The organism is Pontimicrobium aquaticum (assembly GCF_005047595.1).
GTDB classification, from domain to species: Bacteria; Bacteroidota; Bacteroidia; order Flavobacteriales; family Flavobacteriaceae; genus Pontimicrobium; species Pontimicrobium aquaticum.
Window position 1 is genome coordinate 115,343 of sequence record NZ_SUPL01000006.1, and the last position, 115,343, is coordinate 230,685.

The 115,343-nt window shown below is 32.9% G+C and carries 111 protein-coding genes and 2 other RNA genes (2 of these 113 running past the window's edge); 53 read left to right on the forward strand and 60 right to left on the reverse strand.

Going from position 1 to position 115,343, the window contains the following annotated elements; all coding sequences use genetic code 11:
* Positions 1 to 1,208, reverse strand: partial view of a S9 family peptidase gene (locus tag E5167_RS11660; protein ID WP_136844286.1) — the 5' portion only. It extends 853 nt beyond the left edge of the window; 1,208 of the gene's 2,061 nt are visible here — the first part of the coding sequence; its start codon is at positions 1,206 to 1,208; the stop codon falls past the left edge of the window.
* A gap of 83 nt (positions 1,209 to 1,291) precedes the next feature.
* On the opposite strand from E5167_RS11660, the gene E5167_RS11665 reads away from it, so the two are divergent.
* On the forward strand, positions 1,292 to 1,615 hold the full coding sequence (locus E5167_RS11665) for a YbaB/EbfC family nucleoid-associated protein (RefSeq protein ID WP_136844288.1): 324 nt from the start codon (positions 1,292 to 1,294) through the stop codon (positions 1,613 to 1,615).
* Between the two features lie 56 nt (positions 1,616 to 1,671).
* Here the strand turns inward: E5167_RS11665 and E5167_RS11670 are convergent, their stop codons facing one another.
* The 4 genes from E5167_RS11670 to E5167_RS11685 all read right to left on the reverse strand — a co-directional run bounded on the left by E5167_RS11670 (position 1,672) and on the right by E5167_RS11685 (position 6,408).
* The gene (locus E5167_RS11670) at positions 1,672 to 2,364 is read right to left on the reverse strand and encodes a helix-turn-helix transcriptional regulator (RefSeq protein ID WP_136844290.1); all 693 of its coding nucleotides are present in this window, start codon (positions 2,362 to 2,364) and stop codon (positions 1,672 to 1,674) included.
* Positions 2,365 to 2,419: 55 nt separating this feature from the next.
* On the reverse strand, positions 2,420 to 2,791 hold the full coding sequence (locus E5167_RS11675; RefSeq protein ID WP_136844292.1) for a VOC family protein: 372 nt from the start codon (positions 2,789 to 2,791) through the stop codon (positions 2,420 to 2,422).
* A gap of 183 nt (positions 2,792 to 2,974) precedes the next feature.
* Positions 2,975 to 3,994, reverse strand: coding sequence for a threonine aldolase family protein (locus tag E5167_RS11680; RefSeq protein ID WP_136844293.1), 1,020 nt, complete (start codon positions 3,992 to 3,994; stop codon positions 2,975 to 2,977).
* A gap of 8 nt (positions 3,995 to 4,002) precedes the next feature.
* Positions 4,003 to 6,408 carry a zinc-dependent metalloprotease gene (locus E5167_RS11685; RefSeq protein WP_136844296.1) on the reverse strand — a complete coding sequence of 802 codons (2,406 nt, stop codon included), beginning with the start codon at positions 6,406 to 6,408 and terminating at the stop codon, positions 4,003 to 4,005.
* A gap of 158 nt (positions 6,409 to 6,566) precedes the next feature.
* On the opposite strand from E5167_RS11685, the gene prfB reads away from it, so the two are divergent.
* From prfB to E5167_RS11700, 3 genes are all read left to right on the forward strand, one after another.
* Positions 6,567 to 7,674 (forward strand): peptide chain release factor 2 gene (prfB, locus tag E5167_RS11690; RefSeq protein WP_136844298.1). Its coding sequence is split into 2 segments (ribosomal slippage): positions 6,567 to 6,629 and positions 6,631 to 7,674, totalling 1,107 coding nucleotides; the frame shifts between segments, so codons are not numbered across the junction.
* A 1-nt stretch (position 7,675) separates the two neighbouring features.
* A complete protein-coding gene (arsC, locus tag E5167_RS11695; protein ID WP_136844299.1) occupies positions 7,676 to 8,017 on the forward strand; it encodes an arsenate reductase (glutaredoxin) in 342 nt (113 codons plus the stop codon).
* Positions 8,018 to 8,136: 119 nt separating this feature from the next.
* On the forward strand, positions 8,137 to 10,614 hold the full coding sequence (locus E5167_RS11700; protein WP_136844301.1) for a TonB-dependent receptor domain-containing protein: 2,478 nt from the start codon (positions 8,137 to 8,139) through the stop codon (positions 10,612 to 10,614).
* A 69-nt stretch (positions 10,615 to 10,683) separates the two neighbouring features.
* Here E5167_RS11700 and E5167_RS11705 read toward each other — a convergent pair whose 3' ends face one another.
* The 4 genes from E5167_RS11705 to E5167_RS11720 all read right to left on the reverse strand — a co-directional run bounded on the left by E5167_RS11705 (position 10,684) and on the right by E5167_RS11720 (position 15,459).
* Positions 10,684 to 10,866, reverse strand: coding sequence for a hypothetical protein (locus E5167_RS11705; RefSeq protein WP_136844303.1), 183 nt, complete (start codon positions 10,864 to 10,866; stop codon positions 10,684 to 10,686).
* Between the two features lie 228 nt (positions 10,867 to 11,094).
* A complete protein-coding gene (locus tag E5167_RS11710; RefSeq protein WP_239021993.1) occupies positions 11,095 to 12,468 on the reverse strand; it encodes an amidohydrolase family protein in 1,374 nt (457 codons plus the stop codon).
* Between the two features lie 144 nt (positions 12,469 to 12,612).
* Complete coding sequence (locus E5167_RS11715; RefSeq protein WP_136844308.1) at positions 12,613 to 13,740, reverse strand: helix-turn-helix domain-containing protein; 1,128 nt, start codon at positions 13,738 to 13,740, stop codon at positions 12,613 to 12,615.
* Positions 13,741 to 13,923: 183 nt separating this feature from the next.
* Positions 13,924 to 15,459, reverse strand: a complete 1,536-nt coding sequence (locus tag E5167_RS11720; protein ID WP_136844309.1) for a M28 family peptidase — start codon at positions 15,457 to 15,459, stop codon at positions 13,924 to 13,926.
* A 185-nt stretch (positions 15,460 to 15,644) separates the two neighbouring features.
* Here E5167_RS11720 and fumC point away from each other — a divergent pair, with 185 nt between their 5' ends.
* Positions 15,645 to 17,042, forward strand: a complete 1,398-nt coding sequence (gene fumC, locus E5167_RS11725) for a class II fumarate hydratase (RefSeq protein WP_136844311.1) — start codon at positions 15,645 to 15,647, stop codon at positions 17,040 to 17,042.
* A 151-nt stretch (positions 17,043 to 17,193) separates the two neighbouring features.
* On the opposite strand, the gene E5167_RS11730 is transcribed toward fumC, so the two are convergent.
* Together E5167_RS11730 and E5167_RS11735 are read right to left on the reverse strand one after the other, a co-directional pair.
* The gene (locus E5167_RS11730) at positions 17,194 to 17,790 is read right to left on the reverse strand and encodes a Crp/Fnr family transcriptional regulator (protein ID WP_136844313.1); all 597 of its coding nucleotides are present in this window, start codon (positions 17,788 to 17,790) and stop codon (positions 17,194 to 17,196) included.
* A 4-nt stretch (positions 17,791 to 17,794) separates the two neighbouring features.
* The gene (locus tag E5167_RS11735) at positions 17,795 to 18,487 is read right to left on the reverse strand and encodes an aspartate/glutamate racemase family protein (protein WP_136844315.1); all 693 of its coding nucleotides are present in this window, start codon (positions 18,485 to 18,487) and stop codon (positions 17,795 to 17,797) included.
* Between the two features lie 122 nt (positions 18,488 to 18,609).
* On the opposite strand from E5167_RS11735, the gene hutI reads away from it, so the two are divergent.
* Positions 18,610 to 19,848, forward strand: coding sequence for an imidazolonepropionase (gene hutI / locus E5167_RS11740; protein WP_136844317.1), 1,239 nt, complete (start codon positions 18,610 to 18,612; stop codon positions 19,846 to 19,848).
* Positions 19,849 to 19,911: 63 nt separating this feature from the next.
* Here hutI and E5167_RS11745 read toward each other — a convergent pair whose 3' ends face one another.
* Positions 19,912 to 20,802 carry a chromosome partitioning protein ParA gene (locus E5167_RS11745; RefSeq protein ID WP_136844319.1) on the reverse strand — a complete coding sequence of 297 codons (891 nt, stop codon included), beginning with the start codon at positions 20,800 to 20,802 and terminating at the stop codon, positions 19,912 to 19,914.
* 312 nt (positions 20,803 to 21,114) lie between these two features.
* On the opposite strand from E5167_RS11745, the gene E5167_RS11750 reads away from it, so the two are divergent.
* Together E5167_RS11750 and E5167_RS11755 are read left to right on the forward strand one after the other, a co-directional pair.
* The gene (locus E5167_RS11750; protein WP_136844321.1) at positions 21,115 to 21,579 is read left to right on the forward strand and encodes a GNAT family N-acetyltransferase; all 465 of its coding nucleotides are present in this window, start codon (positions 21,115 to 21,117) and stop codon (positions 21,577 to 21,579) included.
* 58 nt (positions 21,580 to 21,637) lie between these two features.
* Entirely contained in the window at positions 21,638 to 22,198 is a 561-nt protein-coding gene (locus E5167_RS11755) for a TVP38/TMEM64 family protein (RefSeq protein ID WP_136844323.1), read from the forward strand.
* A 64-nt stretch (positions 22,199 to 22,262) separates the two neighbouring features.
* Here the strand turns inward: E5167_RS11755 and E5167_RS11760 are convergent, their stop codons facing one another.
* From E5167_RS11760 to E5167_RS11790, 8 genes are all read right to left on the reverse strand, one after another.
* Positions 22,263 to 23,957 (reverse strand): hypothetical protein, encoded by a 1,695-nt coding sequence (locus tag E5167_RS11760; protein ID WP_136844324.1) that lies wholly within the window; start codon positions 23,955 to 23,957, stop codon positions 22,263 to 22,265.
* Positions 23,958 to 24,082: 125 nt separating this feature from the next.
* Positions 24,083 to 24,247, reverse strand: coding sequence for a hypothetical protein (locus E5167_RS15430; protein ID WP_169301421.1), 165 nt, complete (start codon positions 24,245 to 24,247; stop codon positions 24,083 to 24,085).
* A gap of 28 nt (positions 24,248 to 24,275) precedes the next feature.
* A complete protein-coding gene (locus tag E5167_RS11765; RefSeq protein ID WP_136844326.1) occupies positions 24,276 to 24,818 on the reverse strand; it encodes a hypothetical protein in 543 nt (180 codons plus the stop codon).
* Positions 24,819 to 24,867: 49 nt separating this feature from the next.
* Entirely contained in the window at positions 24,868 to 26,103 is a 1,236-nt protein-coding gene (locus E5167_RS11770; protein ID WP_136844328.1) for a DUF6638 family protein, read from the reverse strand.
* A 99-nt stretch (positions 26,104 to 26,202) separates the two neighbouring features.
* Entirely contained in the window at positions 26,203 to 28,167 is a 1,965-nt protein-coding gene (locus tag E5167_RS11775) for an AAA family ATPase (protein WP_136844330.1), read from the reverse strand.
* Between the two features lie 72 nt (positions 28,168 to 28,239).
* Positions 28,240 to 29,292, reverse strand: coding sequence for a hypothetical protein (locus E5167_RS11780; RefSeq protein ID WP_136844332.1), 1,053 nt, complete (start codon positions 29,290 to 29,292; stop codon positions 28,240 to 28,242).
* Between the two features lie 68 nt (positions 29,293 to 29,360).
* Complete coding sequence (locus tag E5167_RS11785) at positions 29,361 to 30,701, reverse strand: coiled-coil domain-containing protein (protein WP_136844334.1); 1,341 nt, start codon at positions 30,699 to 30,701, stop codon at positions 29,361 to 29,363.
* 191 nt (positions 30,702 to 30,892) lie between these two features.
* Complete coding sequence (locus tag E5167_RS11790) at positions 30,893 to 32,239, reverse strand: OmpP1/FadL family transporter (RefSeq protein ID WP_136844336.1); 1,347 nt, start codon at positions 32,237 to 32,239, stop codon at positions 30,893 to 30,895.
* Positions 32,240 to 32,533: 294 nt separating this feature from the next.
* Here E5167_RS11790 and E5167_RS11795 point away from each other — a divergent pair, with 294 nt between their 5' ends.
* Positions 32,534 to 32,743 (forward strand): hypothetical protein, encoded by a 210-nt coding sequence (locus tag E5167_RS11795; protein ID WP_239021994.1) that lies wholly within the window; start codon positions 32,534 to 32,536, stop codon positions 32,741 to 32,743.
* A gap of 54 nt (positions 32,744 to 32,797) precedes the next feature.
* On the opposite strand, the gene ettA is transcribed toward E5167_RS11795, so the two are convergent.
* From ettA to E5167_RS11820, 5 genes are all read right to left on the reverse strand, one after another.
* Positions 32,798 to 34,489: an energy-dependent translational throttle protein EttA gene (ettA, locus tag E5167_RS11800; RefSeq protein WP_136844340.1), complete on the reverse strand. Its 1,692-nt coding sequence runs from the start codon at positions 34,487 to 34,489 to the stop codon at positions 32,798 to 32,800.
* Positions 34,489 to 34,671 (reverse strand): CAL67264 family membrane protein, encoded by a 183-nt coding sequence (locus E5167_RS11805; protein WP_136844342.1) that lies wholly within the window; start codon positions 34,669 to 34,671, stop codon positions 34,489 to 34,491. Before E5167_RS11805 ends, ettA begins: the two co-directional genes overlap by 1 nt.
* 106 nt (positions 34,672 to 34,777) lie before the next feature.
* On the reverse strand, positions 34,778 to 35,503 hold the full coding sequence (locus E5167_RS11810; protein ID WP_136844344.1) for a pirin family protein: 726 nt from the start codon (positions 35,501 to 35,503) through the stop codon (positions 34,778 to 34,780).
* Between the two features lie 14 nt (positions 35,504 to 35,517).
* The gene (locus E5167_RS11815; protein ID WP_136844346.1) at positions 35,518 to 35,955 is read right to left on the reverse strand and encodes a MarR family winged helix-turn-helix transcriptional regulator; all 438 of its coding nucleotides are present in this window, start codon (positions 35,953 to 35,955) and stop codon (positions 35,518 to 35,520) included.
* On the reverse strand, positions 35,955 to 36,485 hold the full coding sequence (locus tag E5167_RS11820; RefSeq protein ID WP_136844349.1) for an NADPH-dependent FMN reductase: 531 nt from the start codon (positions 36,483 to 36,485) through the stop codon (positions 35,955 to 35,957). The genes E5167_RS11815 and E5167_RS11820 overlap by 1 nt, the downstream gene beginning before the upstream one ends.
* Positions 36,486 to 36,625: 140 nt before the next feature.
* Here E5167_RS11820 and E5167_RS11825 point away from each other — a divergent pair, with 140 nt between their 5' ends.
* Together E5167_RS11825 and E5167_RS11830 are read left to right on the forward strand one after the other, a co-directional pair.
* A complete protein-coding gene (locus E5167_RS11825) occupies positions 36,626 to 38,269 on the forward strand; it encodes an acyl-CoA carboxylase subunit beta (RefSeq protein WP_136844351.1) in 1,644 nt (547 codons plus the stop codon).
* A gap of 58 nt (positions 38,270 to 38,327) precedes the next feature.
* Positions 38,328 to 38,750 (forward strand): DoxX family protein, encoded by a 423-nt coding sequence (locus tag E5167_RS11830; protein ID WP_136844353.1) that lies wholly within the window; start codon positions 38,328 to 38,330, stop codon positions 38,748 to 38,750.
* On the opposite strand, the gene E5167_RS11835 is transcribed toward E5167_RS11830, so the two are convergent.
* The gene (locus E5167_RS11835) at positions 38,751 to 40,088 is read right to left on the reverse strand and encodes a M24 family metallopeptidase (protein ID WP_136844355.1); all 1,338 of its coding nucleotides are present in this window, start codon (positions 40,086 to 40,088) and stop codon (positions 38,751 to 38,753) included.
* 110 nt (positions 40,089 to 40,198) lie between these two features.
* On the reverse strand, positions 40,199 to 41,299 hold the full coding sequence (locus E5167_RS11840; RefSeq protein WP_136844357.1) for an AMP-binding protein: 1,101 nt from the start codon (positions 41,297 to 41,299) through the stop codon (positions 40,199 to 40,201).
* Between the two features lie 188 nt (positions 41,300 to 41,487).
* Here E5167_RS11840 and E5167_RS11845 point away from each other — a divergent pair, with 188 nt between their 5' ends.
* The 3 genes from E5167_RS11845 (at position 41,488) to E5167_RS11855 (ending at position 43,854) form a co-directional block, all read left to right on the forward strand.
* Complete coding sequence (locus E5167_RS11845; protein WP_136844359.1) at positions 41,488 to 42,504, forward strand: hypothetical protein; 1,017 nt, start codon at positions 41,488 to 41,490, stop codon at positions 42,502 to 42,504.
* A gap of 18 nt (positions 42,505 to 42,522) precedes the next feature.
* Positions 42,523 to 42,987: a hypothetical protein gene (locus E5167_RS11850; protein ID WP_136844361.1), complete on the forward strand. Its 465-nt coding sequence runs from the start codon at positions 42,523 to 42,525 to the stop codon at positions 42,985 to 42,987.
* A 261-nt stretch (positions 42,988 to 43,248) separates the two neighbouring features.
* Complete coding sequence (locus E5167_RS11855) at positions 43,249 to 43,854, forward strand: carboxymuconolactone decarboxylase family protein (protein ID WP_136844363.1); 606 nt, start codon at positions 43,249 to 43,251, stop codon at positions 43,852 to 43,854.
* Positions 43,855 to 43,862: 8 nt separating this feature from the next.
* On the opposite strand, the gene E5167_RS11860 is transcribed toward E5167_RS11855, so the two are convergent.
* The 6 genes from E5167_RS11860 to E5167_RS11885 all read right to left on the reverse strand — a co-directional run bounded on the left by E5167_RS11860 (position 43,863) and on the right by E5167_RS11885 (position 49,233).
* A complete protein-coding gene (locus tag E5167_RS11860; RefSeq protein ID WP_136844365.1) occupies positions 43,863 to 44,657 on the reverse strand; it encodes a cation transporter in 795 nt (264 codons plus the stop codon).
* Between the two features lie 22 nt (positions 44,658 to 44,679).
* Complete coding sequence (locus E5167_RS11865; RefSeq protein WP_136844367.1) at positions 44,680 to 45,222, reverse strand: 1-acyl-sn-glycerol-3-phosphate acyltransferase; 543 nt, start codon at positions 45,220 to 45,222, stop codon at positions 44,680 to 44,682.
* A 1-nt stretch (position 45,223) separates the two neighbouring features.
* On the reverse strand, positions 45,224 to 46,306 hold the full coding sequence (locus E5167_RS11870; RefSeq protein WP_239021995.1) for an iron-containing alcohol dehydrogenase family protein: 1,083 nt from the start codon (positions 46,304 to 46,306) through the stop codon (positions 45,224 to 45,226).
* A gap of 12 nt (positions 46,307 to 46,318) precedes the next feature.
* The gene (locus tag E5167_RS11875) at positions 46,319 to 47,023 is read right to left on the reverse strand and encodes an HAD family hydrolase (protein WP_136844369.1); all 705 of its coding nucleotides are present in this window, start codon (positions 47,021 to 47,023) and stop codon (positions 46,319 to 46,321) included.
* Positions 47,014 to 47,742, reverse strand: coding sequence for a 3-deoxy-manno-octulosonate cytidylyltransferase (kdsB, locus tag E5167_RS11880; RefSeq protein ID WP_136844370.1), 729 nt, complete (start codon positions 47,740 to 47,742; stop codon positions 47,014 to 47,016). The genes E5167_RS11875 and kdsB overlap by 10 nt, the downstream gene beginning before the upstream one ends.
* 66 nt (positions 47,743 to 47,808) lie before the next feature.
* A complete protein-coding gene (locus tag E5167_RS11885; protein ID WP_136844371.1) occupies positions 47,809 to 49,233 on the reverse strand; it encodes an ATP-dependent DNA helicase in 1,425 nt (474 codons plus the stop codon).
* 124 nt (positions 49,234 to 49,357) lie between these two features.
* On the opposite strand from E5167_RS11885, the gene E5167_RS11890 reads away from it, so the two are divergent.
* The 4 genes from E5167_RS11890 (at position 49,358) to E5167_RS11905 (ending at position 52,123) form a co-directional block, all read left to right on the forward strand.
* On the forward strand, positions 49,358 to 50,098 hold the full coding sequence (locus E5167_RS11890) for a hypothetical protein (RefSeq protein ID WP_211242150.1): 741 nt from the start codon (positions 49,358 to 49,360) through the stop codon (positions 50,096 to 50,098).
* 25 nt (positions 50,099 to 50,123) lie between these two features.
* Positions 50,124 to 50,903, forward strand: coding sequence for a DUF3822 family protein (locus tag E5167_RS11895; protein ID WP_239021996.1), 780 nt, complete (start codon positions 50,124 to 50,126; stop codon positions 50,901 to 50,903).
* On the forward strand, positions 50,903 to 51,448 hold the full coding sequence (gene rsmD / locus E5167_RS11900) for a 16S rRNA (guanine(966)-N(2))-methyltransferase RsmD (RefSeq protein WP_136844373.1): 546 nt from the start codon (positions 50,903 to 50,905) through the stop codon (positions 51,446 to 51,448). Before E5167_RS11895 ends, rsmD begins: the two co-directional genes overlap by 1 nt.
* Before the next feature lie 162 nt (positions 51,449 to 51,610).
* Positions 51,611 to 52,123, forward strand: coding sequence for a nuclear transport factor 2 family protein (locus E5167_RS11905; protein ID WP_136844374.1), 513 nt, complete (start codon positions 51,611 to 51,613; stop codon positions 52,121 to 52,123).
* Positions 52,124 to 52,180: 57 nt separating this feature from the next.
* Here the strand turns inward: E5167_RS11905 and rnpB are convergent.
* An RNA gene (gene rnpB, locus E5167_RS11910) (RNase P RNA component class A) lies at positions 52,181 to 52,501 on the reverse strand.
* Between the two features lie 146 nt (positions 52,502 to 52,647).
* Between rnpB and dnaX the strand changes: the two genes are divergently transcribed.
* From dnaX to miaE, 3 genes are read left to right on the forward strand one after another with little or no spacing between them, the layout of a single operon-like run.
* Positions 52,648 to 54,381 (forward strand): DNA polymerase III subunit gamma/tau, encoded by a 1,734-nt coding sequence (gene dnaX / locus E5167_RS11915; RefSeq protein ID WP_136844499.1) that lies wholly within the window; start codon positions 52,648 to 52,650, stop codon positions 54,379 to 54,381.
* Positions 54,381 to 54,935, forward strand: a complete 555-nt coding sequence (locus E5167_RS11920; protein ID WP_136844375.1) for a hypothetical protein — start codon at positions 54,381 to 54,383, stop codon at positions 54,933 to 54,935. The genes dnaX and E5167_RS11920 overlap by 1 nt, the downstream gene beginning before the upstream one ends.
* A gap of 9 nt (positions 54,936 to 54,944) precedes the next feature.
* Positions 54,945 to 55,526, forward strand: a complete 582-nt coding sequence (gene miaE, locus E5167_RS11925) for a tRNA-(ms[2]io[6]A)-hydroxylase (RefSeq protein ID WP_136844500.1) — start codon at positions 54,945 to 54,947, stop codon at positions 55,524 to 55,526.
* Here the strand turns inward: miaE and E5167_RS11930 are convergent.
* A complete protein-coding gene (locus E5167_RS11930) occupies positions 55,523 to 56,428 on the reverse strand; it encodes a Ppx/GppA phosphatase family protein (protein ID WP_136844376.1) in 906 nt (301 codons plus the stop codon). The genes miaE and E5167_RS11930 overlap by 4 nt on opposite strands.
* Positions 56,429 to 56,760: 332 nt before the next feature.
* Here E5167_RS11930 and E5167_RS11935 point away from each other — a divergent pair, with 332 nt between their 5' ends.
* On the forward strand, positions 56,761 to 59,643 hold the full coding sequence (locus E5167_RS11935; protein WP_136844377.1) for a gliding motility-associated C-terminal domain-containing protein: 2,883 nt from the start codon (positions 56,761 to 56,763) through the stop codon (positions 59,641 to 59,643).
* A 3-nt stretch (positions 59,644 to 59,646) separates the two neighbouring features.
* The gene (locus E5167_RS11940) at positions 59,647 to 60,567 is read left to right on the forward strand and encodes a PorP/SprF family type IX secretion system membrane protein (RefSeq protein ID WP_136844378.1); all 921 of its coding nucleotides are present in this window, start codon (positions 59,647 to 59,649) and stop codon (positions 60,565 to 60,567) included.
* A 3-nt stretch (positions 60,568 to 60,570) separates the two neighbouring features.
* On the opposite strand, the gene E5167_RS11945 is transcribed toward E5167_RS11940, so the two are convergent.
* Positions 60,571 to 61,056, reverse strand: coding sequence for a SixA phosphatase family protein (locus E5167_RS11945; RefSeq protein WP_136844379.1), 486 nt, complete (start codon positions 61,054 to 61,056; stop codon positions 60,571 to 60,573).
* Between the two features lie 401 nt (positions 61,057 to 61,457).
* Between E5167_RS11945 and E5167_RS11950 the strand changes: the two genes are divergently transcribed.
* The 4 genes from E5167_RS11950 to E5167_RS11965 all read left to right on the forward strand — a co-directional run bounded on the left by E5167_RS11950 (position 61,458) and on the right by E5167_RS11965 (position 69,961).
* On the forward strand, positions 61,458 to 66,203 hold the full coding sequence (locus E5167_RS11950) for a gliding motility-associated C-terminal domain-containing protein (RefSeq protein ID WP_136844380.1): 4,746 nt from the start codon (positions 61,458 to 61,460) through the stop codon (positions 66,201 to 66,203).
* Positions 66,204 to 66,215: 12 nt separating this feature from the next.
* The gene (locus E5167_RS11955; RefSeq protein ID WP_136844381.1) at positions 66,216 to 67,136 is read left to right on the forward strand and encodes a PorP/SprF family type IX secretion system membrane protein; all 921 of its coding nucleotides are present in this window, start codon (positions 66,216 to 66,218) and stop codon (positions 67,134 to 67,136) included.
* Positions 67,137 to 67,147: 11 nt separating this feature from the next.
* Positions 67,148 to 69,067: an OmpA family protein gene (locus E5167_RS11960; protein WP_136844382.1), complete on the forward strand. Its 1,920-nt coding sequence runs from the start codon at positions 67,148 to 67,150 to the stop codon at positions 69,065 to 69,067.
* Positions 69,068 to 69,466: 399 nt separating this feature from the next.
* Positions 69,467 to 69,961, forward strand: coding sequence for a CAP domain-containing protein (locus tag E5167_RS11965; protein ID WP_136844383.1), 495 nt, complete (start codon positions 69,467 to 69,469; stop codon positions 69,959 to 69,961).
* A gap of 62 nt (positions 69,962 to 70,023) precedes the next feature.
* On the opposite strand, the gene pdxH is transcribed toward E5167_RS11965, so the two are convergent.
* Positions 70,024 to 70,674 (reverse strand): pyridoxamine 5'-phosphate oxidase, encoded by a 651-nt coding sequence (gene pdxH, locus E5167_RS11970; protein ID WP_136844384.1) that lies wholly within the window; start codon positions 70,672 to 70,674, stop codon positions 70,024 to 70,026.
* 64 nt (positions 70,675 to 70,738) lie between these two features.
* On the opposite strand from pdxH, the gene E5167_RS11975 reads away from it, so the two are divergent.
* Positions 70,739 to 71,170, forward strand: coding sequence for a hypothetical protein (locus tag E5167_RS11975; RefSeq protein ID WP_136844385.1), 432 nt, complete (start codon positions 70,739 to 70,741; stop codon positions 71,168 to 71,170).
* Here the strand turns inward: E5167_RS11975 and E5167_RS11980 are convergent.
* The 7 genes from E5167_RS11980 to porQ all read right to left on the reverse strand — a co-directional run bounded on the left by E5167_RS11980 (position 71,167) and on the right by porQ (position 77,914).
* Positions 71,167 to 72,072, reverse strand: a complete 906-nt coding sequence (locus E5167_RS11980; protein WP_136844386.1) for a ribonuclease Z — start codon at positions 72,070 to 72,072, stop codon at positions 71,167 to 71,169. The two genes, E5167_RS11975 and E5167_RS11980, sit on opposite strands and share 4 nt — an antisense overlap.
* Positions 72,073 to 72,075: 3 nt before the next feature.
* Positions 72,076 to 72,408 (reverse strand): ribonuclease Z, encoded by a 333-nt coding sequence (locus E5167_RS11985; protein WP_136844387.1) that lies wholly within the window; start codon positions 72,406 to 72,408, stop codon positions 72,076 to 72,078.
* Between the two features lie 6 nt (positions 72,409 to 72,414).
* Positions 72,415 to 73,341 (reverse strand): aspartate carbamoyltransferase catalytic subunit, encoded by a 927-nt coding sequence (locus E5167_RS11990; RefSeq protein ID WP_136844501.1) that lies wholly within the window; start codon positions 73,339 to 73,341, stop codon positions 72,415 to 72,417.
* A 54-nt stretch (positions 73,342 to 73,395) separates the two neighbouring features.
* A complete protein-coding gene (gene pyrR, locus E5167_RS11995; protein ID WP_136844388.1) occupies positions 73,396 to 73,950 on the reverse strand; it encodes a bifunctional pyr operon transcriptional regulator/uracil phosphoribosyltransferase PyrR in 555 nt (184 codons plus the stop codon).
* Positions 73,951 to 74,075: 125 nt separating this feature from the next.
* Positions 74,076 to 75,908, reverse strand: coding sequence for a 30S ribosomal protein S1 (rpsA, locus tag E5167_RS12000; RefSeq protein ID WP_136844389.1), 1,833 nt, complete (start codon positions 75,906 to 75,908; stop codon positions 74,076 to 74,078).
* A gap of 288 nt (positions 75,909 to 76,196) precedes the next feature.
* Positions 76,197 to 76,892, reverse strand: coding sequence for a (d)CMP kinase (cmk, locus tag E5167_RS12005; RefSeq protein WP_136844390.1), 696 nt, complete (start codon positions 76,890 to 76,892; stop codon positions 76,197 to 76,199).
* The gene (porQ, locus tag E5167_RS12010) at positions 76,892 to 77,914 is read right to left on the reverse strand and encodes a type IX secretion system protein PorQ (protein ID WP_136844391.1); all 1,023 of its coding nucleotides are present in this window, start codon (positions 77,912 to 77,914) and stop codon (positions 76,892 to 76,894) included. The genes cmk and porQ overlap by 1 nt, the downstream gene beginning before the upstream one ends.
* Before the next feature lie 341 nt (positions 77,915 to 78,255).
* Here porQ and E5167_RS12015 point away from each other — a divergent pair, with 341 nt between their 5' ends.
* A complete protein-coding gene (locus tag E5167_RS12015) occupies positions 78,256 to 78,732 on the forward strand; it encodes a hypothetical protein (RefSeq protein WP_136844392.1) in 477 nt (158 codons plus the stop codon).
* Positions 78,733 to 78,780: 48 nt separating this feature from the next.
* On the opposite strand, the gene lon is transcribed toward E5167_RS12015, so the two are convergent.
* The gene (lon, locus tag E5167_RS12020) at positions 78,781 to 81,231 is read right to left on the reverse strand and encodes an endopeptidase La (protein ID WP_136844393.1); all 2,451 of its coding nucleotides are present in this window, start codon (positions 81,229 to 81,231) and stop codon (positions 78,781 to 78,783) included.
* A 239-nt stretch (positions 81,232 to 81,470) separates the two neighbouring features.
* On the opposite strand from lon, the gene E5167_RS12025 reads away from it, so the two are divergent.
* The 4 genes from E5167_RS12025 to E5167_RS12040 are packed head-to-tail and all read left to right on the forward strand — an operon-like array spanning position 81,471 to position 84,416.
* Entirely contained in the window at positions 81,471 to 82,031 is a 561-nt protein-coding gene (locus tag E5167_RS12025; RefSeq protein ID WP_136844394.1) for an RNA polymerase sigma factor, read from the forward strand.
* Positions 82,032 to 82,040: 9 nt separating this feature from the next.
* Positions 82,041 to 82,604 carry a hypothetical protein gene (locus E5167_RS12030; RefSeq protein ID WP_136844395.1) on the forward strand — a complete coding sequence of 188 codons (564 nt, stop codon included), beginning with the start codon at positions 82,041 to 82,043 and terminating at the stop codon, positions 82,602 to 82,604.
* Positions 82,582 to 83,664: a hypothetical protein gene (locus E5167_RS12035; RefSeq protein WP_136844396.1), complete on the forward strand. Its 1,083-nt coding sequence runs from the start codon at positions 82,582 to 82,584 to the stop codon at positions 83,662 to 83,664. Before E5167_RS12030 ends, E5167_RS12035 begins: the two co-directional genes overlap by 23 nt.
* A gap of 26 nt (positions 83,665 to 83,690) precedes the next feature.
* A complete protein-coding gene (locus tag E5167_RS12040) occupies positions 83,691 to 84,416 on the forward strand; it encodes a head GIN domain-containing protein (RefSeq protein WP_136844397.1) in 726 nt (241 codons plus the stop codon).
* Positions 84,417 to 84,465: 49 nt separating this feature from the next.
* Here the strand turns inward: E5167_RS12040 and E5167_RS12045 are convergent, their stop codons facing one another.
* Both E5167_RS12045 and E5167_RS12050 read right to left on the reverse strand, forming a co-directional pair.
* Complete coding sequence (locus tag E5167_RS12045) at positions 84,466 to 85,800, reverse strand: MFS transporter (RefSeq protein WP_136844398.1); 1,335 nt, start codon at positions 85,798 to 85,800, stop codon at positions 84,466 to 84,468.
* 68 nt (positions 85,801 to 85,868) lie between these two features.
* On the reverse strand, positions 85,869 to 86,687 hold the full coding sequence (locus E5167_RS12050) for a M48 family metallopeptidase (RefSeq protein ID WP_136844399.1): 819 nt from the start codon (positions 86,685 to 86,687) through the stop codon (positions 85,869 to 85,871).
* 155 nt (positions 86,688 to 86,842) lie between these two features.
* Between E5167_RS12050 and msrB the strand changes: the two genes are divergently transcribed.
* The 3 genes from msrB to lpdA are packed head-to-tail and all read left to right on the forward strand — an operon-like array spanning position 86,843 to position 89,306.
* A complete protein-coding gene (msrB, locus tag E5167_RS12055; RefSeq protein ID WP_136844400.1) occupies positions 86,843 to 87,325 on the forward strand; it encodes a peptide-methionine (R)-S-oxide reductase MsrB in 483 nt (160 codons plus the stop codon).
* A complete protein-coding gene (locus E5167_RS12060) occupies positions 87,318 to 87,872 on the forward strand; it encodes a DUF1572 family protein (protein ID WP_136844401.1) in 555 nt (184 codons plus the stop codon). The genes msrB and E5167_RS12060 overlap by 8 nt, the downstream gene beginning before the upstream one ends.
* A gap of 57 nt (positions 87,873 to 87,929) precedes the next feature.
* Positions 87,930 to 89,306: a dihydrolipoyl dehydrogenase gene (gene lpdA / locus E5167_RS12065; protein ID WP_136844402.1), complete on the forward strand. Its 1,377-nt coding sequence runs from the start codon at positions 87,930 to 87,932 to the stop codon at positions 89,304 to 89,306.
* A 95-nt stretch (positions 89,307 to 89,401) separates the two neighbouring features.
* Here the strand turns inward: lpdA and aroQ are convergent, their stop codons facing one another.
* The 3 genes from aroQ to E5167_RS12080 form a co-directional block, all read right to left on the reverse strand.
* Entirely contained in the window at positions 89,402 to 89,836 is a 435-nt protein-coding gene (gene aroQ, locus E5167_RS12070) for a type II 3-dehydroquinate dehydratase (RefSeq protein ID WP_136844403.1), read from the reverse strand.
* A 73-nt stretch (positions 89,837 to 89,909) separates the two neighbouring features.
* A complete protein-coding gene (locus E5167_RS12075; RefSeq protein WP_136844404.1) occupies positions 89,910 to 90,515 on the reverse strand; it encodes a porin family protein in 606 nt (201 codons plus the stop codon).
* Between the two features lie 185 nt (positions 90,516 to 90,700).
* A complete protein-coding gene (locus tag E5167_RS12080) occupies positions 90,701 to 91,174 on the reverse strand; it encodes an outer membrane beta-barrel protein (protein WP_136844405.1) in 474 nt (157 codons plus the stop codon).
* A gap of 169 nt (positions 91,175 to 91,343) precedes the next feature.
* Between E5167_RS12080 and xerD the strand changes: the two genes are divergently transcribed.
* Positions 91,344 to 92,240 (forward strand): site-specific tyrosine recombinase XerD, encoded by an 897-nt coding sequence (gene xerD, locus E5167_RS12085; protein ID WP_136844406.1) that lies wholly within the window; start codon positions 91,344 to 91,346, stop codon positions 92,238 to 92,240.
* Between the two features lie 120 nt (positions 92,241 to 92,360).
* On the opposite strand, the gene rny is transcribed toward xerD, so the two are convergent.
* The 4 genes from rny to E5167_RS12105 form a co-directional block, all read right to left on the reverse strand.
* Positions 92,361 to 93,938 (reverse strand): ribonuclease Y, encoded by a 1,578-nt coding sequence (gene rny / locus E5167_RS12090; RefSeq protein ID WP_136844407.1) that lies wholly within the window; start codon positions 93,936 to 93,938, stop codon positions 92,361 to 92,363.
* A 49-nt stretch (positions 93,939 to 93,987) separates the two neighbouring features.
* A non-coding RNA gene (gene ssrS, locus E5167_RS12095) (6S RNA) lies at positions 93,988 to 94,117 on the reverse strand.
* A gap of 49 nt (positions 94,118 to 94,166) precedes the next feature.
* Positions 94,167 to 94,460 (reverse strand): cell division protein ZapA, encoded by a 294-nt coding sequence (locus E5167_RS12100; protein ID WP_136844408.1) that lies wholly within the window; start codon positions 94,458 to 94,460, stop codon positions 94,167 to 94,169.
* Between the two features lie 16 nt (positions 94,461 to 94,476).
* Positions 94,477 to 94,767 (reverse strand): hypothetical protein, encoded by a 291-nt coding sequence (locus tag E5167_RS12105; RefSeq protein ID WP_136844409.1) that lies wholly within the window; start codon positions 94,765 to 94,767, stop codon positions 94,477 to 94,479.
* 176 nt (positions 94,768 to 94,943) lie between these two features.
* Between E5167_RS12105 and E5167_RS12110 the strand changes: the two genes are divergently transcribed.
* Complete coding sequence (locus E5167_RS12110) at positions 94,944 to 96,635, forward strand: M23 family metallopeptidase (protein ID WP_136844410.1); 1,692 nt, start codon at positions 94,944 to 94,946, stop codon at positions 96,633 to 96,635.
* Positions 96,589 to 99,102: a TonB-dependent receptor gene (locus tag E5167_RS12115; protein WP_136844411.1), complete on the forward strand. Its 2,514-nt coding sequence runs from the start codon at positions 96,589 to 96,591 to the stop codon at positions 99,100 to 99,102. The genes E5167_RS12110 and E5167_RS12115 overlap by 47 nt, the downstream gene beginning before the upstream one ends.
* A 126-nt stretch (positions 99,103 to 99,228) precedes the next feature.
* Here E5167_RS12115 and E5167_RS12120 read toward each other — a convergent pair whose 3' ends face one another.
* Positions 99,229 to 100,374, reverse strand: coding sequence for a cysteine desulfurase family protein (locus E5167_RS12120; RefSeq protein WP_136844412.1), 1,146 nt, complete (start codon positions 100,372 to 100,374; stop codon positions 99,229 to 99,231).
* A gap of 103 nt (positions 100,375 to 100,477) precedes the next feature.
* On the opposite strand from E5167_RS12120, the gene E5167_RS12125 reads away from it, so the two are divergent.
* Complete coding sequence (locus E5167_RS12125) at positions 100,478 to 101,380, forward strand: hypothetical protein (protein ID WP_136844413.1); 903 nt, start codon at positions 100,478 to 100,480, stop codon at positions 101,378 to 101,380.
* Here the strand turns inward: E5167_RS12125 and E5167_RS12130 are convergent.
* Positions 101,370 to 101,927 (reverse strand): Smr/MutS family protein, encoded by a 558-nt coding sequence (locus E5167_RS12130; RefSeq protein ID WP_169301422.1) that lies wholly within the window; start codon positions 101,925 to 101,927, stop codon positions 101,370 to 101,372. The genes E5167_RS12125 and E5167_RS12130 overlap by 11 nt on opposite strands.
* On the reverse strand, positions 101,927 to 102,124 hold the full coding sequence (locus E5167_RS12135; RefSeq protein ID WP_239021997.1) for a hypothetical protein: 198 nt from the start codon (positions 102,122 to 102,124) through the stop codon (positions 101,927 to 101,929). Before E5167_RS12135 ends, E5167_RS12130 begins: the two co-directional genes overlap by 1 nt.
* A 78-nt stretch (positions 102,125 to 102,202) precedes the next feature.
* On the opposite strand from E5167_RS12135, the gene E5167_RS12140 reads away from it, so the two are divergent.
* The 4 genes from E5167_RS12140 to E5167_RS12155 are packed head-to-tail and all read left to right on the forward strand — an operon-like array spanning position 102,203 to position 103,525.
* Positions 102,203 to 102,505: a DUF2752 domain-containing protein gene (locus E5167_RS12140; RefSeq protein ID WP_136844415.1), complete on the forward strand. Its 303-nt coding sequence runs from the start codon at positions 102,203 to 102,205 to the stop codon at positions 102,503 to 102,505.
* 8 nt (positions 102,506 to 102,513) lie between these two features.
* Positions 102,514 to 102,837: a CCC motif membrane protein gene (locus tag E5167_RS12145; RefSeq protein ID WP_136844416.1), complete on the forward strand. Its 324-nt coding sequence runs from the start codon at positions 102,514 to 102,516 to the stop codon at positions 102,835 to 102,837.
* A 12-nt stretch (positions 102,838 to 102,849) separates the two neighbouring features.
* Complete coding sequence (locus E5167_RS12150) at positions 102,850 to 103,128, forward strand: CD225/dispanin family protein (RefSeq protein ID WP_136844417.1); 279 nt, start codon at positions 102,850 to 102,852, stop codon at positions 103,126 to 103,128.
* A 46-nt stretch (positions 103,129 to 103,174) separates the two neighbouring features.
* On the forward strand, positions 103,175 to 103,525 hold the full coding sequence (locus E5167_RS12155; RefSeq protein ID WP_136844418.1) for a DUF2752 domain-containing protein: 351 nt from the start codon (positions 103,175 to 103,177) through the stop codon (positions 103,523 to 103,525).
* A gap of 72 nt (positions 103,526 to 103,597) precedes the next feature.
* Here E5167_RS12155 and rocD read toward each other — a convergent pair whose 3' ends face one another.
* The gene (gene rocD, locus E5167_RS12160) at positions 103,598 to 104,839 is read right to left on the reverse strand and encodes an ornithine--oxo-acid transaminase (RefSeq protein WP_136844419.1); all 1,242 of its coding nucleotides are present in this window, start codon (positions 104,837 to 104,839) and stop codon (positions 103,598 to 103,600) included.
* A gap of 241 nt (positions 104,840 to 105,080) precedes the next feature.
* Between rocD and rlmD the strand changes: the two genes are divergently transcribed.
* The 5 genes from rlmD (at position 105,081) to E5167_RS12185 (ending at position 110,112) form a co-directional block, all read left to right on the forward strand.
* Positions 105,081 to 106,493 carry a 23S rRNA (uracil(1939)-C(5))-methyltransferase RlmD gene (gene rlmD, locus E5167_RS12165; protein WP_136844420.1) on the forward strand — a complete coding sequence of 471 codons (1,413 nt, stop codon included), beginning with the start codon at positions 105,081 to 105,083 and terminating at the stop codon, positions 106,491 to 106,493.
* Positions 106,494 to 106,499: 6 nt separating this feature from the next.
* Positions 106,500 to 107,036, forward strand: coding sequence for a DUF6452 family protein (locus E5167_RS12170; RefSeq protein ID WP_136844421.1), 537 nt, complete (start codon positions 106,500 to 106,502; stop codon positions 107,034 to 107,036).
* A complete protein-coding gene (locus E5167_RS12175; RefSeq protein WP_136844422.1) occupies positions 107,002 to 107,727 on the forward strand; it encodes a DUF6048 family protein in 726 nt (241 codons plus the stop codon). The genes E5167_RS12170 and E5167_RS12175 overlap by 35 nt, the downstream gene beginning before the upstream one ends.
* A 163-nt stretch (positions 107,728 to 107,890) precedes the next feature.
* Positions 107,891 to 109,309 (forward strand): S41 family peptidase, encoded by a 1,419-nt coding sequence (locus E5167_RS12180; protein ID WP_136844423.1) that lies wholly within the window; start codon positions 107,891 to 107,893, stop codon positions 109,307 to 109,309.
* Positions 109,310 to 109,563: 254 nt separating this feature from the next.
* Positions 109,564 to 110,112, forward strand: a complete 549-nt coding sequence (locus tag E5167_RS12185; protein WP_136844424.1) for a DUF4136 domain-containing protein — start codon at positions 109,564 to 109,566, stop codon at positions 110,110 to 110,112.
* 33 nt (positions 110,113 to 110,145) lie between these two features.
* Here E5167_RS12185 and E5167_RS12190 read toward each other — a convergent pair whose 3' ends face one another.
* The gene (locus E5167_RS12190) at positions 110,146 to 111,300 is read right to left on the reverse strand and encodes a THUMP domain-containing class I SAM-dependent RNA methyltransferase (RefSeq protein WP_136844425.1); all 1,155 of its coding nucleotides are present in this window, start codon (positions 111,298 to 111,300) and stop codon (positions 110,146 to 110,148) included.
* 142 nt (positions 111,301 to 111,442) lie between these two features.
* Between E5167_RS12190 and E5167_RS12195 the strand changes: the two genes are divergently transcribed.
* Genes E5167_RS12195 through E5167_RS12205 form a run of 3 tightly spaced genes read left to right on the forward strand, consistent with a single transcriptional unit; the run spans position 111,443 to position 113,283 of the window.
* Positions 111,443 to 112,174, forward strand: coding sequence for an SAM-dependent methyltransferase (locus E5167_RS12195; protein WP_136844426.1), 732 nt, complete (start codon positions 111,443 to 111,445; stop codon positions 112,172 to 112,174).
* A 1-nt stretch (position 112,175) separates the two neighbouring features.
* Positions 112,176 to 112,850 carry a ZIP family metal transporter gene (locus E5167_RS12200; protein ID WP_136844427.1) on the forward strand — a complete coding sequence of 225 codons (675 nt, stop codon included), beginning with the start codon at positions 112,176 to 112,178 and terminating at the stop codon, positions 112,848 to 112,850.
* A gap of 4 nt (positions 112,851 to 112,854) precedes the next feature.
* Positions 112,855 to 113,283 (forward strand): DUF4268 domain-containing protein, encoded by a 429-nt coding sequence (locus E5167_RS12205; RefSeq protein ID WP_136844428.1) that lies wholly within the window; start codon positions 112,855 to 112,857, stop codon positions 113,281 to 113,283.
* Here E5167_RS12205 and E5167_RS12210 read toward each other — a convergent pair.
* Complete coding sequence (locus tag E5167_RS12210) at positions 113,280 to 114,032, reverse strand: Type 1 glutamine amidotransferase-like domain-containing protein (protein ID WP_239021998.1); 753 nt, start codon at positions 114,030 to 114,032, stop codon at positions 113,280 to 113,282. The two genes, E5167_RS12205 and E5167_RS12210, sit on opposite strands and share 4 nt — an antisense overlap.
* A gap of 177 nt (positions 114,033 to 114,209) precedes the next feature.
* On the opposite strand from E5167_RS12210, the gene E5167_RS12215 reads away from it, so the two are divergent.
* Positions 114,210 to 115,343 carry the 5' portion of a serine hydrolase domain-containing protein gene (locus E5167_RS12215; RefSeq protein ID WP_136844429.1) on the forward strand. The gene runs 447 nt beyond the window's last position, so 1,134 of the gene's 1,581 nt are visible here — the first part of the coding sequence; it begins with the start codon at positions 114,210 to 114,212; the stop codon falls past the right edge of the window.

The window sequence follows — 115,343 nt, forward strand, 5'->3', positions numbered from 1 at the left end:
TCTTTTGTTTTATTGACCATATCAAAATCAATAATTGACGCTGGTGTGGTGAGCGAATTGTAACCATAACGCAAAATTGTCGTATCAAAATCTACATTGGTACTTGTATAAGTTGTGTAAGTTTCGTTATCAAAAGGTAAATAATAGTCGTCTGTATTATCCCAACGTTTGATTCTGATTTTATTCAACCCATTTTCACGTTCACTAATCACCAGAAATTCTTTAAAAATATCGATACCTTCTAGCATAACCTCTTTACGGTGTGGAATAACCTCTCCCCAATGCTCAATAGCAGTGTTAGAGACATTGGTTTTCATAAGTTTAAAGTTGGTAGCATTATCAAGGTTGGTGAGTATGTAAAAATGATCTTGAAAATGTGAAATACTATACTCTAAACCTCTAATACGCTCTTGAAATAATGTAAACATCTCGTTTGGCTTGTCAGCATTCAACACTTGATATTCGTTAGTCAACGTGCTGTGGCTTGAAATAATAATAAACTTTCTAGATTTAGATTTGTAAACAGAAACATTAAATGTATCATCTTTCTCAAAGTAAACTAGCTTATCACTTTTAGTGTCTGCACCCAGTGTATGCTTAAATACTTTCTCCGAGCGTAACGTTTTTTCATTCTTTAAAGTGTAGAACAATGTTTTGTTGTCGTTTGCCCAAGTAGAGGAACCTGTTGCATTAACAATGCGTTCTGGAAACAATTTATCCGTTTTTAAATCTTTTATATGAATAGTGTATTGACGTCTTCCAATAGTATCTAAAGCATAGGCCACTTTAGTATTATCTGGACTAATACTAATACCTGTAAGCTTAAAGTAAGATTGTCCTTCAGCCATTTTGTTACAATCAAACAACAGTTCATCTGGAGCATTTAAAGATTCTTTACGTCGTATGTAAATAGGGTAATTTTTACCAGTTTCAAATTTAACAATGTACCAATAGCCATTGTATTTATAAGGCACAGATTGATCATCTTCTTTAATACGTGACTTCATTTCCTCGAACAAATCTTTCTGGAATTGCTCAGTATGCTTTAGCATATTATCGCAATAGGCATTTTCTTGTTCTAAATAGTCTATTACTTCAGGGTTTTCTCTATCATTCAACCAAAAGTAATTATCTATTCTAACATCATTGTGTGCTATTAACTCTTTAGGAATTTGTTTTGCAATTGGAGGGACGTTCTTTTTTTTCAAGAAGATTAATTTTTAAGCTTTGTTTAGGGTTCAAAAATAGAAAAATTAAATAGTTTTGCATTAGAAACCAAAAACTAAAAATTATGTTTGGAGATATGATGGGTATGATGGGAAAACTTAAGGAAACCCAAGCCAAAGTTGAAGCTACAAAAGAACGTTTAAACTCAGTTTATATTGATGAATCAAGCTCTGATGATTTGTTAAAAATAACGGTCACAGGAAATAGAGCTATAAAATCAATTGCCATTGATGAGCAATTACTTGAAGATAAAGAACAGTTAGAAGATTACTTAATTCTAACCCTTAACAAGGCCATTGAAAAAGCTAATAATGTGCATGAAACAGAATTAGCTGCAGTTGCCAAAGAAGGCATGCCAAATATTCCTGGAATGGATATGTTTAAATAAACTGTTTAATTTTTGAGATTCTCACGTGACTTCACTCCTCAGAATGACAATATAAACTACTTCTTTTCATATACATGAGATTTGTAGTAGTCTTGAAAACTAAACTTACGATCTTCAAAAGTATCGTGAAGTATTTTAAAATGTTGAATTCTATCTATTCTAAAGGCACGCATGTCTTTACGCAAATGGCACCAAGCTATTAAAATCCATTTATTATCTGTAGAATACATAGCACATGGTTCTATTTTTCGGAATGAGATATTAGAATCATTTATTTTTTTGTAATTAATTTCTACATAATTAAAATTAGTGATAGCTAATTGAATTTCAGATAAAATGTTACTTGCTATACTTTCTTGTTTAGTATCGAACACCACAATTTTATCGTTTAACAATTCACTTTTTTCCTGAATAGAAGTTCTAAATACCGATTTTATCTTAATCATGGCTTCATTAAATTCCTTTTTAAACGAAGCATCTTTAGATTGATTTGCCAAATGTTGTGCAGTAATTAAAGCATTGGCTTGTTTTTCGGTAAACTGCACTGGCGCTACTTGATAACCTTCCATAAGGGTATAGCCTCGACCTTCTAAGGTAATGATTGGCACACCTGCAGTTTCTAATTTGCGTATGTCTCGATAAATGGTTCGCACACTTACCTCGTATCTGTCAGCAAGTTCAGTAGCCGTTACAATACGCTTAGATTTTAATAACGTAAGTATAGAAATAAGTCGCGATAATTGATCCATGAAGAATCAAAGATAGTGAATCATAGTCTGACTCACCATCTTTGTAAATTTAAGATTAGTTCATAGAATGAAGTGCGACCTTGTTGCCTTCGGTATCTAAAAACTGAGCAATAAATCCATCCTCACCAATAGCGGTTTTTGGCATTACTACTTTACCTCCTGCTCGTTCTACTCTAGAAAGCGGTAACTCTAAATCAATACCTCCGTTTAGGTAAACTATAGACCCTTCTTGCGATGGTGTATAGCCTTCCATTTCAACAATACCTCCACCAACACCTTGACTCTCTTTGTCGTGTGGTAAAATACCATATTTCATACCTTCCATTGGTGCGTCAATAACGTCTTCTCCTAAAACGGTTGAATAAAATGTTTTTGCTCTGTCGAAATTTTTTACTGGAATTTCAAACCAGTTAACTGCATTTGTCATTTGATTGTGTATTTATTTATTAAACATACTGCAAATGTAGCTGTGGTTTTGTCAGATTGTGTCAGGGGTTACAATATCTCCTAAATTATTTTTCTGAATAAAAACACCAACATAAATGCTGGTGCTTTTATTATTTTATATGAGATTATTACGTCGCTATGCTCCACAGAATAATAATACTTTTCAAAAACTGCTCAAGGTACTTAGCAACATCTCATGCATGGCATCAGTATAATCCAAATGCGTTACCATACGCAATTTTCCACCTCCCATTCCAATTATATGAATATTATTATCTGCTAATGTTTGCACAAATACTATTTCACTTACATCAGGATGTAGTTCAAAAATTACAATGTTGGTTTCAATAGGTTCAACAATTTTTACTTGAGGTAAAGTGATTAACACTTCTCCTATCTCTTTGGCTTTTTTATGGTCATCGGCTAATCTTTCAATATGATTATCTAAGGCATACAACCCTGCAGCTGCTAAATATCCTACTTGACGCATCCCTCCACCAAAAATTTTACGGATTCTAATGGCGCCCTTCATGATATCTTCATCGCCAACCAACACTGAACCAATTGGACAGCCCAAGCCTTTACTTAAACACACCGAAATCGTATCGAACACCTCACCATATTGTTTTGCAGTTTCATTTTCTGCAACCATAGCGTTCCATAAACGTGCGCCATCTAAATGGTATCCTAAGTCGTGTTCATCACAAATGGTTCTGATTTTTTTAATTTCTTCAAAATTCCAACACGCTCCTCCTCCTTTATTAGTAGTATTTTCAACAGCCACTAAACTTGTTAGTGGACTGTGGTAAAAATCTGGAGGATTAATAGATTCCACTACTTGATTTGCAGTAAACATCCCTCTGTGTCCATCAATAAGTTTACAAGACACACCACTGTTAAAGGACGCGCCTCCACCTTCATAATTATATACATGCGCATATTTATCGCATATTACTTGTTCTCCAGGATTGGTGTGCAACTTTATGGCTGCTTGGTTTGCCATACTTCCTGTTGGAAAAAACAAGGCTGTTTTCTTTCCAAACATGTTTGCAATGCGTTCTTCTAAAGCATTAACTGTGGGATCTTCTTTATATACATCATCACCAACGTTTGCAGACATCATAGCCTCTAACATGCCTTTGGTTGGCTTAGTAACTGTATCGCTTCTTAAATCTATAATCATGAATTAAATTAATTTGGGTTGTAATTACACATATCACTTCCAATTGGTGAACCATCAGGTACTTCAGGAACTGAAGGTAACTTAAACTCTTTTGGATTATCACTAAACTGTTTCATCATTAAAGTATATTGCATTTTATAAGCATCATCAAAACTCAACGATTTCATCGCTATATCTCTAATCGCTTTGTTTGCAATAGCCTTTACTTGGAAAAATGATTGATCACTAACAGCAAGGTTCATAATGTACTTTAATACATTTTGATTAATCATTTGTTGTACTTCAGCTAAATAGGCATCTTTATGAGTTTTATTGAACGAATTATCAATAAGTGTATTTAACATGTCCTCAAGACCTAACTGCTTTTTGTCTAAACTTTTTTGCTGGATCATTCTATTAGCACGCTGCGGATGTAATAATAATTTTAATGTCATATCACTTGCTGTTGATGCTGCACTTAACGGATCGAAAGCGACTCCTGTTTTCCCTCTAAAAGACTCTCTACTTCTACCATAACCCATGGCTCTTGGTGGAAATAATTCCAGTTTATGCTTTGGAATAGCCAATGTATTCGCATCGATAGTTTTCAATAAGGTGTTAAGTGCTTCTTTTTGAGCTGATACATCAACATTTTTCACAGTCATCTGTCCATCACCTTTTACCACATAGTTATAATCTAATCCTCCAACAACTTTTGCCGCTGCTTCAGTTTGATAACGATGAAAGAAATACAGTGGTACAAATACATCTTCTAACATAGAGTAAGGCTCGTTTGTACGAATATTATCTTCTGAAAAATTGGTGATTGCTTTTTTTCTAACTGCCAATACATTATTTAATTCTTCGGCAGCGGTTTTTCCATTATCCCAAAGATGTGCTAAAGCATGTGCACCACCTTGTGCCCTTGCATCACTATCGGTAATAAAACGAAGTCCATCGTTTTTAGCTTGGTCTAAAATCTTGTTTAATTCTTCTCTTTCATCAGCACCTTTGTCAAATTCGGCATAACTATATTTAACCGTTACTTTATCCCAAACGCCAATACCAACTGCATACGCATTACTTAAATCTACTTCTCCATTTTTAAGCGTAATGGTTGGATGTGGATAATCCATCACAGAAGCTCTTCCGTTAGTACTTGCCGCAAAATTATGAGCAAACCCGATAGTATGACCTACTTCGTGTGCACTTAACTGTCTGATTCTCGCCAAGGCCATGTCCAACATTGGTTGGTAATTGTCATCACGTTCTGCAAATGGTTTGTTTAATAATGCCTGAGCAATTAAAAAATCCTGACGCACTCTTAAACTTCCTAAACTTACATGACCCTTAATAATTTCGCCTGTTCGTGGATCAGTTACACTACCTCCATAACTCCATCCTCTTGTAGAGCGATGTACCCATTGAATCACATTATATCTGCAATCCATAGGATCGGCATCATCTGGTAACATTTTCACCTGAAATGCATTTATAAATCCTGCCGCTTCATAAGCCTGATTCCACCATTTGGCACCATCTAACAATGCAGAACGAATAGGTTCTGGTGTTCCATTATCTAAATAATATATGATTGGCTCAACAACCTCACTTTTGGAAGCTCCTGGATTCTTTTTTTGTAATCTATGACGAACTACATAACGTTTTCTAATTTGCTCTTGCACTGGTGTTGCATAATCCATGTAGGACATTGAAATAGCTCCGCTTCTTGGATCAAATTCACGCGGTTGGTAATTATTATCTGGCAGCTCAACAAATGAGTGATGCTGATTTACTGTTACTAATGATGCTGTAGGTGTTACGCTTCTTAAATTACGCCCTGTTGGTCGTCCGCTAAAAGTTAGCATGACATCAAATTCTACATTTTTTGGAAATGCTTTCGTTCTTGGGAGCCACATAGCACTCTTGCTTTTATCTAAGCTGTATGATCCTTCTCCAGAACCTCTCAATCTATTAGTAACACCATGTGTATCCTGCATTAAAAATGGTGTTAAATCCACAATATAAACACCGTTATTTTCTTCTTTAATTGGAAATCCAAATAAAACGGATTTTGCAAACGCTTGCTCTATACTCATACGCTCTAAAGCATTATCGGTCAGCGCTCTATAATCTAAATTTGGTTGAATTAACAGTAATTTGTTTCCAGTTTTAATGAATTTCACTACTCGTTCACCTCCTAATTGCCCTCTATCTAATCCTAAATCGTTTGAACCTATTCCACTAGATAATGAACTTACATAAAGGAATTCTTTATCTAAGTCTTTAACTTCTAATAAAATTTTGTCTTCAGATTCGTTATATGAAAAATTAAAATATCCTTCATAATTCTTAAGCGCTTTGTCCTTGCTGTTTTGAGCAAAAGAAAAACTGGTTGTTATAGCAATTACTGCTAAAATAATAAGCTTTTTCATGTATTATTGTTGTTGGTTGTGAAAAAAGTATGTTTAAAAAACAGGTTATAAATCTACATAAATTAATTAGGACTTAAAAGCCAAAAAATTCATTAATAAACTTGATGATATTGTTTTAAACAACATTTAATAATTCTATTTTTGTTGAAAATGTAATTATGATAACATCCGATCAAATAAAAGATCTCAATACACGCCTTGACAAACTAAGGCACTATCTTTGACATAGATGCCAAACTTATAGAAATTCAAAACGAAGAAGAGCAAACATTTGACCCAGATTTCTGGAATGATTCGAAACAAGCAGAAATAGTAATGAAGTCAATTCGTGAGAAAAAAAGTTGGGTTCAGGACTATAAAACATCAAAAACTCTAATTGAAGATCTTGAAGTAATTTATGAATTCTTTAAAGAAGACGAAGCCACTGCCGAAGATGTTGAAAGCAGATACAATAAAGCCTTAGATCTCATTGAAAAATTAGAGTTCAAAAATATGCTCTCAGAACCAGGCGATTCATTAAGTGCTGTTTTACAAATTACAGCTGGCGCTGGTGGTACTGAATCATGCGATTGGGCTAGTATGTTGATGCGTATGTATTTAATGTATGCTGAAAAAAATGGCTTTAAAGTAAAAGAACTTAACTTTCAAGAAGGCGATGTTGCAGGCATTAAAACCGTTACCCTAGAAATTGAAGGCGATTATGCTTTTGGTTGGTTAAAGGGTGAAAATGGTGTGCACCGTTTGGTGCGTATTTCTCCGTTTGACAGTAATGCAAAACGCCATACTAGTTTTGCCTCAGTGTATGTATATCCTTTGGTTGATGATACAATAGAAATTGACATTAATCCTGCTGATATTGAAATTACAACAGCACGCTCCAGTGGTGCAGGAGGACAAAACGTTAATAAAGTAGAAACTAAAGTACAGTTATTACATAAACCCTCTGGGATTCAAATTCAATGTTCTGAAACACGTTCGCAACATGATAATCGTGCAAGAGCGCTCCAAATGTTAAAATCGCAATTGTATGAAATTGAATTGCAGAAACAAATGGCACAACGTGAGGATATTGAAGCTGGAAAAATGAAAATTGAATGGGGAAGCCAAATACGCAATTATGTAATGCATCCATACAAATTAGTTAAAGATGTGAGAACAGGTCATGAAACAGGAAATGTTGATGCTATTATGGATGGCAACATTGATAGCTTTTTAAAAGCATATTTAATGATGATGGGACAAAAAACTGAAGATAAAAACTTATAAAATGATAAAAATATACCATAACAACAGATGCAGTAAGTCGCGACAAGGACTACAAATAATAGAAGACTCAGGTAAAAACTTTGAAATTGTTAAATATTTAGAAGATATACCAAATAAGCAAGAGTTGAAAGACATTATAAGAATGTTAGGTATTACACCTATAGATTTAGTTAGAAAAAATGAAGCCATTTGGAAAGAGCAGTACAAGGGCAAAGATTTAACTGATAATGAAATCATTGAAGCCATGGTTAATAATCCAAAACTCATTGAAAGGCCTATAGTAATTAATGACAGTAAAGCAGTTATTGGTCGTCCACCAGAGAAAATTATTGAAATATTATAGTTTTGTTTAACTATTTAAAGAAATTAATTAACAAATAGTTAATTTCTTTTAACATAAGTTTAACCAAACCAGGTTAAACCTTCGGCTACTTTTGCGGTCTAAATTGCAAAAAATCACACATGAACAAACTATCTCTAACCATCCTTTTCATAGGATTATTTGTAACTAATGTATTTGCTCAACAAAGACCAGGTCCTTCTTCTGAGTTAAAAGATGTAAAAATTTCTGGTAAAGTTATTGACCAAGAAACCAAAGAACCTCTTGAATACGCAACCGTTGCTTTTTTTAGCAAGCAACAAAATAAAATTGTTACTGGTGGAATTACTGATACTAAAGGGAACTTTAGTATTCCTGTTCCTGCTGGAGTTTATGATATTTCTATAGAATATATTTCGTTTAAAAAAATTACTTTAGCTGATCGTCAATTATTAGAAGATGTCAATCTTGGTACTTTCGAAATGCAAGTAGATTCTCAAGCATTAGAAGCTGTAGAAGTTATTGCTGAAAAAACGACTGTAGAAATAAGACTAGACAAAAAGATATATAACGTAGGTAAAGATTTAACAGTAAGCGGTGGAACCGTAAGCGATGTGTTAGACAATGTACCTTCTGTTTCGGTAGATGTAGAAGGTAATGTAGCCTTACGTGGTAACGATAACGTTCGTATTTTAATTAACGGTAAACCGTCTGGATTAGTTGGTTTAAACTCCACTGATGCGTTACGCCAACTACCTGCTGAATCTATTGAAAAAGTCGAAGTTATTACTTCGCCTTCTGCAAGGTACGAATCTGAAGGAACTGCAGGTATTTTAAATATTATTTTACGTCGTAGCAAGCTACAAGGGTTTAATGGCGCTATGACTTTAAATGCTGGTCATCCAGATTCTTATGGAGCTTCAGGAAATGTGAACTATAGAACTGGAGATATAAACATTTTTAACACCTCTGGATATAGGTATAGTAATTCTCCTGGAAACTCTTTGTCTTTTGATCGCTTTTTTAACAAGGAATTTGACGAAAATACAGGCGACTTAATTATTGATAATCCAGATACATTTAAAGATGAATACAGAGAAACTGAACGTATTAGAAAAGGCTTTAATACCAATTTTGGTGTTGAGTGGTATATAAACGATTCTGCTTCTTTTACAAACTCTATTGTATATAGAGATAGTGACAATGAGAGCACTACTCTTAACAAAATATTTTTCTTTGATGAAAATAAAGTGTTAGAAGATGAAAATTTTCGCTTAGATCCAGAAAAAGAAAATAATAAAACCATTCAATACACAAGTAATTTTACTAAAAACTTTAAAAACAGTGGCAAGTTTACTGCCGAGTTTCAATATGAAGAAAGTGACGAAGACGAAGCATCTGATGTGATTGTTGATGGTATTTTTTCTGAAACAGTTACAACTTTAAATAACCAAGAACGCATTTTACTACAATCAGATTATGTATTACCAATTGGAGAGAATACTCAGTTTGAATTAGGGTATAGGGGAAGTTTTCAAGATAACATTACAGATTATACGGTCGAGAAATTAGATTCAAATACTAATGCCTTTGAGATTGATACTAATCTTTCAAATGTTTTAAATTACAAAGAAGATGTTAATGCTGTCTATACACAATATGGTACAAAATTTAACAAGTTTTCTTTCTTGTTAGGGTTGCGTATGGAAAACACTAGAATTACTATTGACCAACCAACCAGTGGTGATTATAAAAAGAAAAATTATACAGGTTTATTCCCAACAATTAACCTGAATTTTGAAATAAGTGAAAGTGAAAACATTACTTTAGGGTACAGTAGAAGACTGCGTCGTCCGCGTTCGCGAATGATAAATCCGTTTCCGTCAAGGTCTAGTATCACAAATATATTTGCAGGAAATCCAGATTTAGATCCCACCTATTCTGGAACTTACGATTTAGGTTACTTAAACCGTTTTGGAAAATTTGTACTAAGTACTTCTATTTATCATACGCATTCAAAAGACACATGGAGTTTTGTACAGTTTGATACTGGTGAAACGGAAGAAATAAATGGTAGAGATGTAAACGTTTTAAAAAGATCTCCTATAAATTTAGCCACCAACGATCGTTTTGGATATGAGTTTAACCTAACCTATAGTCCGAATAGAAAATGGCGTATTAATGGCGATTTTAACTTCTTTAAATCTATTGACAGGGGTGATTACAATGGCTTGAGTTTTGATAATGAAAATGTGAGTTATAGAGCGCGTTTAAGTAATAAATACACCTTACCTGGAAAAATAGATTGGCAAACTACCTTATCGTACAGAGGACCAAGTGAAACAGCCCAATCTAAAAGCGAAGGTGTTTTATTTACAAATATGGCTTTTAGTAAAGATGTCTTTAAAGATAAAGGCTCTATTTCGGTTAGGGTAAGTGATTTATTTAATAGCATGAAACGTCAGTCAGAAACTTTTACACCAACTTATTATAGTTATGGAGAATACAGATGGAGACAACGTAGTTTTAACCTATCGTTTACCTATAGATTTAATCAGAAAAAACAACGTCAAAGACCAAGCAGACAAGACATGGGTGGCGACGAAGAAATGATGTTCTAAACCAAAAACATATACAAACTAAAAAAGGAAGCTTAATAGCTTCCTTTTTTTATATAGTTAAACACAAAATTATTGTGTTAATGCTTCGCGTTTTGCTTTCTTTTCAGCTTTAATTTCTTTCATTCTTTCAATAAAAGCACCTCCAATCCAGTAAGGAATAACAAAGGTTAATAAAAATATCATTAACCAAAACCCAATGGTTAAAATGGTTAAAAATGCTAAAAATCCTAAATATTGGTCAAATTCAAACATAATTGTGGTGTCTTATTTTAAACTGTGTACAAAGATAAGTTAAGAAATATTGTTATACAATAGCAAATTTCAAATTTATTAACAGGATATGAACTTTGATGTTTTGGTGTTGCGCTTGTTGGTTTTGTATATGATTAGCTCTGGGAAAAGACCTGAGTTATTTTCCGTTATTTACTTAAGCAAATTCCGTAGCAATTAATTATACACATTATTAGGCACAATTTTTAATTAATTTTTTAAACTATTCAAGAGTTCTTTCCAGTCAAACTTTTCTTTATTATCATTATTCCAATTCTCGACATCTGAAAGCATAGTGTCAATTTTATTTCTATCAATCCACTTACCATTCACAAAGACACTTGAAATTTTGCTTGTATTACTGATTTTTTCTAAAGGATTTTCATTAAGTAAAATTAAATCTGCAAACTTACCAACTTCAATAGTTCCTATTTTGTCATCAATTCCAAGCCATTGAGCACCTAATCTTGTTGCAGAAGCTAAAGCTTCTGCATTCTTTAAACCAGCTTCTACTAATAGTTTTAACTCTTCATGAAGTGAAAATCCCAAAACAATACCAGAAATTCCAGCATCAGTTCCTGCAACCATAGGCACGCCAGCTTCTTTAAAAGCTTTCACAATAAGGATGTGAAAGTCAATTAACTCTTTATAATATGCTATTAAATCATCTGAAACTCCATGATAACTATTAGACATTAGCCATTTGTTTTGCATCAATGGGTGTACGTACTTAAAACCTAGTAAATTTTCAATATTTTGTAGTGATTTGGCTTGTTGTTCAATGGCAACCATATTGGACAAGTTTGGAATTAACCAAGTACTATTCTCTTTTGCTAAACGCGCAAATTCTTGTGCTTTTTTGTAGCTGTAATTATCTGTTTGTTTTGATAATTCTTCAGCGTGAGCAATTAAACCGAAATTAGGAATAAAAAAATCTTTGGCTTGTTTTCCTTTAAATGCGACTGGAATATGACCAACAACTTTCATGTTTTGTTTTTCAGCTTCATCTACAACTGCTTTGAAGGTTTCTTCATTTAACCAAGTATAAACTTTTATAAACTCATAGCCTTCTTCTTTAGCAAAACGTACTGCATTTCTTCCATCAGAAGGGGTTTTAGCTGTAAGGTTAGACTTATTTCCACCAATTACTTTAGCTAAGGCTATTCGTGGTCCAATAACATCTCCTCTAATAATTTCATTACGTTGCCCTATATGTTCAGGTCTTGCTCCTAATTCAAAAACAGTTGTAACTCCATTTGCAATATATGGCGTCATGTTGTATTGTGTATTGAAACTTACCAATGGACCTTTTGTTGGGTACATCACAAAAGGAGTTCCATCTGATAATGTATGAACGTGCATATCAATAAGCCCAGGAATTAACCATTTATTTTTCCCTTCAATAATGGTGGCATTTTTTGGTATTGACTTATTAATTGAATAAATTTTATGTTCTTTTATGACAACAGTTGCATTTTTAATGACTGTATTTTTTGTGGTCATTGGAATGATATTCACATTTTTGATTGCATAAATCATTTCTTGATGAGATGATTGATAAGCCTGTTCCGTGGATATTTTCATGTTGCATGAACTGAAAATTACAAATACAGTTAGTAGATAAAATTTTTTCATGATTATGTTTTTTGATTGTTGTTAATAAGGCGCAAATATCAACTTAAGGTTACGTAAACCTAAAATTTTCCAGTCTCAATGCGTGCAGTGAGACTATTTTTTTAGAAAAAAACGTCTATATTCTGAAGGGGAATAGCCTGTTGATTTTTTAAAAATTCGATAAAAACTACTTTTCGAGTTAAATCCACATAATTCCCCTATAGCAGTAATTTTATATTGAAGTACTTTGTCTGTTGCTAACATATTTTTTGCTTCTTCAACACGATGATAATTTACTTTTTCATAAAAGTTTGTGTATAAATCATCATTTAAAAATGCTGATAATTTTCTGCTACTAATTTGCAATTTCTGAGATAAATCATTCAAATTTAAGTCTGATTGTAGATGAACTTTATCTTCATTAAAAAGTTTTTCTAATTTTAATGTTAACTCGTTTTCTTCTTTTTGATTTATTATTTTTTGATTGTAATCACCTTTTACCAATGTGGGTTGATCTAAAATGATTTCAGTTAAAAACATTGTTTTTTGAGTAAGACCAAAATATCCTAGGTAACTCATAGCTATAATAACAAAAAACAACGTAATATAAGCATCCCATTCAACATTATACCCAAAATATATTTCAGAAATTGTAATAATTAAATCAACACTTATAGCTACTAAAAATAACATTATAAATTTCTTAATCCATATAAAATCCTCTTCTTTAAAACTTGAAAAAAACTGTTTTAATCTTGGCTCATATTTATTGTAAACATTTAAAGACAACAACAAATAAATGAGACCATAGAAATCTTTTATCAAAGCCAAATTTATGTACGTATTTATAATTTGTATATAAGGAAAAATATTTTTGCCAGTGGCATAGTTCAAAGAAGAAGGTAAAGTATATAAAAATACATAAAGAACAAACGGCATAAGATGAGCAAAATATTTTACTATAAAATTCTTTTCGTTTTCAAAAAGTGATTTCACATATAGGTATATTAGTACAGCTAATATAAGTCTTGAGCCATTTTCTAATAAAAAAGTTGGTATTAAAAGGAAGTTTAACTTGTGAAGTAAGCCATAAAAATGAATTAAGATAAAAAGAATAAAAAACCAAAATATGATAAGTATTTTCTTTGGTAATTGATTATTTTTTGTCTTAAATAATTTTAAAAGTGTAATTATATTTAAAACAATACCAACGATTAAGATAAAATCAATAATTAGTTTCAATAATATAAATTGTATTTAGATTAAAAATATGAATTTTGTAGTGTAGTTGTAAATTGTGTTACAACGGCTAAAATAAACTCAGTTTTAATTGATTTTATCAACCGATAGGCGAAGTTATATTTTAGCTATACAAAGTCAATAAACTATTAGGCTTAAACCTAATTATTTTATTAACTATATAATTTAATCCCTCACCTTCCTAGGTACCATGACATCGTTTTCAGATAACTTATAAATCGTCCACGCTAAAATAACCGCGTTCTTCATAATATCTTCTTCTGGTACATACTCCAAAACATCTAACTGCGTATGGTGTGTCACATTACCATAAGCTAGTTCATCTTGTACAAACTGAAACGATGGAATGTTATAATGGTCAAACGTTTCATGATCTGTCGATAAAGTGTTTTCAATCGTTAAAGCACCTTCGCTTAAATTATCTATTGGTTCAAACACGTTTTCAAAAACTGGTCGTGCCAGCTCATTTTTTTGCAAGTACAAGCCTCTAATGGCGCCTGCACCATTATCTAAATTTAGATATGCAGATATTTTCTTTGAAGCTTTATTTGGCTTTTCATTAAGCTCTCCAAAATGTTGTCTTGCATACGCAGCAGAGCCTAAAAAGGCTTGCTCCTCGCCTCCCCAAAGTCCCATTCTAAGCGTGCGTTTTGGTTTGTATTCAATGGCTTTTAGTATTCGTAAGGCTTCAACCAGTACCACACTGTTAGCACCATTATCTGTAGCTCCAGTACCAGAGTGCCAAGAATCAAAATGAGCTCCTATTAAAATGGTTTCTGACTTTAATTTAGCGTCTGTTCCTGTTAATTCGCCTATAATATTAACGTTATTCTCTTGTTCGTTATAAAATTCGGTGTCAAGATTCAGTTTTATTTTTGGTGTCACTCCTAGCTTAATCATTCGTGCTAAACGTCCGAAATGCTCTGGCATAATTGTAAAGTAAGGCAATGGTTTTAAAGCACCTGTTTGGTAGTAATAGGTACCATCTGGATGCAATATTCCTAACAAAATAGAACGTGATTTCAAGACAGCCAAAGCGCCTTCGGCTTCTACAAATTCTAGAAATTCCTTATCGTAAACATCACTAGTTTTCCAACCTTCAAACAACTCTGGCAAGGGTGTTTGCTTAGTTTGTGGAACTAGTTTGCTTTCCATTTTTTCTAGTTCTTCTTCACTATAACGTTTAGACACTGATTCTGTAAGCGATGCTTTTCTAGGTTCTGTACCTAACAATACTACTTTTCCTTGTAAGTTTCCGCCATATTGCTGCCTCACAGCATCCATATCTCTAAAGCTTTTTATATGCACGAGTTCTCCTTCTACAGTTCCATTACTGCTTTTACTCATAGCCAATGGATACGCATTGATGTGCATAAAATTAGGCGAGGTCATTTCTACATTAAAACTCTTCATACTCCAACCACGGCAGTTATCGCAGTAATTTTCAAAATGCACATTTTGCAAGCCTAATGTTTTCATTTTATTAGATATCCAAGTGGCTGCTGAAAAATACTCTCTAGAGCCTGTTAAACGCTGTCCGTAAACATCACTTAACTCTTGAAGCATCGACATAGCTTGCGTATTTAAAAAGCCTTCCGTTCGTATTTGAGCTAATATTTTTTCATCTTGGTTAGATTGTGTAAAACCATTAGTAAATAGCCCAATAAAAGCTACAATAAAGAGAATGTGTTTGAGTTTCATAATGAATGTTATTGTCAGTTTTTAAATTTTGAAACCGAATATAAGATTTATTTAATGTATAATTCTAAAATATGAATAAAGTGTTTAAAACTTTATGATTTAGCACACAAAACAATGACATTTGACATTAAAAATGTTGCTGAAATGACGTAAATTTGCAACTTAAAATAAATCATCAAAAAATAATGAGTTACAGAATAGAAAAAGATACCATGGGTGAAGTTAAAGTTCTTGCTGATAAACTTTGGGGAGCTCAAACTGAACGTTCAAGAAATAACTTTAAAATTGGTGCACCTGCATCAATGCCGCTAGAAATTGTTTACGGCTTTGCTTACTTAAAAAAAGCGGCAGCTTACACCAACTGTGAGTTAGGAGTATTAGCTATTGAAAAACGTGATTTAATTGCTCAGGTTTGTGATGAAATTTTAGAAGGAAAACATGATGATCAATTTCCATTAGTAATTTGGCAAACTGGTTCGGGAACACAAAGTAATATGAATGTTAACGAGGTTATAGCTAATAGAGCACATCAAATAGCTGGAAAAGTAATTGGTGAAGGCGAAAAAACGATTCAACCAAATGATGATGTTAACAAATCGCAATCGTCAAACGATACCTTTCCTACAGGAATGCATATTGCGACTTACAAAAAAATTGTAGAAAACACCATTCCTGGAGTTACACAACTACGAGATACGCTTCAAAAAAAATCAGAAGCCTTTAAAGATGTGGTTAAAATTGGTCGCACCCACTTAATGGATGCCACACCTTTAACTTTGGGACAAGAATTTTCTGGCTACGTATCGCAATTAGATCATGGTTTAAAAGCATTAGAAAACACCTTACCACATTTAAGTGAATTAGCTTTAGGTGGAACTGCCGTAGGCACAGGACTAAATACACCAAAAGGTTATGCTAAACGAGTTGCAGAATATATTGCAGAGTTTACAGGTTTACCTTTTATAACTGCATACAATAAGTTTGAAGCCTTGGCTGCTCACGATGCCATTGTTGAATCGCATGGTGCTTTAAAGCAAATAGCTGTGTCGCTTAATAAAATTGCTAACGATATTCGAATGATGGCTTCAGGTCCTAGAAGTGGTATTGGCGAAATCATTATTCCTGCTAACGAACCAGGAAGTTCTATTATGCCAGGAAAAGTTAACCCAACCCAATGCGAAGCTTTAACAATGGTTTGTGCTCAAATTATGGGTAATGATGTGGCCGTAACTATTGGTGGTACTCAAGGTCATTATGAGTTAAATGTATTTAAACCCATGATGGCTTCAAACTTGCTACAATCGGCTCAGTTACTTGGTGATGCTTGTGTAAGCTTTGATGTAAATTGTGCCTCAGGTATAGAACCAAATCATGCTGTCATTAAAGAGTTATTAAATAATTCGCTAATGTTAGTTACAGCATTAAATACAAAAATAGGATATTATAAAGCTGCTGAAATTGCCAATACAGCTCATAAAAACGGAACAACTTTAAAAGAAGAAGCTATTAATTTAGGGTATGTTACCGCTAAAGATTACGACGAATGGGTAAAACCAGAAGATATGGTTGGAGGTTTAAAATAGCATTTGTCTAATTTAATGCTAAACATAAATAAAATGCAAAAAGCAGGAAAACATAAAACGTTTCCTGCTTTTTTTCAATTGGTTAGTTAGCTATTAATCTTTTCTTAGGTATTATTATGTAATATGAGAATATAAAAGTATTATTCCTTTACTAATTCTTCATTAACATATGTTTATAGTTTAGCTTTTTTCTAATCCTACTTAATTGTACTGGTGTAATATTTAAAAAAGAGGCTATTTGAAATTGCGGAATTAAATCATCAATGTTAGCAATCCGTTGTCGCAACTTAAGATAGCGTTGTGTGGCGTTTAAGGTCATTAGTTCAAGACTTCTTCTCTCATATTCTATAAATACATTTTCAAGAATTCGATTATATAAATTTGAAAATGCAATATCTGTTTCACATAGCCTCAAAAAAGCTGTAAAATCAATCTCAAAAACTTCGCAGTTAGTTAGTGCTTGATAAGTAAATTTTGAAGGTTTGTTAGTAATAATAGCTGTTAAAGCACCAACAAAAGATCTTGGTACAAATATTTTTTTATTATGCTGCTTTCCAGATTCTACATTAATATAGGCTCTCATAATACCAGAAATTAGCATGTAAACTTTTGCTAGAGGAGCTTCGCCTTCTTTTGCAATAATCTCATTTTTATTTAAAACTTTATAGGAAGATATGTTTTTAAGCTTATCAAAAGCTGCTTCATCAATATTGGCAAAAGAATTTAAAAAAGCAAAGTTCGCATTCATAGTGTTAAAAGTTTAAAGCGCTATTAAATGCTGCATTTGCATGAATATTGGTAGTATCAAACACAGGAACCAAAACATCACTTTGTTGAATTAGTAAAGGTATTTCGGTACAGCCTAAAATTACACCTTTTGCGCCTTTAGCAACTAATTTTTCTATTATTTGCAAATAAATTTGTTTAGATGCATCATTTATAATTCCTTTAGCTAATTCAGAATAAATTACATCGTGTATTTTTTGTTGTTCTGCTTCATTTGGAACAATAACGTCTATACCATTTGAAACTAAAATAACTTTAAAAAAATCTTTCTCCATTGTATATCTTGTTCCAAGTAACAATACTTTCTCAATTTGTTGTTCTTTAATTTTCTCTGCTGTAGCTTCTGCTATATGAATCACAGGAATTACAACCACACTTTTAATAGCCTCAATAGATAAATGCATGGTATTAGCACAAATAATTATAAGATCTGCTCCTGCTTTTTCTAAACTTTTCCCAGCTTCTAACATGATTTTATCTAACGTATCCCAATCACCTTGCGATTGAAGTTTTGCTATTTCTCCAAAATCTAAAGAGTATATAATTGTCTTGCAAGAATGATTTCCGCCAAACTCCTTATTAGCTAAGTCATTTAGTATTTGATAATAAAGAATGGTAGATTGAGGTGTAATACCTCCAATTAGCCCTATGGTTTTCATGAAATTTATGCTTTTAATATTCTGTAAGTCGTTAAAAAAGTAAACAACTAAATTAAAATATAATTGATAAAACTTCTTATTTATTATAAATTTATCGCATAACAGAATTCTAGAAACTCTCAATGACAACATTAATCACCAATATTAAAGAATTACTACAGATTAGAGATGCTTCAGTTAACAAAGTTTCTGGTAAAGAGATGAAACACTTACCAAGTCTTAAAAACGCATTTCTTGTTATTGAAAATGATGTAATTACTGATTTTGGAGAGATGAAAGACTTGCCAAACACAAAGGCAGATAAGCAGATTAACGCTAAAGGCAAAATGGTATTACCTAGTTGGTGCGATTCTCATACTCACATAGTCTATGCTGGAAATAGAGAACAGGAATTTGTTGATAGAATTAATGGCTTAAGCTATGAAGAAATTGCTAATCGAGGTGGTGGTATTCTAAATTCGGCAAAGACACTACAAAACACATCAGAAGATGAATTATACAAGCAATCTATCATTCGAGTAAAAGAAGTAATGAAACTGGGTACTGGAGCGCTCGAAATAAAATCTGGTTATGGATTAACTACCGAAGCTGAACTTAAAATGCTTCGTGTGGCCAAACGCATTGAAAAAAATTTTCCTTTACTTGTAAAAACAACGTTTTTAGGTGCTCACGCACTGCCATCAGAGTTTAAAAACAAAAAAAATGAATATTTAGATTTAGTGATAAACGACATGCTTCCTAAAGTTGCCAAGGAAAATTTAGCAGATTATATTGATGTGTTTTGTGAAAAAGGGTATTTTTCGCTAGAAGATACCGAACGTATTTTAAAAGCAGGAAAACAATATAATCTAATTCCAAAGATTCATGTCAACCAATTTAATGCCTTTGGTGGTGTAGCACTCGGTGTAAAACACAATGCCTTATCTGTAGATCATTTAGAAGAATTGAATACAGCTGATATTACTTCGTTAAAAGGAAGCAATACAATACCTGTGGCATTACCTTCTTGTTCCTATTTTTTAAGTATTCCATATACACCAGCAAGACAATTAATAGATGCTGGCTTGCCTTTAGCTTTAGCAACCGATTATAATCCAGGTTCAACACCCAGCGGAAACATGAACTTTGTTGTAAGTACTGCTTGTATAAAAATGAAAATGACTCCTGAGGAAGCCATTAATGCTGCAACCATAAATGGTGCTTATGCTATGGGGTTATCTAACGAATGTGGTAGTATTACAAAAGGTAAAAAGGCTAACCTCATAATAACGAAAGAGGTTCCCAGTTATGGTTTTTTACCCTATGCTTTTGGAAATAACCATATAGACTCAGTTATTCTTGCTGGAAAAGTAATCTCATAAAAAAAACCCTAGCTAATAGGCTAAGGCATTTTCTATATCATAAATAAATAAATAAATATGATATTATTTAAGTGTAAACTCTGTAGAAGATACTAAATTTTCTTGGTCGAAAACGTTCACTACATAACGTCCTGAAGCAAATTTATCAGCACCTCTTGCATCAACAAACTCACATACATCTAAATTTCTTGATTCGTAATTAAACTTGCTAATTAAGCTGTAGTTTAATGTGGTTTCATCAAACTTTATTTGTTCGTTTAATCCTAACACATTGCTTTGAGGGTCTAATACCTGAACAAAAAATTCTTTATCACCTTTTTCTACCAAGTTGTTTTTAGCTACGGTGTAGCACACTCTAATTTTATCGACTCTTCTAGCTCTTTCCATTGGAACCAATTTTCCAGATGTACGTACCAATACACCATAACCTTCAAGTTTAGCGGCTGTTAATACTGCTGCATTTTCAACGATATCAGCAAGTTCAGAATTTTGAACTAATAACGAATCGTTAAACATAGTTGTAGATTCAAGCTCTATTTTAGTACTATCTAAAGACGATGCTAACAATACATTTTCTACTTTTAAAGAATCGTTTTCTGCTAAAATTACATCCATTTCAGATTGAAGGTCTAAAAATTTCTTTTTATACCTCCATAAACTTCTAACTGAGTTTTCAGAAATTTTTAAAGAATCCATTAAACCTTTAATACGCTCTCTAGCTTCAACTAATTTTTTGTTTGCTACTTCGTTTTCGCCAATAGCAACATCAAATTGCGCTGCCATATTGTTAAGGTCTTTTAATACTAGTTCTTTTTCTTCAGTTAATTGTTTTTTAGTATCAACACTTTCGTTGTATAACGAATATGAGTAAAATGCTGTACCTACTAATAATAGTACTGCGATGCTTAAAATTACCTTTAAGCTTCTATTGTTGTCTGCAGCTTTGTTTTCCATAATAATAATAAATTGTTTGTTAAATACTTTTTAAATCTAAATAAAACTTTAATGCTTGTTGTTGTAATGAGTAAATAATTATAACCATGTAATTAACAATTAGTAACTAAAACTCATTCAGCATTATATACGACTAACAAAAAAGTTTGGATGTCGGTAATTAATAATCAAAGTCAAATAAAAAATATAAAATTGTCTAAATGCTTATGTTTACAGTAGTTACAGCTTACAAAATTTGTAATAAAAGTTTTGTTAAAATTTAAACTTTCAGAAAAATACTAAATAACTTCGCGCTTTAATTCCTATACAGTTATGTCTTTTAAAATTGTTCCTTTTGACTCGATTTACTCAAAAAACTTTTATGATTTGAATATTGAATGGCTCAACACATATTTTTATGTAGAGCCCATAGATGAAGAAGTTTTAAGTAAACCCGAAAAATATATTATAGACAAAGGAGGTTACATATTTTTTGCCAAACTAAATAATGATGTTGTTGGCACTGTGGCTTTAATGCCAACAAAAACCAAAAACTTATTTGAACTTACCAAAATGGCAGTTTCACCAAAGCATAGAGGATTAAAAATTGGTCAGCAATTAATGCAGCATTGTATAAACTTTGCTAAGACAAATAATTTTAAAGGACTTATGCTTTACTCTAATACTAAATTAGAGAACGCTATTTACATTTATAAGAAATTTGGCTTTAAAGAAATTCCGGTAGAAGATAATAGTCCGTATGTACGAAGCGATATTAAAATGGCATTGAACTTTTAAAAAATACAAAAAACTTGTAACGTTTTAAAGGTGTCTTCGTCGTATTAGAAACCAAACTATGACCAAGAAGACACAAAATATATTAAAATGGCTATGGATTAGTATTATAACCATATGTGTAGTAATTTATATTGCTGACCCTTCCGTTTTTACAAATAAAACTATTGCTGCCTTTATAAGTAGGTTTAGTGGTTACGCTTGGGTAACATATTTCTTAATACATTTGCTTAGAGGCTTTGTGTTATTGCCAAGTACACCTTTAATTTTTGCTGGTGTTATTTTATTTCCAGATCAATTAATTTGGGTGTTAATTGTGTCACTTATTGGTATTTTAGGTTCTTCGTTATTAATATACTACTGCTCAGATAAACTCGGGTTTTCAAGCTTTTTTAAAAGCGAAAGCAAAAAAATAGGTTTGATTAAAGAAAAACTTTCTGGGAAATATGGCTTTTATTATATTTTATTTTGGTCGTTCTTTCCAATAGTTCCAACCGATGTTATTTGCTATGTCTCAGGAGCATTGAGAATAAAACTCCCTATATTTATAAGTGCTTTGCTAATAGGTGAATTGATATTATGTAGTGTTTATATTTTTGGAGCAGGATATTTTATTAATTAAGTTATAATAATTTTCAATAAGAAAGTTTTGATTGTGGATTCCGCATCCAGTGCGGAATGACAAACTAATTATTAGCCTTCTTCAACGAATCAATCTTACGTTGCAACACCTCAATTTGTTCTTGATTTTTACTGGTATTAGGAATCGTTTTAATAGTATCAGTCACTGCTTTAATTAGGTCAAGATCAACAGTTGATTTTTCTTCGTAATAATAACCAATTCCTTCACTAGAGCGCCATGCCTCAGATAGTTGATCATATACAGTTTTATCCCAAGTACTTGGACGTTTTACATCAATCCAAACCACATCACGATATTCACTATCAATCAACGCTAAATCTGGTGTTGCTGAGCCATCAAAATTATCAGAATCTTCTTTAACCGCAGACACAGTTCCTAAAAAAAACATACGCTTTCTACCAGCTATGTCTTTAATATAAGGTCTAAACTCTACAGGCTTGTTTACAGACCAATCAAATTCCTTTCGTGATTCTATCACTTTTAAAGGCATGGCAGATACGCCTGCATATCCTTGTTTTTTAGCTGCATGGTCGTAGTAATACAGTTTGTCGGTGCCATCGGCTGGAATAAACACGCTAAAGGTTAAACTGGTTCGCTCCTCGCCTACTGGTTCTAATCCAAACCAATGGTACAACCCACTGTAAGCATTGGTTGGCGACCCTTCAAAATTAAAGTCGGTTACAAAAGGTTGCTGATTTTGGTCGTCTGGTAAATCTGGAATTTTTACTGCTGTTTTCATATTCCAAGGTAATGGGTCGCTAAACCCTCCAAGAAATTTTAAAGACTCGGCTTGTAAACGTGATACTTTTTCAGACAAGGTATTTTGCTTTGTTAAAAACGGATAATTCTTCATATTCTCTGGACTTACAAAGGTGCCTTTACCAATAAATACACGCTCTATATAATCATTAAAATCATGAGCACCATTTTCAATGATAACCACACCTCCAAACGTTGGATATGGAAAGAAAAAACCTTTCCAGTTAATTAAACTCACGACTTGAACCCATTCACCATCATCATTTTTCATATAAAACACATCTCCTGGCTCTGTTGAAAACAATTTTGTAATTCCGAAGCGTTGTACCACTGCGTTGTAGGTGTTTCTACTAAACTTTAAGGATTCGCCTATGGAGAAGGTTACAGGAATTCTATTTTCACTAGAAAACCTCGGAAAAGGTGTGGTACTGGATACCGAAAACACTTCTTCGGTATTGTCGCTTATACGTTGCCAAATATATTTTACCGTTGGCTGAATAGCCATGGTCCACTGGTTTTCGCCATCAACTCTAACCAAATGAGGCAAGGATACATCTTTGGTTTCGCCTACCGATTCGTTTGCCATAGAGAAAATATTGCGCAAAGGCTGTATGCGTTCGTTTTGCGTTAATGGCAATTCATGAATTTCAACTTTATTCAAGTTGTTAAAGACATTGTAGGTTTTCATGTAGTCGTACATTTTAAAATGCCAACCAATAATGTAAATGATTCCGAAGATCAACACCAACAATCCTAAAATACCTAAACGTTTTCCAGAACTTGGTGTACGTCTAAACTTTTTAAGTAATAAGAATAGAATGCTTCCACATAGCAAAATGATGAAAATAAATTTTCTTAAAAACAATAAGAATGGTTGGTATTCGTCACGAAGAATGAATAATACCAATAGCAGAACAATACTACCAATTATGGTAATTACTTTTTGATTCTTTCCTTTTTGCCAGTATTTTTTAATCATTTTTATTTTTTGTCATTGCGAAACTTTTAAAAAAAGTTGTGGCAATCTGTTTTTTAATATTTTAAAATTTTAATTTAAAAGATTACTTCATCGTAAACTTCTAGTAATGACGAAAATATTTAATCTTAATTTTCACCATGTTTATTAACGTGCTTAATGCTTAACACCATTGCTACAATCATCAGTATTTTAGATAAAGGTCCTAGCACGTTTTCCCATGAAAATACCTTGTCATAATTAACAGTATAAATAAAATCTAGTATTAATAAAATACCAAATAGCACAATCATGATATATCGGAACTTATTGTTAATCATCTTATTTTAAAAACCCTTTATCTTTTAAGCGCTCTCTAGCACTTTTCTTTTCTTCATTAGGTGTGTTTTTATCTTCTGAAGTTTCTTCAATAATATCTTTAACTTCATCTTTGTTTGTCATATCATCTAGAAACTCTTTTCCTTTATCAATTGTTTCACTTACCATATCTGTTAACGTGCCACTCTTTTCATCAACAATTTTACCAGATTTTAGCACAAAATTTGCTAAATACGTTCCTATAACAGTTCCCACTACACTAGAGGCAAATGTTGATACACCATTGTAACTTCCAAACGGTTTAAATGGTGTAAAAAATTGTAATACTAAAGACACTATTAGAAACAAAAACGCAACATAAACTATACGCAACAAGAATTTTTGTTGAAATACAAACCCTGTTCTGTCGCTATCTTTCATTTGTAATTCTTTAGAATTAACAATTTTATTTACAAAACGATACAAGCCATTTCCATTGGATTCTCTCCAATACAATAGCACGCCAAACAAAATGGCTGAGATAAATACAATGAGTTCAATGGTCATAACTTATACTTTTAGTGACTGTTCTTCCTATAAAGTTAGTCTATAAATTTTAAATATTGTTACTAATGGTCTCAATTACCCAATCTTGGAACGACTCATCCCAAGTTTCGTAAGTCTTGTAAAACTGCTCTTTATCGTACCAATACAAGAACAGTGCATCTTTAGGTGATACATTTACTAAAAGCTTCCAAATCAAATCGTATTGCTTTACATCTAACGACGAATGTGGTTGGTGCAAGGCGAAATAAAAACCCTCATCAACTAAATCGGCTATTTTAAAGGCATTACTACGCTCTAAACGTTCTAGATAAATCTCAACACCAGTCACTCGTTTTAAAGCTGTAGCATCGATTTTGTTTAAATATCTACGGAATAACACTTTATCATTTAAAATGTCTTTATAAGGATGCTCTGTTTTCTTTAACTCGTTGAATAACATTACTTTTTTAATACGCTCATAACGTTTGTCTTTGACAACCTCATCTAAATTACACTCAATTATAAGATGGTCTTTTAATTTATTCATTAATTCTGGTTGCGAAATATGATAAATCAATACATCGTGTAGAGTATCTTTTATGGCTTCTTTATGAGCTTCCTTATCTTCAAACACCACAATTGGTGAAATAAAATCACGTAACACATAAATACCTCCAAAGGCTTTTGTGAAAAAGGAATTGGTTTGAAATGTAAGTGGTTTTAAATATAACTTACGATGACGTAAATCGCCATGCTTTTTTGCTGATTCCAATAATTCTTGATGGATGGTTTCATTGACAAAATTATTGCCTTCTTTAAATTTTTCAACCAATTGCAACTGCTCTTCTTGAATATGATACAGGTTATTAATTAAGTGAAAATTAATAGAAACAGTATCGTATTTCAACACATCCAATGGGCCAAAAAAGGCATCTATTTGTTGGTCAAAATCTATACAAATGGCACAGTCTCTAGTAATATCGTTAATCGCATCGCCATGTTCCTTAAAAATGAGCTGCATCATACCTTTATCGAAGGTGTGCGTTGGCACATATACAGGCTTTCCTTTTTGCAAAGGTGAAATGATGATGCCATGAGGATTGGCCTCACCATGATTTAGATAATGTAAGTCCTTTTTTTCTTCTGCTATTTCAGGGCTCCAACCCAAACCATCAATAGAAAACGACTTGAGCTTTGTTTTTTTAAACCCCAATTTTTCAAGACATAGGTTATAACGCTCAACTAATTTCCCACTAACAGGAATGAGTTCGCTTCTATATAAATTTGCTGCTTTTAGTTTTTGCATAATATTTTATTGTCATTGAGAAGCAAATAATATTTGCTGTGACAATCTACTTCTTTATAAAAAATTACCACGTCGCTTTGCTCCTCGTAATGACTCTCATTAATTTCTATCATCAAACTTCCTTCTCGCCTCTAAATCAATATTTAATTGATTCACTCTAGCATCCACTTTTCGTTTAAAATCAGTATCTGCAATGGTTGCTACATTATCTAAATAGCGTACTACTTCTTGTCGTCTTACTTCAGAAAAATCCAAACCTTTCATATTGGCTCGCATCAATTCCTGCAACATATTAAACTTGGTATCGTAATCTTTTTTAAAATATATTTCAGGGTTTTCAAACCAATCTTCTTCTAAATCAAAATCGGTTAAACGCAATGATACTGCACTTTGAATATTTCTAACATCACGTGATGAGAAAAAAGGAAAAATCTTTTGAATTTCTTTATACAAGTTGGCGTAAAACAAATGCTGATTGGTTTTAAAGCTCTTCTCTACCTTATCATAGGCTTCTAAAACACGTTCTTCAGTTGGCTTATCAGTAATCTTTAAGATTTCTCCCATATTTTTTACCAAACCTTGATCTTGTAAGTAGCTATAATTTTCTGGTCCTTGCATGTTTACAAAATCTGGCATGGTATCATCTAATTTTCGCCACCATAAATGATCTTGATCTAAAAAATCGTGCTCTGTTCGTGCGCCATCAATTTTAAAACGTCCTTGTACACGCGAAATTACAGCTTTATCTAGCATTTCAGGAAGGTTAGTAAATAACCCAATAGAGCTATTTCCATAGTTTACAGCATAAGCACCTTCTGTATATCTTAAAAACACTCCAATTACTTCCTTGACACCAGCAGAAACCCCTTGCGCAGTACGCTCTTGCAAGTTGTTTTCGGCATCATCAATTGGAGCAAAAATTAAACGTGTTGGGTCTTGTAAGGGTTTCATCCACTCTACCATTTTCTCGGCTGAACCACCTTGAAATGTACTAATTAACGTATCTGGCATTGGATGAAATAAAAATGGAATATCTAGATTATCACAATGTTCTTTTAGTCGTGTAGCAATAGCTGCAATCAACATACTTTTACCAGTACCTGGAATTCCATATCCCATAAATACTGGCATAAAGCCACCTAATTCTTGGAATGGGTTTTTTTGAACTGCAAAATCGTAGCTCAACATGCGTTCGGTTAAACGACGAGCAAAATGTTTTGCATCTCTGTTACCAACTATTTGTTCAAATTGTATTTTATTGAACTCGACACTTTTAGCTACACCTTGAAATACATTTTCCCAACCAGATACCGCAAAATCTGAGTTTTCAAGTTTATACGTTCTATCGAGAATGGTTTCGGTGTATTCCAAAGTGCTTTTGCGCAATTGAATTTCGTCAATCAATACTTCAAAATACACCACTGTAAAATCAATAACATCCTTATCTGTCTTTACAATATCTGGATGACTTAAGTACTTATCGTAATAATACAAAGCGCAGGCAATTCCTTTAAGAGGTGACATAAATGACACTTCAGGAATACCAGCAAACTTGTTTTTCATCACACTTAAATCATCAGACGCATGTGGTTTTAAATTATGAAGAATATTATACGCAGTAGCAAATAACATAAACGCCGTTGCTGTGTGCATTTTACTTTCGTACTCACGCTTTCCAGCATTATCTAGAACAGATTTGCGTTCACTCAAACTAGACAATCCAGATGCATCGTAATAGCTGTCTTTTATCCAAATTCCTAATGTTATTCCTTCTTGTACAGCAAATAAAGTTTCATTTAAATGAATAGGAATGGCTACAGAATTTGGTAGCAAGCGCTTTTTTAATGCTAAAATAGTTTTAGATACAGACGTAACTTCAACACCTCCATTGCCTCCTTGTGCACGAGACAAATACAACAGTATAGATTCGTCTTTACTATTGTTTTCTTTATTCTTTGCTCGTTGACCTTGTTCCCATTGTACACTTTTTATATACGACGTCGCTTCGTCACGAAGTACATCGAGTTCGTTTTGCTTTATTGGAAATGTTGAGTTGTGTTCCATGTTTTAGTTTTCAGTCATGGTCTCAGCTTGCAGCACTGAATACTGCGACTGAAACTGATAACTTTTTATTTATTAATTTTTCAAATCAGCTATTTGAATAGGCGGTTTTGCCAACCTATTCATAATATCTGGTGTTTTATTATAGAGCATTTGTATAATACGATGTGGTGCAAATACATATTGTTGCTTTACCACATCGCTCCAGTTTTGAAGTGTTTGCTTGCTAAAAAAACCACCTTCTTTAAATTCGCTCCCAGAAAATACTTCATCTACTTTTAGAGATATGGCATACGATTCTAGAGGGATTTCCTTTTTACTAATGCTACTTAAAATAGCATGCGTAATTTCATTTTCATCCTTAGCAAAGACATTATGCAAAGGTCCTAAATCTATGCGCTTTATATGCTTTGGAAAAATATTAGGCAGCTTTCTATCTATCGCATACGCCATAGTATCTATTGGCATATTTCTATCAGCTGTATTTTTAAGCACTTCATAAACTTTATCTTTATAATCAAGAAATTTTTGACCATCATAATCAAAATACATAAAGCAGATAAATGGCCTGTTTAAAGACACATCATAAAAGCTCCAGCTTATTAATAATTCTCCTTGACTATGCTTTGGTGCCGAAATAATTTTTCCTTGCACAAACCGATTAAAGATAAATTTTTGCTGAACCGATTTGTAATATACAATAGATGCTGCCTGAAATAATTTACTTTTTTTTACTGGTTCTTTTTTACGCATTAAAGTGTCTAAGAACTCTTCTTTAAGCATCGATGCTGGAATAAGTTTATCTAAATATTCGGCTCGTAAAGACAGATCATTAAACAAGTAGCGAAACTCTAAGTAATTAGGAAAACCAGAATCGGTCAAATCAATTTTCATATTATCTTCTTCGTCGTACATATATTTAATACGCATGGCTTCAATAGAGTACAATAACAAATCGCAATACTGTTTAAAAAATACCACTTCTTTATCGTCGCAAATTTGCTGACGTTGCACATTAACAATAAGCTCTTTTAAAGTAAAATCTACCATTTTATGGTAAAACACATACTGTTCTTTAGAATCGAGCTCTGCAGAATCTAATGGTGTTACTATGTGATTAATAGACATTACTAATTAAAAAATGGTTAGTGAAATTGATATAGAAAAATTGTGCCTCTCGAAAGAAGCACAGGCTATTATGATAATAAATCGTCGTCTCCTTCTGGTTTTGGACTTTCTCCTTCTCCATCACTATTTCCAGCTGGAGAGTTGTTTTCAGCTTTATAATATTCTTCAAAGATTTCTTTCATATCGATACCATAACGGTCTGCAAAATTCTTTTGAATCTCGGCATCCTTAACTCGTATTTCTTGTAAAGCTTCAGCATAACTACCATAAACCCCTTGCATTACCTTTTCATGGACAGGAATATTATCCATCATTTCTTGTCTAACTCTAGCAGACGCCGAATGCATTGCTGCTAATGTTTCTCCAATATGCTCATCGGTTTTTACTCCTAAATGCTCTAAAATGGCAGCGAATTCTTGATCGGTACGCGCTTTTAAAGCCACTACGTAACCATCATAATATTTTAAACGTTCTTCGGTATCAGATTTCAATTTGGCTCGGTGAGTCTGCAAGTTGCTTCTTAATGATGTCAACACCTTAATAGTCAAATTATGCTTATGTACAAAACTATCTTTAGAGGCTGCTAAAGTTGTATATGCATTTTTTAAACCTTCTAATTCCTCTACTTTTTGTTCTAATTGGGTCACTTTACCAATGGCTTGCGCATACTCAGCAGATTGTTTATCTACAATTTCTTCTAGTTCTTGACGTGCTTGTTTTAATAAGGCATACTTTTCTTCAAGCAACCCTTCTACTTCTTTCTTCTTTTCTAAAGCTTTTGTATGGTTTTTAGTCGCTTCAACAATGGCATTTTGCAACTTATCTTCAACTTCTTTAATCTCTACTTCACGATCTTTTAAACGCTTAACTGCTGCCTGACTTTTATAAGACAGTTCGTTAAGTAATGTTTGTACATCAGCACTTTCAATACGCTGCTGAAACAGTGCTTTTGCTTTATTATCAGCTTCGTCTCTAGTTTTTTGGGCAGCTTTTAACTCGTCCTGGGCTTTTCTTATCTTGCTTTTACGTCCCCAAAGATTGTTCCACCAAGTGTCTGGTTTATTTTCAGCATCTTCAAGCTCAACTCTAGCACGTTCTAAACGCTTAATAGCATTATCAATAATTTTTTGTTCATCACCATTTAACGACGAAAAGTTTTCGAAAATAATGCCCACTTCGTCCTGATAATCAGTTAAATCCTTAATAGCATCTAGCAAAGACGTACGGTCTTTTTCTGCCATATGTACAACATCATCTAATGTAGCATTTAATATTTTTTGACGCATTTCTGGATCATCTTCTTGTGCCAGTTTAGATTTCATTGTATCTATGGCTTTTCCCCAGTTTACATCTACTTTTTCTTGTTTTTCGTTAGCATTAGTTTCTAGTAAATCAAAATCATCCGACATATTGTTTCGTGTAGTTAAGGTTGAACATTTTATTTAGATAAGCAATTTCGTTAAAAATTAGGATTTTAAAAATATAACTGCTTAAAATATTTGTGTTATTTTTTTTGGAAATGTTACAGTTCTTAATTTTTTTTATAAAAAAAAGCGGCTTCAAAAAAATTGAAACCGCTCATTCTAATAATATGCAAGTATTAGTTATTAATAAAATTATAACTAAATCCTACCATAATCATCGATGTCTTCATTTCATATGACACTGAAGAACCAGGAATAGCTCCGTAAGGGTTTCCAGGTCCTGCCATCATTGGAGATAACATTTGTCCAGATGTTGCATCACCACTAGTTCCGTAATGATAAACACCATCAAAGTTTAATTTATCATTTACTTGATAGCTTAAGCCAAATTGAAATGCATTTTTAATAATTGCTGTTGCCGGAATATTAAAAAAGGCAACTTTTTCGTTAATTGGATTAGAACTATAGGTGTATCCAAATCTTAAAGGCAATTTATCAATACCTTTATACTGAAGTCCCGCAGAAATTATAGAGATATTCTCCCAGCCAAAACCAGCTACAGATGCTGTTGATGTCCAACCTGTTTTTGAGAATCCATCTGTGTTTTCGTAGTTTACATTTCTATAGTCCAATGCAAAATCTATATCGCCAGTTGAATATCCTAAACCAAATGATAAAATTGATGGATAATCCATGTTGAATTCATTTGTTGAAGTACTATTATCTAAATATGTATTTTCAAATTCAAAGTCTCCAAAACTTTGTGTTGTTTTATAAGAAGCACCTAGTTTAAACCCAGAACCTGAGTCAAAAAACACACCAAATTGAGCTCCAAAACCTATAGCTGATGCTTTGTTTGTTGAAGGATAGCCTGCCGAATTTGGATTAGCCGTTGGGTTAGGCATTAATTCTAAAGCGGCATAGTCTATATTTGGTTGTACACCTATTGAAAATTTATCAGATAACTCATAAGCCCAAGTAAAGCCTATTTGCAATAACATATAATCAGATTCAATGTGTCCAAATCCATTTGCTTGCTGTGGATAATTAATTGGGTTAGAATTTTCATTTGGATTAAAATTAGGGTTCATTGGGTTGTTAGCTTCTTCGGGGAATGTTACACCGAATCCACTAATACCAAAGGCTGACACACCAAAGGTATGTTTGCTTTCAGGCTTACCCCAAACCATTGCTAAAGCTGGCATAAAAGATACACCTCTATCATCTTCTGTAACACCACTTACTCCAGGTGAACCTGGTCCCATCATACCTGGTGGTAAACTGCCTCGCAGTTCAGGTGATGAGAAAAATAATCCCAAATCGAATTTTAAAATTTTAGAGTCAAAAGTACTTACAGCAGCAGGGTTCCAATGCAATGCTCCAGAAATATCTAAAGGTTGTGCTGTGGAAGCTCCACCCATTGACATGTTTACTGCACCAACACCTTGCATGATATGCCCAGATTGTGCATATATTGCTGTTGTAAATAATAGTGCAAAAAGTTTAAAGAAGTTAGCTTTCATAATATGAATATTTAAGTTAAAATATCTAATAACAATTTGGTTTACAAATTGATGTGATGAAATTACTACTAATTAATAAACTAGATTATGACAAAAATCACATTATGCCTTTTTTGTAACAAATGTTACATAAGAAAAAATACTCTTTTAACAGTTTCAAACCTATGCAACAGAGTTTTTTTTTGATAATTTATTCATTTTAAGATGATTAGTAAAATAAATATTTTATATTTGAAAATCGATTAACCCAAATCACTGAATAAAATGCTACTAATCAACCTACTAAAACCTCACTTGGATTTCATTTCCTTAATCGAACAAAGCGGTATTGTTACTGTATTAATAATTACTGTGGCTTTCTTTTTAATACTCTTAGTTTTAGGTGTTAGAAAATCTTATAAACTAAAAGCTGAAAATGAAAAACTAAGCAAGAAGTCGAATGCTTCTTCAACTAAAGATAATAAACAGTATAAAGATTTTACCGAAGGTCATTTATATGATTAAAACAAAAAGGATATAAATAAAAAAGCCAGCATTTGCTGGCTTTTTTATTTATAATTATCTTACTAGTTTCTTATACTTTATTCTCTTAGGCATTAAATCGCCACCTAAGCGTTTTTTCTTGTTTTCTTCATAATCACTAAAGCTTCCTTCAAAGAAATATACTTGACTATCGCCTTCAAAGGCTAATATATGCGTACAAATTCTATCTAGAAACCATCTATCGTGAGAAATCACAACGGCACATCCTGCAAAGTTTTCAAGTCCTTCTTCCAAGGCTCTTAAAGTATTAACATCAAGATCGTTAGTAGGCTCATCTAAAAGTAATACATTACCTTCTTCTTTTAGTGTCATTGCTAAATGTAAACGGTTACGTTCCCCTCCAGAAAGTAAATTTACTTTCTTGTTTTGTTCACTTCCAGAAAAATTAAATCGACTTAAATAAGCACGAGAGTTAACTTGTTTCCCTCCCATCATAATTAGCTCTTGCTCATCACTAAAGTTTTGCCAGATTGTTTTATTTGGGTCAATATTAGAATGTGCTTGATCCACATAGGCTATTTTTGCTGTATCACCAACTTTAAACTCTCCTTTGTCTGGCTTTTCTTCACCCATTATCATTCTAAAAATTGTTGTTTTACCAGCACCATTAGGTCCAATAACACCTACTATTCCTGCTTGCGGTAAATTAAAGTTTAAATCTTCATACAGCAATTTATCACCATAAGCTTTACTCACTCCAACAGCTTCAATTACATTTGTTCCCAAACGTGGACCATTTGGAATATAGATTTCAAGTTTTTCATCTAATTGCTTTTGATCCTGACTTAATAATTTATCGTAATTCTTTAAACGTGCTTTTTGTTTTGTTTGACGACCTTTTGCTCCTTGACGCACCCATTCTAACTCTCGCTCTAAGGTTTTTTGACGTTTAGAAGCTGTTTTGTTTTCTTGAGCCATACGTTTGGATTTTTGGTCTAACCAAGATGAGTAATTTCCTTTCCAAGGAATGCCTTCTCCTCTATCGAGTTCTAAAATCCAACCTGCTACATTATCTAAAAAATATCTATCATGGGTTACAGCTATTACAGTTCCCTTATATTGTGCTAAATGATGTTCTAGCCAATGTACAGATTCTGCATCTAAATGGTTTGTTGGCTCATCTAACAGAAGTACGTCAGGTTCTTTTAGCAATAAGCGGCATAAGGCCACACGACGACGTTCACCTCCAGATAATACGCCTATTTTTTTATCTCCTTCTGGAGTACGTAACGCATCCATGGCAATTTCTAATTTGGTATCTAATTCCCAAGCATTAGCTGCATCTATTTGGTCTTGCAGTTCAGCTTGACGGTTCATGAGTTTTTCCATCTTATCTGGATCGCTATAAACCTCTTCTAAACCAAATTGATCGTTTATTTTATTGTACTCATCTAGAATGGCAACCGTTTCGGCAGCTCCTTCACGAACCACTTCCATCACTGTTTTATCATCGTCAAGTTGGGGTTCTTGCTCTAAATAACCAACGGTATAACCTGGAGAAAACACTACGTCGCCTTGAAAATTTTTATCAACTCCAGCTATAATCTTTAAAAGCGTGGATTTACCAGAACCATTTAAACCTAAAATTCCGATTTTGGCTCCATAGAAAAAACTGAGGTAAATATTCTTTAAAACTGGTGAGTTTGCACTTTGAAATGTCTTGGTAACACCAGACATTGAAAATATTATTTTTTTATCATCACTCATTACACACGTCCTTTTAAAGCATTAAACACCCAAGCTATTGCAAAGAAACCTATACCGACAGTTGCAAAGCCCCAACCTGCAACATCGTCATATCTATAAGCTCCCATTAATATTAAAATTATTCCCATAATTACCATTAGCACAGTTGCCCATGCTAAAACTGTGTTCTTGTTCATTGCCATAATTTACTCTTAGTTTGTTTAGATAGTTAGTCGAAACACAAATATCGCATTTTTATATAAAAAAAGCATCCTTTATTTAGGATGCTTTTTGGTGCTTAAATAATTTTTACAATTTAAGCATTGGTACTTCAATAAAAAGTAGTTGAGAGTTCTCTGTTGCTTGAACATTAAACGCTTCTGTTTCAGAAACTCCAATAGCATCACGCGTTTCCAGAGCATTATTGTTAATAATAACATTTCCATGAATAGTCATTGCATACACACCATGATTACTGCTCTTTAATTGATAGCTAAAACTTTTATCTTTATCTAAATCTATTCGAGATAATATAGCATCTTGGTGAATTTTCAAGCTCCCTTCATGATTGCTATCTATTGATGTTACCAAGGTTTGCAATTTGTTTTTTCTGTTGTCTTCTTCAAATGTTTTCTGGTCATAACGTGGTACTACATTCTGTTTATTTGGAATAATCCATATTTGAAATAAACTTAAGTGCTTATCTACAGATCCATTAATTTCAGAATGTTGAACTCCTGTTCCAGCCGACATTATTTGCACTTCTCCTGGAAGTACTGATTGCCACTCATTATGCATGGAATCGCGATGTTTCAATTCGCCTCCTAATGGAATGGTAATAATCTCCATATTGTCATGTGGATGTGTGCCAAAACCCATTTTAGGAGCAATGACATCGTCATTCAACACTCTTAATGCGCCAAAATGAACTCTTTCAGGATTGTACCAATTAGCAAAACTAAATGAATGATTAGCTTGTAACCAACCATGATTGGCAAATCCTCTACTTTCTGCTTTGTGAATTATTGTTTTCATTTTCTTCTGTTTTTTTAGCGAATTTTATCCAGCAAATCACTTAATATTCCTGCTTCCTTTTCATTAAGGTTTTCTAATAAATCAAAATCCATTTTCTTAGAAATATCTTCTAGTAACTCCAACCCATCATTAGTAATAGCTATGTGTACTACTCTTCGATCGTCTGGACATGGTGTACGCTCTATGAGTTGTTTGGCACATAATTTATCCATTAACCGAGTGGCATTAGGAGCTCGCTCTATCATTCGCTCTTTAATAGTTTGTACTTTTAACGGTTTTCCAGCACCACGTAAAATTCGTAAAATATTAAACTGTTGCGGTGAGATTCCAAATGATTTAAAAAAGGTGTTTTGGTGACTGTTAATCCAATTACTTGTATAAATAATGTTTAGCAAAGCCTTCACCTTGTTATTTGGAAAACTGGAATTTATATCCTTTGAAATATCTCCCATTATAAAGCATTCTTAAATTTTGTAACAGCTTCTTCAAGTTGTTGAGCCAAATCTTTGTCTGTTATTCCTTCATTAGAAAAATTATCACCAAAGAATGGTAATGAAAAGTTTGCTACTATATTTCCACCCATATATGGAAAACGTCCATTTGCTATCTCTAAAACTGTAGCACCTCCTCTTTCTCCAGGTGATGTTGCCATTAACAACATTGGTTTATTGCTCCAAAGTTTACCATCTATCCTAGACATCCAGTCGAAAATGTTTTTAAATACTGTGGAGTAAACACCATTATGTTCTGCTAATGACAAAATAATGCCATCTGACTTTTTAATTTCTTCTAAAAACTTGTGAGCATTATCTGGAATACCGTGTTCTTTTTCTAAATCAATACCATAAAGAGGTAATTCAAAATCGTTTAAATCTAATACGGTTGTTTCTGTATTATGCACTAAACTAGATGCATAAATCACTAATTCCTTGTTGATTGACTCTTTACTATTGCTACCTGCAAAGGCTAATATTTTCTTCATCTTATATTAATTTATTTGTGCAAATATACAAAAATAAATTAATATATTCCATGGAATATATTTCCGTGTAATATATAAATGCAGATTAATCTTTTATTGCAAAAAGTTCTTTTGTATTTTAGCAACAAACAAAAGAATTAATGGACATCAACTTCAATAAAAACGAAGATCACAATAAGCTTTTAGTATCCGATTTAACCAAACGATTGATAAAAGTTAAACTTGGTGGAGGTAAAACACGTATTGAAAAACATCATGCTAAAGGGAAAATGACTGCAAGAGAACGTATAGATTACCTTCTGGATTCTAAATCAAAAAGTATAGAAATTGGGGCGTTTGCAGGTGAAGATATGTACCAAGAACATGGAGGTTGTCCATCTGGTGGCGTAGTAGTTAAAATTGGTTATATAAAGAGTAAACAATGCATTGTAGTTGCCAATGATGCCACTGTTAAAGCTGGTGCATGGTTTCCTATTACTGGAAAAAAGAATTTGAGAGCTCAAGAAATTGCTATTGAAAATAAACTACCTATTATTTATTTAGTAGATTCTGCTGGTGTGTATTTACCTATGCAAGACGAAATTTTCCCTGACAAAGAACATTTTGGACGCATTTTCAGGAATAACGCTGTAATGAGTAGTATGGGAATCACACAAATTGCTGCTGTTATGGGAAGTTGTGTCGCTGGAGGTGCTTACTTACCTATTATGAGTGACGAAGCACTGATAGTAGATAAAACAGGAAGTATTTTTCTTGCAGGAAGTTACTTGGTAAAAGCTGCTATTGGCGAAACCATAGACAATGAGACTCTCGGTGGAGCTACCACACATTGCGAAGTTAGTGGTGTTACTGACTATAAAGCCAAAGATGACAAAGATGCTTTAGATACCATTAAAAACATTATAGACAAAATTGGTGATTACGACAAAGCTGGTTTTAATAGAGCTAAAGCTGAGTTACCAAAAGAAACACAAGAAGATATCTATGGTATTCTGCCTAAAAGTCGTGCAGACCAATACGATATGTATGAGATTATTAAACGTTTAGTTGATAATTCTGAATATGATGAATATAAAGCAGGGTATGGAAAAACCATCATTACTGCTTATGCAAGAATTGATGGTTGGGCAGTTGGTATTGTTGCTAACCAACGTAAATTAGTTAAAACCACAAAAGCCAAAACCAAACCTAGTGAAATGCAATTTGGTGGCGTAATTTATAATGATAGTGCTGATAAAGCCACTCGATTTATTGCCAATTGTAACCAAAAGAAAATTCCGTTAGTCTTTTTACAAGATGTTACAGGTTTTATGGTTGGCAGTAAAAGCGAACATGGAGGTATTATAAAAGATGGTGCAAAAATGGTAAATGCTGTGAGTAATAGTGTTGTGCCAAAATTCACCATTATTATTGGTAATAGTTATGGTGCTGGAAATTACGCTATGTGTGGGAAAGCTTATGACCCAAGATTGATAGTTGCTTGGCCAAGTGCAGAATTGGCTGTTATGAGTGGAAATAGTGCAGCTAAAGTATTGTTGCAAATTGAAACTGCTTCATTAAAGAAAAAGGGCGAAAAAATCACACCAGAAAAAGAAGAAGCACTTTTCAATAAAATTAAGGATAGATACGACAACCAAGTATCACCTTATTATGCGGCCGCACGACTTTGGACAGATGGGGTCATAGACCCACTTGATACTAGAAAATGGGTAAGCATTGGTATAGAAGCCGCCAACCACGCTCCTATTGAAAAAAAGTTTAACTTAGGGGTTATTCAGGTTTAATTTTTATATATCACTAAAATTCAGTATCTTAAGAACAATAAATTTTAATTTTATTGTCATGGGAATTGTTAAATCACTCAATAAATGGGCCAACAGACACACTTACCTCCCAATTGACCTACTAAGAATTATACTTGGCGCTTTTTTATTTATTAAAGGGCTATATTTTATGGGTGACTCTCAAATATTAATAGACCTTATAAAACCATTTCAAAACTTAGCAGGAAATGTAATAATCATTCATTATGTTGCTCCTGCTCATCTTGTTGGTGGTTTATTAATCATTTTTGGATTACTTACTCGCTTAGCCATTGTAGCACAACTGCCTATATTGATTGGCGCTGTAATAATCAACCTTTCGGCAGAAGTTAATTCAACAGATTTAGTTTTAGCCATTACTGTTTTGCTACTTTGTATTTTCTTTTTGCTTTATGGTTCAGGAAAACGATCGGCTGATTATTACTTTAAAATGCAGCAATAATTAATTCCCCTGATGGTCTTTAACTCTCGGAATAGTCAATAACTTAGTTTGTCGTCCGTTTACATATCTAAAACCATTTTTACCAAAAAAGCCAGCTTCCTCGAACATGATACGAATATCACGTTTCCACTCTGGAATATTTACTGTAGTATTCAACTCAATGGCATAAACCGTGTTTATATGCAACGGATAATCGCCATTTACAGGCACACCTCCTTGAGCGTCCCACATGCCAAGTGTTGTGCCAGACGAATGACCGTAACTTCCTAATGGATGTGTATAAATAGAAGGTCGTAATCCTTCGGATTTCGCCTCTTTTAAAGACTTTAATAAAATTTGATTTCCTGTAGCGCCTTCCACAAAATTATTTGTGAATATATCTTGAACTCTATTTCCCTCTGCAAAAGCATCTGCTAAAAATTTTGGTGGTGCTTTTTCTTCTGGTTTTAATACATAAGCTAGTTCTTGACAATCAGTATTTAAACGTAAATAGGTAATGCCAAAATCACAATGCAATAAATCTCCTGGTAAAATCACCATTTCTCCTGGTCTATCAGAAAACGAATATAAATGCCCTTCTAGTTTCTCACTAGTGCGCTGTACATCCACTGTTGGGTGAAACCAAGTTTCCAATCCCAATGCGGTTACTTTATCGCGCATCCACCACTCTACATCTGTTGTCGTTGTTATTCCTGGAGTAATGACCTTTTCTGAAAATGCCTCAGCTATAATGTCATGCGTAATATCTACTAATTGATTAAATATTACCATTTCACGTTCTGTTCTGGTTTCTATCCAACCTGTGGCTAAGGGTTGTGCAGAAATTACTCTTTTTTCATACTTTTTTGGTAAGTACGACATAAACTCATCATAATCGGTTTTATCCAGTCCATCTGCTATATTAAAATGCTTCGAATAGTTGAGCCCTATGCTCTCAGGATCACGCTCTTCAATAAGTTGCATGAGTCGTTTCCATTGGCTAGGTTCCTTTTCTTTATCCCAAGCCGACATAATGTTTTCACCAAAATTATATCTAGCTACTGCTAATTTTTCAATTGTATTTTTTGCTTTATCTCTATAAAACAGAATAATTGTTCGTCTTCGAGCATTTAACCAAGTGGCTGGCAACATGGTTCTAAGCACTGGATCTTCATTATATTCTCTTGATATTAGAATCCACATATCAATACCTGTTCTATCCATTAATTGAGGCAATAGGTTATTAAATCTATCGGCTAAAATTTCATCTACGACTCTTGCTCTTTCACGTTCTGGTAAAATTCGTTGAGCATTTATTTGAAGTGCCACTAGAAATACAATGAAGCATCCTTTTTTCATGTTGAGAATTTTGGTTGGTTAGACCATAAAAATATTGAATTTATTTGAGTTCAAAAAATAGAGGAACATCTTTATAATGTTCCTCTATTACCAAGTCTAATCAAAACTACTTATTGTAATAATTCTAACGTTAGTTTACGTTGCAATTTTCCTGAAGCTGTCGTTACAAACTGTGGTACGCTTAGTATCTCTTTAGGAATTTCGTATTTATCAAGATTCTTAATGCCTTTTATAGCTGTTTTTAAATGGTCGGTATTAGGCAAACCTTCAACTACTAAAATTAAACTTTCGCCTAAGGAATCATTTTTTTTAGAGGCTACAAAAAAAGGTGTTTCAATCACTTGTGCTAATTTTTCTTCAATTTGCTCAGGAAACAACTTAACACCACCAGAATTAATTACATTGTCAACACGACCAAGTAACTTAAAACTGTTTTTTGAAGTTAACTCAACTATATCGTTAGTTACCACAGGGTGTTCCGTTAATCTTGGTGCGTTAATAACCAGACAGTCCCTTTCGTCGGTTTCAATACTAATGTTTGGCAGTATTTTAAACGCTTCTTCAACAGATTGCTTCGTCGTGCCTCCTCGCAATGACGGAACATTGTTTAACTTCTTTACTGCAATATGCGTGACTGTTTCGGTCATGCCATAGGTAGCATACACGTGACAGCTTGTATCTTGAATTTGGTTTTGTAACTTTTGTGTTACCAGTGCACCTCCAACAATAAGTGTTTTTATGTAATTTAATTGTGTAATAGACTGTTGTAATTGCAAAGGCACCATGGCACAAAAATCATATGGCTTACTTGTAAATGCTAGTGGTTGCGCACTTGGTTCTACAATATCTAACTCCAATCCTAAAATTAAGGCTCGTACCAACATCATTTTTCCAGCAATAAATCCTGTTGGCAAGCAATGTAAAGCTGTATCACCAGGAGCTAACCCAAAATAATCGCCAGTAGCCAATGCCGAATGCACCATGGATTGCTTTTTAAGCGCTAACAGTTTCGGGCTTCCTGTAGAACCTGATGTTGTTACTTTAATATCGTCTTTATTGTTAAGCCAATCCAGTAAAAAATCACCTATCACTTTTTGATATGGCTCCCCTTCCTTTATATAATCGGCAGCCACTTCTTTTAAAACATCTTGGTTGTAATGCTCACCGTTTAGCTTAAATCTATTATGAATTTTATTAAAGTGCGGAATCATGTATTACCTAAGTTTCTAGGTGCAAAAATATGGCATTTACAATAAACAGCTATATTATATCATGGTTAAATATACGTAGTTCTACGTATTGATTTTATGGAAGAAAAAGACTACCTTCGTTTAACAGTCGGTAAACTTCAATTGAAACTGAATTTATCTTAAAATTGGTGGTAATTTAAACAAACTGAATGGCAACAAAACAGCAATACGAACAACTAATTGAACAAATTAATGCGAATTATGAGAAACTAACGGAATTCCAAATAGAGGACTTGGTTAGAGAAAATGAACTTGGAAGCCAATTATCATTTAAAGATGCTGAATCAACAATTATTAAGACGATTGATTTGTTCAATAGAGCGAAAACAGTAAACTATGAAGACGTTCCGTACAACTTGCTTAACAATTTTAATAACCAATTAAAAGCTGCAAACGACAGGTTCGATAGTTTTAAGAGTTTTAATCCAAATCAAAACAACCCTGTAAACCAAAGAGATAGTTTGATTACCCAATTGGATAATCAGTATGATGGATACTACCAACACACATTACCAATACTAACAGTTGGACTTTTAAGTGGAAATGACTTATCCGTTCAGCAAGCTAAAATTGACCAACTTGTATCTGACCTTGATAAAAAAACAAAGGAAACTGAAAAAAAAGGAGAGGAATATTTAACTCAATTAGATGAAACCCTAAAAAGTGCGGAGGAAGCAGCTGCTAAAGTGGGTGTTTCACGTCATTCGCAAATTTTTAACACAGAATCTACCGAACACGAAAGACAATCAAAAATATGGTTGAAATGGACTGTTGGTGTTTTAATCGCTATTGTGGTTGCTGCAATAATATTCATCTTCGTTTTTCCTGACACAACTTCTTCAAGTGCAGAAATCATTCAATTTTCAATTACCAAAGTAATTGTACTTTCTGCAATGTTCTATGGACTATCAATTTGCAATAGAAATTATAAAGCGCACAAACATAATGCTACTTTGAATAAACATAGACAAAATGCTCTGTCAACATTTGAAACTTTTGCCAAAGCAGCTGGAACTGATGCACAAACAAAAAATGCAGTTTTAATTGAGGCAACACATACTATATTTTCAAATCAACAAACTGGATATTTGAACTCAGAAAAAGACAATGAATCATCGAATAAGATTGTTGAAATTATTAAAAATGTTGCTACGAATAAGGAATAAAAAATACTGTGGGCAACAATGACTAGGCTTACATACTATAAATTATTCCTTTTAGGAGTGTTATTAACAGGATTTAATTCTTACTCTCAAGAATTGACTTGCAAAAGCTTTAAAAATGGTACTTTTATAATCCCTGCAGATGAAACGCTACCTTTTTCAATAAGAGTAGTTAGAAGTGGAAATTATCAATCTGAAATAATTCTAAATCCAGAAGTAATTGACGCTGAAAACCCAGAATTAAGAAAAAAAGCGTTTGAAATAATAAAGTGGATTGATGATTGCTCTTATCGGCTTATATATGATGAGACAAAAATGGTTTTAGATGAGCATCAAAAATTTGTAAATGATAATGGAGGGCTTTTAGTGGAAATGATAAAAATTAAAGGAAGTTGTTTTTATTATATATCATCTTTGACTCTAGATGGTGAGATTATTAGTGTTGAAGGAAAAATATGTAAAATTAAACCCTCTTTAAATAACTAAAAAGCTGCATCCATAGTCATGGAGCAGCTTTTAAAAATGGTGTTTCTTAATTAATAGCAAATGTTTCTTTTTAGAGATACGACTGTCTCGTATTTAATTTATGTTTCATTCTAAATTAATACTAACCAAGTATAGTAATACAAATCTCGTACCAATACGTTAATTTTGCAATCGGTTAATACAAATTTTAATGCGATTCATCGAAAAACGATGTGTTTGGCAACCTAATAATACCTTGCATTAGCCATAAAAAATATACCTATGAGTTGGATACACGTTATTCCGTTTGAAGAAGCTACAGGAAAACTAAAACAGATTTACAAAAAAATTAAAGGGCCTAATAACCAAATAGATAATGTGCTAAGCATACATAGTTTACGACCACACACTTTAGTTGGGCACATGAGTTTGTATAAAAACACCTTACACCATAGCAATAATACGTTCCCGAATTGGTTGTTGGAGTTATTGGGCACTTACACCAGTTATATCAATAAGTGTGACTATTGTTATGAGCACCATTTTGCTGGTATGGCACGTTTTTTAAACGACGACACAAAGGCTAAAGCATTAAAACACCATATAGAACACAATACGTTAGCCAATTATTTACCTGAAAAGGAATATGCACTTATTGATTATGCACACCAACTTACTTTAAACGCCAGCTCGCTTACCAAAGCCAATATTAGCTATTTAAAGAGTTTAGGTTATAACGATGGCGAAATACTAGAGGTAAACCAAGTAGTAGCCTATTTTAATTATGCCAACCGAACCGTTATGGGATTGGGCGTAAATACTGATGGTGAGGTGTTGGGCTTATCACCAAAGAATAAGGACGATGTAAATGCTTGGGATCATCAATAATTTATGAGCTATTTACTTAATTTAAGAATACGGAAAGCACCTTGCACAACCAGAATAAAAACAATTGTGCCTATTATTAAATCAGGTTTATTAGAACTAAACCAATTTACTAAAACACCAGCAATTATAACACCTAAGTTAATAACAACATCGTTAGAGGTAAAAATCATGCTTGCCTTTATATGTGCTTCTTCTTTACTCTTTGATTTTTGTAAAATATAAAGACACAAACTATTTGCAATAAGAGCAAACACAGAAACAATAATCATTGTTGAAAAATTAGGCAGTACTTCTGCACTAAAAAATCTTCTTAAAACCTCTAAAAACCCAATAATAGCTAGTAGTATTTGAAAAATTCCTGCGATTTTAGCAATTCGTTTTTTTCTCACCAATGTTCCTCCTACTGCCAAAAGACTAATGCCGTAAACAAAGCTGTCTGCTAGCATATCTAAACTATCTGCAACAAGTCCCATTGATTTTGAGATGAGTCCAGTTGTTATTTCTACTATAAAAAATATAAAATTTATTGCAAGTACAGACCAAAGTAGCTTTTTCTGATTGGCGTTTTCTTTAAAGTGTTTTTGCTTTGTTTGTTCTGTAGAAATTATTTTTCCACCTAAATTAAGTTCTAAAATTGCTTGTTCGATTTGCTGAATATTACCATTATGAAAAACAGTTAGTTTTCTATTAGGAATGTCAAAATCTAAATTCATAATACTTGAAATACCATCAACTTTCATTCGGATGAGATTTTCCTCAGAAGGACAATCCATTTTAGTAATTTCAAATACCGTTTTATCCATTTTAATTTATTAATACTGTAAATTAAGAGTACTCAGGAACTTTGCCTTTTACACCTTCGTAGAATTGGTGCATAAATTTAAAGTCGGCTTCTTTATCGTCTGTTGTGTAAAATGGTTCTGAAATCTTGTTTTGCTTCTTTTCAAAATCTAAAGTAATCATGACTATTGGCACCTTAGCAGTTTTGGCAATATAATAGAACCCTGTTCGCCATTTATGTACTTTTTTTCGGGTACCTTCTGGTGACATTGCCATTCTAAACATGTCGTGCTCATTAAACAATTTAGCAATAGCTTCTACTTGATTGCTGTTTTCATGGCGTTGTACTGGAGCACCACCTAAAGCTCTAAAAATCCATCCGTAAGGAAATTTAAATAAGCTGCTTTTACCAACAAAATTGGTTTTTACACCTAACACAGACCTAAGCAATACTCCTATTGGGAAATCTTTCCAATGTGTATGAGGAGCCGCAATAATCACCGCTTTTTTTATGCTATCAAAATCGTTAAACCCTGTTACTTTCCAGCCTAATATGTTGTGGTATATAAGTTTTGCTAACCAACGCATGTTACATTTTTTGGTATAACGCTTTTAATTTATCTCTAGTAATGGTCTTTTTCCAGTGTTTTCCTATGGCATTTTCCCAAAGTGGTTCTAAACTCAATGCCACATCAATCATAGTATCAAAATGATGGTCGTCTAAACTTGCACAAATACCTTGAGGAAGCTCTATTTTGTGTAAACGCATCATGTTTTTGAATGTGGTTACACCTTTAGGATAAAATTCTTCTAAATGATTAAACACAATACAATTACCAATACCATGTTTGGTCCCTAGTAAATACGACAAGCCATAACTCATAGCATGTGCCACACCTACTTGTGAATATGCAATGCTCATGCCTCCATGCCAAGAGGCCATCATCAATTTATCTTGAGAATCTTCGGCTGATAATGCATCATCCATAAACACTTCCATACAAAGGTCGTAGGCTTTCTCACCATAACTTTGACTGAATGCGTTTAAAAAGGTACCATTAAGCGATTCTATACAATGTATAAAGCAATCCATTCCTGTGAAAAACCACTGATCTTTCGGGACGTCTTTGGTTAATTCTGGATCTAAAACAACTTGGTCAAAGGGTGTGTAATCGCTATTAATACCTAGTTTTCTTTCAGGACCTGTCAACACAGTTGTTCGGGACACTTCCGCTCCTGTTCCAGAAATTGTTGGAATACCAACGTGATAAACCGCTGGATTTTTTACTAAATCCCATCCTTGATAATCGCTCGCATTTCCTGTGTTAGTTAACATAATAGCTACTGCTTTGGCTAAATCTAGAATAGTACCTCCACCAATACCAATAATTCCTGAGGGTAATTCTTTATTAGTTAGAATTAATTGCTCTACTAACTCGTCAACCTGCGAAGTTTTAGGTTCTTCATTTGCAGAGATATACAAAATCTTATCTTGATATGACAACGGAATTCTTGAAGTTAACCAAACATTACCTTTAAATACATCGTCCACCAAAAAAATAAAAGGAGCATGACTACTTAAACGCTTTGGGGCGATAATATCGTTTAATTGATTAAAACTACCACGACCAAAAACAACTCTTGGTACCATTGGAAAATTTTTATAACTCATTTAATCTTTTTTCTAATTCAAAAATTTTAAAATATCACGTAAACTACTTACTGTTTTATATGCTTTACCGTTGGTTTCCTCCTCACTTACTTGTTCATGCGCCCAAGTAGTATGAAATGGTACATGTATAGCATGTGCTTTAATGTTTACTAATGGTAAAATATCAGATTTCAATGAATTTCCTATCATTAAAAATTCTGAAGGATTAATATCTAAATGATTTAACAGTTTAGAATAATTAGCTTCTTTTTTATCGCTTAACACTTCTATATGATGAAAATAATCGGTTAATCCAGATTTTTCAAGTTTTCGCTCTTGGTCAAGCAAATCACCTTTGGTAGCTAAGATTAATCGGTACTTTTTTGATAATGTTTTTAACACCTCTTCTACTCCATCAAGTAGTTTTACTGGTTGATTAATCATCGATTTACCAATATCTAGAATTTTACTTAAAGTTTTATTTGAAACTGAACCGTTAGAGATTTCAATAGCAGATTCGACCATAGACAATACAAATGCCTTGACGCCATAACCATACAGTTCTAAGTTATCCATTTCTTTTTTAAAAAGCTCTTGATCTATCTTGTTTGCAGTCTCATAAGGGCTCAATAAACGAGCAAACTCCATTTCGGCGTCCCTAAAAAAGGTTTCGTTTACCCAAAGGGTATCATCGGCATCAAAGCCAATTACCTTTATGTGTTTATAATCTATTTCCACAGTTTTTTTGCTCTTGCTAAATCTTCAGGTGTGTCTATTTCTACGCCTTGTACATTGGTTTCTACCATTTTAATTTTTTTACCGTACTCTAAATAACGAATACATTCAATCTTCTCGGTGGCTTCAATAAATTGCATTGGTAAATTGCTAAAATCTATAAGTGCTTGCTTACGAAAGGCATAAATACCTTTGTGTTTAAAATACCTTGCACCAGCGTTTTTATCTCTTGGATAAGGAATTGGGCTTCTAGAAAAATACAAGGCAAAGTTGCGTTGATCTACAATGACTTTTACTGTATTGGGATTTGAAATTTCATCCCAATCTTTTATTTCAACCATTAAGGATGCTAAGTCAATTTCTTTGTCAGAATCATCATGAAACACATTAAGCACTTTTTCTAAGCTAGAACGATCAGTAAATGGTTCGTCACCTTGTACATTTACTACAATATCACAATCTACTTCCTGCACAGCTTCGGCAATACGGTCGCTTCCGGATTCGTGTTCCTTTTTACTCATTATAGCTTTGCCTCCATGCGATGTAATTTCGTCATAAATAATATTGCTATCGGTTACCACATAGACTTCTTCAAACAACTTAGTTGCTACAGTCGCTTCGTAAGTACGCAGTATCACTGTTTTGCCTTCAAGGTCTTGCATTAATTTACCAGGAAATCGAGATGCACTATAACGTGCAGGAATCATTGAAATTATTTTCATATAGCAGCTTTCTCTAATTCAAAAATACAGTTTTTAAAAGATTTTATTTAATAAATAGAACAAAAGTTATGTTTCAAAAAAATCGTCTTTAAAACCAATAAGGTATAATTTTTCTTTAGCTCTAGTAACCGCTGTGTAAAGCCATCTTAAATAGTCTCTATTAATACCCTCAGGTAAATAAGGTTGCTCTACAAAAACGGTATGCCATTGTCCTCCTTGGCTTTTATGGCAAGTAATGGCATACGAAAATTTAACCTGTAGTGCGTTTAAATATTTATTGTTTTTTACCTTTAAAAACTTTTTATAAGACGAAGTTTCATCTTCGTAATCTTTTAACACTTCTTGGTAGAGCTTATTAGCTTCCTCATAAGGTAAGGATGGTGTTTCTAAATTAATAGTGTCTAACATTAAAACCGTTTCGAATGGTCGCATTTTTGGGTAATCTACCATACGCACTTTCACTTCGGCAAAGCGAAAGTTGTACAATTCTTTTATGCTAAACACTTCTAGCACTTCAATAATGTCACCATTAGCAATAAATCCTGCTTCACTTGTTGGCTTTAGCCAGAAGTAATTATTTTTTACAATCATTAAATAATCGCCAGCAGTTAGCTCATGTTCGTTAAACAGAATACGAGAGCGTATTTGCTGATTATACAAATTAGCACGTTTATTAGACCTAACTATTATGGCTGTTTCTTCATTTCCTAAACTGCTATACGCATCGTTAATGGCATCCATTATTTCATGACCATCTATAAGGCGTACTATATCTTTAAAACCTTTTACATTAAACTGAAAAGCATCGAAATACGAACCAGAAATGGCTTCTCTAAGCAAGGTAGCGTTAAACAAAATACCTGAGTCTTGCTCTTGCCTTACTACTTCGTCTAACTCCATTCTAGTCACTTCTTTATTGTAACTTAGTCCTAAAGCATTTTCGTTTAGTGCAGGACTTAAATCTAATTTAACAGGCGGCAATTGTGCAGTATCTCCAATTAATAAAAGTTTACATTGATGTCCGGAATACACATATTGCATTAAATCGTCTAATAAAGAACCGCTTCCAAACAAACTACTTTGGCTAGGAATATCTGATATCATAGAAGCTTCATCAACAATAAAAATGGTTTTTTTATGCTTGTTAGGAGCTAACACAAACGACACCTTTCCGCTTTTAGAATACCTAGCAGTATAAATCTTTTTATGAATAGTGAATGCCTCTTTTTTTGAATAATTAGCAATGACTTTGGCTGCTCGACCAGTTGGTGCCATTAATACAGCACTTTTTTTTGCTTTCCATAAATTTGTAACAATAGTGCCTATAATTGTAGTTTTACCTGTTCCTGCAAAACCTTTTAAAACATACAATGAATTTGGTGATGTATCAAAAACATAGTCTGCAAGTTGTTGTAAAACAATATCTTGTTTAACTGTTGGCTGAAATGGAAAATCATTTTTTATAAGCGTGTAAAATTCTGAAGAATTCATTAAGTTTTAATACAATTATTGAATTTATCAAAGATATAAATGATTTTTACTAACAATAACTTTCGTGAATAAAAAAAAATTGTAGATTTGCGTTAGTCCATTAATTAATTTTAATAAAAACACTATGCTAAATGTTATTATTGCAGCTGTTGTTGTAATCGCTCTCACAATTGGAATCGTTTGGGTAATTGACAAATTTGTTCCTAAAAAAGTTAAGCCATTAATAATGATTGTACTATGGGTACTAATTGGTTATTTAGGGTATTCAACGTTCATGTCGGTTTATGGGGAAATTAAATTCAATAAACTAAAAAATCAACGTTACTCTGAAGTAATTGAAGCATTAATCGATATAAGAGATGCGGAATTAGCACACAGAACTGTTACTGGAAGATTTGAAGGCAATTTTGATAATTTAGTAAAGTTTATTGATACCGCACAATTTACAATTACTGAGCGTCGTGATTCATCTGTAGTAGATGAAGAATTAACAAGACGTTTTGGAGGTGTTGAAACAAGAAAAGATATTGTAGTTATTGATACTTTAGGATATGTATCTGTAAAAGATTCATTATTTGGAGTAGATCCAAGATATAAAAACATGATGAATATTCCTACTGCTGAGCCAGGTGCTAAGTTCGAACTTAAAGCAGGCTTTTTAGAGCAAAACGGAATGAAAATTCCTGTTTTTGAAGTCAAAGCACTAAAATCAGTTATTTTATTCGATCAGGATAAAAATCTAGTTGCTAAAGAAAATCAAGTAATTTCAGTTGATGGTGTAAACGGAGATGCTATTAAGGTAGGATCAATGGAAGAAGTTAACACTACAGGAAACTGGCCTAAAAACTTTTCAAACGAACAGTAAAGCAAACATATTAGAAAATAATGTATTGTCCATTCAGGTTAGCCTGAGTGGACTTTCTTTTTGTATCCTAAATTCTTACACAAAATCAATTAGTTACTATAAGAATTTTTCATTCCCAAAAAAAGGAACCCCAAGTAAAGTACTAGACACATTAACACATGTATTTAATACCGAAACTGTATTAAAACAACCGTTTAAAACAATTACAGTGGTTCATGAAAATGAATTATCTACTTTAGTTCCAAAATCTTTATTTAATGAAGAACATTTAGCCGATTACTTAAAGTTTAATGCTAAAATTTTACGCTCAGATTTTATTACCTACGATGAAATATCAGCTAACGAAAGTGTTAATATTTATGTACCTTATATAAATATTAACAACTATTTATTTGAAAATTTTGGTGAGTTTGAGTTTAAACATTTTTCAACCATTGTATTGGAAAACATTTTAAACCTAGAAAAAAATGCTACTAACACCAAAATGTATGCGCACATTTGTAACAATCATTTTGAGATTATTGTTGTAAAGAATGGCCAATTACAATTATTCAATACGTTTGAATACTCCACAAAAGAAGACTTTATTTATTATTTACTTTTTACTGCTGAACAACTTCAACTAAACCCAGAAGCATTTCAATTAGTTTTACTTGGAAATGTATCTACTGAAAATGAATTATTTAAAATAGCCTACACATATGTTCGTAACGTGTCTGTTTTAAAGAATAACACAGCCTATACTTTAAATGAAAATGTTGATGAAAAGTGTATGACTAATTTTGTACTTTTAAATAGCTTTTAATGCGTATTATTTCTGGATTATATAAAGGCAGGCGCATTACTGCTCCAAAAAAATTGCCAGTTAGACCAACAACAGACATGGCAAAAGAAGCCCTGTTTAATATTATAAACAATCTGTATTATTTTGATGACATTTCTGTGTTAGACCTATTTGCTGGTACTGGAAATATTAGCTACGAATTTGCTTCGCGTGGTACCGAACAAATAACAAGTGTCGATAAAGATTATGGTTGTGTGAAATTTATTGAAAAAACCGCCGAAGATTTCAATATGCCAATTAAAGCTGTAAAAGCTGATGTATTTAAGTATTTAAAAACTACCAATCTAAAGCATACTATAATTTTTGCAGACCCTCCTTACGATTTTAGTATTGATACTTTTTCTAAAATTCCAGAACTTGTATTTCAAAACCAATTGTTAGAAGATGATGGTCTCTTGATAGTTGAGCATTCTAAACATACTGATTTATCAAACCTAACAAACTATTCCCATTCCAAAAGTTATGGAGGAAATAGGTTTAGTTTTTTTGAATATACAATTGAGTAATTTTTTTAATATTTTATAAATCATTTTATTTTCAGTAACTTAGGGATCAATAAAAGCTCTAAACTTCTTGCTTCTTTAATTCACTTAGGCTGCCTTAGATTCACTTATACTTCTTATTAATGTTTTTAATAAAAATATTAATCAACACTAAAACCAATTAAAATGAAAAAATTAATTTTATTAGGATTAGCAGTCTTTACCATGATTGCTTGCAAACAAGAACAACGTTATTTCGCAGAATCTGATGAAACTAAAACACTAATGTCAGGAGTATCTGCCTATGAAGCTGGTGATTGGGAACAATGGAGAAGCCATTTTGCAGATACAGCCAAAATATATGTTAATTCTACCGACCCTCTTTCAGTAGATGATCGTTTAAATGGAATGAAAGAAATGACATCTGCAATGTCTACTTATGGTTTTGACCATGAAGATGAACATATAGAAATGGTTATAGACAAAAAGGATGAGACTTGGGTTTATTATTGGGCTACTCATAAAGGAACCTTTGCAGCCACTAACAAAGAACTTATTATTCCTGTTCATTTGGCTGTTGAATTTGCTGATGGAAAAATAGTTGCAGAACACATCTACTTTGATGCCACTGAAATGAATGCAGAATTTGCTGCCTTAGCTGCTGCTACAGAAAGTAACGAAGAAGGAGATGATGACTAACTAATATTTACATAATATTACAAAAAAATAAGTGTGGCATTAAGCCACACTTATTTATACTAAAGCAAATCTATAAGCCGAATTCTGTCCAATGACGACGTTACCGTGTCACTGCCTTATCATTTATCTACATTTACTGTTACCAGCAAACTTTAGCTGCCTACCCTCCAACATCGCGCGTGCAACGCTCAAACATTGGTTTACATGACATTGCACCACATAGAGTTTACCTGATTTCACTACAGCATTACCTGTACATACTTTCTGTTGCACTTTTCCTAGCCTCACGACTGATGGCTGTTAGCCAATATGTTGCACTATGGTGTTCGGACTTTCCTCAACGACATTTATAGTCATTGCGATAAGGCGATCTGCTTGTGTGCAAAAGTACACAAATTGTTAATAACTAAGCTTAAAATAGTGCCTACTAATTCTTAATTTTAAACTGAATTTTTAACTTTGCTATTCTAAGTCATTTAAGTTTCAATAAGCATCAAAAGATGCAGAAACAAGTTCAGCATAAAATGGAACACTTTGTAGTATCAGCGCGTAAATACAGGCCGCAAACATTTAAAGATGTTGTGGGGCAGCAAGCTATTACAAATACTCTATTAAACGCCATCGAAAACAACCATTTAGCACAAGCTCTTTTGTTTACAGGTCCTCGTGGCGTTGGTAAAACCACTTGCGCACGTATTCTTGCTAAAATGATTAATAGTGATGGCAATGAAAAAGAAGACGAAGATTTTGCCTTTAATATTTTTGAACTAGATGCCGCTTCAAACAACTCGGTCGATGATATTAGAAGCTTAACCGATCAGGTTCGTATTCCGCCTCAAGTTGGAAAATACAAAGTGTATATTATTGATGAGGTACATATGCTTTCGCAAGCAGCCTTTAATGCCTTTTTAAAGACGCTAGAAGAACCACCAAAGCATTGTATTTTTATTCTTGCCACTACAGAGAAGCATAAAATAATTCCAACTATTTTATCGCGTTGCCAAATATTTGATTTTAAACGCATTACAGTTAAAGATGCGAAAGAATACTTGAAGTACATTGCAGAACAACAAAACATTGATGCTGAAGACGATGCGCTGCACATCATTGCACAAAAAGCAGATGGCGCTATGCGTGATGCCTTATCTATTTTTGATAGGGTTGTTAGTTTTTCTGGAAAGCAATTAACAAGGCAAGCAGTAACTGAAAACTTAAATGTTTTAGACTACGAAACATACTTTAAAAGTACAGACCTAATTCTAGAAAACAAGATTCCAGAGTTATTATTACAGTTTAATAACACTATTTCTAAAGGGTTTGATGGTCATCATTATATTGCTGGTCTAGCCTCACATTTTAGAGATTTATTAGTTTGCAAAACTCCTGAAACCATAGCATTACTAGAGGTTGGAGACCAAACAAAAGAAAAGTACCAAAAACAAGCTCAAAAAACATCGCAAAGCTTCTTGTTAAAAGGAATTGAACTAGCTAACGATTGTGATTTAAAATATAAATCTAGCCGAAATCAGCGGTTACTCGTAGAATTATGCCTTATGCAACTTGCCTCTATCACTTTTGATGGAGAAAAAAAAAATAGCAGTGGCCACTTTATAATACCTGCATCTTATTTTCGTAAAAAAGGCATTGAGCCAATTAAAGTAGAAAGTTCTAATTCAAAAAAGAGTTTAAATGCTGAGGTTTCTGAAACTCAAAAACAACCTACAGAAACTCCACAAAGTCAAGTTGCTCAAAAGTTAGCCAAAGAACGTCCAAAAATAATTTTAAATAAGCAGACCAAAACTACTTCAGGTCTTTCTTTAAGTAGCATTAAAAGGAAAAAAGAACATCTTATTAAACAAATGGATGTTGTAATTGATGAAGAAAACCTTCCAACTGATGCTTTTTCAGAGCAGGATATGCAAACAGCCTGGGAGGAGTTTGTTTTAAAGATTGAGAAAAAAGGAAAATATAATTTAGCCTCAATTTTACGCATAGACACACCTAAATTATCCAAAGACACAGTAATAAAAGTAGTATTTCCTAACGCTACCAATAAGTTAGAAGTTGAGCGTCAACAATATGATTTATTAGCTTATATAAGAAAAAAGCTGAATAATTTTTCTGTAACTTTAGACATTGAAGTTAATGAAGAGCTTGAAAAGCAGTATGCATACACACCAATCGAGAAATATGAAAAGCTAAAAGAAAAAAACCCTAATATTGACTTATTACGTAAAACTTTTGATTTAGATATATAATGAAAAACTACATTTTTTTCTTTTTTATACTAGCTCTAGCTTTTACTTCATGTGATGGTAGAAATAGAGCGCTAGAGAGTAATGAAGAGCGGGTTTCAAAAAGTAAACTATCTATTACTGATATTGAAGTAATAAAGTATATTCCTGAAAAACCTATAAGAAGTATTACAGACACTATAATAGATTCAAAAATCAATATAAAAGTGTCTTATTATTCTTCTCCAAATAAAACGGTTGAAGTTTTGCATATCGACAAGAATAATCAAAAAATTAAAACCTATTATAGAGCGTTTGAATCTAAAATTCAAGTGGTTAAAAACAACAAATTGTTGTTTATCAAAACGTTAAGTAAAGACAATTTTCTAACTGAAGAATCTAATTTTTGGAACGATGCTGTTTTGCAATATGTGTGGTTAGATGAATTTGAAAGCACTGATAACAATTATAAATTTTACTGTTCGTTTTTAGTACCTGAGACTGAAAGCTATAAAATGTATAGCATTCACTATAATAATTTAGGTAACAAAACTATTAAACTTATAGAAACCTCGTAAGCAACTATGATGCTAGGATTAAAACTACCAACAGACCCTCGTTGGGTTAATATTGTTGAAAAAAACATTGAAGAAATCTTAACCGATCATGCTTTTTGTGAGCAAAAGGCAACAAGTACAGCTATTTCATTAATTGTTAGTTTTCCTGAATATACTGAGTTAGTTCAAGAAATGATTGAACTGGTTAAGGAAGAAATGAGTCATTTTAAAATGGTACATGACTTAATTTTAGAACGTGGTTATACATTAGGTAGAGACAGAAAGGATGAGTACGTTGTGCAACTATTAAAATTCTTCCCAAAAGGAGGCAGTAGAACCACACAATTGATACATCGTTTATTATATGCTTCTTTAATTGAAGCTAGAAGTTGTGAGCGTTTTAGATTACTATCGGAAGAATTACAAGACAAAAAATTGGCCGCTTTTTACAAGAAGCTTATGATTAGTGAAGCTAATCATTATACCATGTTTTTGGGATATGCAAGACAGTATGGAGACAGAAAGGAAGTTGACAAAAAATGGCAAGACTTATTAGAGTATGAAGCCAAAATAATGAAAAATTTAGGCACTAAAGAAACCGTTCATGGCTAAATAGTTTTACTAGAAATAGTTTCGTAATACAAACTCTTTATAATACCATCAGACAGACCAATTTTTGGAACATATATATGTTTTGCTTTACTCCATTTCATAGCAGATAAATAGATTTGTAACGCAGGTATAATCACATCTGCCCTATCTTGGTTTAAATTCAATTCAGTAATACGCTCTTCATACGAATACGATTTTAAATTATGGTAATAAGAACTTAAATAGAAGTATGTTAGCGGTTTCCCCATAGCCTTACCAGAAATTTTAAATATTTTATTAATGTTTCCCCCAGAACCAATGACATCTATTTTATCATATTTAGCTGTATTGTTTTTAATCCAAGATTCTAAATCTAACCAAGTTTCACGTTTTACTATATCGTTTAAAAGCCTAACAGTACCAATTTTAAAAGATTTTGAAATAACCTTTTCTCCATTATGAAGTATTGAAAACTCAGTGCTTCCGCCTCCTACATCAACATAAAGGTAGTTTCTATCATTATCAATATATTCATTCAAATCTGTAGCAGCTATAATGGTTGCTTCTTCTTCACCATCAATAATATCTATTTGAATTTTTGTATGTTCAAAAATATCTTGTGCAATTTCAAAACCATTAGATGCCTCACGCATTGCAGATGTTGCACACGCCTTATACAATTCTACTTTATGCGATTTCATAAGCAACTTAAATGCCATCATAGTATCCATCAACCGCTTTTTGTTTTCTTTTGAAATAGCTCCTTTAACAAATACATCAGATCCTAAACGAATAGGCACCCTTACTAAAGAGCTTTTCTTAAAGCGTGTGGATTTTCCTTTTTCTTCAATTATTATGGCTATTAATAACCTTACGGCATTCGAACCAATATCTATTGCACCATACTTTTTAATAGACAGCATAAAACTATATTTTTTCTAATAATTATTTGCTCCTTCAAAAATAAACAATCTAATTGCTTATATAAATTATTATTAATATAATATTTTGTAGTCTTATTTCTACACATTAATACTTTTTATCGAATAATTTGTTCTTTTTATGGAATATTATATATCTTAGCCTTAGTAAAAGAATTGATCCAAATCTATTTTTTAACTCTATGACAGCTAAACCTACTTCTATCGCTTTTTATATATGGTAAAAAACTACTCATAAATATTTAAAAACAAATTATTAAAGGCTATTTAATAATAACAGATAGAAAAGGTGGCTAAATGCTAATCTTTTGTTTATGAAAAAAATTACTCAACCCAACCACTTAGTAATAGCCATATTGGGTTTTATTTTAATTCAAAGTACAAATATAAATGCTCAAGTACTAGACCAATTTGCCTCAAGATATACGGAATCTATTAGAGGTGATATTACTATGATTGCTAATAACATGATATCTAGAGATGCCGTGGTTGATTATAATGGACTAGAAGATAATCATGACTTTTCTAACAATATATATGTAGATATTGACAACGACAATACAACCTTTAACTCCAGTAACGCAACTTTTAATAACCCAAATCCCTTACTTAATTGCATCACAATAAGAAAAGTGCTTTTGTATTGGGCTGCTGCAGATAAAGAAACAAACAGCAACGACAATAGACCAAACTGGAATTTCAATGATGTAAAACTAATGTTGCCTGGAGAAGGCTCTTATACCACTTATACTGCCGACGAAGTTATATACAGAGGTCGTGACACTCATTTTAGTAACGATCCTTATGTTTGTGTCAAAGACATTACTAATGAAGTTTTAAACTTAAATTCCCCTTACGGGACATACCAAGTAGCCAATGTTGAAGGGAAAATAGGCGGTTTAATGGAACACCAACCAGGTGGAAACGCTGGAACCTCTGGAGGATGGCAAATAGTGTATGTATATAGCAGCCCAGATTTAAATATGAAAAACATTAGCATTTTTGATGGCTATGCACATGTTACCAGCAGCAATAATAACTTTGACATAAACTTTAACGGTTTTCAAACTACTCCAAATGGTCCTGTAAATACACGTATAGCAATTGGTTCTTTAGAAGGTGACCGTGTTTTAGATGGCGATAAATTACAAATTTTAGATACTTCTAATAATTTTATTGATTTAAATACGACTTTAAGGAATTCAGATAATTTCTTTAATAGTAGAATTACTATCGATAACAATGATTTTATTGACAGAGTTCCTGCCAGCACAAATACACTTGGTTTTGATGCAGCTGTTTTTAATTTAGACAACTCAGGTAACAGCATTATTGGAAATAACCAAACTTCAGCAACTATTAGATTAACGTCTAATCAAGAAACTTATGGATTATATATGCTCGGATTATCGGTAGATGTTTGGGCTCCCAGTTTATACCCAATTCGATTAGATAGTGATGCTACAAACAACTTAGTTCAAGCTGATGACAATGTAACTTTCGATTTTAATTTTTCTAATACTGGAAATGATGATGCTGTAAATGTAGTACTGCATACAACACTTCCTAATAATTTAGAATTTGTTGCAGCAAATAACTTGCCTAATGGAGTAACCTATGCTTACAATATTAACACAAGACTACTGCAGTTTTTTGTTGAAGATGGCTTAGTGGACATTGGTGACCCCGAAATTTCAATAGAATTTGATGTTCAAATAAAAGACGAATGTTATTTTCTTGAACAAAGCTGTGACTTAAATTTTGAACTTCAAATTACCGCAACCTACAACGGTATAAATAACCCAGAACCTCAAACCACACTAAGTTCTAGCGATTTAGATATATGCCATCTAGGTAATGTATTACCAATTACTATTACACAACCAGATGCTGCGATTTGGGCAAATTCGCCAGGAGATTTAGATAGAACGGTAGATTGTACAAACATTAATGACTTATCTGACGCGCAAAGTTTATTTCCAACCACTGATAAATGTACCTTTAATTTAATTAAAACCAGTGGTCCTTTTGTTCCAGGAAATGGCTGTGGAGACTCTGGAAGCTATACAAATACTTGGACATTTACAGATGCTTGCGGAAGAACTATTGCAGATTATGTTCAAGTAATTACAGTAGTAAATAATTCTGGACCTGTGTTTGATATGTTACCACCAGATAGTACTATTAATTGCTCAGAAACACCAAATTTTGCTCAACCAACTTTTACTAATAGCTGTAGCAACTCAATTACACTTACATACAACGATACAAATATATCTGGAGCTTGTGATGGTGACTATTCAATAAATAGAACTTGGACAGCTACCGATGAATGTGGTTACACATCAACAGCAAGCCAAACAATTAACATTATAGATACCACAGCTCCAATCTTAATTACAGCCTATAACCCTGAACTTTCAATTTCTTGTGAATTACCTCCAGATCCACCAAGCTTAGAGTTTACAGATAATTGCTCCTCTAACATTGAAGTATTATTTTACGAACAGGTTATAGAAATCGATTTCAATAATTTTGACATTGTACGAACATGGGAAGTGTATGATGACTGTGCCAATGTGAATACATATAATCAAGTTATTCATATGGAAACAGTAAAATCTACTGCTTCAACAGAGCTTAATTTATGTGCTAATGATAATCAGGTAGATTTAAACAATTATGTTCCTGCCGGAAGTAATGGCTATTGGGAGGTTACAAATGTTAACTTACTTAATAATACAATTTTAGATCCTTCAATTTTAAATGAAGGCACATATACTTTTAATTATATAATGAACAACAACCAATGTGTAGAGGTTATGGAAGTTATTGCAAACATTACTGGAGATTGTGAAGAAACTAATAAATGTATTAGATCTACTTTTGATGTTGATATATCAAAATTAGTAACTCCTAATGGAGATTTAAAAAATCAAACCTTTGAAGTTGCTTATGTATTAAATCCAAATAAAAACCAATCCGATTGTGATATAATTGTAAAAGTAAAAATGTTTAATAGATGGGGAACCAGAGTTTTTGAATCTACAAATTATGATAACAACTGGATAGGAACTACTGGAGGTGTAGGTGCTGCCGAATTATTACCAGCAGGAACCTATTACTATGTAGTAACACTGGAAAATAGCGGATTAAAACCCATACAAGGGTATATCTTATTAGGAACAGAACAATAAAAAATGAGCCAAATAAAAAACAATTTCTTTTTCTTTATACTACTAATGCTCCCGTTTGTTAGTAATTCTCAGCAGCTACCACAATTTACGCAGTATATGTATAATACAATCTCTATAAATCCAGCATATGCTGGGACAAGAGAAAGATTAAACGTGGCTTTTTTAAACAGGAATCAATGGGTTGGAGTTGACGGTGCTCCAGTTACTCAAACACTAACGGCAGATATGATTATTCCTGAAGCTAATTTAGGTGTTGGTTTATCCATTATCCACGATAAATTAGGGTACGAAAGCACTACTTACCTATACTCCGATTTGTCATATACCATCTTTATGGAAAGAGGATATCGTTTATCCTTTGGTCTTAAAGCAGGGTTTAGTAAATATGGATTAGATCCTGATTTATTAACTGATTCTGATGCTTTTGGCGACCAATATTTAGATAGAATATTCAATAAATGGAAGCCCAATTTTGGCGCTGGTATTTATTATCGATCAGACGATTGGTTTATCTCTTTTTCCTCACCAAGAATTTTGAGCTATGATAATCGAACAGACATAGAATATGCTGCTATAGAAAGAGTTAGTTATTATTTTAACGCTGGCTATATGCTCGAATTCAATCACCATTTAAAATTTAAGCCTACATTTTTATTAAAATTTACAAATGGTGCTCCAGTATCAGTTGATCTAACAGGGAATTTTTTAATAAACGATAAGCTATGGCTTGGTCTTGCATATAGAGTTGGTGATGCTTTAGGTGGCTTAGCTACACTAGAAGCAAATAAAAACATTAAATTTGGCTATGCATACGAGTTCATTACCAATGCCATAAACCCTTATACATCAGGCTCTCACGAAATATTTATAATATATACGTTTGATTATCCAAGGTCAAAATGTGATTGTGAAAACAAATTCTAAAGCTTATTTTAAATCTCTTGGAAAAATTGTTAAAATAGTTTTACCTTTTTTTAAACTCTTCCAATTATCAATATCAAATTTTAACCAAACTAATCCTGAAGTTGTAACGTTTTCAACATACTTAGAGCCATAAGTATTGACCAATGACGTTAATGCATAATTATGTCCAAAAATTATAATTTTAGAGAGACTATCATCTAAAGTTTTAATAAAACCAATAAGTTGATTCCCACCAAAATCATAAATATCTTCTTTAATTTTAATATCAAAATCAGAAATATTTAATTTTTCTGAAAATATTTTGCAAGTTTGTCTTGCGCGTTTTGCTGGACTAGAAAAAACTACATCAGGAATAAATTGACACTTCTTAAAATGATTAGAAACCAAGTGAAAATCATTGATTCCTCTTTTTTTTAAAGGTCTTTCTCTATCGCTTACATCATACTCCCATGATGATTTTGCATGTCTAATAAATACAATTTCTTTCATTTCATATCGTTTAAACGCATATTTTATCGATAAAATGTTGTTTTTTTCGGTTATAACGCTTACTTTGGCACTCTAAAATTAACAAATAATGTATAACCGACTAAATACCGTATTAACCGCTGAGTTGCAAACCTGTATCGTTTTAACGAATTTTTAAGTTTTTTAACACTTATTTTTGTTAAGGATACAGTATATCTTTTCTTTTGTTATAGAAAATTATGAAAATGACCCCAAATCTAATTCAACTTTTTAATCCATTAGCGCAATGTTGCGCACTTCCCTCACATTGTAATCGAATTAGTTCATCACGCATAATGTCGTACATGAATATTTGGGTTTTTATTAAAAAACAATAAAAGTTTAATCGCTTAGCGAAAAGTTTTAGTTAATCATTATTAGATATGAAAACAACTGCTACACTAGTAATTTTAATCTGTTTCAACGTCTTGACCATGTTTGGGCAACAAGCAGGTGGTGAATCTGCCGATTGGCCAAAAAGAACCGAATCTGCAAGAGAGAGGGTCGCTTTTGAAACATTATTAAAGAAAAGAGCATTAAAGTACAATGCTCAAAAAGCAATGTCACTCCGATCAAGTGCTAGTACACCTAGTTTAGTCGGCACCTGTAATGTTATTACATGTGGCGGATTTGGACTAGGAGACGTAACTCCAAATTACAGTTGGGGAGGTTTTAAGACGGCTGTAGATGGAAGCACCTACGCAGCAAACGTCGCCTATGATTGTTGGGATGATAATGGAACTGTTGACTATTCTGAAGGTCAATATATTTCCTACTCTAATTCTGATGCAAATATCGATACTCCAGGTATTATATCACCTTCTCCAGATGGAGGAGGATTTGCTATTTTTTCCTATAAAAATGAAGCTATTGAACAAGATTTAACAGTACTTCCAAATACTAATTATACAGTATGTTTTGAAATTGCTGTGATTCCACGATATAATAATTCTAATGGTAACTTTGATGAATTCAACCCAAACCTTTCTTTTGGAATTGGATCTGGTGGAACCGTAATCTCTGACCCTTTAACTTATACTCACAATGATTTAAATATACATCCTGTTGGAGATTTTCCTCCAAAACTAACTACCGCTACAAGTGGAAATAGCGGATTTCAAAACCCTGGAGGATGGACGGAAATTAATCCGTTTTGGGAAACAGTTTGTATTACTTTTAAATCTGACAACTCAGGTAATGTTAATGTATTTTATAAAACAGGTAGCCCAGGAGAATCTGTAGTGTTAGTTGATGGGTTAAGATTAAGTATGGAAGGGTATGCGAACCCTCCTAAATTTACATCTACTGTTAATAATACCAAATCTGTTGTATTCTGTCAACCAGAAACAACTAATTTAAACGATTACATATCACCTTCTTCAATTCAACCATCTGGCTCAGTCTTAACTTGGAGTACCAATGTTGATCCATTAGCAACAAGCTATCATTTAACAAACACAAATGTAACTGCTCCAGGAACATATTATGCATTCTATTATAACGATGTAGATAATTGCGCTTCTCCTGTTGCTCAACTAAACTTATTGTTATCAGATTTTGACGCTAAAATAGTTGCTAAAACAGATGTAACCTGTGAAGGAGATACTTCTGGAGTTATTGTTGCTGAAGGTCTTAACGGAACAGAACCATATACGTATTCTATTGATGGTGGTTCAAACTATCAAAATAGTGGTATTTTTTCTGGTTTAACCGACGGTGATTATACGATTACTGTTAAAGACGATAATAATTGTACGGTTGAAGTAAGTGCAACCATCTTATCTGAAGATAAAGAAAATCCTATTATTGAAGCACCAGCAAACTACACAATTGAAGGTTGTGATACAAAAGACATAAAAGACTTAATATATAGTGATACGCAAGAAGAAATTTCATTAGGAGAACTTCAATCAGCTTTAGACGGTGGTGGAAATGCTTCTGATGATATAGCAATTGATACAATTACTTATATAGATGAAGTTGTATCTAGCAATAGCTGTACTATTGAGGTGAAAAGAACATTTACTGTTACTGACACTTGTGGAAAAACAGCTACTGATGTTCAAATAATTATTATTGAAGATACAATTGCTCCAAAGTTCGTAGAAACGTTACCTAAAGATTTAAAAGTTGAATGTGATGCAGTTCCTACTGCTGAAGTTTTAACTGCAAAAGATAACTGTAGTGAAGCAAAAGTCACTTTTAAAGAAGAGAGAACTGATGGTGCATGTGATTCAGAATATACATTAATAAGAACATGGACAGCTGCTGATGAGTGTGGTAATTCTGTTTCACACAAACAAACGATTACTGTTGAAGATAACACAGCGCCTACATTTGTTGAAGCACTTCCTGCCGATGCAACTGCTGAATGTGATAACATTCCTGAGGCTGCTACCTTAACTGCTACTGATAATTGTGATGCGTCTGTGACTGTGTCTTTCTCTGAATCAACCTCAGGTGATGATGATGCATGTCCTTCTGAATATACTATTACTCGTACTTGGACGGTGTCTGACTGTGCTGGTAACGAAACTTCGCATACACAAACAATCACTGTGGAAGATAACACAGCGCCTACATTTGTTGAAGCACTTCCTGCCGATGCAACTGCTGAATGTGATAACATTCCTGAGGCTGCTACCTTAACTGCTACTGATAATTGTGATGCGTCTGTGACTGTGTCTTTCTCTGAATCAACCTCAGGTGATGATGATGCATGTCCTTCTGAATATACTATTACTCGTACTTGGACGGTGTCTGACTGTGCTGGTAACGAAACTTCGCATACACAAACAATCACTGTGGAAGATAACACAGCGCCTACATTTGTTGAAGCACTTCCTGCCGATGCAACTGCTGAATGTGATAACATTCCTGAGGCTGCTACCTTAACTGCTACTGATAATTGTGATGCGTCTGTGACTGTAGCATATGATGAGCAAAGAACTGACGGATCTTGTCCTTCAAATTATATATTAGTGAGAACTTGGTCAGTAATTGATTGCGCAGGCAATACTAATACTCATGTACAAAACATCACTGTTGAGGATACAACTGTACCAACTATTGATGTTGAAGCGAATGATATAATGATACAATGTGACGGTTCTGGTAACAGTGGAGCAATCCAAGCTTGGTTAGATTCAAACGGTGGAGCTTCTGCTTCAGATAATTGTGGTACAGTAACCTGGACTAATAACTATAGTGGAGCAACTTCAAATTGTGCAGATCCAATTGAAGTGATTTTTACCGCTACTGATGAATGTGGTAATACAGCCACAACTACAGCTACTTATACAATAATGGATGAGACTGCACCTACAATTGATATTGAAGCTTCAGACTTAACTGTACAATGTGATGGCTTAGGAAATGACATAGCTTTACAAGATTGGCTAAATGCTAATGGTGGAGCATCTGCTACTGATGATTGTTCAACAATTACTTGGTCTAATGATTTCACAGGATTGTCTGATAATTGTGGTGCTACAGGTTCAGCAACCGTAACATTTACAGTTTCTGATAGCTGTGGTAATGAATCTTCAACAACTGCTACATTTACCATAGAAGATATTACTGCACCTACCTTTGTAGAAGCTCTTCCTGAGAATGTAACTGTAGAATGTGATGCAGTACCTACTGCTGAAACTTTAACGGCTACGGATAATTGTGGTGATGCTACTGTAACTTTTAACGAAACAAGAAACGATGGTGATTGCGAGTCTAACTATACATTAGTGAGAACTTGGACTGCTACTGATGCTTGTGGATTGGAAACTGTACATACACAAACCATTACTGTTCAGGATACAACAGCACCTACCTTTGTAGAAGCTCTTCCTGAGAATGTAACTGTAGAATGTGATGCAGTACCTACTACTGAAACTTTAACGGCTACGGATAATTGTGGTGATGCTACTGTAACTTTTAACGAAACAAGAAACGACGGTGATTGCGAGTCTAACTATACATTAGTGAGAACTTGGACTGCTACTGATGCTTGTGGATTGGAAACTGTACATACACAAACCATTACTGTTCAGGATACAACAGCACCTACCTTTGTAGAAGCTCTTCCTGAGGATGCAACTGTAGAATGCAATACAGTACTACCTACTGCTGAAACTTTAACGGCTACGGATAATTGCGATAGCAACTTTATTAAAGTAGAGTACAATGAGATAAGAACAGATGGTTCTTGTGGTGGTAATTATATTTTAACTCGTACTTGGACAGCTATGGATTTATGTGGAAATGTAGCTGAGCATACACAAATCATTACTGTACAAGATACTACAGCACCAATTGTAACAACAGAATTTGAATCTGAAATTACAGTAAACTGTGGTGAAATACCTAGTGTACCTGAATTAGAATTTGAAGACAATTGTGCGTCACAAATCGATGTTACTTTTAACGAAACAGATACTAATGATGGTAGTGGCAGTAACTTTGTAATTACCAGAGAATGGACAGTAAGTGACGAGTGTGACAATACAGCAATATTTACTCAAACTATAAACGTAAACATTGAAACTAATGTTACAGGTGGATCAACTGATTTATGTATTGGAGATGACTTTGAATATGATTTATTCCAATTATTGAGTGGAGATTATGGAACAAATGGTACTTGGGAAGTAACATCAGGAAATGCTACGTTAAATGAGAACTTCTTTAACCCATATGAGTTAGAATTAGGTGAATATAGATTTACTTATACTGATTCTGAAGGAGAGTGCCCTAGCGAAACTGAAGTAATTATTACTTTAAACGACGCTTGTATAGTGTTGCCATGTCTAGATGCTTTTGATCCAGACCAACACATCCCAAAAGCAGTAACCGCTAATGGGGACGATAATAATGACAGATTCGAAATTGATGTATTAGATTCTGACTCTGAATGTTTTGATGTAACTATGGAGTTACAAATATTCAACCGTTGGGGTGCTTTAATTTACGAATCTAAAGACTATCAAAATAATTGGGGTGGAGAATCACACAACAGCTCAGTTGGTAGCTCAGGTAAAGTACCAACAGGAACATACTATTATATATTAAGATTAATCGAAAACGGTGAATTGATAGCATCTTATGCAGGACCAATTTACGTAGGAACCAAATAAATTTAACCTATCATGAAAAAGTTTATTAAGTTTAACATTATTGCTATTGTATTGCTTAGCTCATATACAGCTTTAAGCCAGCAATTACCTCAGTTTACGCAATACATGTACAATACCATTTCTATTAACCCTGCGTATGCAGGAAGTAGAGAAACACTAAGTCTTGTAGGACTTCATAGAAGTCAGTGGGCTGGTTTAGATGGTGGACCGGAAACGCAAACCTTCTCTATTCACTCTCCTATGAGAAACGAAAAGGTAGGTCTAGGTTTATCCATAATTAACGACCATTTAGGTTTCGAGAATTTTACATACGTATATGCAGATTTCTCTTACACATTAAATTTAAGTGAAAAAACAAAACTAGCGTTTGGTTTAAAAGGAGGGTTTACGTCTTATAGTATAGATCAAGAATTAAGGTTAGAATACCCTGATGATGATGTTATACATGGTATTGAAGACAGATGGAATCCAAATATAGGAGTTGGTACCTTCTTACATACCAATAAATGGTACTTAGGCTTATCAGCGCCAAGAGTCTTGACTACAGATCTAAGCGGTGAAAATAATGTAAAAGCACTTGAAAGAATTAGTTATTACTTTACTGGTGGTTATGTATTTAATCTTAGTAAAAACACTAAGTTAAAACCAGCATTTTTAATAAAAGCAACTAATGGTGCACCATTATCTTATGACCTAACAGCAAACTTCCTATTCCATGAAAAATTATGGCTTGGGGCTGGTTATAGGTTAAATGAGGACACCAGTGCTCTTGGAGGCATTGTAGATTTCCAAGTATCAAAGCAGTTAAGAATTGGTTATGCTTATGAATACCCATTCTCAGATATAAATAGATTTTCAAGCGGAACACATGAAATTTTATTAATGTTTGAAGTATTTAAAAGTAAACGTGTTAAATCCCCAAGATACTTCTAAAATAAACTACTATGAAAACAAAAGTTTTACTCATAATATTATTAGTTAGCAGCTCTTTGACATTTGCTCAAAGCAAGCTTGCAGATAAATTCTTTAAAAACTTTGCATACGTTAGAGCTAGCGAACTTTACGAAGAAGCTGTAGCCAATGGCGATGATAGCGAACACGTTCTAACACGTTTAGGCGATTGCTATTATAACAATTCAAATGCAACAAAAGCGTCAACTTGGTATAAACGCGCTTTAGATAAATATCCAAATATTAATCCAGAGTATATTTATAAGTATAGCCAAGTACAGCGTAGTTTAGGAAACTATCAAGAAGCAGAAAATTGGTTGCAAACTTTTAAAAACAGACAAAATGAAGATAGTCGTACCGAATTTATTTTGGGAGATATAAAAATCTATGACGAACTATCCTCTATGGAAAAAGTATATATAGAAGTAACGAACTTAGATATTAATACAAAGTATTCAGATTTTGGAAGTTTTGAACACAATGGTCAATTGTTTTTTGCTTCAAGCAGAAATACAAGTAGTAAATTGTATGACTGGAATGAAGAGCCATTTTTAGATCTTTATCAAGTAGATGTTAAAGATGACAATGGTGTGAAAAATCTTGGAAAACCAGTATTTATAAAAGCACAAGATGTAAATACAAATTTCCATGAAGCTTCCGTTGCTATTACTAACGACGGTAAAACAATTTACTTTACACGCGACAACGTAAATAAGCGTAATCGCCTTGACTATGATAAAAAAGGAACAACGCATTTAAAAATTTACAAAGCATCTTTAGATAATGGAAATTGGACAGATATCGAAGAATTACCATTTAATGACGATGTATTCTCAACGGGTCACCCAGCTTTAAGTCCTGATAACAAAACCCTATACTTTGTATCTGACAGAGAAGATATTAATAGTTTTGGACAAACAGATATTTATAAAGTAACCATTAATGAAGATGGATCGTATGGTGATCCTGAAAATTTAGGTGCTAGTGTTAATACTGAAGGTCGTGAAATGTTCCCTTTTGTAGCAAAAGATAATACCTTATATTTTTCATCAGATGGGTATTTAAACCTTGGTTTATTAGACATCTATAAATCTAATGTTCTAAAAGGACAAGATGAAGAACCTATAAATTTAGGTGCTCCATATAATAGTGGTGCCGATGATTTTGCTTTCTTTATTAATTCTGAAAATGAAACAGGGTATTTTTCTTCTAACAGAGAAGGTGGTAAAGGAAGTGACGACATTTATAGTTTTGCTGCATATGAGTGTAAGCAAACAGTAACAGGTGTTGCTAGAGACTCAAAAACTCAAGAGCCACTAAATGCTGTGACTATAGAAATTGTTAATGATGCAGGTGTTATTATACAAACTGTAACAACAAGTGAAGATGGTGCCTATACTTATGAAGTAGATTGTAACCAGAAATATAGCATTAGAGGCTCTAAACCTAATTATAAAGATGATGTACAACATTTTGTAGCAAGTAGCGAAAACAACTTCGTAAACGAAGTGGATCTTAACTTAGTTCCTTTGTGTTTTGGTGATGAAATTGTAATCAATCCTATATTCTTTGATTTTGACAAATGGAATATAAGAACAGATGCACAATATGAACTTGAAAATATTGTAACTGTATTAAGAGATCACCCAGAAATGGTGATTAAAATTGAATCGCATACAGATAGTCGTGGTGGTGATAGATACAACATCAAATTATCTGATAGAAGAGCAAAATCAACTAGAGATTACCTTTTATCACGTAACATAGCTCCTGAGCGTATTGAAAGTGCTATTGGATATGGAGAAACACAGTTACTAAACGAATGTAGTAATGGTGTTAAATGTTCAAAAGAAAAACACCAATTAAATAGACGATCTAAATTCTTGATAGTTCAAGGAAAATGTGAAAAATAAAAATAGTGTAATAATGTTATAATCTTCCCTACTATATGTTTGAAGAATAGTAATTTACTTATTGGTTGGTTGTAAATTCTGATAATAACTTATTACAACAAAGCCGCTCTTTTTAGAGCGGCTTTTTTATGTTTAAAAACCATTGTTTTAGAAGTATTTTGGCTTAATTATTACTTCAAAAATGAGCCTTAAAACAATTTAAAAACTTCATCCTTTTACTTAAAAATTCATATTTCTATCGTTAAAAAGCATAAAAACATCTATTAACGTGCATTTCGTCGATTATCTGTAATAATAAATCGACGAAATACATGTTTTTCATCGATTTTAACATTTCTTTAACAGTGTTTTTAAAGATGCCTGTTAATTTTACAATCCCAAATCTTAATTAACCTACTTATGAAATTATCAAAGTTTTTGCCAACTTTGGCACTGTTAGCCTTAATGTCTTTTTCTTGTTCAACAGATTCTATTGAAGAAGACAAAATAGATGCATTAGCAAATTCGTATGTACCTGCAACAAAAACCATTGAAATTGAAATTTTAGAATTAATAAACAATCACAGAATTACTCTTGGTTTAAATGCACTTAACGACATGAGTCAAATTAAAGCTACTGCATATAGCCATACTGATTATATGAGAGACAAGCAAGAAGTATCACACGATAATTTTTACCAACGTAGTAGCAGTTTAAAAAATAACCCGGGCGCAACTAAGGTAGGCGAAAACGTAGCTTACGGATTTAGTTCTGCTCAATCTGTCGTGAATGCTTGGTTAAATAGCGATGGACATAGAGAAATAATTGAAGGTGACTTTACAAACTTTGATGTTTCGGCTGAAAAGGATCAAAATGGGAAATGGTATTATACCAATATATTCATTAAAAAATAGGTTAAGAATAACTCATAAGTAAAGACCATAAAAAAAGAACCGTTTAATAAACGGTTCTTTTTTTATGGTGCTAATCTATCTATTCTCCAGTTGTAATCTTCTTGTAACTTATAACGAATCCTATCGTGTAATCTATTAGCTCTACCTTGCCAAAACTCCATTTCAATTGGCTTTACAATTAAACCTCCCCAATATGTTGGTCTTGGTATTTCTTTCCCTTCATATTGCTTTTCTAAATCTTGCAATTTATCTTCTAATTCTTTTCTGTTTTTTACAACCTCACTTTGATTTGATACTACAGCTCCTAATTGACTTCCTCTTGGACGCGACTCAAAATAACCATCACTTAAATTCTCCACAATTTTTTCTGCTTTACCTTTAATAATTATTTGTCTTTCGGCTGCATGCCAAAAAAAGGACAAACATACGTTTGGGTTAGCCATAATAGCTCTCCCTTTTTCACTATTATAATTGGTATAAAAAATAAATCCTTCGTAAGTATATTTTTTTAATAGCACTACTCTACCTTTTGGATATCCATCTAAACCAACAGTCGAAACCGTCATAGCATTAGCTTCATCAATCGAGTCATTATTGTCAACCTCATAAAACCACTTTTGAAATAACTCCATAGGGTTTTCAGGAACATTACTTTTTAATAATTCTCCTTTTTCGTAAGATTTTCTGTAATTGCTTAGATCGTTACTACTCATATGTAATATTAGTTACAAACTTGTTTTTGAAAAAAATTTAATTTTATACTTCAAATTTAAACAAATGCCTTTCAAAGACTCCAAATATTTCAAAAAGTTGTCCTACAAAATTATCCAATTAGATTTTGGCACATTTTATTTATTGGATAAATGTATTATAGCTGAAATAAATGAAGGTGTTCATTATAGCTGGGAAGAGGAACATGAGTTATACCTAAAACTAATAGAACATTATAGCTCTGATGCTAAAATTGGGTATATTTCCAACAGAATAAATGCGTATTCCATTGATACAGAAATTTGGAGTAAATTCGTCAATGAGTACGATTTTATTATTGCCAGTGCCATAGTGACTTACAACGATTTTAGTTACATAAATGCTACTATAGAAAAGGAGTTTTCTAAAAAAAGTCTTAAACGGTGTACTAGTTTAGACCAAGCTATTAACTGGGTTTTAAACTTGATAGAATTTAAAGAAAACCCAAAGGAGTATTAAAATTCAAAGGTCTTACCTGCTTCGGCCACTTCTACATTCTCAAAAACTTCAGAAGCTTCATTAATAAACTCAGTAATATTGTCGTAACGTGTTGAAAAATGCCCTAATACCAACTTCTTAACATTAGCTTTTTTAGCTATCGTAGCTGCTTGTTTAGCTGTTGCATGCTTAGTTTTATCTGCTAAGTGTGAAAGCTTTTCTAAAAACGTAGATTCGTGGTATAATACATCTACATTACTAATTATTGGAACTATAGATTCGTTATAAGCAGTATCACTACAAAACGCATAGCTTTTTGGAGCACTCCCTGCTTTAGTAACTGTATCATTTTTTATTAATTCCCCTTCTTCATTAATGACATCAAATCCTTGTTTCAGTTTTCTGAAGTATGCCTTGTTAATTTTAGCTTCTTCGGCATTTCCTAACAATAGTTTACGTTCATTTTCTTTTTCCTTGAATAAAAAACCGTTGGTGTATATACGATGATCTAAAGGAATGGTATAGACTTCAACTTTATCGTCCTCAAAGATCAATTCTGATTCCCTAGATGTTAATTCATGGAAAATCAGTTTGTAATTTGTCCAAGAATCTGAAAGTTTCATTTGCATTGTTATAACTTCCTTTAAACCTTTTGGGGCATAAATATGCAGGTCGGCTTCTCTTGTTAAAAGCCTAAACGTTGAAATTAACCCTACCAAACCAAAACAGTGATCACCATGCAAGTGCGAAATAAAAATATGTTTTATTCTGTTGAATTTAACTTTATTCTTTCTAAGCTGTACCTGCGTACCTTCACCACAGTCTATCAAAAAAATATGGTTACGTATTTCTAAAACTTGCGAGGTTGGATGTGTGTTAATTCGTGGAGTGGCACTATGGCAGCCTAAAATGGTCAACTTCATAGATTAAAACCCTAAATCCCTTTCAATTTCTTCCATTTCAATAATATCATAGGCTTCTTGCAGCGTTGGCACTATTACCAATTCATCAGGAATAAGATCATTTTGAATTTTATCTGTAACAATAACAAATGAATGTTTTGCCTTTCTGTGCTGATTAGAAATCTGTAAAAACTCGATAACATCTTCTGTTGTTAAAGGTTCTAAACTTGTAAGATTTATAATGATATTATCGTTTTGAAACCTGTTATAAATTACTTGCAGTTTTTTTACAAGTTCAACAATAGATACCTTTTCTTGTGTAATGATGGAAATATTATCCTGTTTATCAAAAATCATAATTCCTTATTTAATTTTAGAAGCTAATAAATAGATAACAGCCATACGAATAGCCACGCCATTTTCTACTTGATCTAATATAATGGCTTGATCGGAGTCTGCAACATCACTGGTAATTTCAACACCTCTGTTAATTGGACCAGGATGCATAATGGTAATTTCCTTATCCAGCGAATTCAACAGCTCTTTAGTCACACCAAACTGTTGTGCATACTCTCTAGTTGACGGAAAATAACTTATATCCATACGCTCGTTTTGTACTCGCAACATATTTGCTACATCACACCACTCCAAAGCTTTACGTAAATTAGTTTCAACCTTGATACCTAATTTATCTATATACTTAGGTATTAAGGTTTTTGGGCCACAAACCATAACCTTTGCACCTTGTAATTGTAAAGCAAAAATATTTGATAATGCAACACGACTATGTAATACATCACCAACAATGACCACGTTTTTCCCTTTTACAGTTCCTAACTTTTCTCTTATTGAATAGGAATCTAATAATGCTTGGGTTGGATGTTCATGAGCACCATCTCCAGCATTAATGATACTTGCATTAATATGTTTAGATAAAAAAATGCCTGCTCCAGGATTAGGGTGGCGCATTACCACCATATCTACTTTCATAGAAAGGATATTATTAACCGTGTCTATTAAGGTTTCTCCTTTTTTTACTGAAGATTGCGATGCAGAAAAGTTGATAACATCAGCAGACAAACGCTTTTCAGCCAATTCGAACGAAAGTTTTGTTCGGGTAGAGTTTTCAAAAAATAAGTTGGCTATAGTAATATCTCTAAGCGAAGGAACCTTTTTAATTGGCCTATTGATGACCTCTTTAAAATGATCGGCTGTTTCAAAAATAAGCTGAATATCTTGCTTTGTAAGATATTTTATTCCTAATAAGTGGTTGACACTTAATTCGCTCATAATATTATTTATTTTTCCCATTTTCATGGGAATGACAATTTATTGTTATCCCGATTAAAAATCGGAAAGTGATTTTTCAATTAAATACACTGAATCTTCGCCTTCGTTTTCAACCCAGTTTACTTTTACTTTTTCATTATTAATAGCATCTACTTGTCTTCCTCTATAATCTGGTTGTATTGGTAGATGTCTGCTAAAGCGTCTGTCGATAAGCGTTAACAGTTCTATTTCATTTGGTCTTCCAAACGATTGTATTGCTGTTAATGCAGCACGAATGCTACGTCCTGTATATAATACATCGTCAATAAATACTACTTTTTTATTTTCAACTACAAAATCTATGTCTGTTGTATTAGCTTCAAGCGGTTTGTCGCTCCTTCTAAAGTCATCCCTGAAAAAAGTAATATCTAACTGACCTAACTGTACATTTTTAATTTTATAGTCTTCTCTAAGCATTTTGCATAAACGTTCAGCAAGAAATTTACCTCTTGGTTGAATGCCTATTAATACTGTGTTAGAAAAATCGTTGTGGTTTTCAATTAATTGACAAGCCAATCGATGAAGAATGATGTTTACCTCTTTTGCATTAAGTAACACTTTTTGACTCATATAGTATCCAAACGTATTTGGTTGACAAAGTTAAGTTAAATAATTAGGGTTTGCAATGGTTTTATAAAGCAAAAAAAAGCCTTCCAAATTGGAAGGCTTTTTTTTATATAAATTTCAAAGAAATATTATTTCCCGTCCATTTTATCTTTAAGCGCTTGTAAAGCATCATTAGCATCACCCAAAGTAGGTTTTGCTTCTGCTGCAGCGTTAGCAGCTTTTTTAGCAGCAGCTTTTACAATTTTTGCTTCTTCTTCTCTAAAGATAGCTGTATGAGAAGCGACTACACGTTTAAATTCTTTATTGAATTCAATAATTTTAAACTCTGCTTCGTCTCCTTTTTTAAGCTTCTTTCCATCTTCTTTTTCTAAATGACGAGAAGGAATAAATGCAACGATATCTTCATTAAACTTAACAGTAGCTCCTTTATCAACTATTTCTTCAATAGTTCCTGTATGAGTAGAATTTAAAGCAAACTCAGTTTCATACTTATCCCAAGGGTTTTCAGTTGTTTGTTTATGACCTAAACTTAGTTTACGTCCTTCAACATCTAACTCAAGTACTACAACTTCTAGTTTATCACCAACGGTACAGAACTCAGATGGGTGCTTAATTTTCTTAGTCCAAGATAAATCTGAGATATAAATTAATCCGTCAATACCTTCTTCTAATTCAACAAAAACACCAAAGTTTGTGAAGTTACGTACAATACCTGTGTGCTTAGAACCTACAGGGTATTTCTTAGTAATATCTGTCCATGGGTCTGGAGTTAATTGCTTAATTCCAAGAGACATTTTACGATCTTCTCTATCTAAAGTTAAAATTTGTGCTTCTATTTCATCTCCAACAGATACAAAATCTTGTGCAGAACGTAAGTGTGTTGACCAAGACATTTCAGAAACGTGAATTAATCCTTCAACACCTTCAGCAACTTCAATAAATGCACCGTAATCAGCAATAACAACCACTTTCCCTTTTACTTTATCTCCAACTTTAACATCTTCACCCAAAGCATCCCAAGGATGTTTGCTTAATTGCTTAAGACCTAATTGAATTCTTGATTTGTTTTCATCAAAGTCAAGGATTACAACATTTAATTTCTCGTCTAACTCAACTACCTCACTTGGGTGGTTAATTCTAGACCAAGATAAGTCTGTAATATGAATCAATCCGTCAACACCACCAAGATCCATAAATACACCATAAGATGTAATGTTTTTAACAGAACCTTCTAGTACTTGACCTTTTTCTAATTGACCAATAATTTCTTTCTTTTGTTCTTCGATGTCTGCCTCGATAAGTGCTTTATGAGACACTACAACGTTTTTAAACTCATGGTTGATTTTAACCACTTTGAACTCCATTGTTTTATTAACGTACTGATCGTAGTCTCTAATAGGTTTTACATCTATTTGAGAACCTGGTAAGAATGCTTCAATACCAAATACATCTACAATCATACCACCTTTAGTACGACATTTAACAAAACCGTTTACAATTTCACCAGAATCATGAGCAGCGTTTACACGATCCCATGCTTTAATAACTCTAGCTTTACGGTGAGATAATACTAATTGTCCTGTTGCATCTTCACGAACATCAATTAATACTTCTACTTTATCACCAACTTTTAAGTTAGGATTGTAACGAAACTCATTTAAAGAGATAACACCTTCTGATTTTGCGTTGATATCGATAATGGCATCACGATCAGTAATATGTATTACTTCTCCTTCAACTACTTCATCATCTAAAGTATCTACAAAATTTTCGGCTACTAATTTTTCGAATTCTTCTAATTTAGAATCTGCCACTGGGTCAATTCCTTCTTCGTAATTGTGCCAGTTAAAATCTTTTAGAAATTTTTCAGGATTTGCTTGAGCTTCAGAGACTACTGGAGCTTCGGTTTTTGCAGCTTCTTCAACTTGTGCTTCTACTGCTTTTTCTTTATTTTCAGCCATTGCTGATTTAACATTTGTATTCTGTATGCTTTCAGAAAAATTAAGCGATTTACACACAGAAGTGTTATAATTTGTTTTTTTATTCCTTTTAATTTTCTGATAATCCGCTAAAAGGAGTGCAAAAATACATATTATCTACGAAATTGCCTAATTTTATTTAAGTAGAAATGAGGTTTTTAAAGTCTCGATACTTAACATCATTACAAGGGAGGTCTCGACCGAAGGAATCTGTTTGTTTTATTGTTAGCTCATTATAAAATTGCTTAACTAACGTTCGCAATAACGTTGTTATTCTTGTCCTTCCATAGTCATTCTAACCAAATTCATAATACTTTCAAATTGGGCTTCAAGGGTCAGATTGGAATTATCTATTTCAATAGCATCCTCTGCCTTAAATAATGGTGAATCTTCACGATGTGAATCTATATAGTCACGCTCTTGAACGTTTTTTAGCACCTCTTCAAAACGAACCTTATCACCTCTTTTAATGAGCTCACTATATCTACGCTTGGCTCTAATTTCTGGAGAAGCTGTCATAAATAGCTTTAGCTCTGCCTGAGGGAATACTACTGTACCTATATCGCGACCATCCATAACAATACCTTTTCCCTCACCCATTTTTTGTTGTTGTTTTACCAACTGATAACGTACTTCTGGAATGGCTGATACTTTGCTAACAAAACTTGATACTTCTAAGGTTCTTATTTCTTTTTCGACATTAACACCGTTTAAATACATTTCTGAAAAACCTAGAGAATCATTAAACTTAAAAGACAAATTGATGTTATCTAATTCTAATACGAAATCTTCTACCTTAAAATAGTTGTCTCCAATAAAATTGTTTTGTAATGCATACAAAGTTACTGCTCTATACATAGCTCCTGTATCAACATAGACATAACCTAATTCTTTTGCTAATTGTTTCGCTAAGGTACTTTTGCCTGTAGATGAAAATCCGTCGATTGCTATGGTAATATGTTGCATTATTGTAAATCTATTTGTAATCCAAAAAAACTGGCGTTAGACGCACTTGTGTATCTTGCATGCGAATAACTAAATCGCATTTTATTCATTTTTATACCAACACCAAATGAAAGCCCAGAAAAATTTCTTTGTTCCAAAATTCGTAATTCTTCAGCACGTCTAAAACTATAGCCTAATCTAATATTAAAACCTTTGTCTGGAAACAATTCGGCTCCTAAAATTAAATGGCGAAACGCATTATTAAAAAAGCTTACTTCTTCTTGCGTTTGATTACCTTCTAAATCGCTAGAAGCTCTTGCTGGATTTGGTCTTCCTATTGGCCATTCTTGTAAATTCTCAAACGTCATATGCCAACGTAATGGTACATGCTCTAAGGTTTGTGACATTCCAAAATCTACTTCAAAAGGTAAAGGCTCTCTTAATCCAGCATATGTAGTGATTTGGCTTCCTAGATTCCTAACTACAACGGCTGCATTAAAATCTAAGTTTTCGTTCAGATAAAGTAATCCTAAATCTACAGCTGCTCCAAAAGAGCTATACTGTTCTAACTTAGAGGTTATGAGTTTTAAATTTCCTCCAACATAAAAATCGGAATACCCTATTTGTGTAGCATATCCAATTGAAAGTGCTGCTTCACTACCAGAAAAACTTCCCGTAGAAACGCCATTTTCATCATAACCATCAAAACTACCATAATTAATATAAGTAATCCCTCCATGAATGGTTTGTGTGCGTCTATCAATGGTATATGCATACGCAGCAGTACCGTAACCAATGCCTCCCAAATAACTAGTATAATTAAAAGCTAGTTGATTATCCATCTCTACATTAATCGTTGCAGGGTTATAAATTCCTTGAGTGACATCATAATCTACATTTGTAATAACTTTTCCACCTAAAGCCGCTTGACGAGGTGAAGACACAAGGTTCAAAAATTGATAAGTAGATTCGCCACCTACCTGTGAAAAGGCTGTTTCAAAACATAAAACCAGTAGGCATATGGTGGTAATGGATCTTATCATAAAGAAGGCAAAGTAACTAAATCTATCTTAAAACGATTTGCAATCTGTTTTATTTTTTTGGAAATGTATATTTGTTTAAGCTTTGTTACAAAGATAGTTTTAAATACCCAATAACTCTAGAGCATTAATATGTAGTTGTAAAGCATTAAAAGGTGGTTCTGGAGCATTAAGAGCAAATGTCTTGTTTTTGTGTAGCCTTTTTCTTATTATTAAAAAGCAAAGTAAAGATATTTTCATTAAAATCCCTCTCATGAAAAAAGTATTAAAATTTATAGTGTTATCATTTATTGTGATTTCTTGTTCCGAAAATAGAATGACTCATAACATAACCCCTTAAAACCATGAAACATTTACTTTTTATTTTAATCGTTACCACAATGGTAAGTTGTAGTACTTCCACAGATGAGGAAAATGCTTATGTATTGTCTAATAGCATTGAGTTTTCGATAGTTAATACCGCAGGTGAAGACCTTTTAGATTCAAATAATCCTAACAGTATTGATATTGATAACATTAGACTATATTATGAAATAGATAATGAAGTTATTGAGATTTACGACAGTCATTTAGAACACCCTCGACATTTTTTTGTGTTTGAACATGAAAATGAATACCGGATTAGAGTATCTCAAAATGATTCCAAGGACGAGAATAGGCCTATAACCTATATTGAGTGGAATGAAACCGATACAGATACTTTACAAGTTGAGTATGATCTAACACATAATTCTTTGGCTCAGAAAAAGATTTGGCTTAATGGAGAAGAAATTTGGAATATTAACATAAATGATGGTCCATTTTTAGTACTCACCAAATAACTTAAATTGAAATCAAATTAAAACCTCGACAAAAATCGAGGTTATAATTTACAATGTCTTTGCGTTTTTAACCTTTTGGTTTGTGATAGCAATATCAATCACTTCACTCATATCACTCACATAATGAAAAGTTAATCCTTTAAGATACTCTTCTTTAATTTCTTCAATATCTCTTCTGTTGTCTTCACACAACAAAATTTCTTTGATTCTAGCTCGTTTAGCCGCCAAAATCTTTTCTTTAATTCCGCCTACTGGCAATACTTTACCACGAAGTGTAATTTCGCCAGTCATTGCTAAACTTTTCTTTACTTTTTTCTGAGTAAACAGTGATACCAAAGACGTGAGCATAGTAACACCTGCACTTGGACCATCTTTTGGTGTAGCTCCTTCTGGCACATGAATATGGACGTTATACTTTTCGAAAACTTCAGGATTGATTCCGTAAGCATCTGCATTAGCTTTAATATATTCCATAGCGATCGTAGCAGATTCCTTCATAACCGTACCTAAATTACCAGTAATGGTCATAGTCCCTTTTCCCTTAGAAAGGATAGATTCTATAAATAAAATGTCTCCACCAACACTTGTCCAAGCCAATCCTGTAACTACTCCAGCGACATTATTATTTTCGTATTTATCGCGTTCTAATTTTGGTCCACCAAGAACCTCGATAATATCTTCGTTTGTCACTTTAAGATTATAGGGTTCTTCCATGGCAATATTTTTAGCAGCATGACGTACCATTTTTGCTATTTGTTTTTCTAAACCACGAACACCAGATTCTCTAGTGTAACCTTCAACAATTTTTTCTAATTGCGGTTTTCCTATTCTTAAATGCTTAGTCGTTAATCCGTGTTCCTTTAATTGTTTTGGCAATAAATGACGCTTAGCAATCTCTACCTTTTCTTCAATAGTATAACCAGTTACGTTTATTATTTCCATTCTATCCAATAAAGCAGGTTGAATGGTTGATAGGCTATTTGAAGTAGCTATAAACATAACCTTAGATAAGTCGTAACCCATTTCTAAGAAATTGTCATGGAATTCTGAGTTTTGTTCTGGGTCTAATACCTCTAACATTGCAGATGATGGATCGCCTTGATGCGAATTTGATAGTTTATCTATCTCGTCTAACACAAACACTGGATTAGAAGTCCCAGCCTTTTTTAAGCTTTGAATAATTCTTCCAGGCATCGCTCCAATATAGGTTTTACGATGACCGCGAATTTCAGCTTCATCCCGTAAACCACCTAACGACATACGCACGTATTCTCTACCTAAAGCTTCAGCAATAGACTTCCCTAACGATGTTTTACCAACTCCTGGAGGCCCATACAAACAAAGGATTGGCGATTTCATATCGTTTCTAAGCTTCAAGACAGCTAAATACTCGATAATACGTCGTTTTACATCATCTAAACCATAATGGTCACGGTCTAATATTTTCTTTGCACGCTTTAAGTCAAATATGTCTTCACTAAACTCATTCCAAGGTAATTCTAGGAACAAGTCTAAGTAATTTCGTTGAATAGAATACTCAGCCACTTGAGGATTCATACGTTGCATTTTTGCTAATTCTTTATCAAAATGGTTTTTTACTTTTTTACTCCATTTTTTAGACTTAGCACGTTTGCGCATCTCTTCTACTTCTTCTTCGTAGCTTACACCACCTAATTCTTCCTGAATAGTTTTAAGCTGCTGATGTAGAAAATATTCTCGTTGCTGTTGGTTCATGTCACTTTGAACCTTAGATTGTATATCGTTTTTCAATTCTAATTTTTGAAACTCGACATTCATATATTTTAACGTGGCTAAAGCTCGCTCTTGTAAATCGTTCATTTCTAACAATTCTTGCTTCTCCTCGACTGCAAGATTCATATTTGATGATACAAAATTGATTAAAAATGAATTACTCTCAATATTTTTAATTGCAAATGAAGCTTCACTTGGAATATTAGGACTATCCTTAATAATTTGAATTGCCAACTCTTTAATAGAATCTATTATTGCTTTAAATTCTTCACTTTCGTTAGCTGGTACTATTTGGGGTAAGTCTTTTACAGTAGCAGTCATATAAGGATCTTCGCTTATAACTTTATCTACTTCAAAACGTTTTTTTCCTTGAATAATAACTGTTGTATTACCATCTGGCATTTTAAGCACACGTAAAATTCGTGCAACAGTACCTGTTTTATAAATATCTTTTGCTGTAGGGTTTTCGATGATTTCATCTTTTTGAGATACCACACCAATAACTTTACTTCCTTTATTAGCATCGTCTATTAATTTAATAGACTTATCTCTACCAGCTGTAATAGGAATTACCACACCAGGGAACAGTACTGTATTTCTTAAGGATAATATAGGTAATGTTTCAGGTAATAACTCGTTATTTATTTCTTTCTCATCTTCAGAAGTCATTAAAGGAATTAGTTCTGAATTTTCATCAAACTCCTGAAATGACAAACTGTCAAGACTTGTAAATTTAGACTTTGCCATAGTATTTTTAGGTCATTCTGTCACCTAAACAGAATGCTTATTTTTTTCAATTAAACTTTAAAACTTCTCTTTTCACTAAAAACCTTTTATTATTAAGCCTTTCAGTAACTTTAACGTTTCATAATATTCAATAGTTATGCCATTATAAAAACATGTTTCATAAATAAATCTAAATTTTTTTTACCTAAACTGTAACAAAGTTTAATTACCTTAATCTTTATAATAAACAATTTTTTTTAGTGTCACTACCAAACCAAAATACTGAAGCGCTTGCAAAGCTTTGTAAATCTGGCAACCAAAATGCACAGTTGGAAATTTACAACAGGTACTACAAAGCTATGTATAATATATCGCTAAGGATTGTAAATGATTGTTATGAAGCAGAAAACATTATGCAAGATTCCTTTTTAACAGCCTTCACAAAATTAGGTGAATTAAAAGATTTAAAAACCTTTGGTGCCTGGTTAAAACGAATTGTTATTAATAACAGTATTTATCACTATAAAAAAAATAGTAAATACCAAAACGTTCCTTTTGACAATGTGCTTTATAAAGTTGAAGAAAATCAAAGCATTGGTAGTGATAACGATTTTGCAAGCTTAAAAGCACAACAGGTACTCAAGGTAATGAATAACCTTAAAGATAATTATAGAATTGCATTAACGCTAAATTTAATTGAAGGTTACGATTATGAAGAAATAAGTGATATCATGAACATTACATACGCTAATTGTAGAACCACAATATCACGTGCTAAAGAAAGTTTAAGAACAAAATTACAGCTTACAACTGAATATTAAAATAGTACTATGAGTAAGGATAATTTAAATTTTATTTTTAAAAATATTGAAGGTCAATTTGATATTGAAGAGCCTACTGCTGGACACAAGCAACGTTTTCTAGATAAATTGAACCATCAAAACACTGTAGTAGTTACAGAGAAAAAATCTGTATTTATACTATGGAAACCAATATTAAGTGTAGCAGCTTCCATAGTGTTGCTTTTAACAATCTCATTAGGTGTTCTAAAAAGCAACAACGCTTCGGATTTAGCTAGTATATCTCCAGAAATGGCAACAACTCAAGACTTTTTCACAACAACTATTACTACTGAGTTAAATAAACTTAACAGTGAGGAATCTCCTGAATATCAAGACTTGATAGTAGATACTATGTTTCAAATAAAAATATTGGAAGAAAACTACGAGCAATTAAAGCAAGATTTAAGCACAAGCGGTCAAGATGAACGTGTTATTTACGCTATGATTTCAAATTTTCAAAACAGAATCGAATTACTACAAAATGTAGTAGCACAAATAAATGATTTAAAACAACCAAAAAACGAACAAAATGAACACAACAATACTTTATAAGGCACTTATCGCTTTTATATTTATTCCAACCCTAGTTTTAGCCAATAATACCGATAAAACAGGTAAACACACTAAAGAAAAAAAGATGCACAAAGAGTTTAGTGTAAATTCTGATGCTACGTTAGAAGTAGATAACAGCTATGGAAACATTGACATTGTAACATGGAATGAAAACCGCATTGTTATTGACGTTACTATCACTACTAACGGAAATAATTTAGAAAAAGTAGAAAAAAAACTAGATGATATTACTGTAGAATTTTCTGGAACTTCAAATCGTGTGTCAGCAAAAACAAAATTCTCAAAAAGTAAATCATTCTGGAATTGGGGAAGCAGCAATGTTAGTATGAAAATTAATTATGTGATTAAAATGCCAATTACTAATCATGTAAATCTTGAAAACGATTATGGAAGTATTAATCTAGACAAGCTTGAAGGTCGTGCAACTATTGATTGTGATTACGGAAAAATAACCACAAAAGAGCTAATGGCGGACAATAATATGTTAACATTCGATTATACTAAAAACTCTTATTTTGAGTACATAAAAAGCGGAACAATTAATGCCGATTATAGTAGCTATACTGTTGCAAAAACTAATGATTTAAGCATTGATACAGACTATTCTAAATCTACCATTGAAATCGCCGAAGATGTTTCTTACAACTGCGATTATGGCTCTTTAACAATCGAAAAAGCCAATAATATTAAAGGTGATGGTGACTATTTAACGCTTCGTATTGGCGAAGTTTACAAAAATGTAACAGTTACTGCGGATTATGGTTCCATAAAAATCAACAATATGACAAGTAATGCTGGTGATGTAAATATTGATTCAGACTATATGAAAATAACCATTGGATACTCTTCTGGGTATAACTTTGACTTCGACATAGACCTAAGCCATGCATCATTACGTGGTGATGACGACTTAGAAGTATCAAAAAGAAATGAAAAATCTACCAGTAAAAAATATTCTGGATACCATGGTTCTAAAGGGTCAGGAAACACCATTAACATTACATCAGATTATGGAAGTGTAACATTCAATAAAAATTAAATATCAATCAAAAAAAACAAACAGAAATGAAGAAATCAATTTTATTATTAGCAGCCATTTTAAGTGTATCAACCATAAACGCTCAATGGTGGGGAGGAAAAAAAATTAAAGGCAACGGAAATATGACAACCGAAACCAGAAATACTGAAGATTACGAAGGTATTAAGTGTGCAGGTTCTATGGATTATATTCTAGTAGCTGGAACTGAAGGAAAGATAACATTAGAAGGAGAATCTAATTTACTAGAATACATTGTTACCGAAATTAAAGGAGGTAACCTTATAGTTAAGGTAAAAAAAGGAATAAACTTAAAACCAAGTTGGAACAAAACCGTTAAAATTACCATTCCTTTTAAAGACATTAATAACATCTCTTTAGCTGGATCAGGAGATTTATGGAATGAAGACACTATTAAAGCTAACAACCTTGATGTATCGCTAGCAGGTTCTGGAGATATCATTCTTAATGTAGAAGCTTCATCATTAGAAGGTAGTGTAGCAGGTTCTGGAGACTTAACTTTAAAAGGCAATACAAACGATTTAAACGTAAGAGTAGCAGGTTCCGGAGATATAAATGCTTTTGGATTACAGGCTAATAATACAGTTGCTTCTATTGCAGGTTCTGGAGATATTCAAGTTGTTAGCAATAAAAGTTTAAAAGCTCGTGTATCTGGCTCTGGAGATATTGAGTACAAAGGCAACCCTGACAAAGAAGATACTAAAGTATCAGGTTCTGGTACTATTAGTAACTAAGAACAATTATTTTGCTAAAAGGTCACTCATTTTCATTTGAGTGGCTTTTTTATTTTATCTCTAATGCATTCTTCGGAATTCTATATAAAAGTATAACTCCAATAACAAAAAACGTAATTAAAAACAGAATAGAATAGCGCATACTTCCTGTTAGTTCAGCTACAAAACCATACATAAACATTCCAATAACAATTCCTATTTTTTCAGCGACATCGTAAAAACTAAAATATGATGCAGTATCCTCTGTTTTCTCTGGAATAAGTTTACTATAAGTAGATCTAGAAAGCGATTGGATACCTCCCATTACTAATCCAACACAACCAGCAGTTATATAGAATTGTATAGGTGTTACAACAAAATAAGCATAGGCACAAATTACTATCCAAGCAAATATTATAATTATTAACGTTTTAATGTTTCCTTTTTTTCCGGATAGCCTAGCGGTATAATTTGCCCCTACAACAGCTACCAATTGTATTAACAAAATACTAACAATTAATCCAGTTGTAGAATCTTGGTTTCCCCAATCTAACTCTTCGACCGCAAAATAGGTTGCTGCAATCATTATGGTTTGTACTGCCATACTATACACAAAAAAAGCACTTAAATAGCGTCTTAAAATTTTATTGCTTTTTAAAGCTTTCCATATTTTTTTTAATTCATTATAACCATGCATTAATACAGAACGAGTAACTTTATGACCTTCATTAGTTCCAGTTGGCAAATGCTTAAAAGTATATTGTGCAAATAGCATCCACCACAATCCTACCATTATAAAAGCAATTCTAGTTGGTTGTCCAGCATCAGAAAATCCAAACCAATCATACTTCAAAATCATTATAAGATTAACTATTAGCAAAATCACACTACCAACATATCCCATAGAAAACCCTTTAGCACTTATTTTGTCTTGCTGCTCTGGATAAGCAATATCTGGTAAATAAGAATTATAAAACACTAAACTTCCCCAAAACCCAATTAAAGCAAGCATATAACATAACAGCCCAAACCATAAAAAGTCTAAACTAAACCAATACAAACCTATACAAGATAAAGCACCTAAATAACAGAAAAACTTCATGAACCCTTCTTTATTTCCAACAAAATCAGAAATACCAGATAAGATTGGAGATAAAAATGACACTACTAAAAAACTTAATGCTGTGATATAACTAATTAGAGAATCGTTATTAAAATCATATCCTAAAAATGTAACTGTATCACTGATTTTTTCTCCAGTTTCAACATCTTTTATAATTGTTAGTGCTCCATAAAAAATAGGAAAAACTGCTGATGTTATTACTAATGGATAAACAGAATTTGCCCAATCATAAAATGCCCATGCATTTAAAAGTTTTTTACTTCCTTTTTCTAGTACTGCCATAAATAAAAAGCTGCTCGTTTTTTTGAGCAGCTTCTAAAGTAAACATTTATCTTTAAATGACTGTTAATTTATTCTCTAAACGATGTAACTCCAAATTTTGCAGCCTCCTTTTTTGCTGTTGGTGCTAGCTTTTCAAGGTTAGCAATTCGTGTGTCGTTAGATGGGTGAGTGCTTAAAAATTCTGGTGGCGCTTGTCCGCCACTATTGGCTTTCATACGTTTCCATAATTGTGCAGCTTCATCTGGATTATAACCTGCAATAGCCATTAAATACAATCCTATTCTATCAGCTTCAGTTTCATGAGCTCTACTAAAAGGGAGCATCACACCGACAGTTGTACCAACGCCATAGTACTGATTAAATGCGTTTCTTGATTTTTCATCCTTAATAGCAATGTTACCTGCTATAGCAACTCCTTGCTGTAACATACCAGCACTCATACGTTGTTGACCATGATTAGCTAGAGCATGTGCTACTTCGTGTCCCATAATAGCTGCAACACCTGTTTCGTTATCTGCTATTGGCAAAATTCCTGTATAAAACACTATTTTACCACCAGGCATACACCAAGCGTTAACTGTTTTATCATCCACTAAATTATACTCCCATTTATAATCCTTTAAATATCCTTGATGTCCATTAGCATTTAACCAACGTTCTGCAGCCACTGCTATTCGTTGTCCAACTCTTGTAATCATTTCTGCATCTTTAGTGCCTTTTACAACTTTGTTTTCACTTAAAAACTGATCGTATTGAGCAAAAGCTGTTGGAAACAATTGATTGTTTGGCACTAAAGCCATGGTTTTTTTTCCGGTAAAAGGATTTGTAGCACAAGAAAGAAACAGTAATAATGTTCCGGATGCTACTATTTTTTTATGAAATTTCATCTCGTTTAAGGTTTTTATATGAATTTTAAAAATACAAAAAAGGTTTCTTAAATTTAAGACACAAATAATGATAATTTGTCACATAAAAAATTGTAATGATTTTTGCTTTCAATCGACTTAAATTAAATGTTTTAAGAACTTACTAAATTCATATTATGAAAAAAATTTTATTCCTGATTCTAATTAGCTTAAGTCTAAGCTGTAACAGTACTGCTCAAAAAAAGGAAAATAAAGAGACTTATCCAATAACCAAAACTGATGCAGAATGGAAAGCCGAACTTACAGAATTGCAATATTATGTGTTACGAAAAGCTGGTACAGAACCTGCTTTTAGTAGCTCTTTTAATAACAACCATTTAAAAGGTACATATATTTGTGCTGCTTGCGAAACACCTTTATTTAAAAGTGAATATAAATATGAATCTGGATCAGGTTGGCCAAGTTTTGATAGAGAAATAAAAGGCAATGTTGCATACTCCGTGGACTATAATATAGGAATCGCTAGAAAAGAAGAGCATTGTGCCACTTGTGGAGGTCATCTTGGTCATGTATTTGATGATGGTCCAAGAGAAACCACAGGTTTACGTCACTGTATAAATGGAGCTGCCTTAAAATTTATTCCGAAGAAAAATGACTAATAGCTATTTACCTAGTGTTATTAAACAATTTACATATTACAAATCACTAGGAGATAAAACCTTTGAGCAGTTAAACAACGAACAAATTCATTGGCAATACAATATAGAAAGTAATAGTATAGCTATTATTGTAAAGCATCTTGTTGGTAATATGTTGTCACGTTGGACAAATTTTTTAACCGAAGATGGAGAAAAAACATGGCGTAAACGTGATGAAGAATTTGAAGACACCTATACTAGTAAAGAACAATTACTAAAAGCTTGGGAACAAGGTTGGGATTGTTTATTTAACGCCATTAAACCCTTAAAAGAGGAACAACTAGAGCAAATTATTTACATTCGCAATCAAGGACATACAGTTACCGAAGCCATTAACAGGCAATTAGCGCATTACGCTTATCATGTTGGACAAATCGCTTTTTTAGGTAAAATGATGACTAATATTAATTGGAAATCACTATCTATACCTAAAGGGAAATCTACCAGTTACAATCAAGAAAAATTTGCTAAAGATAAAGACCGAAGACATTTTACAGAAGACCTTTAATATTACAGTTAGGTTTCGTAAATTCGTAGCCTAAATTTAAGACTTAAATATATACTCATGAGTAAATACGATATAATTGTTCTTGGAAGTGGTCCAGGAGGCTATGTAACAGCTATTAGAGCGTCTCAATTAGGATTTAAAACAGCCGTAGTGGAAAAGGAAAGCCTAGGTGGTGTTTGTTTAAATTGGGGTTGTATTCCAACCAAAGCATTATTAAAATCGGCTCAAGTTTTTGAATATTTAAAACATGCCGAAGATTATGGGCTGTCTGTTAAAGATGCCGATAAAGATTTTGATGCGGTTGTAAAACGTAGTCGAAATGTTGCGGATGGTATGAGTAAAGGTGTTCAGTTTCTTCTTAAAAAGAATAAAGTTGATGTTATTAACGGTTACGGAAAGGTGAAGCCTGGAAAAAAAGTAGATGTTGATGGTACTGAGTATAGTGCAGATCACATTATTATTGCTACTGGAGCACGTTCTCGTGAATTACCGAGTTTACCTCAAGATGGTAAAAAAGTAATTGGCTATCGTGAAGCATTAACTTTAGAAAAGCAACCAAAAAAGATGATTATTGTTGGTTCTGGTGCTATTGGTGTTGAGTTTGCTTATTTCTATAATTCTATGGGAACTGAAGTTACTGTCGTTGAATATATGCCAAAAATTGTTCCAGTAGAGGATGTTGATGTTTCAAAACAATTAGAGCGTTCTTTTAAAAAGAGTGGTATCAAAATCATGACATCTGCTGAAGTGACAAGTGTTGATACTTCTGGTAAAGGTGTAAAAGCAACTGTTAAAACTAAAAAAGGCGAAGAAATATTAGAGGCTGACATGGTACTTTCAGCAGTTGGTATTAAAACAAATATTGAAAATATTGGCTTAGAAGATGTTGGTATTGTAGTTGATAGAGACAAAATAATTGTGAATGATTACTACCAAACAAACATTCCTGGTTACTATGCTATTGGCGATGTAACTCCAGGACAGGCATTAGCTCACGTAGCCTCTGCTGAAGGGATTTTATGTGTTGAAAAAATAGCTGGTCAACATGTTGAAGCTTTAGATTATGGTAACATTCCTGGATGCACGTATTGCACTCCAGAAATTGCTAGTGTTGGTTTTACCGAAGCACAAGCAAAAGAACAAGGTTACGATATTAAAGTTGGTAAATTTCCTTTCTCAGCATCTGGTAAAGCAAGTGCTGGTGGAAATAAAGATGGTTTTGTAAAAGTAATTTTCGATGCTAAATATGGTGAATGGCTAGGTTGCCATATGATTGGTTCTGGTGTAACAGATATGATTGCAGAAGCTGTTTTAGGCCGAAAATTAGAAACCACAGGACACGAAGTTTTAAAAGCGGTGCATCCGCATCCAACTATGAGTGAAGCAGTTATGGAAGCAGTTGCAGCTGCTTATGATGAAGTGATACATATATAGACGGTTAGACGGTTAGACGGTTAGAAATATAAAAAGTTCCGAATAATTCGGAACTTTTTCTTTATATAGCTTTACGACTAAATAGTCTAACTTATCTAAAAACCTGAAGAATTATAGAGAAAACTTTGTATAGCCAGTTCATAACTTTGCAGTCCAAAGCCTAGAATAACACCATGTGCATTTGGCGAAATATACGATTGATGCCTAAATTCCTCTCTGGCAAACGTATTAGAAATATGCACTTCTACCACAGGTGTTTCAATAGCTTTAACAGCATCACCAATACCAACAGAAGTATGTGTATATGCTGCTGCGTTTAATATAATACCATCATAACTAAAGCCTGCTTCTTGCAACTTATCTATTAGTTCGCCTTCAATATTAGATTGAAAATGTTCTAACCTAACCTCAGGATACTTTTCTTTAACAGTATCGAAAAACTCCATAAATGTTAAATTACCATAAATATTAGTCTCACGCTTTCCAAGCAAGTTAAGATTTGGACCGTTTATGATGATTAGTTTCTTCATAATTCAAAGGTATCAAAAAATAATGCATAAAAAACCGAAGCTGTTAACTTCGGTTTTTTAAACAATATTGTTATTAAAGTTGAAAAATAACACCAATATTAAATGCTGAAGTTGCATTTAGTAAATTAAAATCGGCATCAATGATATTTATAAAACCATTATATCCTTGATACTCAACAAATAACTGTGTATCATCTGTAATATTAAATTTATGTCCTATACCTAAACCTAAACCTACATCAAAAGAACTGTCTAAATCATCTTTTATATCTATTTCCCCTGAAGGAGTATCAGCTTTAGCACTTGCCAAAAAACCAATAGTAGGTCCAAAATTTAAAAACCAATTTCTATTAGATCCAAAATGCCAGTTAGCATGAATAGGCAATGTAATATAATTTAATTTGTCTATATAATCATCTCCAGATTCAGTAATTTTTGTACCCTTTGAGTCATAAAATAATCCTGAACGTAAACTCCAACGGTCACTAAAATAGTACTCAACAGTTGCACCTGCATTAAATGCTATTCTAATTTTATTACTCAAACTTTCATTGCTAGTGTAGTTTGATAGGTTTAAACCAATTTGAGGTGCAATGGTAAAGTCACCAGAATCGTTTTGCGCATTCAACTGAGTGAATCCAAGAATTACAATCAATGCTGCTAATAATAATTTTTTCATAATAAATTCGGTTTTTAATTTTATTGGTCAGCTAAACTAAATAGTTGAAACATATTAAACAAGGAAATTAACTTAAAATTTAAAAAATATCCTACAAAATTAATAAACAGTAAATTACAAAAAAAGAGCGCAATTACTTGCGCTCCCTTCTTTTATTGATTTGCTATTAATCAATATTATTCTTTCTAAAGTCCAAACATAACACCAAGTGATATATTAGACAAAGTATCACCATCGTTATTAAATCCTCTATAAGACAATACAATATCGATGGCATCCGAAATACCATACATTGCTTTTGGGGCATAATAAAACCCTCCATCATTACCTTCATTAACTCCCAATGCATATCCAATATCTGCTCCTAACGAAAACTCATCCGAAATACCAAATCGTCCTGCTGCTGCAATAGGAATAAACGATGCGTTATCTCCATCAAATTCACTATCCAAAAAAGAAGAACTAAAGCCTGTTGCGATACCTGCATCAAAATTATCTCCTGCTTCCCATAACGCTTCAACATCTATAGAAAGTGCAAAAGAGTAAAAATCACTAAAATCACCTGTAGGAATACCACCAGAAATACCAGCGTTAAAATTTTGAGCAGTTGCACCAAAACTGAAAAGGGCTACTGCCATAACTAACATTAATTTTTTCATAATTTGTAAATTTAGTTTTGATTAATTCACAACTAATTAAAAAATAAAAACGCTTTTTAACAAAAATTTATCCCAAAAAGAAGTACTTTTATCGATAAAACCGCATTATTACTGATAAAATTAAAGTAATAATTATCTTACATATTGTTAATAAAACTGACTTATAAACATGAAATGGCAGCAAGCTTTAGAAGATTATACTAATTATTTAAAAATTGAAAGAGGGCTTTCTATCAACTCCATTAATAGTTATTCTAGAGATGTAAAAAAGCTCATACTATTTTTAGAGACCCATCAAAATTCCGTTTCACCCACAATAATTGACAAAACAGTAATTCAAGAATTTATCTATCAAATTGCCAAGGAAGTAAATGCTAGAAGCCAGTCAAGAACAATCTCTGGTTTACGAAGTTTTTTTGATTTTCTAATCTTTGAAAACTATAGAGAAACTAATCCGCTTGAACTTATTGAAGCTCCTAAAATTGGACGAAAGCTACCTGACACTTTATCTATTAGCGAAATAGATACCATCGTAGCTTCAATTGATTTAGGAAGCCCTCAAGGCGAACGTAACAGAGCTATTATTGAAACACTTTATAGTTGTGGTTTACGCGTTAGTGAGCTTATTAACTTAAAAATATCGGATCTTTTCTTTGATGAAGGCTTTATAAAGGTAACAGGTAAAGGCGATAAACAACGGTTTATTCCCATTGGAAACCTAACTCAAAAATACATTAATATTTACAAAAATGAAGTACGTATTCATCTTCCAATAGTAGAAGCATATCGCGATGTTTTATTTTTAAACAGACGTGGCAAACAATTAACAAGAGCCATGATATTTACTATTGTAAAGCAATTAGGCGAAATAGCTGGCATAAAAAAAACAATTTCTCCACATACATTTAGACATTCTTTTGCGACACATTTATTAGAAAATGGTGCCGATTTAAGAGCAATACAACTTATGCTAGGCCATGAAAGTATTACTACAACAGAAATTTATATGCATGTAGATAAGAGTCATTTGCGTAATGTTATTAATGAATTTCATCCTAGAAAATAGTGCTTGTTAGGTGTTAGGTGTTAGGTGTTAGGTGTTAGGTGTTAGGTGTTAGGTGTTAGGTGTTAGGTGTTAGGTGAATTTATGAAAAACACATTTAACTTTTAACTTTTAAGAAAAATACTACTTTGCAATATTCACTGCTCTAGTTTCTCTAATTACCGTTACTTTAACTTGACCTGGATAAGTCATATCTGTTTGGATTTTTTGAGAGATTTCAAAAGAAAGGTTAGCTGCTTTATCATCGCTTACCTTTTCGCTTTCAACAATAACACGCAGTTCTCTACCTGCTTGTATTGCATAAGCTTTCTTTACTCCGTTAAAACCAAAAGCAATATCTTCAAGGTCTTTAAGACGTTGGATGTACGAATCAAGTACTTGACGTCTTGCTCCAGGGCGAGCTCCTGAAATAGCATCACACACTTGAACTACTGGCGATAGTAACGACTTCATTTCTATCTCGTCATGATGCGCTCCAATAGCATTACAAACTTCATCTTTTTCACCATATTTTTCAGCCCATTGCATCCCTAGAATTGCATGAGGTGTTTCCATATCTGTTTCAGCATCTGGAACTTTACCAATATCATGCAACAATCCTGCACGTTTTGCTAACTTAGGATTTATTCCTAATTCAGCTGCCATGATACCACAAAGTTTAGCCACTTCTCGGGAGTGCTGCAATAAGTTTTGACCATAAGATGAACGGTATTTCATTCGTCCAACCATTTTTATTAATTCTGGATGCAAACCATGGATTCCTAAATCGATAACTGTACGTTTACCAACTTCAATTATTTCTTGTTCAATTTGTTTATGAGTCTTTTTAACAACTTCTTCTATCCTAGCTGGATGTATGCGTCCATCGGTAACAAGCTTATGAAGTGATAAACGTGCAATTTCACGTCTAACAGAATCAAAACAAGATAAAATAATCGCTTCAGGTGTATCATCTACAATAATTTCAACGCCAGTTGCTGCTTCAATAGCACGTATATTTCGTCCCTCCCTACCAATAATACGTCCTTTAATATCATCGGATTCTATATTGAAAACAGACACACAATTATCAACTGCTTCTTCAGTTCCAACGCGTTGTATGGTATTAATAATGATCTTTTTTGCTTCTTGCTGTGCAGTTAATTTGGCTTCCTCCATTTTATCTTGCACATACGCCATAGCATCGTTTTTAGCTTCTCCTTTTAAAGATTCTACTAACTGCTCCTTAGCGTCTTCGGCAGATAAACCTGAAATGACTTCTAATTGCTGAATTTGACTTTTATGTAGCTTATCTACTTCGCTCTTGCGCTTTTCTAGATGCTCAAGGCGATATTCGTAGTCTTTAATCTTACTCTCTATTTCGCTATTAAGTTTTTTGTGCTTAGATAATTCTGAAGAAATTTGCGATTCTTTATCTCGAGTTCGCTTTTCAACTTCTGCCATTTTTTTATCTCTAGACAAAATAACTTTTTCATGCTCAGACTTTAACTCGATAAATCTTTCTTTTGCTTGAAGAATTTTATCTTTTTTAATAGATTCTCCTTCATGATTGGCTTCCTTAATAATGCTTAAAGCATCCTTTTTAGCATTCTTAATTATTTTTGATGCATTACTTTTTTCAAGTGATTTTGCAACAAAATACCCAATTATTAAACCTAATATAATTCCTCCAACAATTAATAAAATTGTGTTCGTTTCCATTTTGTTTTGCTTAGTTAAAAAAAAAGCCTACATCAGTTGGATCTTGTATAAACTCCTTAAAAACAAGTTTAGGGCTAACAAGCTGATCAAGTATCTGCTCAAGATACTGAAGTAAATCCAGCACTAGCAGCTCGCTTTTACAACTTCAACTCACCCTTTTTAAAGAATTAACGTTGAGTTTATCAAAAATTAACTAATGTAGGCAGTAACCTATTTATTTTAAAGAACTTAAGAACTTAAACACTCTTGTAAAAGCTGATCCATAGCTATTAACTTTTGTTCAACTTCTTCACTTAAATTTTCTTTATCTATTGTTTTTTGTTCTACTTGAGATGCAAACTGTAAAGCACACATAGCTAACACATCTTGCTTATCTCTCACAGAATAACTTTGCTCAAATTGTTTAATCATTGCCTCAATTTTCTGAGCTGCTTTACGTAAACCTTCTTCTTGACTTGGTTCTATTGTCAAAGGATATACTCTATTAGCTATAGATAGCTTTATTTTAAGCTTTTCAGACATTTACAGACTTGTTACATTATTCAGATAATTGCGATATACAATGGTCAATATCTCTAATCAATGTGTTTATTTTAAGCTTCGTTTCTCTTTTACTTTCGTCACTGCCTAGTATTGAATTTGCAAATTTTAGTGTTTCGTACTTATCTACCCAAGTAGCTACTTCTGCTTCTTGTTGTGATAATCTTTCTTGAGATTTTGACAATTCTTCACTTAATTTATCGTTAGTTTGCTTTAAAACTTCTAGTTTATGCAATACTTTACTAATTCTATTCTCTAAAGAATCTACAACTGTCTCAATATTACTCATTTATCAAATTCAATACTAATAACACAAAGTTAACATACCAGTTGTTAATTAGCAATAGTTTTTAAGTAAAATTTAAAACCCTTTAATTATCAATTAGTTACAATTAATTAATATGCAACTTGATTATGCTTTGCTAATTTCAAACAAATTAATATTTTAGCAGTAATATCTTACTTATGAGAACATCCCTCATTATTTTTTTTGTAATTATTCCGCAACTTATTGTTGCTCAAAACCCTTATCCTAAAGACTATTTTAGAGATCCTCTAGATATTGATATAATCCTATCTGGAACGTTTGCCGAATTACGCTCAAACCATTTTCATTCTGGATTAGACATTAAAACCCAACAGCGTGAAGGGTTAAAAGTTTACGCAACAGCATCAGGATATGTTAGCAGAATTAAAATTTCGCATTGGGGATATGGCAAAGCACTTTACATAACGCATCCTAATGGATATACTACAGTGTATGCTCATTTACAAAAATTTGCACCCAAAATTGAAGCCTACATAAAAAAACTCCAGTACGAAAAAGAAAGTTTTGAAATTGAAGTGTTTCCAACTATAACAGAATTGTTAGTTGAAAAAGATGACGTAATAGCTTATAGCGGAAATACTGGTGGTTCAGGAGGTCCTCACTTGCATTACGAAATTAGAGATAACAAAGAACGTCCTATTAATCCAATGTTATTTGGTATGGATATAAAGGATACACGACAACCAATGGTTCTTGCACTGTACGCCTATCCTATTGGAAATGAGTCGCACGTCAATGATTCTAATGATAAATCTAAATTAAGAATTGTTCCTATTAAAAGTGGTGATTTTGTTGTTGAAAAAATTAATGCCTTTGGAAAAATTGGCTTTGGTATTGTTGCCTATGATCAACAAAATTATGCTGCAAATAAAAATGGTGTTAGTAACATTCAGTCGTTTTTTAACGGTAATAAAAATTTTGAAATCGATTTTAAGCGTTTTTCGTTTAGCGAAACCAAACATTTAAACCGCTTGATAGATTACAAACATTTTAAAAACAAAAAAACTAGAATTCAAAAATTATTTGTACAAAAAAACAATCCGTTAAGTATGTACGAGAATGTTGTTGATGATGGTTACATTCATGTGGAAGATAGTACAGCTTCGGTATATAAACTCAGAGTAAGTGATTTTAAAGGAAACGATACTTGGGTTACCATTCCTATTTCTGGTGCCAAAAGCAACAATATTAAAAACAACCCTAAACCAACCACAGAGCACTATATTTACGCTAATCAAAGTAACACCTTAGAAGACGATAATATTTCCGTTTACATTCCTAGTAATACATTTTACGAAGATTTTTTTATAGATTTTAAAGTCCAAAACGACACACTTACATTACATGAAAGCACCATTCCAGCTCAAAAAAACTTCACCATTAACTTTAATATAAGCAGGTACCTAGAAGAAGACAAAGACAAATTATATATTGCCAGAAAAACAGGGTATAAAAACTACGTAGTATATTCTCCTACTATAAGAAAAGGAAATATTTTAAGCAGTAGCACCAAAATTTTAGGTACTTATACTTTAGCAATGGATATTGAAGGGCCTACAATAACACCTGTTAACTTTCAAGAAGGTAAATGGCTAAGCAAGTATCGTTATTTAAAAGTAAAAATTAAAGATGCTGTTTCTGGAATTAAAAATTATAGAGCTACCATAAATGGAAAGTGGATTTTAATGGAATATGACGCCAAAAAAAATAGCTTAGTTTACGATTTTAACGACAAGGTTAATTTAGAAACTAAAAATAATTTAAAGATTATTGTTACCGATAATGTTGGAAATAGCTCTACATTTGAAGCAACATTTTTTAGAAAATAATAGCCTCTTGAAAATTAAACCGTTTTTTTTAATAGTCTTTTTTATATTACTTCCATTTGTAGGACAATCTCAAACTGCAACTTTAAAAGGTATCATACTCAATAAAAGTAATTTACCAATTGCTAATGTAAATATTAAAACCAGTAGTAATGGTACCACAAGTAATGACAACGGATTTTACTTAATAAAAATCCCTGCCAACACAAATATTATAGTAGAGTTCACGCATTTAAGTTTTAAAAAAATTACGGCAACATTTAATTTAAAAAACGGAGAATCCTTTGAGTTTAACCCTGTCTTAGACAGTCAAATAGAACAAATAGAAACCATTGTTATAACCAGCACTGAAAGAAATCGTGTTGAAGGTGTAACCACAATTAAACCTGAAATAATACGAACCATAAAAGGTGCACAACCAGGAATTGAAAACTTACTAAAAACGCTTCCTGGTGTAAATATTTCAAATGAATTAAGCACGCAATATTCAGTTCGCGGTGGAAATTTTGACGAGAATTTAGTCTATGTTAATGAGATTGAAGTGTATCGCCCATTTCTTATTCGTTCAGGACAACAAGAAGGGTTAAGTTTTGTAAATACCGATTTAGTACAAAACGTAGATTTTTCAGCTGGTGGATTTCAGGCTAAATATGGTGATAAACTATCATCTGTTTTAGATATTACATATAAAAATCCTATCAAATTTGGAGTTTCAGCAGATTTAAGTCTTTTAGGTGGCAGTATTTCTACTGAAGCCATTTCTAAGGATTCAAAATTTTCAGGAATTATTGGTTTACGTTATCGCGATAATAGTTTGCTTGTAGAAGCTAAAGAAACAGAAACGAATTACAAGCCAAAATTTGCTGATATACAAACGTATTTAACATACAAGTTTTCAGATAAACTTCATGTAAGCTTTCTTGGGAATGCTTCAATAAACAGCTACAATTATCAACCAGAATCTAGACAAACTAATTTTGGAACATTAACCGATCCTTTGGCTCTTTTGGTTTACTACGATGGTCAAGAAAAGGATAAGTACCAAACCTATTTTGGAGCTTTTAAAGCTAATTATTTTTTAAATGATGCTATTACTTTAAAACTCATTGCATCTCAATACCATACTACTGAAGAAGAATACTTTGACATTTTAGCACAATATAGATTAGGAGAAGTGAACAGCAATATTGGTGATGAAAATTTAGGTGAAGTTGAATTTAGTGAAGGTATTGGAAGCCAATTAAACCATGCTAGAAACGACTTAGACGCTTTAATAACTAACGTTGAACATAAAGGAAGCTATAATTACGAAGACCATTTATTAGAATGGTCTGTTAAATACACCCATGAAGACATTCGCGACCGAATTGTTGAGTGGGAAGTGATTGATTCGGCTGGATTTTCTATCAATCCTCCTAACATCGATAAATTTAACGAGCAACCTTACCAAGCGTATCAAGGTCCATTAGTACCTTTTCAAAATATTAGAGCTACTAATAACACTAAAATAGATCGCTTACAAGCCTATGGACAATGGAGTAAACGTGATTATATTGGTAATCATGAAGTGTTTTACAATGCAGGCATACGAATGCATAATTGGACTGTAAGCGGTAAAGATATTACAAGTAAATCTCAAACTGTTTTTAGTCCAAGAGCTCAATTTGCAATAAAACCAGATTGGGACAAAGACATACTATTTAGATTAAGTGGCGGCTTGTACTACCAACCTCCTTTTTATCGTGAATTAAGAAATAAGGAAGGCGTTGTTAACCCTGAGGTTAAAGCACAAAAATCCGTACATATTGTATTGGGCAATGAATATAGTTTTAAAATGTGGGAACGTCCTTTTAAGCTGGTTTCCGAAGCATATTATAAGAACATACAAGATGTTAACCCTTACACAATAAACAATGTTAGAATTCGTTATGAAGCCAACAATGTTGCCAAAGCCTATGCTTACGGATTAGACTTACGCCTAAATGGCGAGTTTGTTCCTGGTACAGAATCTTGGTTTAGTTTTGGGTATTTAAAAACCGAAGAGAACATCAACCATCAAGGATATATCTCTAGACCAACAGACCAACGCTTAAAGTTTGGTATTTTATTCCAAGACTATATGCCCAACATTCCTGATGTAAAAATGTATTTAAACTTAGTGTATAACACTGGAGTTCCTGGAGGCTCACCTAGTTACGCTAATCCATACGATTACCAAGAACGTTTACCAGATTATAAACGTGCTGATTTTGGGCTTTCTTATGTTATTGTTAACAAAGACAAAACATATTCTGGGTGGAAACAAAAATTTAAAGAGCTTAGCTTGGGCTTTGAAATCTTTAATATGTTCGATGTTCAAAACTCCATTACTAATACTTGGGTGCGCGATGTGTATTCAAAACGTCAATATTCTATCCCTAACTATTTAACACCAAGAGTATTTAATATACGTGTCGGTATGCAGTTTTAATTGCGTCATCACTATCTATCCAAGCCCTAAACACTCACTAATTACTAACGTTAATTATTGTGAGCTACTGAATCAAGTTCAGGATAACCAATCTTAGCTCTTGATTCTTGATTCTTATAATTAATGCTAATTAGAAAGCAACTCTTTTAAAACCTCAACTAAGTAGTCAATGTCATCTTTCGTGTTGTAAATACTAAATGAAAATCTTACTGATGGTTTTTTTAATTCTTCAGTACTAAGTATTTGTGAAAGCACATGAGAACTGGATGTTGCACCACTTTGGCAAGCGCTTCCTTTAGAACAAGCAATACCTTTTAAGTCTAACTGAAATAAGAGCATGGCAGATTTCTCTTCCGATACTGGCAAACGCATATTAACCAATGTATAGGTGCTTTGTTTTAAATCTCCTGAACAACCATTAAATGCAACTTCTGGCAACTCGTTTGAAATTTTTGAAATAAAATAGGTCTTCAAGCCTTTTACATAAGTGCTTTCTTCTTTTAAATTAGTGTATGATAGCTTTAATGACGCTCCCAGCCCAACAATATTATGTACACTCTCGGTTCCTGCTCTAAAGCCTCGCTCTTGCTCACCTCCAAAAATTAAAGGCTTTAATCCAGAGTTTTTTCTAATAAAACAGAATCCGACACCCTTTGGACCATGAAACTTATGTGCACTAGCTGCAAAAAAATCAATGGGTATCTCTTGTAAATCTAGTTTATAATGACCAACAGATTGTACTGTATCACTATGAAATAAAGCACCGTGTTCTTTACATAATGTTGCTGTTTTTTTTATATCAAGTAAATTACCTATTTCGTTATTCACATGCATTAAACTCACAAGCGCTTTGTTAGAGTTTTTTAATAATTGTTCTAAATGATTAAAATCTATTAAGCCATTAGCATCTATATTTACGTAACTAATAGAAACATCATATTCATTTTCTAACTGTTCTGCTGTATGCAAAATAGCATGATGCTCAATTTTAGAGGTTATAATTTGCTCAATTCCTAAATCGCGCACAGCACTTCTTAGCACTAAATTGTCGGCTTCAGTACCACCTGATGTAAATACAATTTCACCAGCTGATACATTAAAATAGGATGCAATATCTTTTCTTATATTTTCTATTAAAGATTTAGACGAACGTCCAAAACTATGTGTAGATGAAGCGTTTCCATAATTATCTTTTAAAGAATTTGTCATTGCTTCAATAACCTCGTCTTTTACTTGTGTGGTAGCTGCATTATCAAAATACACTTGCTTCATGATTATTTCTTTTTGAGGCACAAAAGTACATTAAGTAAAATTATTTTCATTATGATTCGTTTTAAAATACAATTCGTTTATTTTTGCCTTTAAACTCATAACAATGCGTAAATCGTTATTTATTTTATTAGCTATAAGTTTTTTAATCTCATCTTGTGATGACGGTGATATTATTAATGTAGAATTAGATTTTGACGAAACACTCTCTTTATGTGGTGATGAGAATAGTGCTAATTATGTGCTATATAATATAAAAAACGACCCTTATGAATCTTTAACCTTGTTATTTCCTGTTAGTGAAGCTGAAACTATTTTTAATCCATTAATTAGTGGTGAAGAAAGGTTTATCACTATAAATGAAAATAGTGTAAAATTTAATTACCGAACTTACAATGGCGACCCTGAAGGCGAACTAATTTGTCAAGATATTCCAGGATCGTCAGTAGCTATTATAAAAGATTATGCTGCTGCATCTGGAGCCGAAGCTAAATTTACTTCAACATTTATAGACGATGATAACGATGGTGTACCAACGGAAGATGAAAACCCAGATCCTAATAATGATGGTGATTTTTCAGATGCTCAAGACACAGATAGTGATGGTATTCCTGATTATATTGATGAAGATGACGATAACGACAATGTTCTTACCATAAACGAAAATCCTGATATTAATAATGATGGCAATATCAGTGACGCTCAAGATACCGATGGAGACACTATTCCTGACTATTTAGATGCAGACGATGATGGAGATGGTGTGTTAACACGAAATGAAGATGAAAATTTAGACACCAATCCTAGAAATGATTTGTCAATAAACAACATTGCAAGGTATTTAGATGCAGTAGTTGCAGATGAGTTTATTCAAAATGAACTAATAGAAAATTCATATGAGAGAGCCATTTTTGTTAAGGTTGTTGTTTTAAATGCCGATTTGTCTGTTTTAAGTACAGATTTTATTGACTTTGGCGCATACTTAAAAAAAATAATAATTAACGACTAGAAGAGTTTTGGTAAATATACACCTCAGTTGCTCCTAAACCATATTTTTGATAATTGGCATCGTAGAATTTTATATTATCATAATGCTTAAATAAATATTCCAGTTCTAGCTTTAGCACACCTTCACCCAGGCCATGTATGAATACAATTTTTTGAATGCGCTTTCGCATTGCAAACTCTAATTGTCTTTTTGCTGTTTCCAATTGGTAGGTTAAAATTTCATGTTTGCTCATTCTACCATAAGACTTTACTAATTGATGAATATGCAAATCCACCTCCATAGTAGGTTGGAAACGCTCTTTAGGTTTTACTTTAACCGATTTTCTTTTTTTTGAGTCTTTCTGTGAAATGGCTTCAGATAGCGATGTTTTTGAGAATAAATTTGATGGCACTAATGCCTCTTTCTGACTTAATACCAATTCGTTAACAGGGAATTCCAACTCAAAACCATCAGGCGTTTTAATTACAGCTTCATTGTTTTTAAGCTCAGTAATTATTCCTGAAATAGCTTCATCTAAAACCTCAACCTCATCACCTACCTTCAGCATCACTCCTTGTCTTCTTTTATAAAACTATCGTCATTGGTTGGCTTGCTCGAAATACCTCGTGATAACCTATATAATCCTGTCATGAGTAGAAATATGCCACCAATTAAAATATACACGTTTTGGTTTTCTTCAGCTTGTGCATAAATAGCGATTAAACCTCCAATAAGAATTAAAATGATGTTAACTATTCTAGACATTTTTATATTATTAACTATTAATAAATTCAAAAATAGTAATATCTCATATACTAAGGTAACTTTTTATAAATTTGTGACATGACATTAATACTCTCAGTAATTTCTCCAGAAGATTTTATGCTACCTTGTTTAAGCAAACAATTACTAGGAATAGAGTGCTTTGGTTGTGGGTTTCAAAGGTCGTTAGTATTGCTCTTTCGAGGGGAGTTTGTGGCTGCTTTTAAAATGTACCCTGGAATTTATCCTCTTTTGATGTTAGGTGTTTTTATAGCTTTAAATTTCTTCTTTAAAATAAAATATGCTGAAAAAATTAAAATAACTTTAGTAGTTTTAAGCATTGTATTTATTGTAACAAATTACACACTTAAATTAATCAACTAAATTTTATCATGGAAAAAAAGAAACTAGAAACCACCTTAGTTTATATTTTATCAATACTAGGATTTTTATGTTGCTGTATTGGTGGTATAGGGTTTATTTTTGCAGGAATTGCATTTTATATAGCCCATACTAAATTAAAAGTAGCTTATGCAAATCCTGAAAACTATGAAAACATAGAAGCTATGAAAACTGCTAAAACTGTTGCTTTAGTAGCACTTATTATTAGCGGTCTTTACTTTTTATACAATGTTTATTATTTTTCTACTGGAGGATGGGAAGAATTTATGATGAAGTATCAAGAAGCTATGGAGGAAATGCAACGAAACCAATAATAACAAAAAAAAATGGAACAAATTAAACCAACAAGACCAAATAGCTATTTAGCTCTTGCTATTATTAGTACAATCTTATGTTGTTTACCAATTGGAATTGTTAGCATTATTTATGCAACCAAGGTAAATAGCCTGTATGAAGACGGTAATTATGATGAAGCTAATAACGCTTCAAAAAATGCTAAAATCTGGGGACTAGTTTCTGTGGCCATAGCAGTTATTGGCTGGTTAATTTATATGCTAATTTTTGGTGTTGCTCTTTTTGGAGCTCTAAGTAGTGGCGATTTCTAAACTAAAATTATCAATAATAATATTTGGAGTGCTAGCATTCCTAATAATGCTAGCATTTTATGTTTTTTGGAATCCATCAGAAACAAATATGTTTCCTAAATGCCCAGTTTATGCCGTAACAGGTATTTATTGCCCTGGCTGTGGAAGTCAACGGGCGGCTCATCAAATTTTAAACGGAAATCTTATTGAAGGCCTAAGACACAATTACTTAATTGCTTTGCTCGGGTTAGTACTATTATACCAAGCATTTATGTTTATTATAAATAATGTACTAAACAAAGGAATTACTAATCTTCTGCACCAATCTAAAGTGACAATGAGTATTCTAGTTATAATAATTCTATTTTGGGTTTTAAGAAATATTAATCTATTTCCTTTTACTGAATTAGCACCATAAAAAAAAGCGACCATACTTCGACTAGCTCAGTAACCAATGGTCGCTTTTATATTTTTATAATTCACTTAAGGGTTATTCAAACTCCTTTAAGGTTTTTGTGATTATTGATACACAATCAAGTAACTGTTCTTTGTTCATAACCAAAGGTGGTGCAAAACGAATAATATTACCATGCGTTGGTTTTGCCAACAAGCCATTATCGCGAAGCTTTAAGCAAATATTCCAAGCTGTATCGCTATCTTCATCATCATTAATTACAATAGCATTCAATAAGCCTTTACCTCTTACTAAGCTTACCATATTGCTGTTTTCAATATATTTATTCATTTCAGTTCTAAAAATCTCACCTAAATACTCAGCATTCTCAGTTAGCTTTTCTTCTTTTACAACCTCTAAAGCAGCAATCGCAACAGCAGCAGCTACAGGATTTCCTCCATACGTACTTCCGTGATTACCAGGTCTAATAACATTCATTATCTCGTTATTAGCCAACACAGCAGATACTGGATAAATTCCACCACTTAAGGCTTTTCCTAAAACCAAAATATCTGGCTTTACATTTTCATGATCTACCGCAAGCATTCTTCCTGTTCTTGCAATACCAGTTTGAACTTCATCTGCAATAAACAAAACATTATACTTTTTGCATAGTGCCTTAGCTTTTGCTAAATAACCTTCACTAGGCACATATACGCCTGCTTCACCTTGAATTGGCTCTACTAAAAATCCTGCAATATCACTTGAACTCTCTAAAACTTCTTCAAGTGCTTGTAAGTTATCGTATTCAATTTTTACAAATCCTTGGGTGTAAGGTCCAAAATTTTTACGCGCAACGGGATCGTTAGAGAACGATATAATAGTCGTAGTTCTACCATGAAAATTGTTTTCACAAACAATAATCTTTGCTTTATTAGTATCTATACCTTTTACTTCGTAAGCCCATTTTCTACAGACTTTCAAAGCAGTTTCTACAGCTTCAGCACCTGTATTTATAGGTAATACTTTATCGAAACCAAAGTACTCAGTCACATACTTTTCGTATTTACCTAACATGTCGTTATAAAATGCACGAGAGGTTAGCGTTAATGTTTTAGATTGCTCTATTAAAGCATCTACAATTTTTGGGTGACAATGCCCTTGATTAACCGATGAGTAAGCCGATAAGAAATCATAATATTGTTTTCCTTCAACATCCCATACATGCACTCCTTCTCCTCTACTCAATACTACTGGAAGTGGATGATAGTTTTGTGCTCCATACTTGTTTTCTAATGCCATCGCTTCTTGCGATGAAATGTGGTCTAAAACAGCCATTTTAAAATAATTTAAGGTTTATGCCTTATTTAGATAAGACATCGTTTGACATTTTTACATAATGCAAACATTAATAATTAAATCTCACTAAGCGAGTAAAATAACCATTCCTTCTCTACCTTTATCCTTTCGAAGTGTCGAAAATTCAGCGTGGGAAAGAAATCATCCCTATGGCACGCAAATTAATCAATCTTAATCAAAATTTTAAATATTTTACGCTCAATTATTCTATTTTTGCCGCATGGCAAGAAAAAATAGAAAACAAGTTTTCACTAATTTAGAAGTTATTGATGCAGGAGCTAAAGGCAAAACTGTTGCTAAAGCACCTGATGGTAAAGTGGTATTTATACCAAATGCAGTACCTGGTGATGTGGTTGATGTACAAACTTTTAAAAAGCGAAAAGCATATTATGAAGGCAAAGCCATTGCATTTCATAAGCTTTCTGATAAAAGAACTGAGCCTAAATGCCAACATTTTGGAACTTGTGGTGGCTGTAAATGGCAACATATGAGTTACGAGCATCAATTGTATTATAAACAAAAAGAGGTGACTAACAATTTAACACGTATTGGGCATATAGAATTGCCAGAAGTAACACCAATTTTAGGCTCTGCTGAGCAATATTTCTACAGAAACAAAATGGAGTTTTCGTTTAGCGACAGTCGTTGGTTAACACAAGAAGAAATAAACTCTTATGAAGATTTAGGTGATAGAAATGCTCTTGGTTTTCACATTCCTGGAATGTGGGATAAAATTTTAGATGTAAAAAAATGTTGGCTACAAGCAGATCCTTCTAATACCATTAGGAATTCTGTAAAGCAATTTGCTATTGCTAATGATTTGGAGTTCTTCAACACTAGAAATCAAACAGGATTATTACGTACTATGATGATTCGCAGCACTAGTATTGGAGAGATTATGGTGCTCGTTCAGTTTTTTAAAGAAGATGTCGAAAAACGTAACTTATTACTTGATTATTTAAAAACGACCTTTCCAGAAATCACTTCCTTACAATACGTAATTAACGGAAAAGCCAACGATACTATTTACGACCAAGACGTGGTTTGCTATCATGGTCGCGACCATATTTTTGAGGAAATGGAAGGCTTACAATTTAAAATTAATGCGAAGTCATTCTATCAAACAAATTCCAAACAAGCCTACGAACTTTACAAAATCACAAGAGGTTTTGCTGGATTAACAGGAAACGAATTGGTGTATGACCTTTACACAGGCACAGGTACCATTGCCCAATTTGTCGCTAAAAAAGCTAAAAAGGTAGTTGGTGTCGAGGCTGTTCCTGATGCTATTACTGCTGCTAAAGAAAATGCACAATTAAATAGTATTGACAACGTTGCCTTTTATGTTGGCGACATGAAAAATGTATTTAATCAAGAGTTTATTAATACACATGGGCAACCTGATGTAATAATAACAGACCCTCCAAGAGATGGTATGCATAAAGATGTGGTTAATCAAATATTAAATATTTCGCCAGAAAAAATAGTTTATGTAAGTTGCAATAGTGCAACACAAGCTAGAGATTTAGCATTAATGAATAACCTTTACAAAGTCGTTAAAACACAAGCAGTCGATATGTTTCCACAAACACATCATGTAGAAAATGTTGTACTTTTAGAACGTCGTAAATAAATATAAATGAAAAAGCGCCACATACTCATATTATTATGCTCGCTGGTCGTGTTTGCTTGTGAAAAAGACGATATTTGTCCTGAAGCTACTGCAACTACACCTCAGCTAATCGTTAGGTTTTACGATACCATTTCTGTTGATGACACCAAGTCAGTTTCAGGTCTATTTGTTTATGGTATAAATGATGCAAACGAAACGGTATTTTTTAAGGATATTTCAGTGGCTACTAAAGATTCAATAGCCATCCCTTTAAGAACTGATATCAATACTACAAAACTTGTGTTTCATTCAGATTTTAGCATTGATGACAACGGCACACCTGATGATGAAAGTGATGATGTTGTTCTTGGAAACCCTGACATTGTGGATATAAACTATACAAGGGATGACGTCTATGTGTCGCGCGCTTGCGGATACAAAGCCATCTATAGCAATTTAGGGGCAACTCTAACTACAGATACCGACAATTGGATAACAAATATTACTATTGAAAATAACACCATAGAAAATGAAAGTGCAGCGCACATTAACATATATCACTAGTATCATAGCTATGTTGCTGATGACATTTTCAGTAAACGCACAAAATGAAGATAGTATAGCAAACGACTCTATTCGTTATGCTCAAAAATATGGACTACGTTTAGGTGGAGATATAAGTAAATTAGCAAAATCGTTTATTGATGACGATTACGCAGGTTTTGAAATTAATGGTGATTTTCGTTTGTCAAAAAACCTATACATCGCTGGAGAACTTGGAACCGAAGAACAAACTACTGATAGTGACTACCTTAATACCACAGCACAAGGAAGTTATTTTAAAGGAGGTATTGATTATAACCTATACCAAAATTGGTTTGGCATGGAAAATATGATTTATAGTGGTTTTCGTGCAGGATTTAGCACCTTTAATCAAACTATAAATAGTTATACCATTTACGATACTAATGGACAACCTTGGGGATCACAAACTACAATTACTGATGGTACAAAGCATGGTGGATTAACAGCAATTTGGGGCGAACTGATTCTTGGTATTAAAGCAGAAACACTTACTAATTTATACGTTGGCTTGAACATACAGCTAAAAGGTCGTATTACTGAAACCGAACCCAATAACTTTGAAAATCTATATATTCCTGGGTTTGGTCGTACTTACGACAGCGGAAGCTTTAGTATTGGTTTCGGTTATAATGTGTCGTATTTAATTCCTTTGTTTAAAAAAGATAAATAATGGTTTTTAACAGCTTTTAATAAAAAATAGTTTTTTTGAAAGTTAAATTATTGATTATTAAAATTTTAAAAACTAACTTCGTTTAACAGTTGATAAACTTCAATTAAAACTGAATTTATCTAAATATTATGCACAAAACAGAATGTAAAGTAAAAATCAACTTATGAAAACTACCCGCACTCTCCTAACAATAATTTGGACACTACTAATTCACTTTTCCTTATTAGCCCAAAGCGAAGAAAAGGCAGCTCCAAACCTTCAAAACGAAATTATAGAAGAACTAAGTAACCTAATAAAAAAGGAATACGTTTTGGAAGAAATTGGAACTAAAATGGCCGATAAACTCAGAGAATTAAAAGATAAACCAAAGGATGAAATGGCTTCCGATGAATTCATTGCGATGATTAATCAAGAACTAAGATCAGTCTATATGGATAAACACCTTGGAGTTGTCAGTCCCGAAAGATTCAAGCAATTTCAAGAAATGTTTGGGTTAGAAGAGGGAAATCAGCATAACCAAAATCAAGGACACCACAATCAAAAGGAAGATCATAGTAACAATCATGATGCACATGATAAACCTTCAGCAAATGAGCTAAACGGAAGCAGAGTTATTAACAGAGATGGTCGTACAAATATTGGTCTTGTTAAATTAAGTCGCTTTAATGGTACAGAAAAGGGTTTACAAAATATGAAGAAATTGTTCACTTCATTTATTGGGGTTGATGTTGTAATTATTGACTTAAGAAACTGTAAAGGTGGAGATGCCGACATGGTCAAAGCGTTAAGTGGATATTTCTTTAATCAACCAACCTATTTAGTATCAACAATTAGCAGAAAAGACGAAAAAGGCAACAGAGAGGTAATAGAGAGGTGGTCTGTTGTGAATAAATTGAGTGAACAATTCAGCAACACACCGCTGTACATCATGACAAGTACGCAAACTTTTTCAGCAGCAGAATCCTTTTCATTCGGGTTACAATTAACAAGGCGAGCTACTATTGTAGGAGAGAATACAGGCGGAGGTGGTCATATGAATACCTTTTTTGCACTTCCAGGAGGATATGGTGCGTCTATATCAGTAGGTAGAACTTTCGATGGTAAAACAGATAAAGGTTTCCAAGGCACAGGTGTGCAAGTTGATATTCAGGTAGAAGCAGATCATGCATTTGCGAAAACGTTAGCGCTAATACAAGCGAGTAGAACTGCTGAGCTAGCATTTGATGCATCCAAAGAAAAAGTGCATCAAACACTACAAGAACTTTCTGAGGCTTGGTACAACGGAGACGTTAAAAAAGCACAGTCTTTAATCTACCATGAGAATGAAGCCTATCTGAAATTAGATGATGATAAGGTGGTCAAAAAAGTAAATTTGTTGAAGCTAATCGAAACTGGAGTTGGTTCAAAAATACCTAGAGAATTAAGAAATAGAGAAATATCCATCTATGAAGTAAGGGATGATAAGACTGCAATTGCTAGACTTATGTTCCGAGATCAAATTCATTACTTACATCTTATAAACGATAATGGTTCTTGGAAAATCATTTCAGATTTAATTACAGAAAAGCAGATGCATGGGTAATAGAATTTCTAAACATTAAGTGCATAACACTATGTACAAGTAATGGCAGGAAAAATCGAATATCAAGGTTTGTAGCATGCTCAAACTGCTAAGCGGTTATACGGAAAACTACCACACATTCTGCCACGACTCATACACAAACCGTTAAACGAAAATCTTTTTTTTAACATTTCAAACTGATAATTGTCATAATATTTTCATGTGAGTTTAATACCTTTGATATAGTAACATCAATCTAAAAAAACATCTAGACTATGAAAACTCTAAAAACACTAAGCGTTATTTTCTTATTAACCGTATTTGGTTGTGCATCTACTGAAGCTGTACTAGCTGAATTTGATGAGAGCGTTGATTTTGATAATTATAACACGTTTGTAATATGCCTTGACGATATGTTTGTAGAAAACGTTAATTATCCAAATTACGATAATAATAAAGTACGAGAACTTATAGGTAATGCCGTAGAAAATGAAATGATAAGCAAAGGTCACAAAACAAATGTACTAGAACCACAGTTACAAGCTGGGTTTAAATTATTAGTAGAACAAAAAGAAGCTACTTTTTACGATTGTAAAGAACAAGACGAATATAGTTACTGGGCTGAATGCACCATAAATACAACTGTTTACACCGAAGAAACTTTAGTAGTATATGTGTCTAGCTTTGATAAAAACCAAATTATATGGCAAGCGTCTATTAAATGTGATATGAGTCGTTACAATAAGAAAAAATTACCCGAATATGTTAACGAACTAGTAGAAACGTTATTTAACGAATACCCTAAAGTGGGTCAAACTTTATAAAAATTAAATAGGTTATAAAGATAACTTTGTAGCCTATTGCTTTTTAGCTTTCTTGCTTCCAGCATACATTTCGTATTTCACTAAACGCGATTCTAACTTAGCATTAAACAATTTTATTTTTCTAGAAGGTCTTAAACCTATGTGTTTTAATGCTTCTAAATTTGAGGTAATAAACCACGCATGTGTTCCTGGATAACCATGTTTTAATGTAGCTCCAATATCTGCATAAAAGTTTTCCATATCAATATCTAATCGTTCTCCATAAGGCGGATTAAACACCATGTGCAAGTGCTCTTCACCTGCCTTTTGTGTTTTAAAGAAATCTTCATGACTTACTTTTATGAAATCTTCCAGATTAGCATTTTTTATATTATCGTTAGCTTTTCTAACTGCCGATGGTGATTTATCGTAACCTATCATTTTATGATGAAAATCTCGAGTTTTACTAAGTAAAGATTCTTCTATCTTTTCAAATAAATCGACATCCCAATCTTGCCAACGCTCAAAAGCAAATTCTTTACGCATTAAATTTGGTGGAATATTACAAGCAATCATAGCTGCTTCAATTAAAATGGTACCACTACCACACATTGGATCCATAAAATCGCTTTGTCCATCCCAACCTGATAACATAACCAAACCTGCTGCCAACACTTCATTAATTGGTGCTATATTCGTGGCTGCTTTATAACCGCGCCTATGTAATGATTCTCCTGAACTGTCTAACGATACTGTACATAACTGTCTGTCGATATGTACATTAATTTTTAAATCAGGAAAACGTAAATCTACATTAGGTCTCGTTCCTTTAGTATCTCTAAACTTATCAACTACGGCATCTTTAGTTTTTAAAGCTATGTACTTTGAATGTGTAAATACAGTGGAATGCACTGTAGCATCAACAGCCAACGAACCATTTTCGGATAGGTACTTTTCCCAAGACATTTTATACACTTGGTTGTATAAATCTTGCTCATTGGTAACCCTAAAAGTTTTTATAGGCTTTAAAATTTTTATAGCAGTTCGCAACGCCAAATTAGCCTTATACATAAAGCCTGTATCTCCCACAAAACTAACGTTACGAATACCTGTTTTTACATCTTGTGCTCCTAAATTCCTTAGTTCTTTTGCTAAAAGCTCCTCAAAACCAAATAAGGTTTTGGCTACCATTTTAAAATTATTCTCCATATACTAATTAAATCTAGAGTGCATTCATTTTGTATAAACTGAAATAACTCTTAGATTATCAAAAAAATTAATACTCAAATCTCGCTAAGCGAACAAATAGATTGCAAAAATACTTTATTTTTGTTGCGACACACATTAATGTATGACAAAAGAAACGAAAGATTGGTACTCTTCATGGTTTGACACACCATTCTATCATATTTTGTACAAACATAGAGACGATAAAGAAGCTCAGGCTTTTATGGATAACCTCACAAGTTATCTAAATATTCCTCAAGGGAGTTCTATTTTAGATCTCGCTTGTGGCAAAGGACGTCATGCTGTGTACTTAAATAGCATTGGATATGATGTTACAGGAATTGATCTCTCTGAAAAAAGTATAGCATTTGCTAAACAGTTTGAAAACGAGACCTTGCATTTTGAGGTACACGATATGCGAGAAGCTTATCCAAAACAATTTAATGCTGTATTTAACTTGTTTACAAGTTTTGGTTTTTTTGATGATGACAAGGATGACTTAAAAACTATTACCTCTATAAAAGCAAATTTAAAAGAACATGGCATTGGCGTTATTGATTTTTTAAATGCTGATTTTGTAATACATAATTTAGTAAAAGAAAATACTAAAACCATTAATGGTATCGACTTTCGTTTAAAACGTTATGTTGAAAATGGCTTTATTGTGAAGGACATTTCGTTTGAAGCAAATGAAAAACCTTATCATTATCAAGAACTTGTTAAAGTGTTGACACTTAAAGATTTTGAAAACATGTTTGCAAAAGCAAATATTCAATTATTAGATGTCTTTGGAGATTACAAACTCAATAAATTTAACAAGCATAATTCCGAACGTTTAATTATGATTTTCATGTAACATGAATAAGTATTTATTTCCCATATACGCTGTTATACTTGGTTTTATAATTGTGAAATTCACAAAAAACAAACCTATTAGAAACATTAAACTTTTGTTGGCTTTTAGTGGTGCGTTTTTAATGTCGCTTACATTCTTCGACTTGCTACCAGAAGTGTATGAACATCTAGATGCAAAACAAACAGGTTTATTTATAATGCTTGGTGTATTGCTTCAAGTTTTTTTAGAATTTTTCTCTAAAGGCGCCGAACATGGCCATATGCACATCCACAAAAACAGCCATACATTTCCTTGGCTATTGTTTATTAGTTTGTGTTTACATGCATTTTTAGAAGGATTTCCAATACACCAACATAACGATATGATATATGGCGTATTAATTCATAAAATACCTATTGCCATACTTATTACTAGTTATTTGTTTCAGTCTGATTTTAAAACAGGACAAATCATTCTGTTTTTAACCCTATTTGGGTTAATGACACCTCTAGGAACCGTTATTTCGAATAATGTTAGTATGTCTCACAACTTATTAGAACAAATAAACGCTATAGTCATTGGTATTTTTCTCCATATTTCAACTACAATTTTATTTGAAAGTAGCGAGGGTCATAAGTTTAACTTAAACAAAATTCTAGCAATTGTTGTTGCTGTGGTGTTAGCCTATTTTATTTAATCAAATGTTTAGCAAAGAAGATTCTAGAAAATTAAGACAAGCGTTTTGGACTAGTTTTGGAAAATCATTTCCAAAAAAGTGGATTCTTTACAACACTAAAATTAAAGGGCTTTCTTTTAAATTTTATTTTGATACAAAAAAAGCATTTGTTTGCCTAGACTTAGAAGACAATCTAGAAAACCGTATTAATTGCTGGGAAAAACTAGCGGCCTTAAAAAGTATTTTATTGGACGAATATCTTCCTGATGCCATCTTTGAAGAAGAATTTTATCTAGAAAATGGTAAAGAAATATCACGTATTTATGTGCCTTTAGAACAAAGAGTGTCAATCCATAATAAAAACACCTGGAGAGATACTATGGAGTTCTTCAATCAAAAAATGCTCCTTTTCGAAGCATTTTTTGAGGAATATAAAGAGGTAATTAAAGGCTAATCTTTTAAAATAATTTTATCTAGTTTTTCTTCAACTACTTCACCATCCTTAAGCGATACGTAATAGCAATTGTATTGCTCTCCCATGGAGACTACTTTAAAAGGTTTTCCGTTTTTAAAGATAATTCCTGATCGATTATCCATAGCATACCCATCTTTAAACACCCCTTTTTTAATATTTTCATGATATACAGGTCGTCTAAATTCTTCGCCATCGTAATGTGGACTATGACTATAAGGCAAAAACCCTAAACCTTCTACAACACTTAATTCTATGGGTCTGGAATCGGTAGTACCATTATCAAACCAGCATAGCGACCCTGCACTTCCACCTGCTAACACAATGCCTTTTTCTAAAGCTTTCTTAAGCACTTTATCAATGCCTTGCGCTTTCCAAATAGCGATCATATTCAATGTATTACCACCACCCACTACAATAGCATCCATACCTAACAAAAATTCTTCAAAGGTGTATTTTTGTCTGTAAGAACTTATCCAAACACGTTGCACATAAGGCTCTACTTCAAGGTCGTTAACTAATTCGTACCATCTAATGATGCCACTTTCTCTATCTCCAGAGGCTGTTGGCAAATAACATATTTTTGGTTTTTCTTTTCCTGTTAACTTTATAATTTCTTTAATAAATGCTTTGCTTGGTCCACTGCCATAAGGGAAGATGTATTGATCTTGGCTAAAGGCAAATCCTGTCATAAAAAAAGAGACAAGACAAAAAATAATAGTTTTTTTCATTGGTTGGTTGTTTTTTGATGTATTACCAAATGTAATTTTTTATGTATTTAAAATCAATTAATTACCCTATAAATAGCTGTAATTTATTAACAACTATAAAATTATGATACCAAAAAAATCACTAACTTTCTAAACTTTTTAATCAATCTTAAATACAAATAAAAAAATTATCAATCAATGAAACCCTTCAAGCAACTATTACTGTTAATCGTTTTTGTATCCTTAACTTACTCTTGTAAACCCAAAGAAACAGCTGAAAGTGAAGCTCCTAGTTCAGCTGTTGTATATAGCAACTCCTATTTAGCACCTGACTTTGAAAATAATGACCGTATAGAAAAGATAAAAGAACTAGCTCCAGAGTTAGAGCAAATTATGGATGCTCATGCCAAAGACAGGCATATTCCTGGAATTGCTTATGGTATTGTGGTCGATAATCAACTGGTTATTGCTTCAGCTAACGGTGTTTTGGATATAGCTACTGAAAATCCATCAACAACAACATCAGCTTTTCGAATTGCTTCTATGACCAAGAGTTTTACTGCCATGGCAATTGTTAAATTACGAGACGAAGGTAAACTTGCTTTAAATGATCCTGTTAGCAAATACATTCCTGAAATGGCTAATCTGGAATATCTTACAAAAGACAGCCCAATTATCGATATTGAAAACCTGTTAACCATGACCGCTGGATTCCCTGAAGATAATCCTTGGGGAGATCGCCAATTGGATGAGTCTAACGAGATGCTTATTGATATGATAAACGAAGGTTTAACGTTCTCAAACGCTCCTTCATATGAGTATGAATACAGTAATACAGGCTATGCTATGCTTGGTCATATCGTGTCTAAAGTGTCAGGACAACCCTATCAAGAATATATTAAGACAAACATACTTCAACCATTAGGCATGAATAACACCTATTGGGAATGGAATAATGTTGCAAAAGAACAACTTGCCATTGGTTACCGTTGGGAAGACGAGCAATGGAAACTAGAACCTATGTTGCATGATGGCTCGTTTGGTGCTATGGGTGGACTTATCACCACGATAGAAGATTTTAGCAAATATGTGAGTTTTCATCTTTCAGCGTGGCCTCCAAGAAGTAATGATGATAATGGACCAATTAAAAGAAGCTCCTTACGTGAAATGCAAACACCACAATTTCCAAGATTATCAGCTAGAGCTAAAGATTATAATGGAGACCCTTGTGCAAGAATGACTGGCTATGGATATGGTTTAGGAATTAACACCTATTGTAATGGTATAAAACGTATATCGCATGGTGGCGCATTACCAGGATTTGGAAGCAAC

Bases quoted from the DNA above. Each gene is read 5' to 3' on its own strand.
- E5167_RS11835 (WP_136844355.1), bottom strand. From the start codon at position 40,088: ATGAAAAAAGGATGCTTCATTGTATTTCTAGTGGCACTTCAAATAAAT.
- E5167_RS12210 (WP_239021998.1), bottom strand. From the start codon at position 114,032: ATGAAAAAAACTATTATTTTTTGTCTTGTCTCTTTTTTTATGACAGGA.
- E5167_RS11665 (WP_136844288.1), top strand. From the start codon at position 1,292: ATGTTTGGAGATATGATGGGTATGATGGGAAAACTTAAGGAAACCCAA.
- E5167_RS11935 (WP_136844377.1), top strand. From the start codon at position 56,761: ATGAAAAAAATTACTCAACCCAACCACTTAGTAATAGCCATATTGGGT.
- E5167_RS12035 (WP_136844396.1), top strand. From the start codon at position 82,582: ATGAACACAACAATACTTTATAAGGCACTTATCGCTTTTATATTTATT.
- ettA (WP_136844340.1), bottom strand. From the start codon at position 34,489: ATGAGTGATGATAAAAAAATAATATTTTCAATGTCTGGTGTTACCAAG.
- E5167_RS12185 (WP_136844424.1), top strand. From the start codon at position 109,564: ATGAAAACTCTAAAAACACTAAGCGTTATTTTCTTATTAACCGTATTT.
- rocD (WP_136844419.1), bottom strand. From the start codon at position 104,839: ATGGCTGTTTTAGACCACATTTCATCGCAAGAAGCGATGGCATTAGAA.
- E5167_RS11825 (WP_136844351.1), top strand. From the start codon at position 36,626: ATGGACATCAACTTCAATAAAAACGAAGATCACAATAAGCTTTTAGTA.
- E5167_RS12135 (WP_239021997.1), bottom strand. From the start codon at position 102,124: ATGTCTAGAATAGTTAACATCATTTTAATTCTTATTGGAGGTTTAATC.
- rsmD (WP_136844373.1), top strand. From the start codon at position 50,903: ATGCGTATTATTTCTGGATTATATAAAGGCAGGCGCATTACTGCTCCA.
- lon (WP_136844393.1), bottom strand. From the start codon at position 81,231: ATGGCAAAGTCTAAATTTACAAGTCTTGACAGTTTGTCATTTCAGGAG.
- E5167_RS11920 (WP_136844375.1), top strand. From the start codon at position 54,381: ATGAAAAACTACATTTTTTTCTTTTTTATACTAGCTCTAGCTTTTACT.
- rny (WP_136844407.1), bottom strand. From the start codon at position 93,938: ATGGAAACGAACACAATTTTATTAATTGTTGGAGGAATTATATTAGGT.
- E5167_RS11770 (WP_136844328.1), bottom strand. From the start codon at position 26,103: ATGCAAAAACTAAAAGCAGCAAATTTATATAGAAGCGAACTCATTCCT.
- E5167_RS12205 (WP_136844428.1), top strand. From the start codon at position 112,855: ATGTTTAGCAAAGAAGATTCTAGAAAATTAAGACAAGCGTTTTGGACT.
- E5167_RS11890 (WP_211242150.1), top strand. From the start codon at position 49,358: ATGCTAAATGTTATTATTGCAGCTGTTGTTGTAATCGCTCTCACAATT.
- E5167_RS12060 (WP_136844401.1), top strand. From the start codon at position 87,318: ATGACTAATAGCTATTTACCTAGTGTTATTAAACAATTTACATATTAC.
- E5167_RS11820 (WP_136844349.1), bottom strand. From the start codon at position 36,485: ATGAAGAAAATATTAGCCTTTGCAGGTAGCAATAGTAAAGAGTCAATC.
- E5167_RS11885 (WP_136844371.1), bottom strand. From the start codon at position 49,233: ATGAATTCTTCAGAATTTTACACGCTTATAAAAAATGATTTTCCATTT.
- E5167_RS11945 (WP_136844379.1), bottom strand. From the start codon at position 61,056: ATGAAAGAAATTGTATTTATTAGACATGCAAAATCATCATGGGAGTAT.
- msrB (WP_136844400.1), top strand. From the start codon at position 86,843: ATGAAAAAAATTTTATTCCTGATTCTAATTAGCTTAAGTCTAAGCTGT.
- E5167_RS11845 (WP_136844359.1), top strand. From the start codon at position 41,488: ATGGCAACAAAACAGCAATACGAACAACTAATTGAACAAATTAATGCG.
- E5167_RS11960 (WP_136844382.1), top strand. From the start codon at position 67,148: ATGAAAACAAAAGTTTTACTCATAATATTATTAGTTAGCAGCTCTTTG.
- E5167_RS11990 (WP_136844501.1), bottom strand. From the start codon at position 73,341: ATGAGCGAATTAAGTGTCAACCACTTATTAGGAATAAAATATCTTACA.
- kdsB (WP_136844370.1), bottom strand. From the start codon at position 47,742: ATGAAAATAATTTCAATGATTCCTGCACGTTATAGTGCATCTCGATTT.
- E5167_RS11860 (WP_136844365.1), bottom strand. From the start codon at position 44,657: ATGGATAAAACGGTATTTGAAATTACTAAAATGGATTGTCCTTCTGAG.
- E5167_RS11870 (WP_239021995.1), bottom strand. From the start codon at position 46,306: ATGAGTTATAAAAATTTTCCAATGGTACCAAGAGTTGTTTTTGGTCGT.
- pdxH (WP_136844384.1), bottom strand. From the start codon at position 70,674: ATGAGTAGTAACGATCTAAGCAATTACAGAAAATCTTACGAAAAAGGA.
- E5167_RS12145 (WP_136844416.1), top strand. From the start codon at position 102,514: ATGGAAAAAAAGAAACTAGAAACCACCTTAGTTTATATTTTATCAATA.
- hutI (WP_136844317.1), top strand. From the start codon at position 18,610: ATGACAACATTAATCACCAATATTAAAGAATTACTACAGATTAGAGAT.
- E5167_RS12125 (WP_136844413.1), top strand. From the start codon at position 100,478: ATGCGTAAATCGTTATTTATTTTATTAGCTATAAGTTTTTTAATCTCA.
- E5167_RS11760 (WP_136844324.1), bottom strand. From the start codon at position 23,957: ATGATTAAAAAATACTGGCAAAAAGGAAAGAATCAAAAAGTAATTACC.
- pyrR (WP_136844388.1), bottom strand. From the start codon at position 73,950: ATGAGTCAAAAAGTGTTACTTAATGCAAAAGAGGTAAACATCATTCTT.
- xerD (WP_136844406.1), top strand. From the start codon at position 91,344: ATGAAATGGCAGCAAGCTTTAGAAGATTATACTAATTATTTAAAAATT.
- E5167_RS12180 (WP_136844423.1), top strand. From the start codon at position 107,891: ATGAAAACTACCCGCACTCTCCTAACAATAATTTGGACACTACTAATT.
- fumC (WP_136844311.1), top strand. From the start codon at position 15,645: ATGAGTTACAGAATAGAAAAAGATACCATGGGTGAAGTTAAAGTTCTT.
- E5167_RS11685 (WP_136844296.1), bottom strand. From the start codon at position 6,408: ATGAAAAAGCTTATTATTTTAGCAGTAATTGCTATAACAACCAGTTTT.
- E5167_RS12150 (WP_136844417.1), top strand. From the start codon at position 102,850: ATGGAACAAATTAAACCAACAAGACCAAATAGCTATTTAGCTCTTGCT.
- E5167_RS11840 (WP_136844357.1), bottom strand. From the start codon at position 41,299: ATGATTCCGCACTTTAATAAAATTCATAATAGATTTAAGCTAAACGGT.
- E5167_RS11700 (WP_136844301.1), top strand. From the start codon at position 8,137: ATGAACAAACTATCTCTAACCATCCTTTTCATAGGATTATTTGTAACT.
- E5167_RS12200 (WP_136844427.1), top strand. From the start codon at position 112,176: ATGAATAAGTATTTATTTCCCATATACGCTGTTATACTTGGTTTTATA.
- E5167_RS11720 (WP_136844309.1), bottom strand. From the start codon at position 15,459: ATGAAACTCAAACACATTCTCTTTATTGTAGCTTTTATTGGGCTATTT.
- E5167_RS12170 (WP_136844421.1), top strand. From the start codon at position 106,500: ATGAAAAAGCGCCACATACTCATATTATTATGCTCGCTGGTCGTGTTT.
- E5167_RS11905 (WP_136844374.1), top strand. From the start codon at position 51,611: ATGAAAAAATTAATTTTATTAGGATTAGCAGTCTTTACCATGATTGCT.
- E5167_RS12105 (WP_136844409.1), bottom strand. From the start codon at position 94,767: ATGAGTAATATTGAGACAGTTGTAGATTCTTTAGAGAATAGAATTAGT.
- E5167_RS11985 (WP_136844387.1), bottom strand. From the start codon at position 72,408: ATGATTTTTGATAAACAGGATAATATTTCCATCATTACACAAGAAAAG.
- E5167_RS11965 (WP_136844383.1), top strand. From the start codon at position 69,467: ATGAAATTATCAAAGTTTTTGCCAACTTTGGCACTGTTAGCCTTAATG.
- E5167_RS11810 (WP_136844344.1), bottom strand. From the start codon at position 35,503: ATGAAAACAATAATTCACAAAGCAGAAAGTAGAGGATTTGCCAATCAT.
- E5167_RS11750 (WP_136844321.1), top strand. From the start codon at position 21,115: ATGTCTTTTAAAATTGTTCCTTTTGACTCGATTTACTCAAAAAACTTT.
- E5167_RS12195 (WP_136844426.1), top strand. From the start codon at position 111,443: ATGACAAAAGAAACGAAAGATTGGTACTCTTCATGGTTTGACACACCA.
- E5167_RS12140 (WP_136844415.1), top strand. From the start codon at position 102,203: ATGACATTAATACTCTCAGTAATTTCTCCAGAAGATTTTATGCTACCT.
- E5167_RS12100 (WP_136844408.1), bottom strand. From the start codon at position 94,460: ATGTCTGAAAAGCTTAAAATAAAGCTATCTATAGCTAATAGAGTATAT.
- E5167_RS11865 (WP_136844367.1), bottom strand. From the start codon at position 45,222: ATGCGTTGGTTAGCAAAACTTATATACCACAACATATTAGGCTGGAAA.
- E5167_RS11955 (WP_136844381.1), top strand. From the start codon at position 66,216: ATGAAAAAGTTTATTAAGTTTAACATTATTGCTATTGTATTGCTTAGC.
- E5167_RS12175 (WP_136844422.1), top strand. From the start codon at position 107,002: ATGAAAGTGCAGCGCACATTAACATATATCACTAGTATCATAGCTATG.
- E5167_RS11670 (WP_136844290.1), bottom strand. From the start codon at position 2,364: ATGGATCAATTATCGCGACTTATTTCTATACTTACGTTATTAAAATCT.
- arsC (WP_136844299.1), top strand. From the start codon at position 7,676: ATGATAAAAATATACCATAACAACAGATGCAGTAAGTCGCGACAAGGA.
- E5167_RS11815 (WP_136844346.1), bottom strand. From the start codon at position 35,955: ATGGGAGATATTTCAAAGGATATAAATTCCAGTTTTCCAAATAACAAG.
- E5167_RS11940 (WP_136844378.1), top strand. From the start codon at position 59,647: ATGAGCCAAATAAAAAACAATTTCTTTTTCTTTATACTACTAATGCTC.
- E5167_RS12110 (WP_136844410.1), top strand. From the start codon at position 94,944: ATGAGAACATCCCTCATTATTTTTTTTGTAATTATTCCGCAACTTATT.
- E5167_RS11675 (WP_136844292.1), bottom strand. From the start codon at position 2,791: ATGACAAATGCAGTTAACTGGTTTGAAATTCCAGTAAAAAATTTCGAC.
- E5167_RS11735 (WP_136844315.1), bottom strand. From the start codon at position 18,487: ATGAAAACCATAGGGCTAATTGGAGGTATTACACCTCAATCTACCATT.
- E5167_RS12190 (WP_136844425.1), bottom strand. From the start codon at position 111,300: ATGGAGAATAATTTTAAAATGGTAGCCAAAACCTTATTTGGTTTTGAG.
- E5167_RS12015 (WP_136844392.1), top strand. From the start codon at position 78,256: ATGAAACATTTACTTTTTATTTTAATCGTTACCACAATGGTAAGTTGT.
- E5167_RS11755 (WP_136844323.1), top strand. From the start codon at position 21,638: ATGACCAAGAAGACACAAAATATATTAAAATGGCTATGGATTAGTATT.
- rlmD (WP_136844420.1), top strand. From the start codon at position 105,081: ATGGCAAGAAAAAATAGAAAACAAGTTTTCACTAATTTAGAAGTTATT.
- dnaX (WP_136844499.1), top strand. From the start codon at position 52,648: ATGGAACACTTTGTAGTATCAGCGCGTAAATACAGGCCGCAAACATTT.
- E5167_RS12050 (WP_136844399.1), bottom strand. From the start codon at position 86,687: ATGAAATTTCATAAAAAAATAGTAGCATCCGGAACATTATTACTGTTT.
- E5167_RS11950 (WP_136844380.1), top strand. From the start codon at position 61,458: ATGAAAACAACTGCTACACTAGTAATTTTAATCTGTTTCAACGTCTTG.
- aroQ (WP_136844403.1), bottom strand. From the start codon at position 89,836: ATGAAGAAACTAATCATCATAAACGGTCCAAATCTTAACTTGCTTGGA.
- E5167_RS11850 (WP_136844361.1), top strand. From the start codon at position 42,523: ATGACTAGGCTTACATACTATAAATTATTCCTTTTAGGAGTGTTATTA.
- E5167_RS12045 (WP_136844398.1), bottom strand. From the start codon at position 85,800: ATGGCAGTACTAGAAAAAGGAAGTAAAAAACTTTTAAATGCATGGGCA.
- E5167_RS11780 (WP_136844332.1), bottom strand. From the start codon at position 29,292: ATGTCTATTAATCACATAGTAACACCATTAGATTCTGCAGAGCTCGAT.
- E5167_RS11680 (WP_136844293.1), bottom strand. From the start codon at position 3,994: ATGATTATAGATTTAAGAAGCGATACAGTTACTAAGCCAACCAAAGGC.
- E5167_RS12115 (WP_136844411.1), top strand. From the start codon at position 96,589: ATGTTGGAAATAGCTCTACATTTGAAGCAACATTTTTTAGAAAATAAT.
- E5167_RS12130 (WP_169301422.1), bottom strand. From the start codon at position 101,927: ATGCTGAAGGTAGGTGATGAGGTTGAGGTTTTAGATGAAGCTATTTCA.
- E5167_RS11855 (WP_136844363.1), top strand. From the start codon at position 43,249: ATGAGTTGGATACACGTTATTCCGTTTGAAGAAGCTACAGGAAAACTA.
- E5167_RS12030 (WP_136844395.1), top strand. From the start codon at position 82,041: ATGAGTAAGGATAATTTAAATTTTATTTTTAAAAATATTGAAGGTCAA.
- E5167_RS11975 (WP_136844385.1), top strand. From the start codon at position 70,739: ATGCCTTTCAAAGACTCCAAATATTTCAAAAAGTTGTCCTACAAAATT.
- E5167_RS12040 (WP_136844397.1), top strand. From the start codon at position 83,691: ATGAAGAAATCAATTTTATTATTAGCAGCCATTTTAAGTGTATCAACC.
- E5167_RS12075 (WP_136844404.1), bottom strand. From the start codon at position 90,515: ATGAAAAAATTATTATTAGCAGCATTGATTGTAATTCTTGGATTCACT.
- E5167_RS11705 (WP_136844303.1), bottom strand. From the start codon at position 10,866: ATGTTTGAATTTGACCAATATTTAGGATTTTTAGCATTTTTAACCATT.
- E5167_RS12155 (WP_136844418.1), top strand. From the start codon at position 103,175: ATGCTAGCATTTTATGTTTTTTGGAATCCATCAGAAACAAATATGTTT.
- E5167_RS11830 (WP_136844353.1), top strand. From the start codon at position 38,328: ATGGGAATTGTTAAATCACTCAATAAATGGGCCAACAGACACACTTAC.
- E5167_RS11785 (WP_136844334.1), bottom strand. From the start codon at position 30,701: ATGTCGGATGATTTTGATTTACTAGAAACTAATGCTAACGAAAAACAA.
- E5167_RS12120 (WP_136844412.1), bottom strand. From the start codon at position 100,374: ATGAAGCAAGTGTATTTTGATAATGCAGCTACCACACAAGTAAAAGAC.
- cmk (WP_136844390.1), bottom strand. From the start codon at position 76,892: ATGCAACATATTACCATAGCAATCGACGGATTTTCATCTACAGGCAAA.
- miaE (WP_136844500.1), top strand. From the start codon at position 54,945: ATGCTAGGATTAAAACTACCAACAGACCCTCGTTGGGTTAATATTGTT.
- E5167_RS11765 (WP_136844326.1), bottom strand. From the start codon at position 24,818: ATGACCATTGAACTCATTGTATTTATCTCAGCCATTTTGTTTGGCGTG.
- E5167_RS11745 (WP_136844319.1), bottom strand. From the start codon at position 20,802: ATGGAAAACAAAGCTGCAGACAACAATAGAAGCTTAAAGGTAATTTTA.
- E5167_RS11790 (WP_136844336.1), bottom strand. From the start codon at position 32,239: ATGAAAGCTAACTTCTTTAAACTTTTTGCACTATTATTTACAACAGCA.
- E5167_RS11730 (WP_136844313.1), bottom strand. From the start codon at position 17,790: ATGAATGCGAACTTTGCTTTTTTAAATTCTTTTGCCAATATTGATGAA.
- porQ (WP_136844391.1), bottom strand. From the start codon at position 77,914: ATGATAAGATCCATTACCACCATATGCCTACTGGTTTTATGTTTTGAA.
- E5167_RS12080 (WP_136844405.1), bottom strand. From the start codon at position 91,174: ATGAAAAAATTAATGTTAGTTATGGCAGTAGCCCTTTTCAGTTTTGGT.
- lpdA (WP_136844402.1), top strand. From the start codon at position 87,930: ATGAGTAAATACGATATAATTGTTCTTGGAAGTGGTCCAGGAGGCTAT.
- E5167_RS15430 (WP_169301421.1), bottom strand. From the start codon at position 24,247: ATGATTGTGCTATTTGGTATTTTATTAATACTAGATTTTATTTATACT.
- rpsA (WP_136844389.1), bottom strand. From the start codon at position 75,908: ATGGCTGAAAATAAAGAAAAAGCAGTAGAAGCACAAGTTGAAGAAGCT.
- E5167_RS11980 (WP_136844386.1), bottom strand. From the start codon at position 72,072: ATGAAGTTGACCATTTTAGGCTGCCATAGTGCCACTCCACGAATTAAC.
- E5167_RS11805 (WP_136844342.1), bottom strand. From the start codon at position 34,671: ATGGCAATGAACAAGAACACAGTTTTAGCATGGGCAACTGTGCTAATG.
- E5167_RS11930 (WP_136844376.1), bottom strand. From the start codon at position 56,428: ATGCTGTCTATTAAAAAGTATGGTGCAATAGATATTGGTTCGAATGCC.
- E5167_RS11775 (WP_136844330.1), bottom strand. From the start codon at position 28,167: ATGGAACACAACTCAACATTTCCAATAAAGCAAAACGAACTCGATGTA.
- E5167_RS11710 (WP_239021993.1), bottom strand. From the start codon at position 12,468: ATGAAAATATCCACGGAACAGGCTTATCAATCATCTCATCAAGAAATG.